The sequence below is a fragment of the Kitasatospora sp. NPDC058032 genome (assembly GCF_042885845.1).
Lineage (GTDB): Bacteria > Actinomycetota > Actinomycetes > Streptomycetales > Streptomycetaceae > Kitasatospora.
This window is the reverse complement of sequence record NZ_JBHVRK010000001.1, coordinates 510,951-601,934: the sequence shown is the minus strand read 5'-3', so window position 1 is coordinate 601,934 and position 90,984 is coordinate 510,951. Positions and strand designations below refer to the sequence as shown.

At 73.1% G+C, this 90,984-nt stretch carries 85 protein-coding genes and 3 pseudogenes (1 of these 88 cut by a window edge); 48 read left to right on the top strand and 40 right to left on the bottom strand.

From position 1 onward, the window contains the following. Nucleotides 1-223: 223 nt before the first annotated feature. On the top strand, nucleotides 224-1,585 hold the full coding sequence (locus ACFVUH_RS02680) for a DUF2252 domain-containing protein (protein ID WP_387910682.1): 1,362 nt from the start codon (nucleotides 224-226) through the stop codon (nucleotides 1,583-1,585). A 116-nt stretch (nucleotides 1,586-1,701) separates the two neighbouring features. On the opposite strand, the gene ACFVUH_RS02675 is transcribed toward ACFVUH_RS02680, so the two are convergent. Then, nucleotides 1,702-2,262: a TetR/AcrR family transcriptional regulator gene (locus tag ACFVUH_RS02675; RefSeq protein WP_355366494.1), complete on the bottom strand. Its 561-nt coding sequence runs from the start codon at nucleotides 2,260-2,262 to the stop codon at nucleotides 1,702-1,704. A gap of 36 nt (nucleotides 2,263-2,298) precedes the next feature. Here ACFVUH_RS02675 and ACFVUH_RS02670 point away from each other — a divergent pair, with 36 nt between their 5' ends. After that, entirely contained in the window at nucleotides 2,299-2,451 is a 153-nt protein-coding gene (locus tag ACFVUH_RS02670; RefSeq protein WP_387910681.1) for a hypothetical protein, read from the top strand. 43 nt (nucleotides 2,452-2,494) lie between these two features. Beyond that, nucleotides 2,495-2,821 (top strand): annotated as a pseudogene (locus tag ACFVUH_RS02665) (hypothetical protein); the annotation flags it as partial. 64 nt (nucleotides 2,822-2,885) lie between these two features. Here the strand turns inward: ACFVUH_RS02665 and ACFVUH_RS02660 are convergent. From ACFVUH_RS02660 to ACFVUH_RS02650, 3 genes are read right to left on the bottom strand one after another with little or no spacing between them, the layout of a single operon-like run. Then, on the bottom strand, nucleotides 2,886-4,202 hold the full coding sequence (locus ACFVUH_RS02660) for a Clp protease N-terminal domain-containing protein (RefSeq protein WP_387910680.1): 1,317 nt from the start codon (nucleotides 4,200-4,202) through the stop codon (nucleotides 2,886-2,888). Continuing rightward, on the bottom strand, nucleotides 4,195-5,478 hold the full coding sequence (locus ACFVUH_RS02655; RefSeq protein WP_387910679.1) for a tetratricopeptide repeat protein: 1,284 nt from the start codon (nucleotides 5,476-5,478) through the stop codon (nucleotides 4,195-4,197). Before ACFVUH_RS02655 ends, ACFVUH_RS02660 begins: the two co-directional genes overlap by 8 nt. Nucleotides 5,479-5,512: 34 nt before the next feature. Beyond that, entirely contained in the window at nucleotides 5,513-5,875 is a 363-nt protein-coding gene (locus tag ACFVUH_RS02650; protein WP_355366506.1) for a hypothetical protein, read from the bottom strand. A gap of 134 nt (nucleotides 5,876-6,009) precedes the next feature. Between ACFVUH_RS02650 and ACFVUH_RS02645 the strand changes: the two genes are divergently transcribed. After that, on the top strand, nucleotides 6,010-6,426 hold the full coding sequence (locus ACFVUH_RS02645; protein ID WP_387910678.1) for a hypothetical protein: 417 nt from the start codon (nucleotides 6,010-6,012) through the stop codon (nucleotides 6,424-6,426). Here the strand turns inward: ACFVUH_RS02645 and ACFVUH_RS02640 are convergent. Both ACFVUH_RS02640 and ACFVUH_RS02635 read right to left on the bottom strand, forming a co-directional pair. Next, the gene (locus ACFVUH_RS02640) at nucleotides 6,380-7,297 is read right to left on the bottom strand and encodes a diacylglycerol kinase (RefSeq protein WP_387910676.1); all 918 of its coding nucleotides are present in this window, start codon (nucleotides 7,295-7,297) and stop codon (nucleotides 6,380-6,382) included. The two genes, ACFVUH_RS02645 and ACFVUH_RS02640, sit on opposite strands and share 47 nt — an antisense overlap. Further along, on the bottom strand, nucleotides 7,294-8,919 hold the full coding sequence (locus ACFVUH_RS02635; protein ID WP_387910674.1) for an FAD-binding oxidoreductase: 1,626 nt from the start codon (nucleotides 8,917-8,919) through the stop codon (nucleotides 7,294-7,296). Before ACFVUH_RS02635 ends, ACFVUH_RS02640 begins: the two co-directional genes overlap by 4 nt. Before the next feature lie 20 nt (nucleotides 8,920-8,939). Between ACFVUH_RS02635 and ACFVUH_RS02630 the strand changes: the two genes are divergently transcribed. Together ACFVUH_RS02630 and ACFVUH_RS02625 are read left to right on the top strand one after the other, a co-directional pair. Further along, nucleotides 8,940-9,527 (top strand): TetR/AcrR family transcriptional regulator, encoded by a 588-nt coding sequence (locus ACFVUH_RS02630; protein WP_387910672.1) that lies wholly within the window; start codon nucleotides 8,940-8,942, stop codon nucleotides 9,525-9,527. 101 nt (nucleotides 9,528-9,628) lie between these two features. Continuing rightward, nucleotides 9,629-11,203: a glycerol-3-phosphate dehydrogenase/oxidase gene (locus ACFVUH_RS02625; protein ID WP_387910670.1), complete on the top strand. Its 1,575-nt coding sequence runs from the start codon at nucleotides 9,629-9,631 to the stop codon at nucleotides 11,201-11,203. Nucleotides 11,204-11,207: 4 nt separating this feature from the next. On the opposite strand, the gene ACFVUH_RS02620 is transcribed toward ACFVUH_RS02625, so the two are convergent. Beyond that, the gene (locus ACFVUH_RS02620; protein WP_387910669.1) at nucleotides 11,208-11,510 is read right to left on the bottom strand and encodes a hypothetical protein; all 303 of its coding nucleotides are present in this window, start codon (nucleotides 11,508-11,510) and stop codon (nucleotides 11,208-11,210) included. A gap of 756 nt (nucleotides 11,511-12,266) precedes the next feature. Here ACFVUH_RS02620 and ACFVUH_RS02615 point away from each other — a divergent pair. From ACFVUH_RS02615 to ACFVUH_RS02600, 4 genes are all read left to right on the top strand, one after another. Beyond that, nucleotides 12,267-12,737, top strand: coding sequence for a hypothetical protein (locus tag ACFVUH_RS02615; RefSeq protein WP_387910668.1), 471 nt, complete (start codon nucleotides 12,267-12,269; stop codon nucleotides 12,735-12,737). A gap of 252 nt (nucleotides 12,738-12,989) precedes the next feature. Further along, nucleotides 12,990-21,344 (top strand): ricin-type beta-trefoil lectin domain protein, encoded by an 8,355-nt coding sequence (locus ACFVUH_RS02610; protein ID WP_387910666.1) that lies wholly within the window; start codon nucleotides 12,990-12,992, stop codon nucleotides 21,342-21,344. A 2-nt stretch (nucleotides 21,345-21,346) separates the two neighbouring features. Then, nucleotides 21,347-21,871, top strand: coding sequence for a hypothetical protein (locus ACFVUH_RS02605; protein ID WP_387910665.1), 525 nt, complete (start codon nucleotides 21,347-21,349; stop codon nucleotides 21,869-21,871). Nucleotides 21,872-22,035: 164 nt separating this feature from the next. Continuing rightward, a complete protein-coding gene (locus tag ACFVUH_RS02600; RefSeq protein WP_355366530.1) occupies nucleotides 22,036-22,611 on the top strand; it encodes a TerD family protein in 576 nt (191 codons plus the stop codon). Between the two features lie 85 nt (nucleotides 22,612-22,696). Here ACFVUH_RS02600 and ACFVUH_RS02595 read toward each other — a convergent pair whose 3' ends face one another. After that, on the bottom strand, nucleotides 22,697-23,935 hold the full coding sequence (locus ACFVUH_RS02595; protein WP_387910663.1) for a monooxygenase: 1,239 nt from the start codon (nucleotides 23,933-23,935) through the stop codon (nucleotides 22,697-22,699). Between the two features lie 218 nt (nucleotides 23,936-24,153). Between ACFVUH_RS02595 and ACFVUH_RS02590 the strand changes: the two genes are divergently transcribed. The 5 genes from ACFVUH_RS02590 (at nucleotide 24,154) to ACFVUH_RS02570 (ending at nucleotide 29,518) form a co-directional block, all read left to right on the top strand. Beyond that, nucleotides 24,154-26,205 carry an FAD-dependent oxidoreductase gene (locus ACFVUH_RS02590; RefSeq protein ID WP_387910662.1) on the top strand — a complete coding sequence of 684 codons (2,052 nt, stop codon included), beginning with the start codon at nucleotides 24,154-24,156 and terminating at the stop codon, nucleotides 26,203-26,205. An 80-nt stretch (nucleotides 26,206-26,285) separates the two neighbouring features. Beyond that, entirely contained in the window at nucleotides 26,286-26,834 is a 549-nt protein-coding gene (locus ACFVUH_RS02585; RefSeq protein ID WP_387910661.1) for a PadR family transcriptional regulator, read from the top strand. A gap of 91 nt (nucleotides 26,835-26,925) precedes the next feature. Continuing rightward, the gene (locus ACFVUH_RS02580; protein WP_387910659.1) at nucleotides 26,926-27,708 is read left to right on the top strand and encodes a hypothetical protein; all 783 of its coding nucleotides are present in this window, start codon (nucleotides 26,926-26,928) and stop codon (nucleotides 27,706-27,708) included. 254 nt (nucleotides 27,709-27,962) lie between these two features. Next, nucleotides 27,963-28,967: an ArsR/SmtB family transcription factor gene (locus ACFVUH_RS02575; protein ID WP_387910657.1), complete on the top strand. Its 1,005-nt coding sequence runs from the start codon at nucleotides 27,963-27,965 to the stop codon at nucleotides 28,965-28,967. Nucleotides 28,968-29,053: 86 nt separating this feature from the next. Continuing rightward, a complete protein-coding gene (locus ACFVUH_RS02570; RefSeq protein WP_387910656.1) occupies nucleotides 29,054-29,518 on the top strand; it encodes a hypothetical protein in 465 nt (154 codons plus the stop codon). 98 nt (nucleotides 29,519-29,616) lie between these two features. Here the strand turns inward: ACFVUH_RS02570 and ACFVUH_RS02565 are convergent, their stop codons facing one another. After that, nucleotides 29,617-30,495, bottom strand: a complete 879-nt coding sequence (locus tag ACFVUH_RS02565) for a LysR family transcriptional regulator (RefSeq protein WP_387910654.1) — start codon at nucleotides 30,493-30,495, stop codon at nucleotides 29,617-29,619. A 188-nt stretch (nucleotides 30,496-30,683) separates the two neighbouring features. On the opposite strand from ACFVUH_RS02565, the gene ACFVUH_RS02560 reads away from it, so the two are divergent. Both ACFVUH_RS02560 and ACFVUH_RS02555 read left to right on the top strand, forming a co-directional pair. After that, nucleotides 30,684-31,586, top strand: coding sequence for an EamA family transporter (locus ACFVUH_RS02560; RefSeq protein ID WP_387910772.1), 903 nt, complete (start codon nucleotides 30,684-30,686; stop codon nucleotides 31,584-31,586). 7 nt (nucleotides 31,587-31,593) lie between these two features. Then, the gene (locus tag ACFVUH_RS02555; protein ID WP_355366562.1) at nucleotides 31,594-32,010 is read left to right on the top strand and encodes a Rid family hydrolase; all 417 of its coding nucleotides are present in this window, start codon (nucleotides 31,594-31,596) and stop codon (nucleotides 32,008-32,010) included. Nucleotides 32,011-32,013: 3 nt separating this feature from the next. On the opposite strand, the gene ACFVUH_RS02550 is transcribed toward ACFVUH_RS02555, so the two are convergent. Then, nucleotides 32,014-32,697: a TetR/AcrR family transcriptional regulator gene (locus tag ACFVUH_RS02550; RefSeq protein ID WP_387910652.1), complete on the bottom strand. Its 684-nt coding sequence runs from the start codon at nucleotides 32,695-32,697 to the stop codon at nucleotides 32,014-32,016. Nucleotides 32,698-32,824: 127 nt separating this feature from the next. Here ACFVUH_RS02550 and ACFVUH_RS02545 point away from each other — a divergent pair, with 127 nt between their 5' ends. The 4 genes from ACFVUH_RS02545 (at nucleotide 32,825) to ACFVUH_RS02530 (ending at nucleotide 37,721) form a co-directional block, all read left to right on the top strand. Beyond that, the gene (locus ACFVUH_RS02545) at nucleotides 32,825-34,114 is read left to right on the top strand and encodes an MFS transporter (RefSeq protein WP_387910651.1); all 1,290 of its coding nucleotides are present in this window, start codon (nucleotides 32,825-32,827) and stop codon (nucleotides 34,112-34,114) included. Nucleotides 34,115-34,161: 47 nt separating this feature from the next. Then, a complete protein-coding gene (locus ACFVUH_RS02540) occupies nucleotides 34,162-35,904 on the top strand; it encodes a glycoside hydrolase family 3 protein (protein WP_387910649.1) in 1,743 nt (580 codons plus the stop codon). Between the two features lie 239 nt (nucleotides 35,905-36,143). Next, nucleotides 36,144-36,605: a hypothetical protein gene (locus ACFVUH_RS02535; protein ID WP_355366574.1), complete on the top strand. Its 462-nt coding sequence runs from the start codon at nucleotides 36,144-36,146 to the stop codon at nucleotides 36,603-36,605. A 162-nt stretch (nucleotides 36,606-36,767) separates the two neighbouring features. Continuing rightward, nucleotides 36,768-37,721: an arsenic resistance protein gene (locus ACFVUH_RS02530; protein ID WP_387910771.1), complete on the top strand. Its 954-nt coding sequence runs from the start codon at nucleotides 36,768-36,770 to the stop codon at nucleotides 37,719-37,721. A gap of 22 nt (nucleotides 37,722-37,743) precedes the next feature. Here ACFVUH_RS02530 and ACFVUH_RS02525 read toward each other — a convergent pair whose 3' ends face one another. Both ACFVUH_RS02525 and ACFVUH_RS02520 read right to left on the bottom strand, forming a co-directional pair. Next, nucleotides 37,744-38,286: a hypothetical protein gene (locus ACFVUH_RS02525; RefSeq protein WP_387910647.1), complete on the bottom strand. Its 543-nt coding sequence runs from the start codon at nucleotides 38,284-38,286 to the stop codon at nucleotides 37,744-37,746. 72 nt (nucleotides 38,287-38,358) lie between these two features. Further along, on the bottom strand, nucleotides 38,359-38,790 hold the full coding sequence (locus tag ACFVUH_RS02520; RefSeq protein WP_355366580.1) for a hypothetical protein: 432 nt from the start codon (nucleotides 38,788-38,790) through the stop codon (nucleotides 38,359-38,361). A 221-nt stretch (nucleotides 38,791-39,011) separates the two neighbouring features. Here ACFVUH_RS02520 and ACFVUH_RS02515 point away from each other — a divergent pair, with 221 nt between their 5' ends. Further along, nucleotides 39,012-39,479, top strand: coding sequence for a hypothetical protein (locus tag ACFVUH_RS02515; RefSeq protein ID WP_355366583.1), 468 nt, complete (start codon nucleotides 39,012-39,014; stop codon nucleotides 39,477-39,479). A gap of 43 nt (nucleotides 39,480-39,522) precedes the next feature. Here the strand turns inward: ACFVUH_RS02515 and ACFVUH_RS02510 are convergent, their stop codons facing one another. Together ACFVUH_RS02510 and ACFVUH_RS02505 are read right to left on the bottom strand one after the other, a co-directional pair. Beyond that, nucleotides 39,523-40,029: a hypothetical protein gene (locus ACFVUH_RS02510; protein ID WP_387910645.1), complete on the bottom strand. Its 507-nt coding sequence runs from the start codon at nucleotides 40,027-40,029 to the stop codon at nucleotides 39,523-39,525. A gap of 145 nt (nucleotides 40,030-40,174) precedes the next feature. Next, nucleotides 40,175-41,128, bottom strand: coding sequence for a LysR family transcriptional regulator (locus ACFVUH_RS02505; RefSeq protein ID WP_387910643.1), 954 nt, complete (start codon nucleotides 41,126-41,128; stop codon nucleotides 40,175-40,177). A 72-nt stretch (nucleotides 41,129-41,200) separates the two neighbouring features. Here ACFVUH_RS02505 and ACFVUH_RS02500 point away from each other — a divergent pair, with 72 nt between their 5' ends. Further along, nucleotides 41,201-41,599 (top strand): RidA family protein, encoded by a 399-nt coding sequence (locus ACFVUH_RS02500; RefSeq protein WP_387910642.1) that lies wholly within the window; start codon nucleotides 41,201-41,203, stop codon nucleotides 41,597-41,599. A 32-nt stretch (nucleotides 41,600-41,631) separates the two neighbouring features. Here ACFVUH_RS02500 and ACFVUH_RS02495 read toward each other — a convergent pair whose 3' ends face one another. Both ACFVUH_RS02495 and ACFVUH_RS02490 read right to left on the bottom strand, forming a co-directional pair. After that, on the bottom strand, nucleotides 41,632-41,844 hold the full coding sequence (locus ACFVUH_RS02495) for a hypothetical protein (protein ID WP_387910641.1): 213 nt from the start codon (nucleotides 41,842-41,844) through the stop codon (nucleotides 41,632-41,634). Then, nucleotides 41,831-42,340: an ATP-binding protein gene (locus ACFVUH_RS02490; RefSeq protein WP_387910640.1), complete on the bottom strand. Its 510-nt coding sequence runs from the start codon at nucleotides 42,338-42,340 to the stop codon at nucleotides 41,831-41,833. Before ACFVUH_RS02490 ends, ACFVUH_RS02495 begins: the two co-directional genes overlap by 14 nt. A 126-nt stretch (nucleotides 42,341-42,466) precedes the next feature. Between ACFVUH_RS02490 and ACFVUH_RS02485 the strand changes: the two genes are divergently transcribed. The 3 genes from ACFVUH_RS02485 (at nucleotide 42,467) to ACFVUH_RS02475 (ending at nucleotide 43,991) form a co-directional block, all read left to right on the top strand. Then, the gene (locus ACFVUH_RS02485) at nucleotides 42,467-43,354 is read left to right on the top strand and encodes a Scr1 family TA system antitoxin-like transcriptional regulator (protein WP_387791393.1); all 888 of its coding nucleotides are present in this window, start codon (nucleotides 42,467-42,469) and stop codon (nucleotides 43,352-43,354) included. Further along, nucleotides 43,351-43,533 carry a DUF397 domain-containing protein gene (locus tag ACFVUH_RS02480; RefSeq protein ID WP_387791395.1) on the top strand — a complete coding sequence of 61 codons (183 nt, stop codon included), beginning with the start codon at nucleotides 43,351-43,353 and terminating at the stop codon, nucleotides 43,531-43,533. The genes ACFVUH_RS02485 and ACFVUH_RS02480 overlap by 4 nt, the downstream gene beginning before the upstream one ends. 164 nt (nucleotides 43,534-43,697) lie before the next feature. Beyond that, complete coding sequence (locus ACFVUH_RS02475) at nucleotides 43,698-43,991, top strand: DUF397 domain-containing protein (RefSeq protein ID WP_387910639.1); 294 nt, start codon at nucleotides 43,698-43,700, stop codon at nucleotides 43,989-43,991. A 36-nt stretch (nucleotides 43,992-44,027) separates the two neighbouring features. On the opposite strand, the gene ACFVUH_RS02470 is transcribed toward ACFVUH_RS02475, so the two are convergent. After that, nucleotides 44,028-44,636, bottom strand: a complete 609-nt coding sequence (locus ACFVUH_RS02470; protein WP_387910638.1) for a hypothetical protein — start codon at nucleotides 44,634-44,636, stop codon at nucleotides 44,028-44,030. 391 nt (nucleotides 44,637-45,027) lie between these two features. Next, nucleotides 45,028-45,534: a hypothetical protein gene (locus ACFVUH_RS02465; protein WP_387910637.1), complete on the bottom strand. Its 507-nt coding sequence runs from the start codon at nucleotides 45,532-45,534 to the stop codon at nucleotides 45,028-45,030. A gap of 275 nt (nucleotides 45,535-45,809) precedes the next feature. On the opposite strand from ACFVUH_RS02465, the gene ACFVUH_RS02460 reads away from it, so the two are divergent. The 10 genes from ACFVUH_RS02460 (at nucleotide 45,810) to ACFVUH_RS02415 (ending at nucleotide 53,131) form a co-directional block, all read left to right on the top strand. After that, nucleotides 45,810-46,031, top strand: coding sequence for a hypothetical protein (locus ACFVUH_RS02460; protein WP_387791400.1), 222 nt, complete (start codon nucleotides 45,810-45,812; stop codon nucleotides 46,029-46,031). Further along, nucleotides 46,015-46,536 (top strand): DUF6879 family protein, encoded by a 522-nt coding sequence (locus ACFVUH_RS02455; protein WP_387791402.1) that lies wholly within the window; start codon nucleotides 46,015-46,017, stop codon nucleotides 46,534-46,536. The genes ACFVUH_RS02460 and ACFVUH_RS02455 overlap by 17 nt, the downstream gene beginning before the upstream one ends. Beyond that, nucleotides 46,526-47,374, top strand: a complete 849-nt coding sequence (locus tag ACFVUH_RS02450; protein ID WP_387910636.1) for a Scr1 family TA system antitoxin-like transcriptional regulator — start codon at nucleotides 46,526-46,528, stop codon at nucleotides 47,372-47,374. The genes ACFVUH_RS02455 and ACFVUH_RS02450 overlap by 11 nt, the downstream gene beginning before the upstream one ends. 99 nt (nucleotides 47,375-47,473) lie before the next feature. Then, nucleotides 47,474-47,926, top strand: a complete 453-nt coding sequence (locus ACFVUH_RS02445; protein WP_387791405.1) for an NUDIX domain-containing protein — start codon at nucleotides 47,474-47,476, stop codon at nucleotides 47,924-47,926. 77 nt (nucleotides 47,927-48,003) lie between these two features. Then, nucleotides 48,004-48,933 carry a hypothetical protein gene (locus ACFVUH_RS02440; RefSeq protein ID WP_387910635.1) on the top strand — a complete coding sequence of 310 codons (930 nt, stop codon included), beginning with the start codon at nucleotides 48,004-48,006 and terminating at the stop codon, nucleotides 48,931-48,933. Nucleotides 48,934-49,146: 213 nt separating this feature from the next. Further along, nucleotides 49,147-50,028, top strand: coding sequence for a phosphotransferase family protein (locus ACFVUH_RS02435; RefSeq protein WP_387910634.1), 882 nt, complete (start codon nucleotides 49,147-49,149; stop codon nucleotides 50,026-50,028). A 314-nt stretch (nucleotides 50,029-50,342) separates the two neighbouring features. Next, nucleotides 50,343-50,879 (top strand): DUF6879 family protein, encoded by a 537-nt coding sequence (locus ACFVUH_RS02430; RefSeq protein WP_387910632.1) that lies wholly within the window; start codon nucleotides 50,343-50,345, stop codon nucleotides 50,877-50,879. Further along, nucleotides 50,876-51,397, top strand: a complete 522-nt coding sequence (locus ACFVUH_RS02425) for a DUF6879 family protein (protein WP_387910631.1) — start codon at nucleotides 50,876-50,878, stop codon at nucleotides 51,395-51,397. Before ACFVUH_RS02430 ends, ACFVUH_RS02425 begins: the two co-directional genes overlap by 4 nt. Continuing rightward, entirely contained in the window at nucleotides 51,394-51,756 is a 363-nt protein-coding gene (locus ACFVUH_RS02420; RefSeq protein ID WP_387910629.1) for a helix-turn-helix domain-containing protein, read from the top strand. The genes ACFVUH_RS02425 and ACFVUH_RS02420 overlap by 4 nt, the downstream gene beginning before the upstream one ends. A 205-nt stretch (nucleotides 51,757-51,961) precedes the next feature. Further along, complete coding sequence (locus ACFVUH_RS02415) at nucleotides 51,962-53,131, top strand: methyltransferase domain-containing protein (RefSeq protein ID WP_387910627.1); 1,170 nt, start codon at nucleotides 51,962-51,964, stop codon at nucleotides 53,129-53,131. Nucleotides 53,132-53,424: 293 nt separating this feature from the next. Here the strand turns inward: ACFVUH_RS02415 and ACFVUH_RS02410 are convergent, their stop codons facing one another. From ACFVUH_RS02410 to ACFVUH_RS02400, 3 genes are all read right to left on the bottom strand, one after another. Next, nucleotides 53,425-54,459, bottom strand: coding sequence for a hypothetical protein (locus tag ACFVUH_RS02410; RefSeq protein ID WP_387910625.1), 1,035 nt, complete (start codon nucleotides 54,457-54,459; stop codon nucleotides 53,425-53,427). A 103-nt stretch (nucleotides 54,460-54,562) separates the two neighbouring features. Further along, on the bottom strand, nucleotides 54,563-55,186 hold the full coding sequence (locus tag ACFVUH_RS02405) for a hypothetical protein (RefSeq protein WP_387910624.1): 624 nt from the start codon (nucleotides 55,184-55,186) through the stop codon (nucleotides 54,563-54,565). Nucleotides 55,187-55,566: 380 nt separating this feature from the next. Next, entirely contained in the window at nucleotides 55,567-56,106 is a 540-nt protein-coding gene (locus ACFVUH_RS02400) for a GNAT family N-acetyltransferase (RefSeq protein WP_387910622.1), read from the bottom strand. Nucleotides 56,107-56,185: 79 nt separating this feature from the next. Between ACFVUH_RS02400 and ACFVUH_RS02395 the strand changes: the two genes are divergently transcribed. Beyond that, nucleotides 56,186-56,644, top strand: a complete 459-nt coding sequence (locus ACFVUH_RS02395; protein ID WP_387910620.1) for a GNAT family N-acetyltransferase — start codon at nucleotides 56,186-56,188, stop codon at nucleotides 56,642-56,644. Nucleotides 56,645-56,690: 46 nt separating this feature from the next. Further along, entirely contained in the window at nucleotides 56,691-57,272 is a 582-nt protein-coding gene (locus ACFVUH_RS02390; protein ID WP_387910619.1) for a GNAT family N-acetyltransferase, read from the top strand. Nucleotides 57,273-57,386: 114 nt separating this feature from the next. Here the strand turns inward: ACFVUH_RS02390 and ACFVUH_RS02385 are convergent, their stop codons facing one another. Beyond that, nucleotides 57,387-58,421 (bottom strand): SGNH/GDSL hydrolase family protein, encoded by a 1,035-nt coding sequence (locus tag ACFVUH_RS02385; RefSeq protein WP_387910618.1) that lies wholly within the window; start codon nucleotides 58,419-58,421, stop codon nucleotides 57,387-57,389. 189 nt (nucleotides 58,422-58,610) lie between these two features. Here ACFVUH_RS02385 and ACFVUH_RS02380 point away from each other — a divergent pair, with 189 nt between their 5' ends. Beyond that, the gene (locus ACFVUH_RS02380) at nucleotides 58,611-59,429 is read left to right on the top strand and encodes a HEAT repeat domain-containing protein (protein WP_387910616.1); all 819 of its coding nucleotides are present in this window, start codon (nucleotides 58,611-58,613) and stop codon (nucleotides 59,427-59,429) included. Between the two features lie 45 nt (nucleotides 59,430-59,474). Here the strand turns inward: ACFVUH_RS02380 and ACFVUH_RS02375 are convergent, their stop codons facing one another. The 3 genes and pseudogenes from ACFVUH_RS02375 to ACFVUH_RS02365 all read right to left on the bottom strand — a co-directional run. Beyond that, a complete protein-coding gene (locus ACFVUH_RS02375; RefSeq protein WP_387910615.1) occupies nucleotides 59,475-60,125 on the bottom strand; it encodes a GNAT family N-acetyltransferase in 651 nt (216 codons plus the stop codon). 92 nt (nucleotides 60,126-60,217) lie between these two features. After that, entirely contained in the window at nucleotides 60,218-62,332 is a 2,115-nt protein-coding gene (locus tag ACFVUH_RS02370; protein WP_387910613.1) for a HEAT repeat domain-containing protein, read from the bottom strand. A 42-nt stretch (nucleotides 62,333-62,374) separates the two neighbouring features. Further along, a pseudogene (locus ACFVUH_RS02365) lies at nucleotides 62,375-62,659 on the bottom strand (ArsI/CadI family heavy metal resistance metalloenzyme); the annotation flags it as partial. Nucleotides 62,660-62,973: 314 nt separating this feature from the next. On the opposite strand from ACFVUH_RS02365, the gene ACFVUH_RS02360 reads away from it, so the two are divergent. Beyond that, entirely contained in the window at nucleotides 62,974-63,147 is a 174-nt protein-coding gene (locus tag ACFVUH_RS02360; RefSeq protein WP_387910612.1) for a hypothetical protein, read from the top strand. On the opposite strand, the gene ACFVUH_RS02355 is transcribed toward ACFVUH_RS02360, so the two are convergent. Next, a complete protein-coding gene (locus ACFVUH_RS02355; RefSeq protein ID WP_387910610.1) occupies nucleotides 63,105-64,097 on the bottom strand; it encodes a winged helix-turn-helix domain-containing protein in 993 nt (330 codons plus the stop codon). The two genes, ACFVUH_RS02360 and ACFVUH_RS02355, sit on opposite strands and share 43 nt — an antisense overlap. A 371-nt stretch (nucleotides 64,098-64,468) precedes the next feature. Between ACFVUH_RS02355 and ACFVUH_RS02350 the strand changes: the two genes are divergently transcribed. Beyond that, entirely contained in the window at nucleotides 64,469-65,461 is a 993-nt protein-coding gene (locus ACFVUH_RS02350; RefSeq protein ID WP_387910609.1) for a DUF4331 family protein, read from the top strand. Nucleotides 65,462-65,582: 121 nt separating this feature from the next. Here ACFVUH_RS02350 and ACFVUH_RS02345 read toward each other — a convergent pair whose 3' ends face one another. From ACFVUH_RS02345 to ACFVUH_RS02335, 3 genes are all read right to left on the bottom strand, one after another. After that, nucleotides 65,583-65,936 carry a hypothetical protein gene (locus ACFVUH_RS02345; protein ID WP_355366694.1) on the bottom strand — a complete coding sequence of 118 codons (354 nt, stop codon included), beginning with the start codon at nucleotides 65,934-65,936 and terminating at the stop codon, nucleotides 65,583-65,585. Nucleotides 65,937-65,995: 59 nt separating this feature from the next. Further along, on the bottom strand, nucleotides 65,996-66,937 hold the full coding sequence (locus ACFVUH_RS02340; RefSeq protein WP_355366697.1) for a metallophosphoesterase: 942 nt from the start codon (nucleotides 66,935-66,937) through the stop codon (nucleotides 65,996-65,998). A gap of 130 nt (nucleotides 66,938-67,067) precedes the next feature. Next, nucleotides 67,068-67,724, bottom strand: coding sequence for a hypothetical protein (locus tag ACFVUH_RS02335; RefSeq protein WP_387910607.1), 657 nt, complete (start codon nucleotides 67,722-67,724; stop codon nucleotides 67,068-67,070). A gap of 215 nt (nucleotides 67,725-67,939) precedes the next feature. Here ACFVUH_RS02335 and ACFVUH_RS02330 point away from each other — a divergent pair, with 215 nt between their 5' ends. Beyond that, nucleotides 67,940-68,164, top strand: coding sequence for a hypothetical protein (locus ACFVUH_RS02330; protein ID WP_387910605.1), 225 nt, complete (start codon nucleotides 67,940-67,942; stop codon nucleotides 68,162-68,164). A gap of 59 nt (nucleotides 68,165-68,223) precedes the next feature. On the opposite strand, the gene ACFVUH_RS02325 is transcribed toward ACFVUH_RS02330, so the two are convergent. Next, a complete protein-coding gene (locus tag ACFVUH_RS02325; protein ID WP_387910604.1) occupies nucleotides 68,224-69,672 on the bottom strand; it encodes an aldehyde dehydrogenase family protein in 1,449 nt (482 codons plus the stop codon). A gap of 58 nt (nucleotides 69,673-69,730) precedes the next feature. Here ACFVUH_RS02325 and ACFVUH_RS02320 point away from each other — a divergent pair, with 58 nt between their 5' ends. After that, nucleotides 69,731-70,342, top strand: coding sequence for a TetR/AcrR family transcriptional regulator (locus tag ACFVUH_RS02320; protein WP_387910603.1), 612 nt, complete (start codon nucleotides 69,731-69,733; stop codon nucleotides 70,340-70,342). Here ACFVUH_RS02320 and ACFVUH_RS02315 read toward each other — a convergent pair whose 3' ends face one another. Next, on the bottom strand, nucleotides 70,343-70,834 hold the full coding sequence (locus ACFVUH_RS02315; RefSeq protein ID WP_387910602.1) for a GNAT family N-acetyltransferase: 492 nt from the start codon (nucleotides 70,832-70,834) through the stop codon (nucleotides 70,343-70,345). Nucleotides 70,835-70,918: 84 nt separating this feature from the next. Beyond that, nucleotides 70,919-71,956: an aldo/keto reductase gene (locus tag ACFVUH_RS02310; RefSeq protein WP_387910600.1), complete on the bottom strand. Its 1,038-nt coding sequence runs from the start codon at nucleotides 71,954-71,956 to the stop codon at nucleotides 70,919-70,921. A gap of 93 nt (nucleotides 71,957-72,049) precedes the next feature. On the opposite strand from ACFVUH_RS02310, the gene ACFVUH_RS02305 reads away from it, so the two are divergent. Then, nucleotides 72,050-72,688 carry a TetR/AcrR family transcriptional regulator gene (locus ACFVUH_RS02305; RefSeq protein WP_387910599.1) on the top strand — a complete coding sequence of 213 codons (639 nt, stop codon included), beginning with the start codon at nucleotides 72,050-72,052 and terminating at the stop codon, nucleotides 72,686-72,688. A 73-nt stretch (nucleotides 72,689-72,761) separates the two neighbouring features. On the opposite strand, the gene ACFVUH_RS02300 is transcribed toward ACFVUH_RS02305, so the two are convergent. Beyond that, a complete protein-coding gene (locus ACFVUH_RS02300; RefSeq protein WP_387910598.1) occupies nucleotides 72,762-75,944 on the bottom strand; it encodes a putative bifunctional diguanylate cyclase/phosphodiesterase in 3,183 nt (1,060 codons plus the stop codon). A gap of 124 nt (nucleotides 75,945-76,068) precedes the next feature. Here ACFVUH_RS02300 and ACFVUH_RS02295 point away from each other — a divergent pair, with 124 nt between their 5' ends. Continuing rightward, on the top strand, nucleotides 76,069-79,626 hold the full coding sequence (locus tag ACFVUH_RS02295; RefSeq protein WP_387910597.1) for an amino acid adenylation domain-containing protein: 3,558 nt from the start codon (nucleotides 76,069-76,071) through the stop codon (nucleotides 79,624-79,626). Next, nucleotides 79,623-80,525: a leucyl/phenylalanyl-tRNA--protein transferase gene (locus tag ACFVUH_RS02290; RefSeq protein WP_387910596.1), complete on the top strand. Its 903-nt coding sequence runs from the start codon at nucleotides 79,623-79,625 to the stop codon at nucleotides 80,523-80,525. The genes ACFVUH_RS02295 and ACFVUH_RS02290 overlap by 4 nt, the downstream gene beginning before the upstream one ends. A gap of 41 nt (nucleotides 80,526-80,566) precedes the next feature. Here ACFVUH_RS02290 and ACFVUH_RS02285 read toward each other — a convergent pair whose 3' ends face one another. Then, entirely contained in the window at nucleotides 80,567-82,069 is a 1,503-nt protein-coding gene (locus ACFVUH_RS02285; protein ID WP_387910595.1) for a right-handed parallel beta-helix repeat-containing protein, read from the bottom strand. Nucleotides 82,070-82,329: 260 nt separating this feature from the next. Here ACFVUH_RS02285 and ACFVUH_RS02280 point away from each other — a divergent pair, with 260 nt between their 5' ends. Next, entirely contained in the window at nucleotides 82,330-83,094 is a 765-nt protein-coding gene (locus ACFVUH_RS02280) for a serine hydrolase (RefSeq protein ID WP_387910594.1), read from the top strand. On the opposite strand, the gene ACFVUH_RS02275 is transcribed toward ACFVUH_RS02280, so the two are convergent. The 6 genes from ACFVUH_RS02275 to ACFVUH_RS02250 form a co-directional block, all read right to left on the bottom strand. Continuing rightward, complete coding sequence (locus ACFVUH_RS02275; protein WP_387910593.1) at nucleotides 83,039-84,124, bottom strand: aminotransferase class I/II-fold pyridoxal phosphate-dependent enzyme; 1,086 nt, start codon at nucleotides 84,122-84,124, stop codon at nucleotides 83,039-83,041. The two genes, ACFVUH_RS02280 and ACFVUH_RS02275, sit on opposite strands and share 56 nt — an antisense overlap. Before the next feature lie 207 nt (nucleotides 84,125-84,331). Then, entirely contained in the window at nucleotides 84,332-85,465 is a 1,134-nt protein-coding gene (locus tag ACFVUH_RS02270; protein WP_387910592.1) for an FAD-dependent monooxygenase, read from the bottom strand. Between the two features lie 78 nt (nucleotides 85,466-85,543). Next, nucleotides 85,544-86,155, bottom strand: a complete 612-nt coding sequence (locus tag ACFVUH_RS02265; RefSeq protein ID WP_355362681.1) for an ATP/GTP-binding protein — start codon at nucleotides 86,153-86,155, stop codon at nucleotides 85,544-85,546. Nucleotides 86,156-86,158: 3 nt separating this feature from the next. After that, nucleotides 86,159-86,590, bottom strand: coding sequence for a DUF742 domain-containing protein (locus ACFVUH_RS02260; protein ID WP_380680410.1), 432 nt, complete (start codon nucleotides 86,588-86,590; stop codon nucleotides 86,159-86,161). Between the two features lie 7 nt (nucleotides 86,591-86,597). Next, entirely contained in the window at nucleotides 86,598-87,029 is a 432-nt protein-coding gene (locus ACFVUH_RS02255; protein WP_355362683.1) for a roadblock/LC7 domain-containing protein, read from the bottom strand. Further along, the gene (locus ACFVUH_RS02250) at nucleotides 87,026-90,118 is read right to left on the bottom strand and encodes a nitrate- and nitrite sensing domain-containing protein (RefSeq protein WP_387910591.1); all 3,093 of its coding nucleotides are present in this window, start codon (nucleotides 90,116-90,118) and stop codon (nucleotides 87,026-87,028) included. The genes ACFVUH_RS02255 and ACFVUH_RS02250 overlap by 4 nt, the downstream gene beginning before the upstream one ends. A 733-nt stretch (nucleotides 90,119-90,851) precedes the next feature. Here ACFVUH_RS02250 and ACFVUH_RS02245 point away from each other — a divergent pair. After that, nucleotides 90,852-90,984, top strand: a pseudogene (locus ACFVUH_RS02245) (2-isopropylmalate synthase); its annotated part runs 1,532 nt beyond the window's last position; the annotation flags it as partial.

Sequence of the window (90,984 nt, the reverse complement as noted above, 5' to 3'; positions counted from 1 at the left end):
GCTTTGTGGGGTCAGGTCGCGGGGGCGGTACCGTCGGCCGCCCGCCCCCCCCCGGCCCCGCGGGCCCCCTTACCCTGGGGGGGGGGCGCGGGGGCGCGCCACCCGCCCGCCCCCCCGCGCTTCGACGTGCCGTCCGGTGGCGGCTGCCCTAGCGTCACGGGAAAGGCGGCCGCCTGCCGGTCCGCCCGCCCGCCCGCCGGACCGTACGTCGAGGAGTCGCGCCATGACCAGTCCGACCGAACGCCGGCGGCGCGGCCGGGCCGCCCGCGAGCTCATCCCGCGTTCCGCCCACGGCCGCTGGATCCCCGCCGCCGACCGCCCCGACCCGCTGGCCGTCCTGGCCCGGCAGGCCGAGGACCGGCTCCCCGACCTCGGTCCGATCCGCTACGGCCGGATGGCCGACTCGCCGTTCGCCTACCTGCGCGGCTCCGCCGCCGTCATGGCCGCCGACCTCGCGGCCGTCCCCGAGACCGGCCTCACCGTCCAACTCTGCGGCGACGCCCACCTGTTGAACTTCGGCGTGTACGCCTCCCCGGAGCGGACGCTGCTCTTCGACGTCAACGACTTCGACGAGACCTACCCCGGCCCCTTCGAGTGGGACGTCAAACGGCTCGCCGCCAGCGTCGCCGTCGCCGCCCGCGACAACGGCCAGGGCGACGACAACGCCCGCCGGGCCGCCCTCACCGCCGTGCGTGGCTACGCCCTCGCCGTGCGCGGCCTCGCCGGGCTGGGCGAACTCGACGTCTGGTACACCCGGATCTCCGCCGCCGAAGTCTTCCCGCTGGTCCGCAAGCCCGGCCGCCGCAAGCGCGTCGAGGCCACCCTCGACAAGGCCCGCCGGCGGACCAGCCTGCAGGCCTTCGGCAAGCTCACCGGGACGGACGAGGAGGGCCGGCGCCGGATCGTCAGCGATCCGCCGCTGCTCGAACCCCTCCCGCGCGACGAACTGCGCCGGGTCGGCAAGATCTTCGGCGACTACCGGGCCACCCTCCCCGAGGACCGCCGCGTGCTGCTCGACCGCTTCCAACTGGTCGACGTCGCCCGCAAGGTGGTCGGCGTCGGCAGCGTCGGCACCCGCTGCTTCATCCTGCTGCTGGAGGGCCGCGATCCGCGCGACCCGCTGTTCCTGCAGATCAAGGAGGCCGGGCGCTCCGTCCTGGAGCAGCACCTGCCGCCCGCCCGCCCGGCCGCCGAGGCCCCGGTGGTGCACGGCGGGCAGCGCGTCGTCACCGGCCAGCGCCTGCTGCAGGCCGCCAGCGACATCTTCCTCGGCTGGACCACCGGCCCGGCCGGCCGGCACTTCTACGGCCGTCAGCTGCGCGACATGAAGGGCTCCGCCGACGTCGCCCGGATGACCCCCGGCGACCTGCGCGTCTACGCCGACCTCTGCGGGCGCGCCCTGGCCCGCGCACACGCCCGCTCCGGCGACCGGATCGCCATCGCCGGCTACCTCGGCGGCTCGGACGCCTTCGCCGAGGCCGTCGCCGACTTCGCCCTCCAGTACGCCGACCGGACCGCCGCCGACCACACCGCGCTCCTCGCGGCGATCGACGCCGGCGACCTGACGGCACGGCGAGGTGTCTGACCGGCCGCAAGGGATCCGGGGACGGACAGGCCCTGCCCGCCACCTGGACGGGCTGTTCCCGACGCCGTGACGGCCCAGCCGCGATGGCCCGGCCGTGACGGACCCAGGGACCGCTGCTACCGCAGCAGCCAGTCCCGGGTGCGCGCCATCACCTCGGCCCGGGTGCGTCCGCCGTGGTCGACGTCGATGAGGTGGTAGCCGATCCGCAGCGTGAACGACACGAAGCTGCGCACCTCCACCTCCTCCGGGTCCGGGCAGAACGCCCCGTAGAGCGACCGCAGGTACGCCATCCGCCGGTCGTCGACCCGCCGCAGCCGCTCGGCCACCGCCTCGTCGCGGCGCGCCCACTCGCGGATCACCAGATCGAGCGCCACCCCGGTGGCGGGCCCGTCCCCGGGCGTCGCGGCGATGACGAACAGGTGGTCCAGCCGCGTCCGCGCGTCCCCGCCCTCGCCCTCGACGCGCTCGATGACGTCGTCGGTGACCGTCCGCTCCCAGGTGTCGAGCATCTCGGCGAGCAGTGCCTCGCGGTTGCGGAAGTGCCCGTAGAAGCCGCCCTTGGTCACCCCGAGCGCCTGTGCCAGCACCTCGACCCGCACCGCCTCGGGACCGCCCCCCGCGAGCGCCCGCAACCCCTCCTCCACCCACCGCCCCCGCGGCGTCCGCGTCACACCCATGCGCCCCACCGTACCGAAGCGGCCGCTCAGGGGCGGATGCGGCCGAGGAGGCGGGTCCGGCTCTGCGCCCTGGCCGCCCTGCTCGGCACGGCCGCCGCCCTGTACCGGCTGCGCGCGCGACCGGTCGACGGCCGGCCGTCCGCGCGGGCGGGCGCACCGGAGAAGGACAAGGTGCCTGCCCGGACGTGAGGGCCCGGCCGGGTGTCAGTGCTCTGTGCCAGGATCTGCGGTCATGCTGGAGATCACGGTGCGGACGGAAGACGACGAGGCCCACCCGCGGGTGAGCGCCGAGGAGCTGGCGGGGCTGGTGCGGCGGATCGGGGGGCGCAAGGACCGCTTCCTGGTGGTCGAGCGGATACCCGACGAGCCGGACGTCTACGTCCAGGTGTGGCACGAGGGCGACGGGGAGTACACCCTGGAGCACCGCGACGGCGGGCCCGACCGGCACTTCCAGGTGCTGCTCGACGCCCCCGAGCCGGTGATCACCGCCATGACCGCCTGGGCCCGCCGCGCGCCCGGGTGGGGCGAGGCGTTCGACTGGGAGGCACTGGAGCTGGGGTAGCACGGCCGCCGAGCCGTCGGCGCCGCACCGGAAGTCGGACCGGCCGACTTCCGGTGCGACGTCAGCTCATCGACCAGACGGACGGGTCGTGCGGGACCGGCGGGGAGACAGCCGACAGGTGCAGCGAGGCGTACGCCCCGGCCGCCGTTTCCTCCACCACGGCCCCGGTGACCGTCGGCGCTGTCCCGGCCGCCATCGATTCGGACCGGACGCGCACGCACGCCTCGTCGAGCAGGTCGACGGCGGCCCCCGGGAGGACCTGGCCGGGCTGATGGCCGCGGGCGAGCCGGACGGCGGCCTCCAGCGCCTCGCCGGTGATCCCCACGCCGTGGTGCTCGGTCAGCCGGCGCCCGGCGTCACGCAGGATCGCCAGCACCTCGGCGGGGAGCGGTTCCGTCACCGGAAGCAGCTGGATCAGCCGGTCGAGCCCGGAGTCGCGTTCCCAGTGCTGGTACTCGGCGGTGGTGGCGGCCGCGACCACGGAGACGCCCGGCCTGCCGAACACCGGTCGGAAGAACGCCAGTGCCGTCGTCCGGCCCTCGCGGGTGTGCACGGTGGCGAGGGCGTTGTCGAGGAACAGGACGAGACCCGTGGTCCGCTGGACCTCGCCGACCAGCTCCGCCATCAGCTCGGTGAACCGCCCGTGGTGCTGCGGGTCGGCGAAGAGCGCGCCGACGTCGAGCAGGCGGACGGTCCGGTCGCGGAACGGCCGGGGGACGTTCCCGGTCACCACGGCCCGGGCGAGCCCGAGGACCGTACTCGTCTTGCCGACCCCCGGTTCCCCGACCAGCAGCGGGACGTTGCGGCTCTGCCGGGCGACGGTCTGCAGGATCCGTTCGATCTCCGGACGCCGTCCGAGGACGGTGGTGGCCGACCGCTCGGCCATCTCGCGAGTGAGGTTGCGGGTGGCCCACTCCAGGGCGGCCGGCGCCGTCGTGGTGACCCGGTCCTCCAGACGGAGCATGACTTCCTGGAACACCCTGGCCCCGTCCAGACCGAGCGCCGCCCGTGTCCGTGCCGCACCCCCTTCCGCTTCGTCGAGGAGGGCGAGGAGGAGGTGCTCGGTCCCGATCTCGTAGTGCCGGCGGCCGGTGGCCACCTCGGCCGAGCGATGGAGGACGGCCGCGGCCCTCCGGGTGTACGGCATGTGCCCGAGCGCGGGAACAAGGGCGGGCTTGGAGACGGTCAGCACCTGTTTCCTGGCGTTCTCCAGCGACACGCCCAGTGCTCTGAGGGCCTGGCCGGCCACACCCTGCTGCTCGTGCAGGAGGCCCAGGAGGAGGTGCTCGGTGCCGACGCGGAGGTAGTTCAGGTGCCTGGCTTCCTGCTGCGCCAGGACGAGGGCCTGGTGCGCACGGTCGGTGAACCGCTCAGACACCTCGCGCACCTCCCTCCAGTGCCGCCAGGTCCTTCCGGGCCCGGACCGTGTGCACGTGGTTCGAGCCCAGGGTGCGGTCCCGCTCCGCGATCAACTGCCGCAGCAGGGCCGCCGCCTCCTCCCGGGCGCCCGACAGCGCCAGATTGCGGGCGAGCATGTGCCGCGTCCGCAGGGTGTCGACGTGCTCGCCGCCCAGGACGCGGCTGCGGTCGGCGAGCAGGATCCGCAGCATGGCGACCGCCTCCATCCGGTGGCCGGACTCGCCGAGGTTGACGGCGAGGAACTGCCGGGTGTGCAGGGTCTGCGGATGGTCCTTGCCGTGCAGATGGGCGTAGACCTCGGGCAGGGGGCGCAGCAGGCGGGCGGCCTCCGCCGGGTCGCCCGCCCCGCCGAGGCAGTGGGCGAGCGCGCGCCGGGAGATCAGGGTGTCCTCGTGCTCGGCGCCGAGGATGCGGGTCTGCTCGTCGACCACGGCGCGCAGGGCCTCGGCCGCGCCGGCCCAGTCGCCCCCCAGGGCCTGCTGGTCGGCTTCCTCCTGCCGCTCGCGCAGGGCCGCGGCGGCGGTGGCGGCGAACGCCCGGTTGAGGCCGAGGGCGGTCTGGTCGGCGTTCTCGGTGCCCCGGTTGCGCGGGACCGGCAGGTTCTCGGCCCGCATGGTGGTGGCGAGCCGCTTGTAGAGCTCCAGAACGGTGAGCTCCTCCGGGCCGCCGACGATGCCTTCGCGCAGCAGCCGCAGGAGCCGCCCGGAGAACGCGGTGTGGTCCTCGCCGGGTGGGGAGAGGGAGACCTGGTCGCGCGGGGAGGAGGCGAGCACGTACGTGCCGGTGACCTCCAGCTGCGCGATGGGGGTGCCGCTGCCGGCCATGGTGCCGGTGACGGCGCGGCCGGAGAAGCAGCAGTCCAGCACGATGATCTTGGTGGCGGCGCGGCTGTTGAGCACGGTGGCGCGCAGCTTGTCGTACTCGAGGGAGTTGAACTCCGGTGACTCGTACTCGCTGTGGGACAGCGCCAGGTAGAGGTCGTGGCGGCCGCCGCCGATCAGCCCGTGTCCGGTGAAGTACACCAGCAGCAGGTCCTCGGCCGCCCTCGCGACGTCCCGCAGCGTCTGGCCGATCCGGGGCAGGCTGCCCTCGTTCAGCAGGACGGTGCAGTGCTTCTCGGGGACGATGCCGTGGTCCGGGTCGGTGAAGTGGGCGGCGAGGTCGGTGACGGTGCGCCGGACCGCCGGGAGGCCCGGCAGGTCCGGGTCCGTGTAGTCGCTCGCGCCGACGAGCACGATCCGGGACCGTTGTGGATCCGGAAGCGGCACGTCAGGCCTGCTCGGCGTCGGTGCCGTCCAGAGCGGTGCGCAGGATCGCCTCCAGTTCCCCGGCGCGCACCCGCTTGGCGTCGATCTCGACGACCGTGCCGTCCTGGCGGCGGATCTTCAGCCGGACGTCGCTGCGCCGCGGCTGCGCGAACCACGCGCGCAGCGAGGAGGCGAGCACCGACAGGCCCCCGCCGGTGCCGAGGGCCACGGAGACGGTGTCCAGCACCGACCCCATCTCCCCGGGCCCGGGCGGACGGCCGGTCAGGGTCACGCCCCGGAGCTCGGGTTCCCCCCGGAGCCAGTCGGTCAGCGACTCGGCCTCCGCGACGGTCTCCCCACCGGTCACGGAAATGTGCACGTCCACGAGCGCCCCCCATAAGGCCTGGTGACGGACGGAGTTGAGGGCGGCCAGTCTACTGATCCCGGCCCCTGCCCGCCCCCACCCCCCGGGGGTACGGTGGACCGGTTCCGTGATCCCATGACGCCCCGGAGGCGGTCGTGCCGTACTACCCCGACGGTTCGCCCTACGTGTACGACGACCTGTGGCCCGAGCTGGTGAACGTCGGCTGGCTGGACGACTCCCACCCGTACCGGCGCGGCGACGTCCCCGTCGAGCTGGTGGACGGTCTGCTGCGGCTGGCGGCCGACCCGGTGAACGTCACGCGCGGCGTGCACACGTGCCCGTTCTGCGGCGGGTCCTACCTGACGGTGGAGAACCCGCACGCCGCCTCCGGTTCGACGCTGCTGGGCAGCGCCGAGATCCACGTCCGAGGGGCCGGCGGCGGCGGTTTCGCGGCGCCGACCCTGATGATCCACTACGTCCTCGACCACGGCTACGCCCCGCCGCCCCCGTTCCAGCGGGCCGTGCTCAGGGGATCGGGCCGAGGAGGTGGAGCGCCGCCGGGACGGCGGTGACCTCGATCGGCAGGTGGGCCATGAACTCGCCGTCGGCGTAGGAGGTGATGCCCGGGGAGCTGAGGCGCAGCGACGGGGTGCGGTAGGTCGTCACCTCCGGGTGGTGGATGTGGGTGCCCTTCAGCAGGGTCGGGAAGAAGCGGGCGATGCGGCGGCGCGGCATGGCGTCGACGAGGGTGACGTCGAGCAGGCCGTCGGCGGGGTCGGCGCCGGGGCAGACGAGCATGCCGCCGCCGTAGCTGCTGGTATTGCCGACGGCGGCGAGGGTCAGGTCGCGGCGGATCTCGGTGCCGTCGGCGAGGGTGATCCGGAACGGCAGGGGGCGCAGGTTGGCGAACTCGACGGCGATGGCGAGGTGGTAGCGCATCCGGTCGCGCGGCCAGCGCAGCCGGTTGGTGCGGTCGCTGACCAGGGAGTCGAAGCCGCTCGCGAGCACGGAGCCGAACCAGCGGGTGGTGCCGTCGGCGGCGGTGATCCGGCCGAGGTCGACGGTGCGGGTGCGGCCGGCGGCGATGACGTCGGCGGCGGCCTCGGGGGCGTTGCGGGGCAGGCCGTGGGCGCGGGCGTGGTCGTTGCCGGTGCCGGCCGGTACGACGCCGAGGGGGGTGGTGGTGCCGGCGACGGCCTGGAGGCCGAGGTTGATCATGCCGTCGCCGCCGACCACGACCAGGGCGTCGCAGTCCTTTGAGGCGGCGGCGGCCCGGGCGAGGGCCAGGGAGTCGGCGGCGGAGGCGCCCGCCCGGGCGTCCACGGTGATGCCGTGGGCGCGCAGGCGGGCGGTGGCGCGGCGGGCCGCCGGTTCGGCGTGGCCGGCGGCCGCTGCGGGGTTGGTGAGGAGAACGACGCGGGCGATGGTTCTCCGGTCGGTCATGGGATCAGCTTGCCCGGGTTGAGGATGCCGGCCGGGTCGAGCTCGGCCTTGACGGCGCGCAGGATGCGCACGCCCAGCTCGCCGACCTCGGCCGCCATCCAGGGGCGGTGGTCGGTGCCGACGGCGTGGTGGTGGGTGATGGTGCCGCCGGAGCGGACGATCGCGTCGCCGGCGGCCTGCTTGGCGGCGGCCCAGCGCTCCAGCGGCTGCTCGCCGAGCGCGGCGACCACGGTGAAGTAGAGGGAGGCGCCGGTCGGGTAGACGTGCGAGATGTGGCACAGCACCAGCGAACCGGGCAGGGCCTCGGTCAGCGCGGCGGTGACGGCGAACCGCAGCGCCGGCAACTGCTGCCAGCTGGTGGCGGTCTCCAGCGTCTCGCACAGCGCGCCCGCGTCGAGCAGCGCGTCGCGCAGGTACGGGGCGTTGAACCGGCCGTGCTCCCAGGCCCGGCCGGGCGCCTCGCCCAGCGAGCTGCCGCCGGCGGCGAGCAGGGCGGCGCGGGTGAGCTGGTGGCGGGCGGCGACCTGCTCGGCGGTGCCCTCGAAGACGGTGACGGCCAGGCAGCCGCTCACCGCGGGCTCGCCGCCGATCTTCTCGGTCATGGCGAGGTTGACCATGGTCTCGGCCTCGTCGGAGAGCCGGATCACGGTCGGTCCGGTGTCCTGCTGCTCGACGGCGCGCAGCGCGGCGGTGCCGGTGGTGAAGTCGGGGAACGACCAGGCCTCGTACGCCTTGACGGCGGGCAGGGCGTGCACCCGCACCCGCACGGCGGTGATCACGCCGAGGGTGCCCTCCGAGCCGAGGAAGAGCTCGCGCAGGTCGGGGCCGGCGGCGGAGGCCGGGGCGCGGCCGAGGTCCAGCACGCCCGCGGGGGTGACGACGCGCAGCCCGCGCACCATCTCGTCGAACCGTCCGTGGCCGGCCGAGTTCTGCCCGGAGGAGCGGGTGGCCGCGAAGCCGCCGATGGTGGCGAAGCGGAAGCTCTGCGGGTAGTGGCCGAGCTCGAAGCCGCGCTCGGCGAGCAGGGCCTCGGCGGCCGGGCCGGTGAGGCCGGCGCCCAGCAGCGCCTCGCCGGAGGTCTCGTCGAGGTCGAGCAGCTGGTCGAGGCGGCGCAGGTCGAGCGAGACGACGGCGGCGAAGGCGCCGCGCTCCGGGGCGAGCCCGCCGACGACGCTCGTCCCGCCGCCGAACGGCACGACGGCGATGCGGCGTTCGGCGCAGACGGCGAGCAGCGCGGCGATCTCGTCCTCGTCGCCGGGCAGCACGACGGCGTCGGGCGCGTCCTGCGGCTCGCGGGAGCGGCGGCGCAGCAGGTCGGGGGTGGACTTGCCGCCGGCCCGGGGGAGGCGGTCGGCGTCGGCGGTGCTGAGGTGGGCCTCGCCGACGGCGGCGGCGAGCGCCGCGAGGTCGTCGGGGGTGAGGGCGGAGGGCCGCAGCACGACCTCCGAGGCGTCGGGCCCGGGGGCGGCGTCGCCGGTCACGCTGAGGGCGGCCGCGAGCAGGCCCTTGACGTCGGCGGACAGCTCCTTGGCGAGGGCAGGGTCGCCCCAGGCGTCCCACTTCATCGGGGGGAGCGGCAGGGCGGCCGCACCGGCCGGCGCCGCTTGCTTCTCGGGGGTCATGCGTTACAGTTTTACACATCATGTCAAGTAGTAACGAGCACTATCGCGAGCGCGGCACCGATGACGCGATCCTCGACGCCGCCGCCGACCTGATCGTCCAATTCGGCGTGGGCCGCACCCAGTTGGCCGAGATCGCGCGCCGCGCCGGGGTGAGCCGGCCGACCGTCTACCGGCGCTGGCCGGACGTACGGGCGGTGATCGGCGCGCTGCTCACCCGCGAGATCGCGGCCACCCGGGACGCCGTCCGGCTCACCGGCACCGACCGGGCCGCGTTTGTCGACGGGGTCGTCGAGGTGGCCGTCCGGCTGCGCGACCACCCGGTGCTCGGCGCGCTGCTGCGCTCCGCCGACTCCGACACGCTCTTCGAGTACGTGGTCGACCGCCTGGGCGCCAGCCAGCGCGGGCTGCTGGAGGCGCTGCGGGCCGGCATCGCCCAGGGCCAGCGGCACGGCTCGATCCGGGCCGGCGAGCCGGTCGAACTCGCCGCGATGGTGCTGCTGATCGCCCAGTCCACCGTCCAGTCGCACCGGATGGTGGCCCCGCTGCTGTCGGAGGCGGCCTGGCGGCGCGAACTCGCCCGCGCCCTCGACGGCTACCTCGCGCCGTAACCTCGCGACCGCCGACGGATTGACCCCCGGCAGACCGACCGTCAGCAGACCGACCATCAGCAGACCGACCGCCAGCAGACCGACCGCCACGGAGGCCGCAGATGACCACCACCGCCGGGCCCTTCGCCGGGACCACCCGACTCACCGCCCGCCGCCGGGAGCTGGACCTCGACGCGCTCGCCGCCGGGCCGGCGATCGACCTGCTGGTGATCGGCGGCGGCGTGACCGGCGCGGGCGTCGCCCTGGACGCGGCCGCGCGCGGGCTCTGCGTGGCCCTGGTCGAGGCGCGCGACCTCGCGTTCGGCACCAGCCGGTGGAGCTCCAAGCTCGTCCACGGCGGTCTGCGCTACCTCGCCTCCGGCCGGATCGGCGTGGCCCGGGAGAGCGCCGTCGAGCGCGGCGTGCTGATGACCCGCACCGCCCCGCACCTGATCCGGCCGCTGCCCCAACTCGTCCCGCTGCTCGACGGGTTGATGAAGCCGGGGCAGGCCGCCCTGGTCCGCGCGGGCTTCCACGCGGGCGACGCGCTGCGGCTGAGCGCCGGCACCCCGGGCCGGTTGCTGCCGCGGGTGCGCAAGGTGGACGCCGGACGGGCCCGCGCCCTGGTGCCGGGCCTGCGCGGTGCCGGGCTGTCCGGCGCGCTGGTCGCGCACGACGGCCAACTCGTCGACGACGCACGGCTGGTGGTGGCGCTGGCCCGAACGGCGGCGCAGTACGGGGTGTCCGTGCTGACCCGGGTGCGCGCCGAGCAGGTGACCGGCACCGGCGCCCGGCTCACCGACACCCTGACCGGCGAATCGTTCCGCCTCGACGCCCACGCCGTCGTCAACGCGACCGGTGTGTGGGCGGGCGAGGTGGACCCGTCCATCCGGCTGCGCCCCAGCCGGGGCACCCACCTGCTGGTCGACGCGGCCGCGCTCGGCCGGCCCACCGCCGCGCTCACCGTGCCCGTCCCCGGCTCCACCAGCCGTTTCGTCTTCGCCCTGCCGCAGCAGCTCGGCCGGGTGGCGATCGGCCTCACCGACGAGGACGCGCCCGGCCCGATCCCCGACGAGCCGCAGCCCACCGCAGCCGAGCTGGACTTCCTGCTCGACACCGTCAACGCCGCCCTGGAGACCGCCCTGACCGGGGACGACGTGCTCGGAGCCTACGCCGGACTGCGGCCGCTGATCGACACCGGCGACGGCGCCACCGCCGACCTCTCCCGCCGGCACGCCGTGCTGGAGTCCCCCGACGGGGTGATCACCGTGGTCGGCGGCAAGCTCACCACCTACCGCCGGATGGCCGAGGACGCCGTGGACACCGCCGTCCGGCTGCGCGGCCTGCCCGCCCGCGCCTGCTGGACGGCCCGCCTGCCGCTGGTCGGCGCGCCGGACCACCGCGACAGCCGCCCGCTGCCGGAGGGGGGCGAGGCCGCGGCCTCGCTGCTCGCCCGGCACGGCGGCGCGGCGCGCGAGGTGCTGGCGGCGGGGGAGGAGTCGCTGGGCGCGGGCCACGGCGCGCCGGTCGCCGAGGGGATCGACGTCAGCCGCGCCGAGATCGCCTACGCGCTCACCCACGAGGGCGCGCTGGACGCCGAGGACGTCCTGCACCGGCGCACCCGGATCGGCCTCGTCCCGGCGGACGCCGAGCGGGCGCGCGCGGCCGTCGAGGAGATCGTGGCGCAGGCGGGCTGAGCCCTCAGCGTTCGGTCCGCTCCGCCATCGGGTGCACGGCCCCGCTCAGCTCCAGCGAACAGCGCAGCGGCCGCTCGGCCACGCCGGTCCGCTCCAGCCGCACGGCCAGCGGCTGCGCCGGCTCCTCGGGCAGCCCGGGCAGCTGGGCGGCGAGCGTGAGCGGATACACCCCGTGACCGTGCACCCGGTGGAAGGCCACTTCCTTGCCGTCCACCAGCACCTCGGTCTCGGTGATCCAGCCGGACCGGACGTTGACCGTGACGGAGTGGCCGCTGCGGTCGAGGTGAAAGCTGTGCCGCTGACGCATGGGGGACCTCCCGGCGGATCCGGCGGAAACGCAACCAGTCTACGGCCAGGCAATCGGTGTATCTGGAAGCACATGAATAGGTAATAGGTTAGTCAAACTCTTCCATTTATGTGCAAAGTAATACAGGGCCGCAAAGCGCATTCAATGTGTTTTCTGATCGTCACCTGAACGGATCCTGAGAGGTTGCTGGTGGTGAGAGGTTGTGGCTCGACTCCGAATAAGCTGCTCAAGCTCTTTGGCGACAGTTCGGGAGGGTCGATGCCACCCACACTCCCGAGCCTCGTCCGCGTCCGCGGGCGCGGCGCATTTTCATCGCGCTGGATGTGCCGGATGCCCGGCGTCCTGACACTCGGTCTGCTGGTGCAGGCCGGCGACGCGAGCGCGTTGGCGACGATTCCGCAGGTTCCTGGTTGTACCGCAGTCGCGTGTATGCGTACGGCGGGAATCGCGAGGACTTGATCGGCTTCTGGCGGGGAGAGCTCTCCGAACTGGGCTGCAGAAACTGACGATCACGTTCAGGCGGGGAGCGGAGGTCGACGGAACCTTCCGGACCTCTGCCGGGGCCGCCGTGGACGGTTCGAAGATCGGATGCCGACCCGCCCCGAACCCGGAGCATTCTGGATCCCGACCGGGAAGGCCGCCCGGGACGCATGAAGACCTCGGCCGCGGAGAGCGCGCTCTCCGCGGCCGAGGTGTGTCCGGGGCAGGGGGGCGGTCGATAGAGTGGCGGGTTTTCTGAGGAATGGGAGAGGGCGGATGTTCCAGTTCAGAGTGGTGAAGTATTCGGCGGAGGAGCGGGAGGGGTCGGCGCCGGCGTGGACGGCGATTTCCGACATCGGGCTGAGCTTCGGCGGGGAGGTGCTCACGGAGGTGGAGTACCTGGCGACGGAGGAGCGGTATCTCGCGGCCGTTCGGCGGTTCGCGGAGGTGCAGGGGGTGGCCGGGCTGCGGGTCGACGGGCTGGAGGTCCATCCCGGGAGTCCATGGTGGCAGCGTGTCGCGGATGGGGAATGGCTGGCGCTCGACGAGGCGATCGAGCTCATCAGGTCGGTGCTCCGGGAGGAGTTCGTCTGGTGCAGATTCCTCGGTGACGGTGATTTCTTCGTGCACATCGGCTACGACTTCTACATGTACATCGGCCTCGCGGCCGAGCCGGAGCAGGCCGTCCGGGATGTCCGGGCGTCCGGCTTGAACGTCGACGAGTTCGAGTCGCCGTACCTGACGTAGTCGGCCGGCCCGTCCGAATCGGGATGATGCGCATGAAGAGCGCAGTCGGCTCAATTGCTGCGAAAGCGGCACGTAATAACGCTGCGTCGACGATCCGTTACTTGATTGTCATCCTGGGAGGTTCCTGGATGTCCGCTGAAGATGAGAGGTTCCTTAAGGTTCTGAACGAACTGAACAGGTGTCACCTATGAGAGAGTCTTGATGAAACGACGGTCCTTGGCCTCGTCCGGTTCCACCGGCGGGGCCTTTTCCATGCGCTGGATACGCCGAATATCAACGGTTCTGACGCTCGGTCTGCTCGTGCAGACCGGTGTCGTCGCCGACGCCCTGGCGTCGACCCGGTCCGGCGGGGTCGCGCCGCAGACGCCGCCGGTCGCGCCGGCGGCCCCCGCCACCGAGGCGCCCGACGAGGCGTCGGCGCTGCTGTCGGCCCGTCTCCAGGGGCGCCGGATCGAGGTCACGAAGGCCCGGACGGAGTTCGTCACCCTGTGGGCGAACCCGGACGGGACGCTGACCTCGGAGCGGGCCACCGGTCCGCTGCGGATGAAGGTCGGCGACGCGTGGGTGCCGGTCGACACGACGCTGGTGCAGACGGCGGACGGCAAGGTGGCGCCGAAGGCGCACCCCGAGGGCCTGGTGTTCGAGGGCGGCGACGCCGGGGTGACGGTGGGCGACAGCCTGCCGGGCGCCACGACGCCCGCCACGACGCCCGCCACGACCCCGGCTCCGGCGCCCACCGAGCACGCCTCGCGCAGCGCCGCCCGCGCCGCCGACCAGCCCGCCGCTCCGGCCGCTCCCGAGACCAAGCCGGCCGAGCGCCCGCTGGTCACGATCGGCTCCGGTGACCAGCAGATCTCCTTCGGCTGGCTGGGCAAGCTGCCCAAGCCCAAGTTGGAGGGCAAGAAGGCGACTTACGTCGACGCCCGCCCCGGCGTCGACCTCGTCCTTCAGGCGACCCGGACCGGCTTCGAGCAGTTCCTGATCGTGAAGAATCGTTCCGCCGTCTCCCAGACCGGCACGATCACGATCCCGCTCGACACCACCGGCCTGACCGTCGCCCCGCAGCCGGACGGTTCGATCCAACTGCTGGACAAGGCCACGGGCCAGCAGACCGTCAGGATCCCCGCCCCCGTGATGTGGGACGCCGCGCTCGACGAGGCCTCGCAGGAGCACCTCAACCGGGCGCCGGTGACCATGGAGGTGCGCGGTCAGGGCGCGGACACCGAACTGGTGTTCACCCCGGACGCGGCCTTCCTGACCGACACGAAGACCCAGTACCCGGTCACCATCGACCCGGTCGTCGACGTCGTCACCACCTTCGACACCTACATCCAGAACAACGAGAACAGCGACAACTCGTCGGCCGATCTCCTCAAGCTGGGCAGCTACGACGGGTCGACCAAGGCCCGTTCGTTCCTGACGATCCCGGGTGCCGACTTCAACGGCAAGCAGATCATCGACGCCAAGCTCAACCTGTACAACTTCCACTCCTCCTCCTGCGTCGCCAAGCAGTGGGAGGTCTGGAACGCGCCGGGCGCGGCCGGGTGGATGCGGTGGAACACCATGCCGCAGGGCGAGACCCTCTGGGCGACGTCCAACGACACCTACGACAACGACGGCGGCGACAGCCACACCTGCACGGCCGGTGACGGCTCGGTGTGGGCGAAGGCCGACGTCACCGGGATGATCCGGCACTTCGCCCAGTTCGGCTACCGCGACTACGGCTTCCTGCTGAAGGCGGCGGACGAGAACAGCAGCCTCTCCTGGAAGAAGTTCGACTCCGCGGAGGGCGACTACCCGCCGTACATCTCGGTCACCTACAACACGGTGCCGACGACCCCGGCCGCCGTTCAGGTGCAGCCCTCGCAGCCGGGCAACCCGGCGTACACCTCGGACGCCAACCCGCGTTTCCAGGTGCAGGCGGCCGATGTCGACGGTGACCAGGTCACGGTCTACTTCGACCTGTGGCGCGGCGGCACCTTCATCGGCAGCATCCCGAAGGTCACCCCGAACGGCGCCATCGCCACCGTCCGCCCGTCCGACTACGGCCTCGCCCGGCTCGACGAGGGCGTGCAGTACTCGATCTGGGCGATGCTCGACGACGGCAAGGCACGCTCCGGCTGGACCGGCACGACGCTGATCGCCGACACCGTCAAGCCGGGCGCACCGTTCGTCACTTCCGCCGACTACCCGTCGGACGCGCTGTGGCACGGCGCGGCGAACCAGGCCGGTTCGTTCACCTTCACCCCGGCCGCCGGCACCGACGACCTGACCGCCTACGTCTACACGCTGGACGGCGGCACCCCGGTCACCGTCAACGCCACGGCGGCGCTGACCACGTCGATCACCCCGACCACCGAGGGCCGGCGCGTGCTCAGCGTGCAGGCCAAGGACCGCGCGGGCAACCTCTCCCCGCCCACGGTCTACACCTTCCAGGTCGGCAAGGCGGGCATCAGCTCGCCGGTGAACGGCACCCAGGCGGCCAAGCGCGTCAAGCTGGCCGTGGACGCCCAGGCGCAGTTCAAGCGGGTCGTCTACGAGTACCGCCGCGGCCCCGGCACCACCGAGTACACGGTGCCCCGGACCAACCTGACCAAGGCCGACAACACGGCCGTGACCGAGGACAAGCCGCGCCTCGCGGACCTCGGCCCGCACGCCAACTGGAACGTCCTGGACACCCTGGGCAACGTCGGCGGCGTCGTCCAGGTCCGCGCCAAGCTGTTCCCCGAGGACGGCTCGGGCGAGGGCTACGCCACCGTCTGGAACACCCTCACGGTGGACCGCAACGCCGACGGCGCGGCCGCCACCTCGGTCGGCCCGGGTTCGGTCAACCTGCTGACCGGTGACCTCTCGACCGATGCCACCGACGCCAATGAGTTCGGCATGTCGGTGAGCCGCACCGCCTCCTCGCGCGACCTCGGGCGGGGCTGGCAGCCGCAGGGCGAGCGCCTGACCGCCAACCAGCGTCAGGTGAGCACCGACACGGCCGGCTTCACGGCCGGTCCGGCGGACATCAGCCGCTCCACCGTGCGCGGTCACGACAGTTCGACCGACTCGCTGCTGGTCAAGCCCAACGGCAATGTGAACTCCTACCTGGAGATCGGCCCGGGGTACAGCCTCGGGCAGAACATGCAGCCGGGGAAGACGTACCGGCTGACCGGCTGGATCTACGTGCCGGGCACCACCGGTCTGAACCCGGACCGCGCCGACATCGGCCTGCGCATCCTCGGCGTCCACCGCACGCCCACCGGCTACACGGACGTGCTGTCGCCGAAGGCGTCGTTCACCGACGGCTGGCAGCAGCTGACCGTCGACATGGTGGTCCCCAAGGACGCCACCGAGGCCTGGTTCCGGCTGATCAACGGCTTCGCCGCACCGGACAAGGAGGTCTTCTTCGACGACCTGTCGCTGAAGGAGATCGTCGCTCCGTTCGGTCCGCAGTGGGCCGGCGGCTCCGACGCGGGCGCGGGTTCCGACTACCGTTCGCTGTCGTTCCCGCAGTCCGACCTGGTCGAGATCAAGAGCAACGACGACACCTCCATCACCTTCGCCAAGGGCAACGACGGCACCTTCTTCCCGGAGCCGGGCGCCGAGTCGCTGACCCTGAAGGCCGTGCCGGCCACCAGCGGTGCGCTCGTGCTGTCCGCGACCGGCCAGTGCCTGGAGGTCCCGGGCGGTGCCGCGGGCAACGGAGCCGTGCTGCAGAGCGCGCCGTGCACCGGTGGCGCCAACCAGCAGTGGACCCGTGACGACCAGCAGCGGTTCCAGATCCTCGGCAAGTGCCTGGACAACCCCTGGGGCGTGACCGCCGACAACAGCCGGGTCGTGCTCTGGGACTGCAACGGCGGGACCAACCAGAAGTGGGAGGTCCTGGCCGACGGCCAGGTCGTCAACCAGCAGTCGTCCAAGTGCCTGGACGCCTACCAGGGCGGCACCATCTGGTCCTGCTGGCGCGGTCCGAACCAGATCTGGGACGTGCAGACCGCCGGCACCACCTACGAGCTGAGCGAGCTCGACGGTTCGAGGACCGTCTTCGCCCGCCAGGCCGGCTCCAGCATCTACCAGGTGATCAGCGACACCGGTCCCGAGGCGTCCTCGACCACCCGGTACCAGTACGACACCGCCGACGGCCGTTCGCTCGTCAAGCGCGTCATCCCGTCGGTCGAGCCGGGCGTGGACGACGCCAACCACTGCTCCGTCGACCCGCTGCCGCGCGGCTGCGAGGTCATGGAGTACGAGTACGCCAAGGTCACCACGGCGACCGCGACGACGCCGGGCGACTACCTGGACCGCGTCAAGGCCGTCAAGGTCTGGTCGTGGAACCCGGTCACGTCCAAGCAGGAGGCCGTCGAGGTCGCGCACTACGCGTACGACGAGCGCGGCCGGCTGGTGCAGGTCTGGGACCCGCGTCTGGCCCAGCCGCTGAAGACCACGTACAGCTACGACGCGGACGGCCGGGTCACCAAGATCGGTGCCGCGGGCGAACTGCCGTGGAACTTCGACTACGGCAAGGCCGCGGCCGACCAGGACCCGGGGCGCCTGCTGAAGGTCCGCCGCGCGGCCCTGGCGCAGGGCAGCAAGGACCAGCTCAACGGCGAGGTCGCGACCAACGTCGTCTACGACGTGCCGCTCACCCGCGGCGCGGGCGGTCCGTACGACCTGTCCGGCGCGGAGGCGCTCACCTGGGCGCAGCTGGACGCTCCCACCGACGCCACCGCCGTCTTCGGGCCGGAGGACGACCCGGGCACCAACACCGCCACGGCGGCGAAGCCCGGCAAGGACGGCTACAAGCAGGCCGCCGTCCACTACCTCAACGCCAACGGCAACGAGGTCAACACGGCGAGCCCGTCCATCACCCCCGGCGGTGACATCGACACCAAGGAGTACGACCGCTACGGCCACGTCGTCCGCTCCCTGGAGGCCACCAACCGCGCGATCGCGCTCGGCACCCACCCGGACGCCGACCGCTTCACCGCCGAACTCGGCCTGCCCCAGATCCCGGCCGACCTGCTCGCCGCGAACCTGACCGACGAGCAGAAGGCGCGCAAGGCCGAGATCACCAAGTCCCGGGCCCGGCTCCTGGACTCGCGCACCACCTACAGCGCGGACGGCATCGACGTCGTCGAGACGCTCGGCCCGGTCTACCGTGCCTCGCTCGCCGAGCAGGTCAACGGCCAGACCGCGCCGGTCGCCGTCACCTCGGAGGCCGAGAAGCTGCCGCAGCTCGGTGCCTCGGTGCCGGTCCAGGTCGACAACAACTGCTGTGGCCTGCTCTGGTCCGGTGGCGCTCAGCTGAGCGTGCGCGGGACCGCCGCGGGCGGCTTCGTCGCGCTGCGCGTCAGCGTGCCGGAGGAGGGCGACTACCTGCTCTCCGGCCAGCAGACCAGGTACAACGACCACGGCATCGTGCAGTTCGCGATCGACGGCCAGAACCTGGGCCAGCCGATCGACCAGTACTCCGCCGACCCTGCGGTGACCCCGTACGCGGTCGGGACGCCGATCCACCTGGCGCGCGGTGACCACGAGCTGAAGCTCACCGTCACCGGCACCAACACGGCCAGCACCGGCGAGCGTTTCCACGCAGGTCTGGACACGGTGACGCTGACCAAGACCACCGTCAACCCGACCCTCCTGGCCGGGACCTCGGTGGTGGCGCGGGACCACAACACCAACACCTACGACGAGAACAAGCCCGACGGCCAGGCGTACCACCTGGTCACCACCGCCACCGACGGTGCCCGGATCGAGGGTTACGCCGACGACGTCGAGCTGCGGGTCACCAGGACCGGCTTCGACGCGCCGATCGGCGGGGCCTCCGGGTGGGCGTTGAAGGTGGCGACCTCGGTCACCACGGACGCCCTCGGCGCCAAGCTGACGGCCACGGTCAAGTACGACGCCCACGCCCGTGCGGTGGAGTCCCGCAAGCCGGGCTCCAACGGCGCGGACGCCGGCACGGTCAAGGCGGTGTTCTACACCGCCGGCGTCAACCCGGACGACGCCCTGTGCGGCAACCGTCCCGAGTGGGCGGGCCTGGCCTGTGTCACGATGCCCGGTGGTGCGATCACCGGTGCGGACGCGACCCGGATGCCGACCACGCTGCCGGTGAAGCGGGTCACCCGCTACTCGCCGTTCAACGAGCCGGAGGAGACGACCGAGACCAACGCGGGCAAGTCCCGCAAGACGGTCACCACCTACGACGGCGCGGACCGCATCACCTCCACCGAGATCACCTCGGACGAGGGCAAGGCGCTGCCGAAGGTCACCACCGAGTACGACCCGGCGACCGGCGACATCGTGAAGACGACCGCCGGCGGCAAGTCGCTGACCCGGGTGCTGGACCAGCTCGGCCGGCTGATCTCCTACACGGACGCCGACGGCGGCACCACCACCAGCGAGTTCGACAAGTTCGGCAAGCCGGTGAAGGTCACCGACCCGACCGGGTTCAGCACCTACACCTACGACCGCGCGAAGGAGCCGCGCGGGCTGGTCACCTCGGTCAACGACAGCGTCGCGGGTGAGTTCACCGCCAAGTACGGTCCGGACGGCCAGCTGGTCGAGCAGACCTACCCCGGTGGCATCGTCCGCAAGGACACCACCAACGCCGTCGGCGAGGCCACCGGCCGCACCTACACCCGCACCTCCGACAACAAGGTCATCTGGGCGCAGAGCGCCGACATCTCCACCCAGGACCAGGTGGCCAAGGACACCAGTTCCACCGCCACCCGTTCCTACCAGTACGACCGGCTCGGCCGGCTGGTGAAGGCCGAGCAGTCCACGGTCGCCACCGGTTGCGTCACCCGGCAGTACGCCTTCGACGCCCACTCCAACCGCTTGTCGAAGTCGACGTCCCCGAAGGGGGCGTCCGGCCAGTGCAGTGCGGACGGTGCCACGGCGGAGAACCACACGTACGACAGTGCCGACCGTCTCACGGACGCGGGTTTCGTCTACGACGCCTTCGGGCGCACGGTGAAGACCGCGACCGGCGCGACCAACACCTACTGGGCCAACGACCGCGTGGCCGCCCAGGAGAAGGGGGACACCAAGCAGGAGTGGGCCGTCGACGCCGCCCACCGCCTGACCGCGTTCACCACCAGCAAGAAGCAGGCCGACGGTACCTGGGCGAACGCCACGTCGAAGCTGAACCACTACGGTGACGACGGCGACGAGGTCCGCTGGACGATCGAGGACACCACCCAGGGCACCCTGACCCGCAACGTCTCGGGCCCGGACGGCGACCTGGTCGCCACGACCGGCAGGACCGGTGACGTCCAGCTCCAGCTGACCAACCTGTTCGGCTCGGTCGTCATCACCACCGACACCGCGCTGACCAAGCCGGTCGTGCTGGACTTCGACGAGTTCGGCATCCCGCAGGACGGCCAGGAAGCGGTTCGCTACGGCTGGCTGGGCGGCAAGCAGCGCTCGGCCGAGGCCCAGGACGGCGACATCCTCATGGGTGCCCGCCTCTACAGCCCGGCCCTGGGCCGCTTCCTGCAGATCGACCCGATGCCCGGCGGCAACGCCAGTGCCTACGACTACTGCACCGGCGACCCGGTCAACTGCACCGACCTCGACGGCAACTGGGGCATGCCCAAGTGGCTGAAGAAGACGGTCGAGGTGGTCGCCAAGGTCGCCGAGGTCGTGGCCACGGTGGTCCCCGGTCCGATCGGCGCGGTCGCAGCCGTGGTCTCCTCGGTGTCCTACGCGGCCACCGGCAACTGGGAGAAGGCCGCCGAGATGGCCGTGACGGCGGTCGCCGCCACGGTCGGCGCCGGCCCCGTGGTCAAGGCCGCGGTCACCGCGGTCAAGACCACACGAGCCGCCACCCGGGTGCAGCGTGCGGCATCGGCGGCGAAGAACGTGTTCCGGCGGCCGGAAGCCACCTCGTGCACCATCGGAAACTCGTTCGCGCCCGGGACACGCGTGGTGCTGGCGGACGGCAGCTCGGTCCCGATCGAGGAGATCGAGCCCGACGACTACGTCCTCGCCACCGACCCGGAGACGGGCGAGACGACGGCTCAACCCGTGCTGGAGACGATGGTCGGTTACGGGACCAGGCACCTGGTGCGGATCGAGACCGACGACAACGCGGTGACGCCGGCGCTGCTGGCCACGGCGAACCACCCGATCCGGGTCGACGGCAAGGGCTGGGTCGACGCCGTGGCCGTCGAGGCCGGCGACGAGCTGGTCTCGCCGGACGGCACGCTGACGGCGGTCGAGTCCGTGACGGACCTGGGCGACGTCGCCGGGCAGCTGGTCTACAACCTCAACGTCGCGAACATCCACACCTTCCTGGTCGAGGCCGACGGCGCGGTCGTGCTGGTCCACAACTGCCCGAGGGCCGTGCCGCGTGCCGCGTACAAGCGGGACAAGGACTTCGACCACCCGAAGAAGTTCAAGAGCAAGGGCGAGGCGGTGAACGCGGCCCTGGCGACCGCCATGCGCGGCGGGCGGTGCAGGTTCCGTGGCCCGTGCAACTCCGATGCGCACGTGCACGTCGACTACTTCAACTCCAACGGGCAGCTGGCGCGGACCGAGCACTTCAGGTGGGAGACTCCGAAGCCCCGCAAGACGCCGAAGCCCACGAAGCGGCACAACAGGAAGAGGTGATCATGTCCGCTGTCCAGCACTCGGTGGGGCTGTTGAGCGAGGCCTTGGAACGCCACGCGTCCGTCATGGCCGGAACCGATCCGGATCCGGTGGACGCGGTGGCCGCCGGGGAGGCGGTGCGCGCGGCCGCCCGGGCCTATGCCATGGCGGTGATGGAGCACAACGGGTGGGGACACCCGTTCAACGACCTCTTCGCCACGGACGAGGACGGCGAACCGGACGAGGACGGCGAACCGGAGGAGGCGGAACCGGTCGACCCCGACACGGTTCGGCTGAGCGTCGAAGGGCGCTGGGACTTCTACGTCGAGGACCCGGCCGCCTGGTCGGCCTTCGTCGAGGCCAGGATGGCAGAACTGGGCCTGGCCGACTGCGCCCCCGACCTCGGGGATCCCGCGTACGCCTTCGGCCAGGTCGTCGCCCACGACGACTTCACCCGACGGTTCACCGCACACGGGCTCCGCGACGCCGGCAGCGACGTCTTCTCCGGAAGGATCGAACGGACCCTCGTGGAGGAGGACCGGGACTAGGAAGGATCCGTAGCAGTACGGAGCAGTGACAGCAGGGCCCGCCGATCCGGCGGGCCCTGCCTGTCTTCCGGCGGCGTGTCCCGGCGGTTGTCGGGTGACGGATGCTCGTGATCTCTACAGTGCTGTAGATTCGTTGGCAGGGAGAGCGACCGAGGAGGGCAATCGTGGGAGTTTCGCTGGCCAAGGGCGGCAACGTCTCGCTGACCAAGGAGGCGCCGGGGCTGACGGCGGTCATCGTCGGGCTCGGATGGGACGTGCGCACCACCACCGGCGCCGACTACGACCTGGACGCCAGCGCGCTGCTCTGCAACGCGCACGGCAAGGTGGTCTCGGACCAGCACTTCGTCTTCTTCAACAACCTGCGCAGCCCCGAGGGTTCGGTCGAGCACAGCGGCGACAACCTGACCGGTGGCGGGGACGGCGACGACGAGCAGATCAAGGTCGACCTGGACGCCGTCCCGGCGCAGGTGGCCAAGGTGGTCTTCCCGGTGTCGATCTACGACGCGGACGCCCGGTTCCAGAACTTCGGCCAGGTGCGCAACGCGTTCATCCGGATCGTCAACCAGGCCAACGGGCAGGAGATCGCCCGCTACGACCTCACCGAGGACGCCTCCACCGAGACCGCGATGGTCTTCGGCGAGCTCTACCGCAACGGCGCCGAGTGGAAGTTCCGCGCGATCGGCCAGGGTTACGCCTCCGGCCTGCGCGGCATCGCCACCGACTACGGCGTGAACGTCTGACCCGACGGGGGAACGACGGGCCACCGGGCGGTCGACCGAGCGGGTCCACGCCCGGTGGCCGACCGGTGGTTCGCGGCGTTGCGGCCTACCGTCCCAGCGCCAGGCCGCCGAACCCGCCCGTGGCGCCCAGCTGTCGGCTCCACCAGGCGACCATGCCCGGCTCGTCGATCGCCGACCAGTCCGGCGCCTCGCTGACCTGCGCCCGCCCGAGCCGGCGGCTGAGGTCCACCAGCGCCCGCCCGGCCGCGCCGCGTTCGCGGTCGTAACCGGGCAGCAGCTCGGCCCAGTCGTCGGCCGCCCGCCAGGCGTCCTCGAAGGCGCAGGCGTCCTGGAGCGCCTTGGCCGCGCCGCTGGTGGTGTGCGGGCGCACGAGCGTCGCGGCGTCGCCGGCGAGCAGCAGCCGGCCGGCGGTGCGCCGCGGGGTCTCCAGGTCGTGGATCGGCTGGAGCAGGATCCGCGCGACCGGGGTCAGGTTGACGACGCCCGCCCAGTACGGCGGAAGGACGCGCTCGGCGAGTTCGGCCAGTTCGTCGTGGCGGGCGGTGTCGAGCGTGCCGACCGGGAAGCCGAGCGGGTCGGAGTCCTCGTCGGCGCGCCGCAGCCAGGCGGGCGCGGGGGCGTAGAAGACCCAGTTCACCAGGGTGGAGCCGGGGTCCAGTCCAGGGATGCGGTAGAGGACGACCTGGCCGCCGGGGTAGCAGGCGGTGATCACCTCCTGCTCCGGCCAGCGGGCCGCGCCGCCCGGGAGGGTGTCGAGCAGCCGGGCGTCGAAGCTGCCCCGCCAGGCGACGTACCCGGCGTACTCCGAACGGGCCTCGGGGCAGACGGCGGTGCGCACCACCGACTGGTGGCCGTCGGCGCCGACCACCAGGTCGTGCTCCTCACGCCCGCCGGCCGCCGTCTCCACCCAGGCGGGCCCGGCGCCGTCGGAGCCGCCGACCGCCGTGACGGCCGTGCCCGGGCGGAACTCGACGCTCTCCGGGGTGCGTTCGCGCAGACCCTGCCAGAGCACGCCCCAGTGGTAGGAGTGCATCGCCATCGGCTGCACCCACAGCGCCCGCCCGCGCGGCGAGCCCTCGCCGTCCCTGGCCACCCAGTGCCGGGCGGTGACGGGGTGGTGGCGGATGCCGTCGTCGATGTGGCCGGCCCGGACGAGTTCCCGGTAGCGGTCCAGCAGGATGCACAGGCCCACCCCGCGGTCCTCCAGGTGGCCCGGGCTGCGCTCCAGGACGGTGACCCGCTCGGCGCCGCCCCGGGCCGCCGCCCGCGCGAGCGCGCACCCCGCGATGCTGCCGCCGACCACCGCCACCGATCCACCCCGCACGGCCGTCCCCCTTCCTCGCCGGAGTCCCGCTGACCCTGTCCGTCGCCCCTCCGACGATACGGCGTGAACTGATGATCCGTCAGTGGAAGTCCCGGGGCGGGGCCCGTCGGTGTTCCCCGGGTCACTTATGCAACTGGTTGCATAGGCGGATCCGCGTCCCCTACCGTGTGGTAACAACCCCGGGGCCGCCGCCCCCGCCCGCCCCAGGAGACGCCCCGATGACGACGACCGCCAGCACCCCGGCGCCCTACCCCCACCTGCTGCGCCCGCTCGACCTCGGGTTCACCACCCTCCCCAACCGGGTGATCATGGGCTCCATGCACGTCGGCCTGGAGGAGGCCCCCGGCGGCTTCCACCGGATGGCCGCCTTCTACGCCGAACGCGCCCGCGGCGGCGTCGGTCTCATCGTCACCGGCGGCATCGCCCCCAACGAGGCCGGCCGCCCCTGGGACGGCGGCGCCAAGCTCACCACCGAGCAGGAGGCCGACGAGCACCGCGTCGTCACCGACGCCGTGCACGCCGCCGGCGGCCGGATCGCCCTGCAGATCCTGCACTTCGGCCGCTACGCCTACCACCCCGGCCTGGTCGCCCCCAGCGCCGTCCAGGCGCCGATCAGCCCGTTCCCGCCGCGCGCCCTCACCGCGGACGAGGTCGAGCGGACCATCGACGACTTCGTCCGCTGCGCCGCGCTCGCCCGGCGCGCCGGCTACGACGGCGTCGAGATCATGGGCTCCGAGGGCTACCTGATCAACGAGTTCACCGCCGCCGCCACCAACCACCGCGAGGACGAGTGGGGCGGCCCGTACGAGAACCGGATGCGCTTCCCGGTCGAGATCGTCCGCCGGGTCCGCGAGCGGGTCGGCCCCGACTTCATCCTGATCTACCGGCTCTCCATGCTCGACCTCGTCCCCGGCGGCTCCACCCTCGACGAGGTGATCCGCCTCGCCCGGGCCGTCGAGCAGGCCGGCGCCACCGTCATCAACACCGGCGTCGGCTGGCACGAGGCCCGCATCCCCACCATCGCCACCTCGGTGCCGCGCGGCGCCTACGCCTGGGTGACCAAGCGGGTGATGGGCTCGGTCTCCGTCCCGCTGGTCACCACCAACCGCATCAACACCCCCGAGCTGGCCGAGCAGCTGCTCGCCGACGGCTACGCCGACCTGGTCTCGCTCGCCCGCCCGCTGCTCGCCGACCCCGACTTCGTCGCCAAGGCCGCCGAGGGCCGCCCGGAGGCCGTCAACACCTGCATCGGCTGCAACCAGGCCTGCCTCGACCACACCTTCAGCGGCCGGATCACCTCCTGCCTGGTCAACCCGCGCGCCTGCCACGAGACCGAACTCGTCCTCGCCCCCACCCGGCGCGCCCGGCGGATCGGCGTCGTCGGCGCCGGGCCGGCCGGACTCGCCTGCGCCGTCACCGCCGCCGAACGCGGCCACCGGGTCACCCTGTTCGACGCGGCCGACACCATCGGCGGCCAGCTCGACATCGCCCGCCGCATCCCCGGCAAGGAGGAGTTCGCCGAGACCCTGCGCTACTACCGCCACCGGCTCGACGCCCTCGGCGTGGAACTGCGGCTCGGCGCACGGGTGGAGGCGGGCCCGCTCGCCGCCGAGGGCTTCGACGAGGTGGTGCTCGCCACCGGCGTCACCCCGCGCACCCCCGACCCCGCCGACCTGCCCGGCGTCGACCACCCCAGCGTGCTCGGCTACCTCGACGTGCTGCGAGACGGCGCCGCCGTCGGCGAGCGGGTGGCGATCCTCGGCGCGGGCGGCATCGGCTTCGACGTCGCCGAGTACCTCACCGACGCGGGCGACGCGCCGAGCCTCGACCCGGCCGTGCACCGCCGCCACTGGGGCGTCGACGCGGACTACCGCGAGCGCGGCGGCCTCGCCCGCCCCGAGCGCCCCGCGTCGCCGCGCCGCGTCCACCTGCTGCAGCGCAGGACCGGCAAGGTCGGCGCCGGGCTCGGCAAGACCACCGGCTGGATCCACCGCACCGAGCTCAAGCACCGCGGCGTCACCATGGTCGCCGGCGCGCACTACCGGCGGATCGACGACGCCGGCCTGCACCTCACCCTGGACGGCGAGCCGCAGCTGCTGCCCGTCGACACCGTCGTGCTCTGCACCGGCCAGGAGCCGCGCCGCGACCTGGACGCCGCACTGCGCGCCCTCGGCGTCACCCCGCACCTGATCGGCGGCGCCGACGAGGCGGCGGAACTCGACGCCAAGCGCGCCATCAAGCAGGGCACCGAACTCGCCGCCGCGCTCTGATCACGAACCCCGCGCCCTGAGCGCCCCCCGCCCCGCGTGCGGCAGCGGCCCCCAAGATCGGCACCCCTAGGATCGGTGCCATGTCGCTGCCGCACGCCATCCTCACCGCCCTGCTGGAGAAGCCGTCCTCCGGTCTGGAGCTGACCCGGCGGTTCGACAAGTCGATCGGCTTCTTCTGGTCCGCCACCCACCAGCAGATCTACCGCGAACTCGGCCGGCTGGAGTCCTCCGGCCTGATCCGGGCGCTCCCGCAGGCCGGGCCGGTGCGCGGGCAGAAGAAGGAGTACGAGGTGCTGTCCGCCGGCCGCGCCGAACTGGAGCGGTGGACGGCCGCCGCCGACGACCCCCGGCCGGTCCGCGACCCGCTGCTGCTGCGGCTGCGCGCCGCCGCGGTGGTCGGCACGGCCGGTCTGGACGTCGAGCTGCGCCGTCATCTCGCCCTGCACCGGGAGCGGTTGGCCCACTACGAGGAGATCGAGCGGCGCGACTTCCCGGCGGGGGAGCGGCGCGACGGCGACCCGCTGCAGCACGCCGTGCTGCGCGCCGGGATCGGCCTGGAGACCTTCTGGGTGCAGTGGCTCGCGGAGACCGTCACCACCCTTCCGCCGACCCCCGAGGACACGGTCTGACCTGCGGCGATGCCGGCCGGACGGGCGGGTCCCGGTGGCCGGTGGGACACTGGACGCCTGTCCCTGTCCGACCTCATCGATCGGGGGCCGCATGTCTCTCCCGAGGCCTCTCCTCGCCCTCACCGCCGCGGCCGTCACCACCGTGCTCACCCTCGGCACCGCCCAGCTCGCCGCCGGATCGGTACCGGCCGCGCCCGTGACCACCGTCCGCGCCGCCACCGGGTCGCCCACCGACGACCAGCTCAGGTCCGCCCTGCTGACCGCCACCGAGCTGGGCCCCGACTTCACCGAGGTCCCCACCGACCCCGGATCCACCCCCGACCCCGGTTCCTCGCCCGAGCCGGAGGCCGAACCCGAACCCGGCGCCGGTGCCTCACCGGTGACCGGCTGCGACGCGCTGCGCGCCCTGCTGAACCGCACCGGCGCCCACAGCCCGTCCCGGACCCCGCACCAGGAAGTCGAGTTCGACGGCCCCGACGGCAACCCGATGGTCACCGAGTCGCTCACCGCCGAGGAACCCGAGCGCCTGACCGCCGACTTCGCCGCCGCGACCGCCGCGTTCGCCGACTGCCGGAGCCTCACCTTCACCGACAGCACCGGCGAGGCCGTGACCTTCACCGTCACCCCGCTCACCCTCGGCGACCGCAAGGAGGCCCCGGCCGTCCGCCTCGACGGCACCTTCGCCGGCGTCCGGCTCAACGGCTTCCTCGGCATCGAACGCCTCGGCGGCGTCGCCCTCGCCTTCGGCTTCTTCCAGCGCGACTCCGGTGACGCCCGACTCGCCTCGCTCTACTACCGCGCCGCCGTCGCCAAGGCCGAACGCACCCTGGGCGTCCAGGCCGGCTCCACCGCCGCCCCGGGCGCGCACGTCTGACGGCGTCCGGGCGTCCCCGGCCGCCGGTCTCACGAACCGCCGCAGTTCGTCCCAAAACCGTTCGAGCTGCATCGAATTCGGACGGGGCAATGTCCGGGCGGCGCCACGAACCGGTCAGAGCCGCGCAACGCGCCCTACGCGTCCGACCGTCGCGGCTACGGTGGGCTCACGGCCGCCCGGGGCCGCAGGGAGCGGTGGGGGACGTGGCCGGGACGTCGCCGAACCCCGCCGGGAGGCCGACGGAAGGGACCGGATTGCTGCGTATCCACTTCACCCACGACGACCTGACCAGGGTCCGGATCGCGCGGGCACCCGACCCGCTCGCCGAGACGGTCCTGAGCCTGTCGCTGGTCCAGACCCGCGACGTGGGAGGAGTGGCGCTGGAGGGGTGGCGCAGCCGGACCCGCGAACGCCTGCGCCCCCACCTGGGGCCGCTGTTCGAGCTGGCGACGCCCGCCGGGGCGGCGGAGGCGCCGGAGGCGTTCCTGCACGCCGCCACCGACAGCCTGCCGGACAGCCTGGACCACACCTGGTCGCTGTCGCGCCGGCGGTGGGCGGCGGACCTGAAGGTCCTGGAGTACCTGCGGCCGAGGACGCCCCGCTGGGTGCGGGAGCTGCACGGCGGCTCCCGGGAGTGGCGCGCCGTGGTGGACCGCAGGCTGCGCGACTACCACGCCTTCGCGGTCGCCCCGTACTGGTCGCAGCTGCTGGCCGCCGCCCACACCGAGCGGACGCTGCGGGCGCTGGCCACGGTGGACGCCGGACTGGACGGCCTGCTCGGCTCGCTGCACCCCGAGATCCGCTGGGCGTCACCGGTGCTGACGGTGCCCTGCCCGCTGGACGCCGATATCCGGCTGCGGGGGAGCGGCATCCTGCTCGTGCCCACCTTTTTCTGGCCGGAGCCGCTGGTCATGACCGACAACCGTGGCCCGGAGCACCCGCTGGTGCTGCACTACCCGCTGGCCCGCGACCTCGCCACCTACCGGACCGTCTGGGCCGCCGCCGCGGAGGAGCCGGCCGGCGCACTGGTCGCCCTGCTCGGCGCGACCCGCGCCCGCACCCTGCGAGCGGCGGCCGACCCGGCCGGCACCGCCGAACTCGCCCGCCGGACCGGCACCTCCGCCGCCACCGCCAGCCACCACGCCGGCGTCCTGCGCGCCGCCGGCCTGCTCACCACCGAACGCTCCGGCCCCGGCGTCCGCCACACCCTCACCCCCCTCGGCCAAGCCCTCCTCGACGACCGCCCACCCCGTCCCTGACCCCCGGCCCCCGATCCGCCCCTCCTCCTTCCCCGCCGCCCGTGTTAGCGTGCGGCGACGGGCGAGGGACGACGGGGGTGGTGGAGGTGAGCGACGAGAGCCTCGGCACCCCTGACCTCGGCAAACCCGTCCACCAGCCGGGCGATCCGACGCCCGTGGCCGACCCCCCGCACGGGCCGGTTCGCGGCTGCCTGTACGCGATCGGCGAGTTCCTGCGGGACGCGGTCATCGAGGTGGTCGGCGGCACGCTGCTCGCGCTGCTGACCACCGGCTCCCTGGCCGCCGCCTTCGTGCTCGCCGAACTCGCCCACCGCCTGAGCCCCGTGCTCGCCGAACTCGCCCACCGCCTGAGCCCCGTGCTCGCCTACGCCCTGGGCGCCCTCGCCGTACTGGTGGCCGTGCTCGGCGTGCGGCAGCTGCGCCGCCCCAAGGAGCGGCGAGGCCGCTTCGGCCGGATCCTCGCCGCCGTGACCGCCGGCCTCGGCGTCTGGCTGCTGCTCTGCGTCTTCTACGCCTCGCTGCGCGAAGCCCTCGGCCTGGCCTCCTTCTGAACCGACCGGGCGCAGCGCGCCCCGTAACGGCCGGCCGGCTCCGGGCGGCGGCCGGGACCTGGCCCGGACGATGCGGGGCTGACCGCGCCGATCACCGGTCACTCCTCACCGAAGCCCAGCAGTTCCAGGAACGCGGCCGCGGCCGGGTGGGGGTTCTCCCGGCCCCAGACCACGTACTCGGCGCGGGCGGGCGCGTTCGTCACCTCGACCGTGACCATGCCGGTCGTCAGGCCCGCGACGTACGAGGGCGGCAGCAGGGCCACGCCCAGGCCCGCGCCGACCAGCCGTGCCAGGTAGTCGGCGTTGGTCACCTCGAAGGCGACCTCGCGGGTGAGGCCGGCGGCGGCGAAGGCCAGATCGGACTGGGCCCGGCCCGCGGTCTTCGCCGGGAGGTCCACGAACACCTCCGGGGCCAGCCGCCGCAGGTCCACCGAGGTCTCCCCGGCGAGCGGGTGGTCCGGGGCGACCACGGCGACCAGCCGCTCCCGCGCCAGCTCCCGCGCCATCACATCCCGGGGGCGGGCGGTGACGGGGATGCCGAGGAAGGCGACCTCGATCGCGCCCTGCCGGACCTGCTCGACGAGGTCGTCGCTCGCGCCCACGCTCAGGCTCACCCGGACCTTCGGGTGGCGCCGGTGGAACTCCCCGAGCACGGCGGGGATGTCCACGGCGGCGACGGAGGGGATCAGCCCCACCGTGAGCCGGCCGCGCACCTCCCCGAGGGACGCGGCGACCTCGGCGGCGGCCCGTTCCGCCGCGTCCAGGCACTGCCGGGCGGCCGGCAGGAAGGCCGCGCCCGCCGGGGTCAGCCGGACCCGGCGGCTGGTGCGCTCGAACAGCCGCGCGCCCAACTCCTTCTCCAGGCGGGCGATCTGGTGGCTGAGCGCGGACTGCACCACCAGGCAGCGCTGGGCGGCCCTGGTGAAGCTGTTCGTCTCGGCCACGGCGACGACGTACCGCATCTGCTGGAGCTCCATCGATCCATCGTGATACGCGATGCGTCGGGTGACAAGCATGTGTTGGACTCATCGATCCGCCCGGCGCGAGACTGGTGCCCTTCCCCTCAACTCCCGTCCCCGGGGCGCGCTTGCGTGCGCCCGTGCAGCCGAGAGGAGCGTCACGTGAACGGCACCGAGCACAACACCCCGAAGGACACCGCGTGGGCCTGACGACCGCGCCCACCGTCGCCCTGACCGCCCTGGCGCCGGCGGTCTGGGGCAGCACCTACCTGGTGACCACCGAACTCCTGCCCCCGGACCGGCCGTTGCTGGCCACCACCGTCCGGGCCCTGCCCGGCGGCCTCTTCCTCCTGGCCCTCGGCGGCCGGTCGCCGTCCGGCCGCCGACTGCCCGCCGGCGTCTGGTGGTGGCGCGCCCTGGTGCTGGGCGTGCTGAACATCGGCGCCTTCAACCTGCTGCTCTTCGTCGCCGCGTACCGACTGCCGGGCGGTGTCGCCGCCGTGATCCTCTCCGCGCAGCCGATGTTCGTCGTGGTCCTCGCCGCCGCCGTCCTCGGCGAGCCGGTCACCGCCCGGCGCGCGCTGGCCTGCGCCCTGGGCGCCGGGGGAGTGGCGCTGCTCGTCCTCAAGGGCGCGGTCCCGCTCGACGGCACCGGCGTGCTCGCCGCCGTCGGCGGGGCGCTGTGCATGGCCGCGGGCCTCACCCTGACCAAACGGTGGGGCCGCCCGGACGGCGTCGGCCTGCTCACCTTCACCGGGTGGCAACTCACCGCGGGCGGCGTGGTCCTGCTGCCGTGCTGGCTGTCGCTGGAGCCCCTTCCCGCGCGACTGACCGGCTCCAACGTCCTCGGTTTTGGGTACCTCGCCGGTCTGGGCGCCGTCCTGAGCTACCTGCTCTGGTTCCGGGGCCTGGCCCGTCTGCCGGTGGTGACGGTCTCCTTCCTGGCGCTCGCCAGCCCGGTGACGGCGGCGCTGCTGGGCTACCTCGTCAAGGACCAGACGCTGTCCGGGCTCCAACTCCTCGGCATCGCCGCCGTCTTCCTGGCGATCGCGATCGTGCTCGGCCGGCCCCACTCGGCCCCGCCGTCCGGTCGTCGGTCCCTGCCATGATGGCGCGATGGCACACGAAGATCGACAGAACGTCAGTTCCGGCTCCCCGCTGGAGCCGGAGATCGGATTCTCCCGCGCGGTGCGCAAGGGCGCGCACGTGGCCGTCGCCGGAACGGCGCCGATCGGGGACGACGGCGGCACGGTCGGGGTGGGCGACGTGTACGCCCAGACCGTCCGCTGCCTGGACATCGCCGAGGCGGCGCTGAAGGCGGCGGGCGCCGGGCCGGCCGACGTCGTCCGGACGCGGATCATGCTCACCGACGTGACCGCCTGGCGCGAGGCCGCCCGCGCCCACGGCGAGCGCTTCGCCGCCGTCCGCCCGGTCACCACGTTCGTGGAGGTGTCCCGCTTCATCGACCCCGAGTGGCTCGTCGAGATCGAGGTCGACGCGATCCTCGACCACGCATGCCCGGAGGCGAACTGACGGTCAGTCGGGCAGGGCGGGCGGGGTGAGCGCCTCGAAGGCGGCGGCGCCCCGCTCGTTCAGCAGCGCGAGCACGGCCTCGCGCACATGGCGGGCCATCTCGACGGACCGGTCGAACAGCCACTGCGTCTGCAGGCCGTCCATCAGCGCGGTGAGCCGGACGGCGGCGTCCCCGGGGTCGGTGCCGGCCCGCAGGTGGCCGGCCTCGCCGGCCTCGCGCAGGGCGTGGGCGGTGCCGCGCCGGATGCGGTCGTAGCGCTCGGCGAAGTAGGCGTGGGCGGGGTGCTCGGGGTCGGACGCCTCGCCGGAGAGCCGGACGAACAGCTCGATGAGCCCGGGGGTGAGTTCGTTGTGCCCGGCGAGGTCGACGATCCCGCGCAGCACGCCGAGGCCGCCGCCGAGCCGGGTGTAGGGCCGGAAGCGCTCCCGGTCGAGCCGGTCGCGGTCCTCCAGGACGGCTTGCAGCAGCGCGTCCTTGTCGGGGAAGTAGCGCAGCAGACCGGCCCGGGAGATGTCGCACGCGGCGGCGAGGTCGAGGATCGTCACGGCCCGGAATCCGCGCTGCGCGAAGTGCTCGGCGGCGCTGTGGATGATCGCGGCGCGCCGGGCGCGGCCCTTGGCGTACCCGCCGGCCGTGGCGGTCCCGGCGCGGGCCCCGGCGCGGGCCCCGGCTCCTGAGGTGGTCATGGGGGAACGGTAGCAGGGTTGCTTGACAGAAAGCTACACGTGTGTAGCAATTGGCCCCACGCCGCGACCCCCGCAATCGCGGCCGGTTCCGCCCCGCCGTCGTGGCCGGCCTCCAAGGAGCTCCCCCATGCTCGAATCCCCGCCCCTGCCCGCGGCGACCCCCGCGCCGCAGGCACCGCACGGCTTCGTCCGAAGACTGGCCCTCGGCCAGTTCGGCATGTACCTGGCCGTGCTCGCCCCCGTCATGGGAGGTCTGTCGGTCAAGATCCAGGACCTCGTGGGCCTGGACGACGCCCCCGCCCAGCTCGGGCTGGTGAGCGGCACCGGCGCCCTGTTCGCGCTGGTCGCCCAGCCTCTCGCCGGCCGCCTCTCCGACCGCTGCGCCTCCCGGTTCGGCATGCGCCGCCCGTTCATCGTCGGCGGCATCTCCGTCATGGCCCTGGCCCTGGTGGCCTGCGCCCTCGCCCCCAACGTCCCGCTGCTGCTGGTCGCCTGGTGCGCCGCCCAGGGCGCTGCCAACGTCGCCTTCGCCGCCGCCGGAGCGACCGTCGCCGACCACGTGCCCGAGGCCAGGCGCGGCAGCGTGTCCGGCATCGTCGGCGCGGTCACCCCGATCGGCATCATGATCGGCTCGGTCCTGCTCTCCGTGCTGCCCGGCGACCTCCTGCGCTTCGCCGTGCCGGCCGCCATCGCCGTCGTCCTCGGCTTCTGGTTCGCCGCCCGGCTGCCCGACCGCGTCCGCACCGCCCCGCCGGACGAGCCGCTCAACCTGCGCAGCCTGCTGCTCTCCTTCGTCTTCGATCCGCGCAAGCACCCGGACTTCGGCTGGGCCTGGCTGAGCAAGTTCCTCATCATGCTCGGCTACGGCGCCCTCGCCGGCTATCTGACGCTCTTCCTGGCGGCCGAGTTCGGCATGGACGACACCGGCGAGCAGCTGCGCTTCAACGCCCTGGCCAACGGCCTGAGCGTGGCCACCCTGGTCGTCGCCAGCGTCGTCGGCGGCACCGTCTCCGACCGCGTCGGCCGCCGCAAGCCCTTCGTGATGGGCGGCGGCCTGGTGATGGCGGCCGTGCTCGCCGTGGTGACCGTCACGCCGTACCTGGGCGACGCCGGCCTCGGCACCCTGCTCGTCCTCGAAGCGGTGCTCGGCATCGGCGCCGGCATGTTCTTCGCCGTCGACAACGCCCTCGCCATCAGCCTGCTGCCCAGTCAGGACGACACGGCCAAGGACCTGGGCGTGCTCAACATCGCCAACACCCTGCCGGCCTCGCTCTCGCCGTTCCTGGCCGGCGTGGTCGTCATCCCGGTCGGCAACGCCCTGCTCGGCGGCGCCGGCTACTCGCTCTGGTTCGGCCTCGCCGCCGTGTTCTGCCTGGCCGGCGCGCTGCTGGTGACCAGGATCAGAAGCGCCGTCTGACCCTCCCGACTCCCCGCCCCCCTGCACCACCGAGAAAGGCCCCCGTCATGAGCACCGAAGCCCGCTTCCCGTACCAGGACCCGACGCTCTCCGTCGACCAGCGCGTCGAGGACCTGCTGAGCCGCCTGCCGCTGGAGGACAAGGTCGGCCTGATGTTCCACCCGCTGGGCCACACCGCCGCCCTCGACGAGCCCGGCCTCTTCGGCATGCCGTCCATGGCGAAGCTCCTGGAGCGGCGCATCAACCACTTCAACATCCTCTGGGCGAGCAGCGCGCGGGACCTGGCGGCCTGGCACAACACCCTCCAGCGCACCGTCCTGGAGCGGCCACTGGGAATCCCGGTCACCATCTCCAGCGACCCGCGCCACTCCTTCACCGACAACCCCGCCACCGCCCTGATGGCCGGCCCGTTCTCGCAGTGGCCCGAGCCGCTGGGCTTCGCCGCCGTCGGCTCGCCCGAACTGGTCGAGCGCTGGGCCGACACGGTGCGCCGCGAGTACCTGGCCGTCGGCATCCGGGTCGCCCTGCACCCGCAGATCGACCTCGCCACCGAGCCCCGCTGGGCCCGCATCAGCACCACCTTCGGCGAGGACGCCGAGCTCACCTCCAAGCTCGCCGTCGCCTACGTGCGCGGACTCCAGGGCGAGGAGGTCGGCACGGAGTCGGTCTCCGCGATGGCCAAGCACTTCCCCGGTGGCGGCCCGCAGCTGAACGGCGAGGACCCGCACTTCGCGTACGGCCGCGAGCAGGTCTACCCGGGCGACCACTTCGACTACCACCTCGCGCCGTTCAAGGCCGTCATCGACGCCGGCGTCGCCCAGATGATGCCCTACTACGGCATGCCGGTGGGCACCGAGTACGAGGAGGTCGGCTTCGGCTTCAACAGGGGGATCATCACCGGCCTGCTGCGCGAGCGGCTCGGCTACGACGGCATCGTCTGCACCGACTGGGCCATCCTCGGCGACAAGTTCTGGGGCGTCGAGGAGCTGACCTACGAGGAGCGCATGCTCAAGTCCCTGGACGCCGGGGTCGACCAGTTCGGCGGCGAGTGCCGTCCGCAGGTGCTGGTCGACCTGGTCACGGCCGGGAAGGTGACCGAGCAGCGTCTCGACGACTCGGCGCGCCGACTGCTGCGCGAGAAGTTCCGGCTCGGCCTGTTCGACCGGCCTTACCTGGACGAGGACGCCGCCGACCTGCTGGTCGGCTCCGCCGGGGCGCGCGCCGAGGGCCTCGCCGCCCAGGCGGCCGCGTTCGTCCTGCTGGCCAACGCGGACGCCGGCCCGGCCCGCCTGCCGCTCGCCCCGGGCGGCGCGCTGAAGGTGTACGCGGAGGGACTGTCCGCCGAGGTCCTGGGTGACCGGGCGGCCCTGGTCGCGACGCCGGAGGAGGCGGACGTGGCCGTGCTGCGGCTGGCGGCGCCGTTCGAGCCGCGCGGGGAGGAGGGAACCGTCGAGTCCTTCTTCCGCGCGGGCTCGCTGGACTTCCCGGCCGAGGAGGTCGAGCGCGTGCGGCGGATCTGCGCCACCGTGCCGACGGTCGTGGACGTGTACCTGGACCGCCCGGCGATCCTGACCGGGATCGCGGGCCACGCCGCCGCGCTGACGGTCAACTTCGGAGCCGAGGAGAAGGCGTTCGCCAAGCTCCTGTTCGGCGAGGAGCGCCCGCAGGGCTCGCTGCCGTTCGACCTGCCGTCCTCGATGGCGGCCGTGGAGGCCAGCCGCCCGGACGTCCCGTTCGACACCGCCGACCCGCTGTTCCGCTTCGGCCACGGCCTGCGCTACGACGGCTGACCCCCTGCCCCACCCCGCCCCACCCCGCGCCCCGCACCGGTCCCCCCGGTGCGGGGCGCGCCCCTTTCCCCTCGGGGCACGGGCCGCTGCCCTCCCGACGGCCCGCCCCGCAACGCCTCCACCGGTCCCTCCTGTGCGGCGGGTGGGGCCCGTGGGGCAGGATCGTCCGGTCGGGTCCGATCGGGTGGGTGCGAAGGAGGTACGGGGTGCGGCGGTGCGGGGTGAGAACGGTGCTGGTGATGGTGACGGCCGCCGTGACGGCGACGGTCGGCTGCGGCGGGCCGAAGCCCAAGCAGGAGCAGCTGATCGGCGTCCGCATGGAGTCCGGCCGGGTGGTCGTCCGCACCGGCCTGTGCCACGACGAGCGCCTGCACGCCGTCCGGGTGAAGGTCTTCCCCGGCACGGACAAGGTGGAGGTCCGCCCGCGCGAGGGCCGTTCCGCCACCGACAAGGTCGACCTCGGCGACCCGCCGCCCGGCTGGACCTCGCACGGCGCGCTCGCCGAGGGCGTCGTCGCCGACAAGCGCTACACCGTGGAGGTCGCCCGCGACCGCACCCTCAGCGTGACCGTCCCCGGCGACGTGCTGCTCGGCCTGCCCGTCGGCACCTGGGCGGCCGGCGGCTGGGACTGGGACTACAAGCTGATGAATACCAAGGAGTTCGAGAAGCGCCGCAAGGCCTCCTGCCCCGACGGCTCCTGACCCGCCCGACCTGGCCCCATCCGGCCCGACCGTCCTGACCTGCGAGGATGAACCCCGGCCCGCCACCGTGGCGGCCCGACGCCGACGCACGAGGGAGCAGTGGGAGTGTCACAGCAGGAACCGGCGAGCGGCAGCGGCGACGGCGGCGGCCCCGTCGAGCGGATGGAACGGCACCAAGTGGCGATCTACCTCGCCGCGATGGCGCTCGGCGGCCTGCTCGGCCGGCTGGCCCCGGGCGCGGCCCCCGGACTGGAGCACGCCATCAACCCCGTGCTCGGCGCCCTGCTGTTCGTCACCTTCCTCCAGGTGCCCGCCGCCGAGCTGCTGCGCTCACTGCGCGACACCCGCTTCCTCGCCGCCGCGCTGACGGTGAACTTCGTCGTCGCCCCGCTGGTGGTGGCCGCGATGTTCACCTTCCTGCCCGACGACCGGGCCGTGCGCATCGGCGCGCTGCTGGTGCTGCTCTGCCCGTGCGTGGACTACGTCATCGTCTTCTCGGGCCTGGCTGGCGGCTCCAGCCGCCGCCTGCTCGCCGCCACCCCGCTGCTGCTGGTGGCGCAGATGCTGCTGCTCCCGGTGTTCCTCTACCTGTTCATGGGCTCGGAGCTGGCCGACACCGTCGAGGCCGCCCCGTTCCTGCGGGCCTTCCTCACCCTGATCGTCGTCCCGCTCGCCCTCGCCTGGCTGCTCCAGGCCTGGGCCGCCCGCCGCCCGGCCGGGCAGCGGGTGTCCGACGCCGCGAGCACCACGATGGTGCCGCTGATGGCCGCGACCCTGCTGACCGTGGTCGCCTCCCAGGTCCCCAGGCTCGGCGACAGCCTGGGCGACGTCGCCGGGATGGTCCCGTTCTACGTGCTGTTCCTGGTGGTGATGGCGTTCGCGGGCAAGGCCGTCGCCCGCCTCTTCGGGCTCGGCACCGGCGCCGGCCGGGCGATCGTCTTCACCGGCGCGACCCGCAACTCCCTGGTCGTCCTCCCGCTCGCCCTCGCCCTGCCGGACACGCTCGCCCTCGCCGCCTCCGTCGTCGTCACGCAGACGCTGGTCGAGGTCCTCGGCATGGTCGCCTACGTCCGTCTCGTCCCCCGTCTCGTCCCCGGCCCGGTCCCGGCGCGCTGAGCGCCGACTCCCGCCGCGGCCGTCAGGACAGCGGTGTCCCCGTGAGCCCGAAGCGTCGGAGGCCGCGCGGTGCGAACGTCATCGGGCCGGTCCAGCCGTGGTGGACGAGGGCGATCTGCGAGGGCAGCGGTGTCACCGGGTCGAACTCCCGGCCCAGCGACCAGTTCTGGAACAACCCCTCGGTCGTCCCGACCGCCGACACCACCATGGTCACCTGGAGCCCGCCCTCGCCCCAGGTGTGCCAGAGCGCCCGGGGCTCCACCCCGAACCGCGCGCACGCCTGCTCGTAGTCCTCCTCCGCCCCCGCCGGCATGGCCCCGGGCTTCAGGACCGCGGCTGCGGCCAGCTTGAGGAGGGGGCGGTCCTCCACACAGCCGTCGCCCTCGAAGTGGTACGAGCGCACCGCCCGGGCGAGCGCGTTGACGCTGCGCTGGAACGGCGTCGCGTCCTGCGGATCCTCCGCGTACGAGAGCCGGTCCTCGGCGGACGCCTCGACGGTCACGTCGTGTGCGAGGCGCGCGATCTCCCGGAGGTAGTCCAGCTCGCTGAGTTCGGGTTCGCTCATGGCCCGCAGTCTCGCACCGGCCGTTCCGTGCGGGCACGCGCTTTTCCGCGGGACCGCCCGGCCCGGCGGGCGTCACCAGGCGGGACGCGGATCCTGGGGCGTGGTGCGGGCCCAGCCGGCGACGGCCGTCGCCGCCGTGTCCGGCCGCCACAGGGAGCCCGGCGAGGGCGGGTCGTCGCCGGTCGGTGCCGGACCGTAGTAGCGCCGGTGACCGGGGACCGGCACCTCGGTCAGGACGCCGTCCCGCATCATCCAGAGCCCGTAGCAGTCGTCCTCCTCGTCGTGGATCAGCACCTGGACGCTCTCCGGGTGCGGCCACGCCAGCGACTCCAGCCGCCGCAGCAGCCCGGTCCGCGGGCGCATCCCGTGGAACTCGATCACCCACCCGCCGGCGAACAGGTCGAGCGGCTTGAAGCGCCAGTCCGGCGAGTCCTCCCGCGTCAGCGGCTCCATGGCCTCGTCCGCGTACGTCGCCAGCACGATGACCTGCGCGATTCTGCTCATGCCGCAGTATCAGCACTGCCCGCGTGCCCCCGGCAAGCGGTTTTCCGCGCGAGCGGGCAGTCGTCGGGAGGTCGGCCGGGCACTCCTGCCCGGCCGCTCGGGCCGTCCTCGTCGGTGACCCCCGAAGGCGGTGAATCCGCAGCCGAGGATGGGCGGCGAGGGCCTTCGTACCGCCTGCCGGACCGGTGGGCGGGCCGGTCCGTCATCGGGAGGTTCTGGTCATGGGGATGAAGAGGTTCGGGAAGGCCGTCGCGTCGTCGGCCGTGGTCGCCGCCACGCTGGCGGGGACCGTCGCCGGTACGGCGGGCACCGCCCAGGCCGCGCAGGTGGACACGTTGGTGAACTACATGTGCACCAAGCCGGCGACCACGGCCGAGAACTGGATCGGCTGGCCCGGCGCGAAGTTCCTCTGCGGCGGCGGGTACGGCTTCAACATCCCCATGTACTACTTCGACGACGGCACCCGCCAGTCGTTCTTCGTCGGCGCGGACCACGCGATCTGGACCACCTGGATGACCCCGAACAACACCGCGAGCCCCGTGGTCTCGCTGGGCGGCGTGCTCACCTCCGACGCCACCATCAGCGCCCACAGCGGCAACTACCTGCAGCTGAAGGCGCGCGGCACGGACGGCAACAGCTGGTACAAGGAGCGCGACACGGGCGGGAACTGGAGCAACTGGCACCGCTAGTCGTCCCAGTTCCCGTCCGGTCACCCGGTCACCCGGGCACCTGTCAGCAGTGGTGCCAGTCGGTCCAGACGCCGCTGCCGTTGACGTCGAGGCTGTTGCACCAGTAGAGGCCGTCGCTGCCGAGTACCGAGACCGCGCGGACTCCGTTGACGTACGCGGTCCCGACGCCGTCAAGGACGTTGCTGGCGGAGCCGAAGACGGTCCAGGGGGACCACGGTCCGTTCGGGCTGGTCTGGAAGGTGTGCCAGACCTGGCGGTCGGAACCGACGGCCGCATGCTCGTGCCGGCCGTCCGGCCACGTCCAACCACGGACGGTGGTGCCGCACAGGGTGATGACGGTGGGCGCGCCCCATTCGAGCGCGACGGGGCAGCCTTCGGCGGAGGTACGGGCCGTCCCGCTGGCGACGGCACTCGTGGTGACATCGGCGGTGATCGACGCACCGGCGCCGGCGGGCCCGTTCTCGGCCGGCGCCGCTTGCGCGCCGGCGACGGGGCCCAGGGTGGCCGCGAGGGCCAGGGCCATCGTGGCGAGGATGCCGGGCTTCTTCATGTTTCCCTCCAAGTACGGTGGGACAGGTGTCCGGCCGGGCTATTGCCGCGGCGGTTGGTCGTAACCATATGGTTCGTATGAGTCCTATTTCTAGAGCGCCAACAGCCTTGGGGGATAGGTGACTTGAAGTCGATCGGCTGGCCGGTTACCCCTTCTTGCGGCGTTGCCGGTCGCCGTCCCCGTCGCCCTTGCCGCCCTTACCGCCCTCGCCGAGGGCCGCGAGGAGGTTGGCCACCAGGGGGCTCCGGTCCTCCCGCCGCCAGGCGGCGGCGACCAGGGTGCGGGCGGTGCGCGGTTCGACCGGGCGGAACGCGACCTCCCGCAGCCGCAGGCGCCGGATGCTCGCCGGGGCGAGCGACACCCCGAGCCCCGCGCCGACGAGCGCGCACACCGTCTGCCACTCCACCGCGTGCTGCACGACCTGCGGTGCGAACCCCGCCGCTTCGCACAGCCCCGTGATCCGGTCGTAGAGCCGCGGCCCGACGGGGCGGGGGAGGAGGACGAACGGCTCGTCCGCCAGCTGGGAGACGTCTATGGCGCGTTGGGCGGCCAGCGGGTGGTCAGCGGGGAGCACGGCGACGAACGGCTCGGTGAGCACGGTCCGGAAGGCGAGCGGCCCCACCCCGGCGTCGTCCGGGGGCTCGCGCAGCAGCCCGACGTCCATCGTCCGCTCCTGGAGGGCGGCGAGCTGCGGGGCGGTGGTCATCTCGCGCAGGTCGAGATCCACGTCCGGGTAGCGCGTGCGGAAGGTGGCGAGCAGTCCCGGCAGGACGGTCAGCGCGAGGGAGGCCGAGAATCCGATCCGCAGCCGCCCGGCCCGCCCGCTGCCCACCGCCCGGGCGGCGGCCAGCCCGTCGGAGAGGTCGGCGAGCGCCCGCCGCGCCGCCGGCAGCAGCTCCCGCCCGGCCGGGGTGAGCGCGACCCGCCCCGACGCGCGGACGAACAGCGGGTGCCCGACCTTCGTCTCCAGCCGGGCTATCTGCTGGCTGAGCGGCGGTTGCGCGATACCGAGGCGGGCGGCGGCGTGGCCGAAGTGCAGTTCCTCGGCGAGCACGGTGAAAGCGTGCAACTGGGGGAGCGGGAGTTCGGGGCGGTCCATATTCCTAGGGATATCAGGCGATGGTTATTCGGGTATTGGACGTATCGCCGCAGCGTGCTTAGCGTTCGCCGCATGACAGAGCGACGCGCCATTCTCAGCGGTTCGACCTTCGAGGAGCAGATCGGTTATGCGAGGGCGGTGGTCGTCGGGGATGCGGTGCACGTCTCCGGGACCACCGGATTCGATTACCGGACGATGACGATCGCCGACGGCGTCGTCGAGCAGGCCGAGCAGTGCCTGCGCAACATCGGCGAGGCCCTGGCCGAGGCCGGCTGCACCTTCGCCGACGTGGTGCGGGTGCGGTATCTGCTGCCGGAGCGTGCGGACTTCGAGCCCTGCTGGCCCGTGCTGCGGCGGTACTTCGGGGAGGTGCGGCCCGCGGCCACGATGATGGTCTGCGGACTCGCCGACCCCCGGATGCGCATCGAGATCGAGGTCGACGCCCGGCGGCCGGCGATGGAGGGGGAGTAGGAAGTCGGCGGGGCCGACTTCCTGTGCGGTGGTCAGGGGTTGGGGGTTGCGGTCGGGGTCGCGGTCGCGGTCGCAGTCGCGGTTGCTGTGGCGGCCGGGGTGGTGGGGTGCAGGTCGTGGTGGTACTTCAGGACCGGGTAGATCCAGGCGATCAGCGCGAGGAGGAGGGCGAAGGGAAGGACGGTGTAGGCCGCGGCGGCGGCCGGGCTGTGCTGGGGGTGCGGGGTCTGGTCAGGCAGCGACATCGTCAGTGGGGGAGGGGTCGGGGGCGGTCTTGAACTCGGCGACGGGCAGATCGAGTTCGGCCCAGACCGTCTTGGAGTTGGGCTCCCGGGGCAGGGTGCCCCAACGGTCGGCGAGCGCGTCGACGAGGGTGAGCCCGCGCCCCGACTGGGAGTCCGGCGGGCAGGCCGCCGACGGGAGGACGGGGCGGCGGTCCCCTCGGCAGTCCGAGACTTCGATCCGGAGCACGGTGGTGCACGCCCGGCGCGCGGTGGTGAGCGAGAGGTGCAGCTCGAACCCGCGCCCCGGAGTGCGCCCGTGGGTGGAGGCGTTGGCGGCCAGCTCCGCGACGATGATCAACGCGTGGTGAAACGCCTCCGGCCAAAGGGAGTTGAGGTCCCAGGCGGTCAGCTGCTGCCGGGCGATCCGGCGGCCGATGGCGGCTCCCTTGGGGGTGGAAGTGAGGAGCGCGGTGTGGGCGCGCGGCTCGGGGTCGTCGAGGGGAATTTCGGACTTCATGGGGAAAAGCCTGCCCCCCCAGGCTTAGGCTGACGACGCATCTGGTGGGCACGGTGAGTGCCTGTGTGTGTGCGGAAAGTGTCGCGTGACGGCGGTCGGCCGTGACCGGAAAATGGGGAGGTCGTAATGACCGAAGTTAAGGGAACCGGCGGAGACAGCGGCGACGTGGCGCGCCCGCAGCTCGACGAGGACCTGTCCGAGGTGTCGGACTTCCTGCGGGCGGTCGGCAAGCAGATCAAGCTGCTGCGCGAGCGGGCCGGCCTGACGCAGAAGGAGTTCGCCAAGCAGGTCGGCTACACCGAGAGCCTGATCGGCGCGGTGGAGCAGGGCAAGCGTACGCCGCAGCGGGAGCTGCTGGAGGCGGCGGAGAGGATCCTGGACGCGGGTGGCCTGCTGCTCATCATCGCGGACGACATCGAGCAGGCGAAGGCGAAGGCCCGTGTGCGGCACCCCGAGTGGTTCCGGGGTTACGCGGGCCTGGAGGCGGTGTGCGAGGACCTGAACAACTGGAGCATGTGGGACTTCCCGGGGCTGCTTCAGACGGAGGCCCACGCGCGAGCTGTCTACGAGATGCGTCAGCCGCTTCTCTCTGAGGAGGTCATCGAGATGCGGGTGGCGGCCCGGATGGCGCGGCAGGAGGTCCTGACGAAGTGGCCTCGCGCGATGTTCAGCTGGGTGATCGACGAGAGCGTGCTCCGTCGGCCGATGGGGGGCTGGGACGTGCACGCGGAGCAGTTGCGGCACCTGCTGGAGGTCGGGCGCACCAGGGGGATGGTGATCCAGGTGATGCCGCTCGACCGCACGGAGCACGCTGGTATGGGCGGCCCGTTCATCCTGCTCACGCCGAGGGGGCGCTCGCAGGTGGGCTACATCGAGGTGCAGACGAGCAGTAGGCTGATTACGGATCAGAGTGAAGTCCGGATCCTGAACGCGCGCTACAGCACGCTCAGGTCGCAGGCGCACACTCCGCAGGAGTCCATGGCGATGATCGAGAAGATTCTGGGAGAGCGATGAGCAGCGAACTGGTGTGGTTCAAGAGCAGCTACAGCGGCAACGAGGGCGGCGAGTGCGTCGAGGTCGCGGACGCGACGTCGACCGTGCTGGTGCGTGACTCCAAGGACAAGTCCGGTCCCCACCTCACCTTCTCGCCGGAGGCCTGGCAGTCCTTCGTCGAGTTCGCGCAGTCGGTCTGACGACCAGTCTCCCCACTCGATGCCCAGCGGCCGTCCACCCACCGGTGGACGGCCGCTCTCTGTGTGGGTGCCGTCCCCGCCGTGTAGGGGTTGTGCCATGGCCACCCTGGGCGACGCTCCGTATCCTGAACGGGCGCTACAGCAACCTCACTTCAGGGAGAGCGATGAGCAGCGATCTGGTGTGGTTCAAGAGCAGCTACAGCAGCAACGAGGGCGGCAACTGCGTCGAGATCGCCTGGTTCAAGAGCAGCCACAGCCTCAACGACAATGCCTGCTGCATCGAGGTCGGCTGGCACAAGAGCAGCCACAGCAGTGGCGAAGGCGGCGAGTGCGTCGAGGTCGCCGAGACGACGTCCGCCGTCCTCGTCCGCGACTCCAAGGACAAGTCCGGCCCCCACCTCACCTTCACCCCGGCGGCCTGGCAGTCCTTCCTCGCCTTCGCCCGATCCGCCGGCTGAACCCGTTCGACCCCGGATCGCTAAGGGAGCGCCGGATCAGATGTCGATCCAGAAGGCCTCCATCCAGCGGTTCTCGCCGATGCTGCCGATCCACTGGTCATAGGCGAACAGGTTCGTGCCCTTCCAGCCGACGTTCTTCACGTGGGCAGCGGCCTTCATGGGCTCGTTGGAGCTCCGCAGGTGGATCGCCTCGACCACGTTGCCGTTGCCGTTGTCGAGTTCGATCGAGCCGCCCGGCGGCACGTGATACTCCCAGCCGCTACCGTCGTTCGCCCAGTGGACCTGCACGTTGAAGTCCATGTCGGCGACCTTGTTGACCCAGAAACGGAGGCCGTCGATCGGGTCGTTGTGGCCCTCCGTCCCGGTGAAGCCGGGCTCGTCACTGCACACCGTGCTGGTCCACCCGGCGGAGCGCGAGTGCGCCTGGAAGCACACCTGCCGCCACTGGGTCGCGTCGGCGATGGACGGGGTCCCTTCCACGCGTGCGGCGTCCATCGCCCGGGCCACGTCCGGGACCGAACTCTCGAACGTGGGCCCCCCGCCCGCCGCAGGAGCGGACGGGCCGGCCGCCTGCGCCACCGGAACCATGCCGATGAGGGTGAGAGCCGTGAGCGCCGAGACGGCGGTCAGTGCACGGAATCGCATGGTGCAGTCCCCCTTCAATGCCTTGATCAACTGCTTTGTGTACGCCATGAAATGGCATGCGCCGCCCCCCTGGCCACGTGTAAATCGGACATATTTTCGGACGCGCGCGAACGGCAACACTTCGCGCAGGTCGTCGAGGCCGGCCTCCACGACCGTCGCGGGCCCCGGCCGCGAAGGAGCAGCGCACCCAGGCTGCCGGCCGTGCTGCTCCAGCAGCCGTCGTTCTCGAAGTGTCGTCGATCCGAACCCGGTCGAGCTTCAGCTCGTATTCCGATACGCCGCCCCGGCCTTCCGGAGGAGGGCGCCCGGCTGTTCGACTCGCGCGTGATCGCCCTGCTGCGGCCTGGATCGAGCGGGCCTGCCGCTGACCCTTCGTCCCGGGGCCGAGGTGCTACTCCGGGCCGTTGGCGATCCAGTCGGCGACGGCCGAAGCCACCTCGGCAGGGCTCCGGCCGGTGGTGGTGAACTGCCGGTCCACCGCGCACCGAAGCTCCTCGGCGTCCTTGATCGCGCCCTCGATCCGATCCGGGCCCCACCCGCGCGCGGCAAGCCGTGCACGCCTGTCGGCGTCGACGCAATCGAGGTGCGCCCAGGAGGTGCACGGCGGGTCCACGACGTCGGCAGCCGCGCTCGCCCATTCGCCCGGCGTCAAGGGGCAGAGGATCAGCACGGGCCCGCCGGCCCGGAGCATCATGTTCGCGATCTTCACCCAGAGCCTGTTGTAGGCGGGCCACACGGGACTCGCCGAGGGCGAGGTGATGCCGATGCCCAGCAGCCTGCCATCCGGCTCCGGCAACTCATCGAAGTCGACACTCCCGAACGGGTACGCCCCCAAGTGCCCCAGCAGCGTCGACTTCCCGGCCCCCGGCGCGCCAGTGATGACGTGAAGCACCGTCAACCCGCCTTCCCTCCCCCCGCCAACAGCTACCCGCCACCCTACCCTCACGCCCCGAACCCACCGGTGCGGGTGGCCGGCTGCACAGGAAGTCGGCCCGTCCGACTTCCTGTGCAGCGCCGGGAGCGAACTCCCCTCGGCCGATGGATCCTTGGGCCCTTCGGCCGTGATCTTTAGTCCAATACGGGAATAGTCCCTTCCCGCCGTGGACACAGGCTGACCGGCTCTCTAGCGTCACTGCGGTCGGGTCTGACGGCTCTGCAACTCAGGGGGTTGAGATGGACAGCAGGTCGAATCTCACGAGGCTGACCAACACGGGCAACGGCAGCGGATCGGGGGAGTGCAACCAGAACGACTGCCCCAACGTGTACCGGACCGACCGCGGGACGATCGTGGTCCAGGGGGACGTGTCCGACGCCTTCACGCCGCCCGGCGGCGAAGGACTGGTGGAGATCCCCGAGAGCGTGCTTCGGGAGGCTTTTCGTGCGCTTGGATGGTGACGCCTGGCAGTCCAGGTTCCGGGACTTCGCCACGGAGGCATGGCGCCTCGAAACCCTCCCGGTCTACAACGTGCCGCAGGAGATCGAGGAGTTGCGGGCCTTCCGGGCGGGCGAGCGGATCGACCCGCACGCACACTCCAACGAGTACACCGACGACCTCAAGCGGGTCCGGCGCGAGGGAAAGGTGAAGGGGCGGGTGCACATCGTCACGCGCCCGCTCTCCGAGTACCTTCGCTACGAGTTCATGTACTATCTGCCGCACGTCTGGGCGGGGGAGGACATCCGCATCATGGATGTCACGGACCGCCCCGATCCACTGGCTGGAGTCACCGACTTCTGGATGTTCGACAAGAGGGAGGTGGTGCTCATGAACTACCTTCCCGACGGGACACAGATCGACCGCACCGTTTTCGAGGGCGACGTCAGTCCGTTCATCGAGTACCAGCGCATTGCCATCGCCGAGTCGGTGCCTTTCGAGGAGTACGTGAAGGGCATTGACGTTTGATCCGCAGGAGCTGGGTCAATCGAGTTCTGACCTGGCGGCAATCCTTCAAGAGCTTCGCAAGCGAGCTGGACTCTCCGGAGTCCAGCTTGCTCGGCGTGTCAGCATGTCGCAGTCCAAGATCTCCAAGATCGAGACCGGCAGGGTCATACCGTCACTTGTCGACGTCGAGCTGATCCTGCGGGCGCTGGACGCGCCGCTGGACCTCGTCGCTCATGTGACGGCGCTTGCCCGCCTCGCCAACACCGAGTGGCAGGATGCGCGAGCGTTGCGGCGGAAGGGCCTCGACAGGAAGCAGATCGAGCTGACGACACTTGAGCGCAGCACGATCCGGTTCCGCTACTTCCTGCCGACGATGATCACCGGACTGCTCGCGACGCCCGAGTACGTTCGGGCCAGCCTCGCCCCGTTTCCCGGGGACCATACGAAGGCGATCGCCAAGAAGCTCGAACGGCAGGACGTCCTCTACGAGTCGTCCAAGCAGTTCAGCTTCATCCTGACCGAGCAGGCCTGCCGGTGGCCCCTCGTCCCGGCGCAGGCCATGGCGATGCAGATCGACAGGTTGGTCTCCGTCTCCCGGCTGCCGAACGTCCGGATCGGGGTGATTCCGATGGCCGGCCACATGCCATGGGCGCCGTTGAACGTCTTCACCGTCTATGACGAATCCCTGGCCATCGTGGAAGTCTCCACGGGAGCGCTCGTGTTCCGCGATCCCCGAGATGTCCAGGACTATCTGGACGAGTTCCTGACCTTCGAGGGATATGCGCTCTGGGGTGAGAATGCCCGGGTAAAGATGGGCGGTTGGGCTGACCATTTTCGAGATATATCGCAAGATTTTTAGTCGATGGCAGGAATATTGTTGAGTCTCTATCCGGAAACCCCCTAGCCTGGCATTCAGCTCCGCGAAGCCGAACGAAGGGGAAAGATGAAGGGGCGACCCATGAAGAAGATCATTGCGAAGCTCTGGCGGCTCATCCGTGGGCCGATGCAGTGGCGCGTTCTGTGGCTGTGGCACTCGAAGTTCATGGTCGGAGTCACGGGCATCGTCCGCGACGACGAGGGGCGGGTGCTGCTGCTCAAACACCGGTTGTGGCCGGAGGGGCGGCAGTGGGGTCTGCCGACTGGCTATGCCAACAAGGGCGAGAGCTTCGAGGACACGATCGTGCGTGAGGTCCGGGAGGAGACCGGACTCACGGTGAAGGTGTGCGAACTGGCGCACCTGAAGAGCGGATACAAGCTGCGCATTGAAGTCGCCTACGAGGCACTGTTCGTCAGCGGCCGTGTCGAGGCGGTCTCATTCGAGATCCTGGAGGCCCGATGGTTCTCGCCGGACGATCTTCCCGAGGGACTGCAGGAGTCGCACCGGCAGCTGATCGGGCGTCGGCCGTTCTGACACTCGGCCGATCGCTCACGCCCTCCTGCCTGGGGCCGAACGAATACCTGGCCGGAGACACGGCCGAACGCGCTGAGTTGGCGCACCTGCTGGCCGCGCACCGGGCGACGGCCGCACTCGATCGGGCACACCCGCACGTCACGTTCTCGTTGCTGCACTGGTTGCTGGACACCTGGGCGGACGAGCCGGCGCGGGAGGTGTTCCGGCAGGGCGCGTCCCTCCTGGCAGGCCGCTACCGGCAGCTGGGATTGAACCAACTGCTGCCGATCGATCGAGTCTGGGTCGGGGTCCGATCGACCCAGGCCGATGCGTTCGGCGGCTTCCACCACCCGAATCAGGGCTACCGGCACGTGCAGTTGGCGTCCGTGATCACCCGGTACGGCCGGTTGAGCGATCCCCGGCTGACCTCACCGGAGCTGGTGGCGCTCGACCTCCTCCGCAGTTACGCGCATGATTGCCTGCACTGGGGATCGTTCCGGGAGTACCGGCTCCAGGAAGGGCGGGTGGTCCGGAGCCGGTACGGGATCAACCGGCGCGACCCGCAGGGGCGCAGCTACTCGGAGAGAGACAAGGACGATGCCGTCTCGACCCGCAATCTGGGGATCGTGATGGAGGGCGCGACCGACCAGGAGGCGCGGACGATCGCCGCCGAGGTGGCCGATCGCCTCGGCCTGGCCGAGCGGATCACAGAGCCCGATCGGCTGGCGTTCAGCGACACCACGGGCCGCCTGGAGCCGTCCGACTTCGACAGCGCCCATCCCGGCGTTGCCGCCCGCTTTCAACTGGCCATGGCCGGGTACGAGCAAGGCGTCGGGATGCGCTACCGGCGCTTCCTGGCGGAGACGGGCGGGACTGAGGAGGCCGCGCTGCACGGCCTCATCGTCTCCGCGATGATCGGGGGAGACGTGTCCGGCCTGACCGGCTGGCTCGACCGGCGCTACGGAGCCCGAGCGTTCCCGCGCATCTTTCGTTCACCGGCCTACACCGGACCGGACCCCGGCGAGTAGCCCTGCTGCACTTCGACCCCGACGACGATCTGACCGACGTGAAGCTGATCACCGACCCGGTTCGCAGGGCGCTCGGGCCTGTCTCAGTGGGAGCGGCAGCGCGGTTGCCATAGCGGCTAGAAGCCGATCAGATCGCCCGTCCCGACCCGCGCCGCCACCTTCCGCCCGGCCCCGCGACCGGGGCCGGGCGGGCCCGACCCCGAGGAACCCCCGATGGCCGACACCTGGAAGCAACTACCGGACGCCTTGCGCGTCAGCATCGAGGCCCGGACCGGTACGGTGACCGCGGTCGTTCCCCCGACGGCGGGAACGGTGTCCGACTTCGCGGCCACGCTGGAGACTCCCGGCGGGCCGGTGTTCTGCAAAGCCGTGCGCGAGGACAACCCGGGGGCGTGGATGCACCGCCTGGAGTCCGTGGTGAACCCCGTGCTCCCGCCGGACCTCGCTCCCAGACTCCTCTGGAAGGCCGAGGCCGGTGGGTGGCTGGCGCTGGGGTTCGAGCACGTTCCCGGCAGGCACGCGGACCTGTCGCCGGGGTCCGCCGATCTGCCGTTGGTCGCGCGGACGCTGGAGGCGCTGGCAGGAACGCTGACCCCCGCGCCGCCCCTGCGCGCCTTCGGCCTGGCCGATCGGTGGTCGGGACAGGACTTCTGGCACACCCTCGGCAGCCGGTACCGGGACCGGCTCGACCCGTGGACCGTGGCACGGCTGGACACGCTGGCCCTGGCCGAACGGGAAGCACCCGATCTGATCGACGGCAAGACCCTGGTCCACACCGACCTGACCGGTCCCAACCTCCTGGTGGACGGTACGGCCGTGCGCGTCGTCGACTGGGCGTTCCCCGCCCCCGGTGCCGCATGGGCCGACACGGCGTACCTGGTCATCCGGCTGATCGAGGCCGGACACACCCCCGAGCACGCGGAGCGCTGGGCCGACAGCGTGCCCTTGTGGCGGGCCGCGCCCGATCGGTCCGTCACGGCCTTCGGCGCGATCCTCACCGGCCTGTGGACCCTCCGCGCCGCCGAGACCCCCGGCCGCCAGTGGGACGCGTTGAGCACCCACGGACTCGCCTGGCTCCGCCACCGGCTCGGCTAGCCCTTTCCTCCGGCAGTCCTTCCCCGCACTCGCCGAGTGACGACGTGCGGGGCGGGCCGGCCCGGCGCTGCGTAGGAAGTCGGCCGGGCCGACTTCCTGCTCCGGTGTTCGAGCTCCGCCCTTTCCTGTACTGGAAAGCCGATGGTCTTGCCTTCCGGCAGGACGAGCCTGAAGTATCGACCTCGATAACAGAACGAGGAGGATCAGTGGCTCTGCGTAAACTGTCCGGTGACTCGAAAAGCTTGCCCAGATCGGCCTGCCCGAAGGTGAGGCCGTCGTCCGTGTGCCTGTGAACATCCTGGAGGACTACTTCCATGATCGACGGAACCGAATTCGGCCGGCTCTTCGAGAACTTCCAGCACACCGCGTTCCGGCTGGAGACGCTGGACCTCTACGACGTCGAGGAGGAGCGGGAGGAGTTCGAGGCCTTCCTCGCCGGCGACCCCATGCCGCCCGAGTGGGCCGACAACCCGTGGGTCCGGTCCATGACGGACCACGGCAAGACGGTGGCCCGTGTCCACGTCCTCACCTCGCCGCTGACCGACTACCTGCGGTACGAACTCGCCGCCTACCCCGGCAACATCACGGCGGGCGAGACCATCGGAATCATCGACCGCGCCGACCAGCAGGTGGCCGGGCTCCCGGACCACGACTTCTGGCTGTTCGACGACACCGACGTCTACCGCATGCACTACACGACGGACGGCAGGTTCATCGGAGCCGAGAAGCTCCCCGCAGAGGCCACCCCCGAATACCTCCACTACCGGCAGATCGCCGAGTCCCGGGCGGTTCCGTTCGCGGAGTACTGGCAACAGCATTCCGATCGACCTGCTGGTGAGGATTGCCCGTGACCATCTCTCCTGACGCCTTCGGCGCCCTGTTCGATACCGTCCAGCGGGAGGCCTTCCGCCTCGAAACGCTGGACGACTACAGCGGCTCCGGCAATTTCGACGCCTACCGTGCCTTTCTCGCAGGCGAACCCCAGCCACAGGACTACAACGCCCCATGGCTGACGCAGGTCCGGCGGAACACGTCCGTCGGACGGCGCATGTACCGCGTACACGTCCTGTCGCGGCCGCTCACCCCGTACCTCCGGTTCGAACTCGGGTGGGGCTACCGGAAGAACGCCACCGCGGGCGAGGAGTTCTACATCCTGGATGTCACCGACAAGCCGAACCCGCTGGCCGGTGCACCGGACTTCTGGATGTTCGACGAATCGACCGTCGTCTCGATGGCGTACACCGACGGCGGGGTGTTCACCGGGGCCGAGAAGGAGCCCGGCCTTGAGAAGTGGATCGCCCTCAGGGATACGGCTCTGAGCCATGCCGAGCCCTTCGAGTCCTGGTGGGAGCGGTACGGCACCGCGTGAGGAACGACATCGGCAGCACGCTGCGGGACCTGCGACAGGCCGCCGGGAAGGAGGCCAAGGCAGTCGCCCGCAGCGCAGCCATGTCTCCTTCCAAACTGAGCAGGATCGAGACGGGCAAGGCCAAGCCGACCACCATCGACGTCGACCGGATCCTCACCGCCCTCGGCGTTCCCGACGCCGTGCGGTCCGACCTGGTCGAGATAGCCCGCCAGGAGGCGACCGAGGTCGTGGCCTGGCGCTTCCTCCGGCGAACGGGACTTCACCACCATCGACCCGGGAAGCAGCAACGACTGAGATGTCCAGTTCCGGCACTGTTCTCGTTGTCACGGGGGCGTTCGATCCGACCGCCGATCTGGTGATCGAGGAGCTCAACCGGCGTGCGGTGCCGGTCTTCCGGGCGGACACGGCGTGGTTCCCGTCGAGGCTCGCCGGGGCGGCGGGCCTCGACGGGGCGCCCTCCGGGGTGGGGTGGGGCGCTCGCCACCGGCCGTCGCTCCCTCGACCTGGCCGCCGTCCGCTCGGTCTACTACCGCCGCCCCACGCCGTGCGAGTTCCCGCCCGAACTTGCCCCGGAGGCCCGGGCGGTGGTGGCCGCAGGGCTTCGGCGGCCTGCTGTCGGCGCTCCCGGCCCGGTGGCTGCCGCCGCCGGGCCGGGCCGAGGAAGCCGAATCCAAGCCGCTCCAGCTCCGGGTGGCGGCGGAGTGCGGGCTGCGCGTCCCACGGACTTTGATCACCAACTGGCCCGTGGTAGCAAGGGAGTTCGCGGTGCGGATCGGCGGGCCCGTCGTCTACGAGCCGTTCACGCCGCTGGTCACCGAGGTGGACGGGGTGCACGCCGAGGACGTGCCGGCCAGTGGGGTGGGCGGGGTGGCGACGTCGTCGTCGACGGCGCCGGGGCTGATGGCGGAGATGCTGGACGCGCTCGATGTCCGGCCCGGCGACCGGGTGTTGGAGGTCGGCACGGGGACCGGGTACAACGCCGCACTGCTCTGCCACCTCGCGGGGGCCGGGAACGTCACCACCGTCGACCGCACCGGGCGCCTCGTTGACACGGCGCGGGAGCGGCTGGCCGGGGCGGGCTTCGCGGCGGCCGTCGTGCGGCGGGCGGACGGCGCGGTCGGCTGCCCGGGCGGCGGGCCGTACGACCGGATCATCGCGACCTGTTCCGTCCGCCGCCTCCCACTGGCCTGGCTGGACCAGTGCGTGACGGGCGGGCTGATCGTCGCGCCGATCGGCAACGCGCTCGGCGGCGGCGCGGTGGCCTGCCTCACCAAGCTGCCCGACGGCGGCGCGGCGGGCCGGTTCCTGCACCGGCCCGCCGCGTTCATGCCCCTGCGGGCGGACGGGAGCCCGGCGCCGGCCCACGACGTCCCCGTCGCGGGTCGGCAACGGACGAGCGTCGTCGGCGCCCGCGTGCTGGACGACCACGGCTTCTCCTTCTGGGCGGGCCTGCGCCTGCCCCCGGCCGTCGTGCGCTCCGGTGGCACGCTCCACGACCCGAACGACGGCTCGACCGCCCACGTCCAGGACCACCCGGACCACCCCGGCCGCCCGTCCACCGTGACCACCGGCGGACCGCGCGACCTCTGGCAGATCATCGAAGCCGCCTACACCACCTGGCGCCGCCACCACCGCCCCCGCCGCGAGTGGTTCACCCTCACCGCCGCCCCGGGCGGTCCCCAACTGGTCACCTACACCACCCCGGACGGCGGGACGACGTCCTGCGCCCTCTGATCGAGCCCGGACCACACTCCCGGGCAGCGGAGCGTCGGGCCGACAGCGTGTCCTCGTGATCGGTCCGCCACGGCCTTCGGCACGATCCGCACCGGCCTGTGGACACCCCGCGCCGCCGAGACACCCGGCCGTCCGTGGCACGTGCTTGAGTTCCCACGGATGCGCCTGGCTCCGCCACCGGCGCGGTAGCCCTCCCCCCGATTGCCCGGCAGGGCTGACGGAGGCCGGCTTCCCGCACCCGGCTGTCCGAGCGGTGAGGCCTCTCCCGTCAGCTGGTTGCCCCCGCTCCGGGCTCAGTAGCTTTCGACGTCCGGGGCGGTGAACCAGCGGGCCTTGTAGGTCTTGTAAGGCAGCTGGAGGTCGGAGCGGACCTGCGTGTCGAGGCGGTACGACACGAGGTGAGTGGAGTAGAAGTCGTCGTCGGCCTGGGCGATGAGGAGGTCCTTGCCGTCCGGCGACAGGCTCATCGCCTTGATGCTGCCGAAGCCGTCCTTCGGCCGGCGGGGGGTGAAGCCCTTGAGGACGCCGTGGCGGGCAGGGGTGAAGTTCTCCTCCGGCGTACGGTTCGGGTCGGCCGCGTGGATGTCGAACTGGAAGACGTCGAGGTCGGTGGAGATCAGGAACGTTCGCGTGTCCGGCAGCAGGAGGAGGTCGTGCGGCCCGTCGCGCCAGTCGTCCTTGTAGCCGGGGACCTTCGGAGAGTCGCGCAGCCGGTAGACGGTCGGCTCCCCCAGCGGCCCGGCCCCGCTGTCCCCGACGGGGTACCGGCGCAGTTCGCCGTGGACGGCCTTGAGCGGGGGGTCGTGGCGGACGCGGGGGAAGACGTTGGTGCCCAGCGCCCACAGGGACCTGGTCGGCTCGTCCCAGTGGAGCGCGTGGGAGGAGGGCAGCCGGAGCTGCTGGACCGGCCGGAGGCCGTCCTTCTTCGAGAGGTCGAAGACGCGCAGCCCGAGGTAGTCGCCTTCGCTGCAGGCCAGGACCAGGTGGGGGCCGCCGTGGCGGCCGGCGCCGCGCGGGATGAATTCGACGGCGTGCTCTCCGCCCGCCTGGTCGAACCGGTGCATGACCTTCTTGGTGGGGTAGGAGACGACACCGGCGAACGAGCCGACCAGCGCGGCGATCTCCGACCGGCTCGGGACGAACTTCCCGTCCGTCAGCGTCGTCGACTCCGAACCGTCGACGAGTCGGTCGCGCCACAGTGTCTCGACCGCTCCGTCGGGGCGGCGGCGGTGCACGAGCAGCTCGCCGTTGGCGGCCGTGAGGAACGGGCGTGCGAACGGGTCGGGAGGGAGTCCTCGGAGTGGGTTCTCCTGCTGGGGCGCCGGCATGGCTGCCTGTCCTTCCTGCCTGTCGCGACCTGCGCTGCGGGCCGCGCGGAATCCGGGAAGCGGTGCGGTGGTCGGGGCGGTGCGGGGGCGGAGCGGCGCGGTGTCACCAGACGAGGGACGGCCAGGAGGAGGCGACGGGGGCGGGGCCGGCGAGGATCGTGTTGCCCTTGTCGGTGTACTTCAGCGCCTGGCCTCCGGAGAAGAGCCAGTAGGCGCCCTCGATGTGGCAGATCGCGTCGATCTTCCCGGAGAACGGCTCGGGAAGGCGGGGCCAGTACGCGGTGATGGGGGCCGGCTCGCGCACCGGCTTGCGGCCCGAGTTGGGGAACTTCACGGCCTGGTCTCCGGAGAAGAACCAGTAGCCGCCCTCGTCGTGCACGCAGGCGTCGATCCCGGCGGCGAACGGCTCGGGCATCTCGGGCCAGTAGGTCGTCAGGGTGGCCATGGGGCGTACGAGGTGGCCGGCGGAGTCCGAGTTCGGGTACTTGAGGGCCCGGTCTCCGGAGAAGAACCAGTAACCGTTCCCGGCGTGCGTGCAGGCGTCGAGCCGGTGACGGAACGGCTCGGGCATCATCGGCCAGCGGACCGCCACGGGAGCCGGCCGGTACACCAGCCTGGTGCCCGAGTTGGGGTACTTGAGGGCCTTGCCGCCGGAGAACATCCAGTAGCCGCCCCCGTCGTGCGCACAGGCCTCGACGAACCCGTGCGTCCGGTCCCGTTGTTGCATCGGGCCATCCTCTCGGCGAACCTCCCCGAACCGCGCCGCCGAACGGGCGCTCCGACGATAGTGGAGGCACGCACGAACGATCTGAAGGGCGCACGAAACGCACGAAGGGGCGCACGGCGGCAGGCCGGGATGCGCCCGTACACCAAGGACCTCTCCGTCGACTGGCCGACGTCCCCCGCGCGAGAACGAGCGGGCCGTCGTCGTGCGTACCCGGCGCGCTGTCGCGACCGTCGCCGGCGAGGGCAACAGGATCACCTTCCACTGGGCGCCTCCCAAGGCGCACTGATCGCACGGCTGGAAGCGGCACGTGCCCGACGCCCTGCGTCCGCGTCCGCGGTTCCGGGGGGGCGAGTCCAGCCCCCCGGCGGCCCGCCGTACGCTCAATCGGACAGCGCGGCCGCCTTTCGCATACCGAGCCACTGCTCGGCGTCCCAGGCCTCGAACCGCTCCACCTCGGTGAACCCCAGCTTCGCCGCCAGTCGCATCGACGCGGCGTTGGCGCTCTGGGTGGTGAGGACGACCGGCTCGCCGGGCAGCACGCCGGCGAGCCAGTCGAGTGCCGCCGCGCACGCCTCGGCCGCGTAGCCGGAGCCCCATGCCTGCGGCAGGAACAGGTAGCCGAGGTCGAGCTTCCCCGCGGCGGCCGGGCGGCGGTGGCCCGTCGCCCTCCGGAGCAGGACCTGTCCGATCATCTCCCCGTCGAGCTCGACGACGAAGCTCCCGGCCCACTGCTCGGGCACCTCGGGCAGTTCGCGTTCGAGCTCCTCGCGCTGCCGGGGCCCACCGAGGTAGGCGTTCACCTCCGGTGAGGCGAGCAGCTCGATGAACGCGGCCCGGTCCCGGGCCTCGGGCTCGCGGAGCACGAGCCTCTCGGTCCTGATCGGTGCGGGCGGCCAGGCTGTCGCTCGGAGATCATCCATTCGCACACGCTAACAGGCCGTCAAACCGCCGAGTGAAATCCCTTCGCCCCGGAAGGGTCGGGCAGGTGATACTCCGCCCATGAATCAGATCCTCTTACGAACTGCCGATCCGGACGAGGCCGAACTGCTCTCGGCGCTGACCCGGCGGTCGAAAGGGCACTGGGGCTATCCGCAGGCGATGCTGGACCGGATGGCGGACGTGCTCTCGATCAGCTCCGCCACCATCCGTGACGGACACGTCGTCGTCGCGGAGCGGGGCGGCACGGTGCTGGGCTACTACCAGCTCGCAGGCGAGCCCCCGCACGGTGAGCTGGCGGACCTGTTCCTCGAGCCCGGGGCGATCGGCACCGGTCTGGGGAGGGCGCTCTGGGAACACGCCCTCACCTCCGCCCGCAGCGCCGGCTTCCACACGCTGACCCTGGAGTCCGACCCCCACGCCGAAGGCTTCTACCTGCGCATGGGCGCCGAGCGCACCGGCGACCGCGAGGTCGCCCCGGGCCGCACCCTCCCGCTCCTGCGGGTCACCCTCGCCCCGTAGTGTCCGCCGGACCATTCATCGAAGAATCGAACTCGGAGTCATACCCGTGGACCCTGTTGTCACCGACCGGCTGGTGCTGCGTTCCTTCACCGAGACGGACCTCGACGACCTGCACGACATCCAGCGCCGCCCGGACGTGACCCGCTACCTGCTGTGGGACACCCGCACCCGGGAGGAGACCCGCACCGCGCTGGCCACCAGGATCACCCAGTCCGAACTCGCCGGGGAGGGCTCCAACCTCGCCGTCGCGGTGGAGCTGCGCGAGTCCGGGCGGCTCATCGGTGAGTTCAACCTCGACTGGCTGAGCGCCGAACTGGGCCGCGCCGAGATCGGTTTCGTGATGAACCCCGACCACGGCGGCCGCGGGTACGCCACCGAAGCCGGCCGCGAGGTGCTGCGGCTGGCGTTCGAACGGCACGGCTTCCACCGGGTGATCGGCCGGTGCAACGGCGACAACGGCGCGTCGATGCGGCTGATGGAGCGCCTCGGCATGCGCCGGGAGGCGTTCTTCGTCCAGGGCGAGCTGCTCAAGGGCGAGCGGGCGGACCTGGCCGTGTACGCGATGCTGGCCACCGAGCGGCCCGGCGCGGACGCCACCGCTCACGCAACTCCCGCCGCCCGGGAGTGACGCCCGGGAGTGACGCCAGGGAGTGACGCCAGGGAGTGAAGTGCGTACGCCGACTTCCGGCTCTGGCAGCGGCCTTGGGGCACCCGCGTGCGGCAGGTCGGAGGCGGCGGGCGGTCAGTGCTCGAGGAGGGCGGCGCGGACGGCCCGTTCGACGTGGGCGGCGGTGTCGGCGTATCCGGCGGCGTTGGGGTGGGCCAGGGTGGTGCGCTTGTCGATCGCCGCGCAGTTCAGGAATGAACCCGGCCAGTGGGCCTCGGCGTTGCCGCAGAGCCCTTCGACCCACCTGGTCCCCTCCGGCCGGCAGGCGTCGTGGCCCACGCTGGGGGCGTAGACGTCGACGTAGCGGTCGCCGAAGGCGTCCGAGACCCGCTGGATCGTGCGGTTCAGCTGCTTGAGGACGTCGTCGCGGAGCCAGTCGATGTCGTCGGCGGTGATCGAGCCCAGCTGGGTGAGGTCGCCGCCGGTGCAGGCGCGGCCCTTCTCCGGCAGGACGGCCGGGTAGCCGACCGTGATCACCTTGGCGTTGGGCGCGGCCCGGTGCACCTTGGCCAGCATGCCGATGAACTGGTCCTGGAGCCGGGCGAGCCTGTCCTGAATGCTCGCCTCGCCCTCGGGCGGATCGGTGTAGTGGCCGCGGCACGACCGGCCGGCCTGGCCCAGTTCGAGGCACTTGATGAGCATGACGCCGAACGGCAGGTCGTTGGCGCCGATCCCGATGGTGACGACGTCGGTGCCGTCGTCCAGTTCGGCTCGCGTGGTCTGCGGATCCACCGCGCTCCAGCCGCCGGCCGGGGGCTGGACCGGGCTGATCGGCGTCTGCCGGGCGGCGGCGATGTCGGCGACGGTGGCGCCGCTGCAGCTGGCGTCGGTCAGCCGGACGGGCCTGCCGCCCGGCGGGGACTCGGCGAGCGCCCGGTCGACGAACTCGGGGTAGGCGTTGGCGGTGCGGTCGCAGCCGTCCCGTGACGCGTCGCCCAGCGCGGGCCGCGGCTCCCCGACGAACACACCGGTGGTGAACGAGTCGCCCAACGCGGCCCACTGGTACTTGTCGGACGCGCCGGCGAGGCCCGAGGGCAGGACCGCCGCGGCCGTCAGCGCCAGCCCGACGGCCATGGCGCGTGCTCGCGGGCGGGGGTCGGCGTGTCGCATGGATCCTCCGTGAGCTGGGAAGCCGGCCGGGCGGAAAGCGGCCCCGGGCGGAACGGACTTGGGCCGAGATCATCCATGCCGACGGCGCGCTCCTCCGGGAGACACGGGCCGACCACCCCTGTTCGGCCGCAATGCTCAGATCATCCGGGTGGTCGCCGCTGTCATTGCGGGCGCATAACATGCCAACTCATGGCGATGTTTGTGCATTTGACGGCAACGGCGAACGCGCCGCGCATCCGGCGGTCCGGGATCCGGGCGGTGAGCCACGGCCAGGACGGCACGCGCGGGGTGTACTGCTTCCCGGTGCTGCCGTCGTACACCCTCACCCACCAGTGGATGCGCGAGCTGGGGCGGTTCGACAGCAGGGGCGGGCGGGTTGCCGTCCACGTCCGGCTGGACGACGCCCAGCCGGTGGAGGTCGGTCCCTACGGCGACCGGTGGCTGCAGCGCCAGCGGACCGTCCCGGCGGCGGAGGCGGTGCGGCGGATCGCGGCGCTGGACGACCCGCGCGGGTGGGAGGTGTTCGTGCCCCGGGCGATCAGGGCGGGGGAGGTGCACCGGATCCGCTCCGCGCCGCAGGTGGTCGGCTGGCGGTACCAGCCGGACGCCCACGGCACCCGCCCCTGCACCTGCTTCGGGTGCCAGGGGCGCGGCGGCTACGGGGCGCGGCGGCTGCGCGAGCGGCTGCCGCACCCGCTGGACGGTCCGCCGCCGCCGACCCGGGTGCTGCTCGCCAGGATCGCGGCGGCGGGCGAGCCGGGCGACCCGGCCCAACTGCGGGAGGCCCTCAAATGGTTCTGGATGCCCGGGCGCACGCGGGGCCCGGTCGACGAACTCGCCCGCCTCGCCGCGCACCCCGACCCCGGCGTGCGGGCGGTCCTGGTGCGGGCGGTCACCGCCTGGTCCACCCCCGGGGTCGGCGAGCTGCTGGACCGGCTCGCCGACGACCCGGACCCGGACGTCCGGGAGGCGGTGGCGGAGGCGAAGGAGGAACGCGCGGCGCGGTGACCGCCCGGGCCTCGGCGGCCGAGGTGGCCGAGGTGGCCGAGGTGCTCAGTCCACGCCGAACCAGGGCAGGCACTCCCGCAGCCCCTCGATCTCCACCGGGACCGACCGGTGCTCCCGCCACTGCTCGGGGCCGAGGCGCAGCCGGCGGAGCACGGCGACCCGCTCGCGCACCACATGGTGCTCGATGCCGTCGTCGCGGTAGCCCAGCTTGCCCGACACCCCCAGCGACGCCGTGTTGTCGGCGTAGGCGCCGGAGACGGCGTGCCGCGCGGCGAGTCCGGCGAAGGCCAGCTGGAGAACGGCAGCGCGCATCTCGGTGCCCAGGCCCTGGCCGTGATGCCTTCTGCCGAGCCACGAGCCGGTGCGGACCTCGCGACGGATCGCGAAGTCCCGGGCGCCGATGCCCTGGGTGCCCACCACGACGCCGTCGTGCAGCGCCACGAGGTTCAACTCCCAGTTCTCCGGCCGCCACTCGCCCCAGCAGCGCCAGTGGTACTGCAGGACGCCCCGGGCCCGCTGCTCCGGCGCGGCGTCCGTCCAGGCGACCGTGAACGGCTGCACGTCCGGGTCGTGCACACCCTCGGCGGCCAGCGACGCCAACGCGGCGAGCTCGTCGGGGCCGGGCAGCCGCAACTCCAACCGGGGGGTGGTCAGCCGCAGTCCGGCAAGCGGCCAGTGTGACGACATCAGGCTCATGGCCGGGAATTCTCCCCGTCTCCCGGCGCTGTGACCAGCGATTTTGTCCGGGTCGAAGGGTGGCTCGGCCTGGTGGCTCGGCCCGACGCGGCTCAGCCGAGCCGGGCGAGGGCGGCGCGGCAGGCGGCGAGCAGCTTCTCATCCTCCTCGATGCTGCCGGACCCGTCGACCCGCTCGGCCAGTTCCAGGTGCGCGCGCAGCAGCGGGGCGGCCGGGGCGGCGGCGGGGCCCATCCGTTCGAGGCAGGGCACCACGCGCCTGGCGGTGTACGGATTCCGCTCCCAGGCCGGAAGCAGGGCGCCGAGCACGGCCGGTGCCTCCGGCGCGCCGCCGATCTCCCAGAGCGCGGCGGCGCCTTGCACGCGGACCCACTCGTACGTGTGGTCCAGCAGCTCCCGCAGGCGCGGCAGCGCGGCGGCCGCCGCCGGGCCGATCGCGCCGAGCACGTCGGTGGCCCCGTCGACCCGGAACGAGATCCCGTCGTCCAGCAGGGCGAGGGCCGGCGGCAGCACCTCGTCCAGGTCCGCCCCGACCGCCCACAGCGCGGCGATCGCGGCGGGCGCCACGTTCGGGTCCGCCGCCGCGTCCAGCGCCGCCAGCTCCCGGATCACCGGCAGGGCGGGCGCCGCCGCCGGGCCGAAGCGCCGCAGCGCGCCCAGTGCCGCGCAGACGACCGTCCACCGCTTCCCCCGCACGGCCCGGTCGAGCACCTCCTCGACCGCGCTCAGCGCGGGCGCGCCCCCGAGGGGCCCCAGGGCGGCGAGTGTCCCGGCCACCTCCGGCACCGTGTGCGGCTGCTCCGGATCGAGGACCCGCAGCCGCTCGACCAGCCCCGGAACCAACGGCTCCGCCGCCGCGTCCGGCAGGCACGTCACCACCTGCACCGCCTGCCAGGCGTCGGCCCCGCCGTCCAGGGCCGCCAGCAGCCCGGGCAGGGCCCGCTCGTCCCCGAGCCGCGCCAGCGCGAGGACGGCCTTCTGGTGGGCCCGGCGCAGCACGGGCGACTCGGCGGCCCAGACCTGCGGGCCGTGCCGCGCGCGCTGGGCGGCGACGAGGGCGGCCAGCGCCGGGCGGGCCGGTCCGGCGACCGGGTGGCAGTCGGCGAGGACGGCGGCGGCCTCGGCGACGACCTCGGGGTGCGGGTCGGCGAGCCGGTCGGCGATCAGGGTGACCAGCGGGCCGTGGTCGCCGCGCCGGGAGCGGATGACCTCCCCGCCCATCCGCAGGGCGTCCAGCCGGGCACCCGGGTCGCCGCTGCTCAGCTGCTCCGCGAGCAGCGCGGTGCGCGCGGAGAGGCGTGCGCCCAGGACCTCGTGGAAGGTGCGCAGCAGGTCGGTGACCGGCGAGTGGACCACCGACTGCCGGGCGAGGTCCTCGAACGCGGCGATGAGGTGGGCCGGCGCACTGCCCGCCCGGGTCGGGAACGCGGGTGCGGGGGCGGGTGCGGGTACGGGCGTGGTGGCGTCGGCCGGGGCCGTCTCCTCGCGCAGCAGGGCGACGGCGCTTCGGACCGTCGCCTCGGCGTCGAACTCCGCTGCGCAGCGGGCCCGGTGGACCACGGCGGCCAGTCGGGTGGCGGGGTCGAGCGCGCGGTCGTCGGCGAGCGCGCCGAGCCAGGCACGCGCGGGCGCCGTCGCCTCGGGCCTGCGCAATGCCAGGCCGGCCGTCGCCTCGACCAGCCGCAGCCGTTCGACCACCCCCGGCTCGGCGGGCAGCTGTTCCCGCAGCACCGCGACGGCGCGCTCCGCGTCGTCGACGAACAGCCCGAGCGCGGGTATCGCGGCCCGCCGTACCAGCGGGTCGCCGTCCGCGGCGAACCCGATGAACGCCTCGGCTCGCTCCCGCATCATCCCCAGGGCCTCGAAGTGCCCCGAGAGGTCGGACGCGTCCTCTGCCGTCCCGCCGACCGCGTCCGCCGAACTGCCGATGCTGACCAGCAGTTCGACCACCGCCGCCCGCCCGGCCACAGCCCCGTCGCCCGCCAACGCGAACAGGAACGGCACGCTCGCGGCCGTGCACCGGTACACGTCGCCCTGGTGGTGCACGGCGCTGTAGAACCTGCTGAGCGCGCCGCTCCACTCCTCCTCCTCGGGAGAGCCGAGCGCCCGCAGCAGGCCCGGCACCTCCTCGGCGGTGCCGTAGGCGTGCTGCATCCGCGCCCAGTCGAGCGCGTCGAGTCCATCGAGCCCATCGAGTCCATCCACCATGCCCGCCACTCTGCCCGCCCCCACTGACACCCGGGGCGTTCGTCAGCCGCAGGCCGTCGCCGCCCCCTCGGCCTTGGCCTCGGCCTTGACGACGTAGACCTCCCAGGGCTCCTTGCCGGGGCCGTGCACCCAGACCTTGTCCTGGACGGCGTAGCAGCAGGAGGTGTTGCTCTCCTCGGAGGTCGCCAGCCCGGCCTCCCGGAGACGGGCGGTCGTGGCGGTGACCTGCTCGGTGCTCCCGACCTCGACGCCGAGGTGGTCCAGCCGGGTGTCCTCGACGGCCCCGCCCTCGATGAGGACGAGCTTGAGCGGGGGCTCGGCGATGGAGCCACGGCGTCCCGGCCGTCCGCCCCATCCGCACCCTCCTCACCGACCTCGCCCTCACCCCCACCACCTGACCACCCACCACTGCCCCGCACGGGAAGTCGGCCCGCCCGACTTCCCGTGCGGGCGTTCGAGTTCCACCCTCGGCCCCGGGAAGTGGATCGCCCTCAGGGACGCGGCTCTTGGCCACGCCGAGCCGTTCGGGTCCTGGTGGGAGCGGTTCGGCACCGCGTGAGGAACGACATCGGCAGCACGCTGCGGGACCTGCGACCGTCCACGTCCAGGACCACCCGGACCACCCCGGCCGCCCGTCCGCCGTGACCGCGAGCGGGCCGCGCGACCTCTGGCGGCTGGTCGAGACCGCCCACACCACCTGGCGTCGCGACCACCGGCCGCGCCGCGAGTGGTTCACCCTCACCGCGACCCCCGGCGGCGCGCAGCTGGTCGGCTACACGGCCCCGGACGGGGAGGCGGCGTCCTGGGTGCTCTGATCGGCGGCCGTGCCGTGGGCGAGTTCGAGGCCGAGGCGGGTGGGGTGGTGGTGGACGCTCTGGCCGTTGCGGATGGTGGCGATGAGGCCGGCGTCGCGCAGGACGGAGGCGTGTCGTGAGGCGGCGGCGGGGGAGACGCCGAGGGTGGCGGCGAGCCGTCCGGTGGTGAGGGCGGGGGTCCGGGCCACGGCGACCAGGGCCGCCGCCCTGGTCGTGCCCAGCAGGGACTGCAAGGCCCGGGGCGGCGTGTGGAGTTCGGGGTCCCGGGTGAGGGGGGTGGCGGCGGTGGGGTAGCTGACGATCACCGCGTCGGCGAGCGGGTTGAAGGTGATGCCGGTGGCGAGCGCGGAGGGCTGGAAGATCAAGGGCCGTCCTTCGAGGGAGTCCACGGAGTCGACCCGGGTGTTCAGCCGCAGGTGGCGCCCGTCCCAGTCGACGGACGGGTGGATCGAGCGCAGCAGGCCGTCCGGGCCGCCGACGGCGGCGTGGGCCCGGGTGGTCGCGGAGGCGGTGGCGACGAGGGAGGAGATGCGCCGGCGGTAGGGGTCCAGCGCGGTGGCCCGCAGGCCGGCGAGGATCCGGTCCAGCGCGGTGGCCGCCCGGGGGTTGCCCTCGGCGAGTGCGCGGGTGAACGGCGTCAGCGCGGAGGACCGGGCCAGGTCCCGCAGATGGGCGACGGCGGGCGGGGAGGCGGGATCGACCGGGGCCGGCGCGGGCTGCACGGCCTCGTCGAAGAAGGCCGGCAGGTAGAGGTCGGTATAGAGGTCGAACAGCCGGTTGTGCCGCGGGTTCCAGGCGCGGGCGACGTCCAGGCGCCACGCCGAGAGGTGGCGGCCGGGCGGCCTGACGATCAAGTGCCGCCCGCTCAGCGCGAGTTCGTACCCGAAGTCGGGCGATTCGGCGACCCGCATCCGGTCGAGGTCGTCGGTCGTCAGACGGATCTGTATCAACGGGGCATCCCTGGCGCGCTCCCTGGCGGTGCTGGCGTGGATCGCTCGATACGCTCGACGACGCTCGAAGCCTTTGCGTCCTCGCGCAAGAGCGTAGCCACCGCGCCGTCGGCAGGGGAGTGTTGGTCGCGACGAAGACATCCTGGACTCCACCCAGGAGCGCAGTACGGCCGCGGGACCGATCGATTTCCCCGGCCCCCTGCCACGGTCGCGGCCGGTGCGCTTCGAGCCGCCGCGACACGGGGGTTGGCAGTGGGTCGCCGCTTCGGCTTCCGGCCGTCCCGTGCTCCTGTCCGCCGATCGGCGGACAGGAGCCGGGTTCGCGGGTGTCCTCCCCGGTCCGCGCGGGGCACCCTGGTAGCTCTACCGCCATGTCCCACCACCTCAGCGGACCGAACCTCCGCTCACCGCGCGGCGATGCCCGGCTGGACCTCACCGACCTGTTCGCCTTCCCGGCCGCCGACGCCCCGGGCCGCACCGTCCTCATCATGAACGTGAACCCCTACGCCCCCACCGGCGGCACGGAGTTCCACCCGGACGCGGTCTACCGCATCAACATCGACAACGACGGTGACAATCGCGCCGACGTCGCGTACTCGTTCACCTTCTCCGCGCCGGGCGGCGGGGGCGCCGGGTCCGCCCAGAGCGTCACCGTCCGCCGCGCGACCGGCGAGGCGGCGCGCAAGCACGAGGACTCGGGCGACGTCGTGTTCGCCGACGCCCCGGTGGCCTTCGGTGGCGCGCCGCACATCATCCCCTCGCCCTACGGCGGGTACCGGCTCTCGGTCGGGCTGCGCAGCGACCCCTTCTTCGCGGACCTCGAAGGGATCGTCAACAACTTCAGCTGGACCGGCAAGGACGCGATGAAGGACGCCAACGTCTTCGGCATCGCCCTCGAAGTGCCGGACGCCGACCTCGGCCCGGAGCCGACGATCGGCGTGTGGGCGCGGGTCAGCCTCCACCAGGACGGGCGGCTCGTCTCGGTCGATCGCGGCGCCCACCCCTCGCTCACCGCCTACTTCAACGCGGAGGAGATCAAGGACGTGTACAACACGGGGGAGCCGGCCGACGACTGGGACACCTACCGTCGGCCGTGGACGGCCGTCCTCCAGCACACCGGCGACTACACCACCGACGCCGCCACCGAGACGCTGAAGCTCGTCCTCCCCGACATCCTGCGCTACGACCGCTCCCGCCCCGCCGCCTATCCCAACGGCCGGACCCTCACCGACGACGTGACCTCGGCCCGCCTCGCCATGATCTCCGGCGGCAAGATCACCAGCGATCACATCCCCCCGCACACCGACCTCCTCCCCGTCTTCCCCCACCTCGGCCACCCCCACCCGTACCCGCCGGCCGGCTAGCCGCCCGCACCGGGGGAGTGGAGAGCCGGCCGCTCCGACTTCCCACTCCCGACCACCCGAGGACGGGGCCGAGGACGGGGCCGAGGGTGCGCCGGGGGCGGGAACCCGGAAATCCTCGCGGTCACCCCGGCAGGAGGCACTGGGACTGCGGGTCGAAGCAGTTGAGGCCCATCGAGGCGGCCAGCTGCGAGGCGTGGACGGCGGCCTCCTCGACCATGCTCCAGCGGATCGGGAAGTAGATCAGCGGGCCGCTCGCCTCCCCGATCAGGGGGCCCGTCGACCAGGGCGAGATGTCGTGCTCGTCCTCGGTCAGGTCGGGCCACCGTTGCAGGAGGGCGGCGACGTAGGCGGCGATGCGGTCGGTCGGGGGGATGTCGGTGCCGACGTACCTCTCGTAGAGGTCGTCGAAGCACTGGCTCGCGGCGGCGTCGTCGGCGGGCCGCTCGCCCTCCCATACAGCAAGGTCGTAACTCATGGGCGCAGCCTGTCATCCGGCACCGACAATCGGGCGCGGCGGTCGGCCGGGCCGCGTGGCTACCGGTGGGCGAGCGGGCGGCGCTCGCCGTAGCGGGCCTCGAACTCGTCGTCGCTGAGGGCGTTGAGCTCCCGGCCGGTGATCCGGCCGGCCATCATGTCGGCGAGGAAGGCCGGCATGGGGGTGGCGCGCATGGCCTCGGTCATCGGGCCGGGGACGATGCGGACCTCGGTGTCGACGCGGCCGTCGGGGTGCAGCCGGTAGGTGCGGTAGCCGGGGCCCTCCAGGATGCGGTTGGGCGCGTCGATGCTCATGAAGCTGGACGGGCAGACGTGGACCGGGCGGCCCTCGAACTCGCCGGAGAGGTCGCCGTGCAGGTGGCCGGCGCCGATCGCCCGGATCGTGGGGAAGTCGCGGACCAGCCGGGTGAGTTCGCGGTAGGTCTCGGTGTCCGGGGCGGTCTGCGGCAGCGGCGGCTGGTGGAGCCAGAGGAAGACGTGCTCCGCCCCCGTGGCGGTCAGGATCGCGCGGGCGCGCTGCTCCTCGACCGGGGTGAGGCCGGGCTGGGCGGCCCGGTGGACCCGGTCGTCGAGGTCGCGGTAGCCGCCGTCGTCGGTGGCCTCGCGCCCGTGGGCGTTGGTGTCGAGCAGCAGCATCAGCCAGTTGCCGACCTGGACGGCGGGCTCGACGTGCACGTTGGGGCGGGGCAGCCGGGCCTGCATCGGGTCGTGCCGGTCGTGGTTGCCGCCGAGGCAGTAGACGGGGGTGGGCAGCGTGTCCAGCATCCCGCCCAGCCGGTCGTAGGCACCGGGCTCGCCGAGGTCCGCCAGGTCGCCGGTGGCGACCACCAGGGCGGCGTCCGCGATCGCGTCCGCCGCGTCGGCGAACACCGCCGCGAGGCCGTCCTCGGGCTCGTGGGCGACGAAGGACCGGGTGCCGGGGGCGGCGCGGAAGTGGGTGTCGGAGATCTGGACGATGCCGATGGTGCCGTCGTGCGTCATGTGCGGCCTCACTCTGGTGGGGCCCGGCCGCGGGTCCGTGGCCGGGCCCCACCCAAGTTAGGGAAGTGGCAGAACTGTCAGATGGCAGTTGTGTAAATTTCTGGCGATCACTTCCTTGCGGTCGATCGAATCAGGCCGCCCTCTCCCACGGCACCTCGGCGGCGAAGCTCGTGCCGAGCAGTCGCACGAGGTTCCAGTAGTCGTCGTCACCGGCCTCCAGCCCGTCGACGATCAGCCGGGCGGAGGGGAACGGGCGGCCGGGCCGCAGTCGCGACAGCTCGATCAGCCGCGCGCGGTCGGCGGCGGTCCGCGCGCTGCCGTCGAGGCCGCCGTCGAGGCCGGCCAGTGCGGCGCGCAGGGTGGGCTGGAAGGTGCCCTCCTCCTCCCAGATCCCTTCGATCTCGTCGAGCTCGATCGTCACGAACGCGCCCGGCGCCTGCTCGACCGCCTGCCGCAGCAGCGCGGCATGGGTGTCGAGCGGACCCTCGGCGGCGAACAGCGCGTTCAGCACCGGCAGCGCCGCGTCGAGCTGCGCGAGTGCCCGCTCCTTCGCCACCAGCGGCGCGGTGGCCTCCACCTCCGCCTCCTCGTCGTCGTCCAGGTCGTCCTCGTCGATCGTGAACACCCCGGTCACGAGGTCCGCCGGCCGGAACATGGCCAGCCAGAGCAGCGGCACGCCGGAGACGTCGTGCGCGATGACCCCGCCTTGCGGATCGAAGCCCTTCAGCTGGCTGGAGGGGTAGAGGGAGGCCACCTCGGTGGTGCAGAGATACGCGTAGTTCGCCATGTCCGGAGGCTAGCGGGCCGCCCTGACCGCGCCGCTGATGAACCGCGGCAGGTGGTCGTCGACGATGGCGGGGCGTTCCCCCGGGCGTCCTGCACCACCACCTCGGCCGGCTCTTCCCCGGAGGCGTCAAGTCCGCATCCCGTACGGTCCGTTGATCGGGTGAACGGCAGGGGAATGTCCGGGAGTCGGGTGAGCGGGGCCGAGAGGCTGGCGGCATGAGCGAGACGACGCAGTCCCTCCGGCCGTTGCGTGGCGCCGCGATGACGAGGATGGCCCTGTCCGTCCTCACCGCGACGGCCGACGCGCCGGAGCCCGAGCCGGCGCCCGAGCGTGGGTGCGAGCGCGAACTCGGGTGCGGGCGCCGGGTGTTCACCGAGCGACGGTCGTGGGACCTCGGGGACGAGGCCACGTCGTTCAGCGTCTACCTGTGGAGTGCCTGAACCGGGAGGAACCGGAAGGAACCGGGAGGAGCCGGGAGGAGTCGGGAGGTGGCCTCGCCTTACAGGAACCGCCGCAGCAGCCCCGACTTGCGCGCGGTGAACGGCGGGTAGGCCAGCCGCAGGGTGTCCGCGCGCAGCGGCTTGTCGAGGACGGCCTTGGTGTGGCTGAAGGTGTCCAGCGAGTGCCGGCCGTGGTAGCCGCCCATGCCGCTCTCGCCGACGCCGCCGAACGGCAGTCCGGGCACGGCCAGATGGGCGTTGGGGACGCCGAAGCTCAGGGCGCCGGAGGAGGTTTGTGCGGTCAGCCGGGCCTTGGAACGGGCCGAGGCGGTGAACGCGTAGAGGGCGAGCGGCTTGTCGCGGGCGGTGATGAAGGCGATCGCCGCGTCCAGGTCGGGGACGCGGACGATCGGCAGGACCGGACCGAAGATCTCCTCGCGCATCACCGGCGCGTCCGGCTCGACGTCGGCCAGGACGGTCGGGGCGAGGTAGCGGGTGGCGCGGTCCCGGTCGCCGCCGGTGACCAGGCGGCCGTCCCCGAGGAGGGCGGACAGCCGGTCGAAGTGCCGCTCGTTGACGATGCGCCCGTAGTCGGGGCTGGTGGCGGGGTCGGCGCCGTACATCGCCCGGATCGCCGCGGTGAGGTGCCGCTCCAGCGCCGGCGCGGTGTCCCCGACGGCGAGCACGTAGTCGGGGGCGACGCAGGTCTGCCCGGCGTTCATGAACTTGCCCCAGACGATCCGGCGGGCCGCCGCCGCGAGGTCGGTGCCCGGCTCCACGACGGCGGGGCTCTTGCCGCCCAACTCCAGGGTGACCGGGGTGAGATGGCGGGCGGCGGCGGCCATCACGATCCGGCCGACGGTGCCGTTGCCGGTGTAGAAGACGTGGTCGAAGCGCTGCTCCAGCAGCGCCGTGGTCTCCGGCACCCCGCCCTCGACGACGGCCACCGCCCGCGGGTCCAGGGCGCGCGGCAGCCACTCGGCGAGGGCGGCCGAGGTCGCCGGGGCCAGCTCGCTGGGCTTGACGACCGCGGTGTTGCCGGCGGCCAGGGCGCCGACCAGCGGGGAGAGGGCCAGCTGCAGCGGGTAGTTCCACGGGCTGATGATCAGCACGGTGCCCAGCGGCTCGCGCACCGTGCGGGCCCGGGCCGGCTGGAGCGACAGCGGCACCGGGACGCGGCGCGGGCGCAGCCAGCGGTCCAGGTGGCGCAGGGTGTGGTCGATCTCGTTGAGGGTGAAGCCGATCTCGGTGGTGTGGGCCTCGGTGGCGTTCTTGCCGAGGTCGGCCCAGAGGGCGGCGGCGAAGACGGCCTCCTGCTCGACGAGCAGGCGCCGCAGGGCGCGCAGCTGCGCCTTGCGCCAGGCGACCGGCCTGGTGCGGCCGGCGGCGAAGGCGGCGTTCAGACGGGCGACGGTCGAGGCGGCGTCGGTGGCGTCGGTGGCGGTGCCGGTGATGTCGGCGGCAGCGTCGGCGGCGTCCAGGGCGAGGGGTTCGGTGGAGGCGCTCATGCCGCCGAGCCTATACGAAACGAAACGTTTTCGTTTCTTGTGCCGATATGCTGGTGGAATGACTGAGACCGCGGCACGCCGGGGCCGCCCCCGTGACGCGAGCCGGGACCGGGCACTGCTGGACGCGACCCTGGCCGTACTGGCCGAGAGCGGCTACGGCGGGCTGACCACCGCCGCGGTGGCCGCCCGGGCGGGCGTCTCCACCGCCACCCTCTACCGCCGCTGGTCCTCCAAGGAGGACCTGGTCATCGCCGCGGCAGCGCTCTGCACCGAGGACCTCACCGTCCAGCCCGACACCGGCAGCCTCGAAGGCGATCTGCGCGCCCTGCTCCGGGACAAGGCCGCCGCGATGACCGGCGAGGGCGGCCGGCTGATGCGGGCCCTGATCGGCGAGGCCACCCGGAGCACCGCCCTGGCCGAGGCGCTCGCGGCGGCCTTCCTGGCGCCGGTGCACGAGCGGGTGGGCACGATCGTGCGGCGCGCCGTCGAGCGCGGGGAGATCCCGCCGCCCGAGGACGCCGGCCTGCTCGGTGACGTGGTCGTCGGCCCGGTCATGAGCCGGTTCTTCCTCACCCCGGAGGCGCCCGACCAGGTGGACGCGCGGGCGGCGGAGGAGACGGCCGACCGCCTCCTCCCGTTCGTCCTGCGGGCGCTGGGCAGCCGCGCCTGATCAGGCGGCCGGCAGCGGCTTGGCCATCACGATCTCGCGGCTCACGCCGTCGGGGAGGAGGTCACCCGGCTCGCCGGTGTCGGTGAAGCCGGTGCGCTCGTAGAGGGCGATGGCGTGGGTGTTGCCCGGCATCACGGCGAGGCGCAGGGCGGGCAGGCCCTGCCGGGCGGCCCACCGCTCGATCCCGGTGATCAGCAGGGCGCCGACGCCCCGGCCGCGCGCCTTCGGGCCGACCCACATCGAGATCAGCTCGGCGTGACCGTCCTGCGGCACGCCGGTCGCCATCGCGGCGGGCTCGCCGTCCACGAGGGCGACCAGGTCGAGGGCGCCCGGGATCTCCAGCCGGGACCGCCAGCGCTCCTCGCGGTCGCCCTCGCCCTGCCAGTCGGCGAGCGCGGAGCCGAAGGCGTACGGCGCCTCGGCCAGGGCGGCCAGGCGCAGCTCGCGCCAGAGCGGCCAGTCGTCGGAGGTCAGTTCACTCAGTTCGATCATGGTCTTGACGATGCCCTGCCGTGAGCTGCGATGACAAGCGGTTATTGCCCGCCCGCGCCCCCGCCCGCACGCCCCCGCCCGTGCTCAGCCCGCGAGCGGCGGGTTGCGGCGGGCGAAGGCCTCCTGACGGCGGTACGGGAAGTAGGGGTACGGCGCGGTGCGCAGGCTGGCCGCGTCCAGCCGGGCGACCTGCTCGGGCGCCAGCTCCCAGCCCACCGCGCCGAGGTTCTGGCGCAGCTGCTCCTCGTTGCGGGCGCCGATGATCACCGAGGAGACGGTGGGCCGGCGCAGCAGCCAGTTGATCGCCACCTGGGGGACGGTCCGGCCGGTCTCCTCGGCGATCGCGTCCAGCGCGTCCACCACGTCGTACAGCAGCTCGTCGTCGACCGGCGGGCCGTAGTCCGCGGTGTCGTGCAGGCGGCTGCCGGCCGGGACCGGGGCGCCGCGGCGGATCCGCCCGGTGAGGCGCCCCCAGCCGAGGGGGCTCCAGACCAGCGCGCCGACGCCCTGGTCCTGGGCGAGCGGCATCAGCTCCCACTCGTAGTCGCGGCCGACGAGGGAGTAGTAGACCTGGTGGGCGGCGTAGCGGGGGCGGGCGTCGCGGTCGGCGGCGGCGAGGGACTTCATCAGCTGCCAGCCGGAGAAGTTGGAGACGCCGGTGTAGCGGACCTTCCCGGCGCGGACCAGGTCGTCCAGGGTGGCGAGCACCTCCTCGACGGGGGTGGCGGCGTCGAAGGCGTGCAGCTGGAAGAGGTCGATGTGGTCGGTGTCGAGGCGGCGCAGCGCGGCGTCGACGGCGGTGACCAGGCGGGCGCGGGAGGTGCCGGCGTCGTTGGGGCCGTCGCCGACGGGCAGGCCGGCCTTGGTGGAGATCAGCACCTGGTCGCGGCGGCCCTTGAGGGCCTGGCCGAGGACCTCCTCGGAAGCGCCGTCGGAGTAGACGTCGGCGGTGTCGAAGAGGGTGACGCCGGCGTCGATGGCGATGTCGAGCAGACGGCGGGCGTCGTCGGCGTCGGAGTTGCCCCAGGCGCCGAAGAGCGGGCCGCGGCCACCGAAGGTGCCGGTGCCGAGGGAGAGGGCGGGGACGGTGAGGCCGGATGCGCCGAGGCGGCGGTGCTCCATGGGGGGTTCCCTTCGCTAACGGGACTGTGGTGCCGTTAAGATGCCACCGACCCTAGCACTGTCGGCGACGCTAATGGAACAGGAATCCCGTTAATGACTTCATCGAGCCCGCAGGGCCCGCAGGGAACCCAGGGAGCCCAGGGCATGCAGCGGCCGGGCGGCCGGACGGCGCGCGTGCGGACCGCCGTGCTGAAGGCGGCCGAGGACGCCCTCGTCGAGGTCGGCTTCGCCGGGCTCGACCTCGGCGACATCGCCCGGCGGGCGGAGGTCGGCCGCACCACCGTCTACCGGCGCTGGGGCTCGGTCGGCGCGCTGCTCGCCGACGTCCTCGCCGACATGGCCGAGCAGTCCCTCCCGCGCAGCCGCACCGGCTCCCTCCACGAGGACCTGCGGGCCAACGCCCGCCTCGTCCGGCGCACCCTGGCCGACCCCCGCCAGGGCGCCCTGTTCCGCGCCGTGCTGGTCGCCGCCACCTGTGACCCGGCCGCCGCCGAGGCCCTCCACCGCTTCTACCGCGCCCGCGTCGAGGAGTGGGCCCCCTGCGTCACGGAGGCCGTCGACCGCGGCGACCTCCCGCCCGGCACCGACCCCGCCGAAGTCATCCGCGCCGTCTCCGCCCCCCTCTACTACCGCATGCTCACCACCCCCGACCCCCTCGACCAGGCCGCCGCCGATCGCGCCGCCGCCGCCGCCGAGCATGCCGCCCGCGCGGGCGCCTTCCGGGTGCCGTAGGCGGCGGCCCGGATGATCCTCGGAGATGGCAACTCCGTGTGGCGTTCATGTTCCGGGTGGTGTTCTCCTGGGCTCACGGGCCGGTGCGGGAGGGGTGGCTCAGGGTGGTGGTGTGGCGGGTGATGAAGTCCTGGGCCTGGTCCGCGGTGAGGGGGTGGGCGAAGAGGTAGCCCTGGCCGAGGGGGCAGCCCATGGCGGCGAGGAGGTCGCGCTGTTCGGGGTGCTCGATGCCCTCGGCGATGACCTGGACGTCGAGGGTGTCGGCGATCCGGGTGATGCCCTCGACGAGGGCGTACTGCTGCTGGGAGAGGCCGAGGCCGTCGATGAAGGACTTGTCGATCTTCAGCACGGAGATCGGGAACTCGCGCAGGTAGGACAGCGAGGAGTAGCCGGTGCCGAAGTCGTCGATGGCGATGCCGACGCCGAGTTCGCCGAGGGTGTGCATGTCGGTGTGGACGCGGTCGTCGCGGCGCATCAGGACGGACTCGGTCAGCTCCAGGACCAGGGACCCGGGCGGGATGCCGGAGGAGCGCAGGGCGCCGCGGACCACGTCGACGAAGCCGGCGTCGCGGAACTGGCGGGCGGAGACGTTGACGTTGACCCGCAGCGGGGGCAGGCCGGCGGTGGCGCGGGCGGGGGTGCTGAGGTCGTGCCAGGCGGCCGCCTCCTGGGCGGCGCGCTCCAGGACCCAGGCGCCGAGCGGCACGATCTGGCCGCTCTCCTCGGCGAGGGCGATGAACTCGTCGGGCAGCACCATGCCGCGCCGGTCGTGCGGCCACCGGACCAGGGCCTCGAAGGCGACCAGGTCACCCGTCCGCAGATCGACGATCGGCTGGTAGTACAGCCGGAAGGCGGACTCGGCGAGCGCGGCGTCCAGGTTCTCGTTCAGCTCGTGCCGCGCCATCAGCCCGGCCTGCAGCGCCGGCTGGTAGAGGCACCACTGCCGCTTGCCCGCCGCCTTCGCCGAGTACAGCGCGAGGTCCGCGTGGCTCAGCAGCTCGGTGCCGTCCACGCTGTCCTCCGTCGTCGCCACCCCGATCGACGCCGACACCCGCACCGCGCCCGCGCTCAGCTTGAACGGCTCGGTGAACGCCGCCAGCACGGCCTGGGCGATCGTCCCGACGTCGGCCGGCTCCAGCGCGTCCTCCACCAGCACCGCGAACTCGTCGCCGCCGAGCCGGGCGGCCGTGTCGGAGGAGCGCAGCGCGGTGGAGATCCGCAGCGAGACGGCGACCAGCAGCTCGTCGCCGACCGCGTGGCCCTGGGTGTCGTTGACCACCTTGAAGTCGTCCAGGTCGAGGAAGAGCACCCCGGTGACGGCGCCGCTGCGCTCGCCGCGGGAGAGCGCGTGGCCGACCCGGTCGCGGAACAGCACCCGGTTGGCGAGGCCGGTGAGCGAGTCGTGGAAGGCCCGGTGGGTGAGTTCGCGCTCCATCTGCCGCTGCTCGGTGACGTCGCGCAGGGTGAGCACCAGACCGCCGACCGTCGGATCGTCGCGCAGGTCGTTGCAGCGCACCTCGGCCTCGATCGGGGAGCCGTCGGACCGCAGTAACCGCCAGTGCTCACGCTGGGTGTCCAGGCCGGAGCGGGCGCCGCCGGTGACGGCGGGGCCGCGCATCCGGGCCAGCGCCTTGCCGACCGCCCGGCTGTCCTCGGGCGGCACCAGGTCGGTGAGCAGCGTGCCCTCCAGGTCGGAGCGGCCGAGGACGCGCCCGGCGGAGGAGGCCGAGGCGTAGCGCACCGAGTCGTCGTCGTCGAGGATCAGGATGACGTCGCCGGCGCTCTGCACCAGGGTGCGGAAGTAGGCCTCGCTGTCGCGCCGGGTGATCTCCTGGCTGAGCATGACCCGCTCGACGGCGAGCGCGGCCTGCGCGGCGAGGATCTCCAGCGAGCCCCAGAGGCTGGTCAGCTCCTGCTCGGTGCCGGTGACGATGAGCGCGCCGATCAGCGGGTCGCCGGAGGGGCGCTCGGCGAGGGTGAGCGGGCAGAGCAGGGCGTTCGGCATGCCGTCGATCCGGGCGGCGAGGCCGCTGCCGATGTCCTCGACGGGTAGCAGCCGGGTCTCCCGGTAGGCGGCCAGGGCGAGCACCTCGCCCGAGTCGCGTCCGGCGCCGAGGTGGTGGCGGCCCGCCCCGCGCTCGGCGTGCCGGACGTGCAGCACGCCGCCGTCGGTGACGGCGAGCAGCGCGACGTGGCCCGGCTCGGTGGGCATCAGGGTGGAGGCGGCGGCCTGGACGGCGTCGGCGACCTCCTCGACGGTGACGGCCGCGGTGAGCGAGGAGCCGGCCTCGCGCAGCGCCCGCTCGCGGGCGACGGCCTGCCGGCGGGCGCGCACCACGACCGCCAGCCGGGCGAGCACCAGCAGGTAGAGGATCGCCGAGAAGGCGCCGATGACCCCGGCGTTGCTGGTGTTCCCGTTGGCCGCCTCCACCATCAGGATGGTCGGCGCGATCAGCGAGGCCGCGGTGAGCAGGGCGAGCCGGCCGGGGCCGATGTCCGGCTGCTGGCTGGGGATGGGTCTGGTCAGCTCGACCATCGAGGGGTGCAGCGCGGCGGCGCCCCAGGCGGTGTAGAAGGCGGCCCAGCCGAGGTCCACGGGGGTGCCGATGTGCCAGTCGCCGTGCAGCAGGATCAGCCCGTACAGGATGTCGGAGACCAGCAGGCCGACCGTTCCGGCGGCGAGCAGCTGCAGGGAGCGGCTGACCCCGCCGCGCGGCACGATCAGCCGCAGCAGCAGGGCGAGCACGACGACGTCGCCGAGCGGGTAGGCGATCGAGACGGCCTTCTGGAACCAGTCCAGGTCCGGGTTCCGTGCGTAGGGCAGGATCAGGTAGATCCAGGCGAGCAGCGCCAGGCCCATGGTGAGGATGAGCGCGTCCAGCAGGCTGGCCCGGTCCTGATGCGCCGTCCGCCAGCGGATGAAGCCCAGCACGCCGGCCGCGTAGAGCAGGTACTCGGCGAGGTAGAAGCCGTCGGCGACGGACGGGAACGGGCTGCCCAGGTGCAGGAACTGCATCTGGACGACCTGCACCACCTCGCCCGCGGTGAAGCTGAGGTTGGCGAGCGCCAGCAGGTACCAGTAGACGGCGTGGGAGGGGCGGTTGAGGCGGACGCCGACCACGATGGCGGCGACGCCGCCCAGGCCGATGCCCGTCCACCAGATGATCCGCTGGGAGGGGTTGGTGTAGTAGATGCCGGTGAACAGCACCATCCACGCCAGGTAACAGACCATCAGGCGTTGGCGCCGACGTGTCAACGAGCTACCTCCTCCTCGGCATCACCACGCCCGCCCCGAGCGGGACGGTGGGGTCCGGGCAGGGGCTCGCGAGCGTCCGTCCCGGGCCGGGGAGGTCCGGTCGGACGTTCGAAATGGGCCTTGAGTGCGTATAGTCGGAAATGTCGCACCTCCCAGCATTCTGCCGCCACAGCACGAGGTCAAGCCGGTGGACGATGCAGCAGAGAGCGCACGGGGAGCACAGCCCGGAGCGCGTTCCGGACGTCACGCCGTGCTGGTCAGCCAGGACGGTCAGTACGCGATCTGGCCGGGGGACCTCACGGTGCCGGGCGGCTGGCGCCCGGTGTTCGGGCCCGCCCCGTCCGAGGAGTGCCGCGGGTACGTGGAGCGCGAGTGGGCTCCCGCCGGACTCGGCTGCGGACCCCCCGGACACGAACCCGGAATCGGTGCCCGACCCCGCTCCGGGTCCGCCGGCACCGTGCACGGGCTGGTCCGGGCACGCGCCGCGCACGACCCGCGTGCCGCCGCCGTCGTCGCGGACGACCGCACGCTCGACTACGGAGAGCTGGACGCCCGCAGCGAACGGCTCGCCGCGGTGCTGCGCGCCCTGGGCACCGGGCCGGAACGGATCGTCCCCGTGTGCCTGGAACGCGGAGCGGACCTGGTGACCGCCTGGCTCGCCGTGCTCAAGGCGGGCGGCGCCTTCCTGCCGCTGGACCCGGCGCACCCGCACCGGCGGCTCGCCCGGCTGGTCGCGGACTGCGGCGCGCACCTGGTCGTGGCGGGGGAGGGGACGCGCTTCCCGCAGGTGCGGACGGTGACCCCGGACGAGGGCGCCACGGCGCCGGCCGAGGTGCCCGACATCGGCGTGCCGGACGACCTGGCCTACCTGATCTACACCTCGGGGACCACCGGCACCCCCAAGGGCGTGCCGGTCACCCACCGCGCCCTGGCCTTCACCCTGGACCGGGTGATCGACGCCTACGGGCTCACCCCGGCCGACCGGGTGCTCCAGCTCGCCGCGCTCGGCTTCGACACCGCGCTGGAACAGGTCTTCGCCACCCTCGCCGCCGGAGCCACCCTCGTCCTCGGCGGCGCCCGCACCTGGGCGCCCACCGAGCTCGCCCACCGGATGCCCGCGCTGCGGCTCACCGTCGCCGACCTCACGCCCGCCTACTGGCACCACCTGCTCGGCCTCTTCCCGCCCGGCGGGCCCGCGCCCGAAGGACTGCGGCTGATCGTGGTCGGCGGCGACACCGTGCACGAGGACGACTGCCGGGCCTGCCTGGAACGGCTGCCGGGCGTCCGGCTGGTCAACGCCTACGGGGTCAGCGAGGCGGCCGTCACCTCCACGCTCGGAGCCGTCACGCGGCGCACGCTCGCCGCGCCCGGTCCGCACGGACCCGGCGCCCCGGTACCGATCGGACGGCCGCTGCCCGGGGTGCGGGTGCACGTGCTGGACGCCCGGCTCGGCCCCGTACGCCCCGGCGAGAAGGGCGAGATCCACCTCGGCGGGCCGGGCCTGGCCCGCGGCTACTGGAAGGCGCCCGGCCCGACCGCCGAAGCGTTCCTGCCCGACCCCTACGCCCCCGGCCCCGGCGAGCGGATGTACCGCACCGGCGACGCCGGGCGCTGGCGGGCGGACGGCACCCTGGAGGTCCTCGGCCGCTACGACGACCAGCTGAAGATCCGCGGCCACCGCGTCGACCCCGCCGAGGTCGAGTCCGTGCTCGCCGGCCACCCCGACGTCCGGCAGGCGCGGGTCGCCGCCGGCGAGGGCGGCGACGGCAGCCGCGTGCTCACCGCGTACTACACGCTCACCGACCGGGCCGTCTCCGGCCCCCGCGCCCGGCGCGGCCGGATCCGCGCCTACCTCGCCGAACGGCTGCCGGACTTCATGGTCCCGGACCGCTTCGTTCCGCTCGCCGGCATGCCGCTCACCCCGGCCGGGAAGATCGACCGCCGCCGGCTGCCGGACGCCCCGCCCCGGGTGCGGCCGCGCGACGGCGAACGGGCGGACCGGAGCCCGGCGGACGGGGGCCGTTATGAGGGGCATCGGGAGGCCGGGGACCGGCCGGACGGGGCGGCGGCGCGGGCCCGGGCGGACGCGCCCCCCGACCGCCGCGAGCAGGCACCCGCCGCAGGAGGCACCGGCACCGCCGTCGAGACCGGCGTCGCCCGGCTCTGGTCCGAACTGCTCGGCATCGAGGAGATCGGCCCCGACGACGACTTCTTCGAACTCGGCGGCAACTCCCTGCTCGCCATGGAGATGCTCGCCCGCGCCCGCATCGTGTTCGGCATCGACGTCACCCGGATCCGCTTCCTCACCCGCGCGTTACTGCGCGACGCCACCCTGCGCGCCTTCGCCGCCGCCACCCTCGCCGCCGGCGGGCCCCCCGCCGGCGAGGCCGCCGTCGACTGGGCCGCCGAGGCCCGCCTCGACACCCCCCTGCGGCAGTCCTGGAGCCCCGCCCCCTCCCGCGCCGAACCCACCGAGATCCTGCTCACCGGCGCCACCGGCTTCTGCGGCGCCCACCTGCTGGACGCCCTGCTGCACACCACCGACGCCCGCATCCACTGCCTGGTCCGCGCCCCCGACGAGGAACACGCCCTCGAACGCCTGCGCGCCGCCCAGCAGCGCTACCTGCGCCACGACCTCGCCGACCGCCGCGTCGTCCCGCTCGTCGGCGACCTCGCGGAACCCCGGCTCGGTTTGAGCCGGCAGCACTTCGAGCGGCTGGCCGCCGGCCTCGACGCCGTCCACCACCTCGGCGGCCAGGTCAACTTCCTCTACCCCTACCACCAGCTGCGCGCCGCCAACGTCGCCGGAACCCGCGAGGTGATCCGCCTCGCCGGACACTCCCGCGGCATCCCCGTCCACTACCTCTCCACCCTCGCCGTGCTGGCCGGCTTCGGCCCGGCGGGCGTGCGCGAGGTCGCCGAACGGACCCCGCTCGCCCACCCCGACAAGCTCGCCGTCGGCTACGTCGAGAGCAAGTGGGTCGCCGAACAGCTGCTCCACCACGCCGCCGCGGGCGGGCTGCCGGTCACCGTGCTGCGCACCAACGACGTCACCGGGGACCTGCGCACCGGCGTGATGAACACCGGCACCGAGATCTGCGCCCTGATCAAGTACATCGCGCAGAGCGGCAGTTGCCCCGACGTCCGGCTGCCGCTGGACTTCGTGCCGGCCGACCGGTTCAGCCGGGCGGTCTGCCACGTGGTCGCCCACGCCCCCGCCATCGGCGAGGTCTACCACCTGACCTCACCGCACCCGGCCGACCTCGCCGACCTCGCCGCCCGGCTGCGCGCCCGCGGCCACCGCGTCCGCCTCGTCCCCTACCCGCGGTGGGTGCGCGACCTCGTCCGGTTCGCCGCCCGGCACCCCACCCACCCGATGACGCCGTTCGTGCCGCTCTTCGTCGACCGCGTGCCCGGCACCGAACTGTCCATCAGCGAGCTGTACTTCCGCCCCATGTTCCCGCGCTTCGACCGGGCCGACACCGAACGGGCGCTGGCCGGCAGCGGGGTGGAACTGCCCGCCGTCGACGACGCCCTGCTCGACTTCTACCTCGACCGGCTCACCGCGGACGGCTTCCTCGACGCACCGCGCGAGCCCCGGCCGCAGGGCGCCTCGGCGTTGGAGGCACCGTCACCGGAGGCGCCGTCGCCGGAGGATCCGCCGCTGGAGGCGCCGCGATGACGGCCACCGCCCCCGAGGAGCTCTTCGCGGCGCTCGACGTCGCCCGGGCACCCGCCGACGGCCCGGCCGCGTTCGGCGCCGACCTCGCGCCCCGCACCCTGCTCGCCGCCTACCGGCGCGGACTGTTCCCGCTGCCCGCCGCCGACCCCTACGCGAGCGCCTTCAACGAGGCCCGCTGCGAACGGGCGGTGGCGGCCGGCGAGATCGCCCTGCTGCCGGTCCCCGACGCCGGCCCCGACGCCGGCCTCGATGCCGACCCGTACGCGCTCGCCTGGTGGTCGCCCGACCCGCGGCCGCTGCTCGCCGTCGACGGCGTCCGGATCGGCCGCAAGCTCTCCCGGCTGCTGCGCAACCGCCTGGACTGGTGGACCACCGCCGACCTGGCCTTCGGGGAGGTGCTCGCCGCCTGCGCCGAGGGGCGCGAACCTCCCTGGCTCACCGAGGAGTTGCAGCAGGCGCTGACCGGACTGCACCGGATCGGCGCGGCCCACAGCGCGGAGGTGTGGGAGGAGGGCGAGCTGGTCGGCGGGGTGTTCGGGATCGCCGCCGGGCCGGTGCTCAGCCTGGACTCGATGTTCCACCGCCGCCCGGACGCCGCGCGGGTCGCCGTCGCCGACCTCGCCGCCCGCTTCGCCGCCGCCGGGGGCACGCTGCTGGACGCCCAGTGGGACTCCCCGCACGTGCGCTCGCTCGGCGCCGTCCCGCAGCCCCGGGCCCGCTACCTCGCGGCGCTGGCCGGGGGCGCCCAGGACGCCGAGGAGGCCGGACGGGCCGTCGGGCCGCTGGACACCGCCCGCCTCCCGGCCGCCCGGCTCGCCCCCGAGCGCCCCCGCGAGCCGCGCCCGCACGGGCACCCGCGCGCGCACCGGCACCCGTACCGCAACGCCCGGCGTGCCTGAGGGGCCGTCCGCCGAACAGCGGCCCGCGCGGCCGTCCGCGGTCAGGAGCCGCCGGTGCGGCCGGGGCCGGGCAGGGCGACCTCGGAGGTGGACGTGCGGACCGGACCGGCCGGTCCGGTCGCGGTGAGCGTCACGGTGTAGGTGCCGGGGGCGGGGTAGTCGTGGTCGAGGAACCCGTAGCCGAGCTCGACCGCACGGGGCACGCTGCCGTCCCCGAAGTCCAGGCTCGCGGTGCCCGGTGTCCAGCCGGCGGAGTACCCGACCGCCAACCGCACGTTGAGCGGGTGGCCCGGCCAGGGGCGGTGGCGGGCGCTCACGCGGACGCGCAGCGGGTCCTGGAGCTCGATGGCACCGCGGTCCCGGTAGCCCCACGCGGTGGGGTTGGGGAAGCCGGGGTGATCGGCCGGCTCGGCGCCGTGGAGGTCGGTGGCCGGCGTGCCGAGGGCGGTCGGGTCGGCCGCGTCGGTCAGACCCGCCACGGCGGACGGGGTGTAGTCCTCGCCGTCGGCGGCGAATCCCGGGTCGACGGCGTTGTCGCTCGCGCCCTGTCCGACCGCCCGGAAGGCCTCGGGGGTGGCGAACGGGGTGCCGCCCCAGGAATAGGCGTACGGGCCCGACGGGACGACGGTGTTGTAGTCGACCTTGGTGCTCCGGACGGATCCGGCCGACACCACCAGGGGTATCGCGGTGGGCGGTGCGCCGCCGCAGCGCGGGGCGGGACGCTTGGCCAGGATGTTGTTCTCGGCCACCGACCCGGTGGAGTTCCCGGCGAACTCCAGGTCGGTCCCGCAGTTGCGTCCGAAGGTGTTGCCCACCACGATCGTGCGGGGCGCGTCGGTGGCCACCACGCCGCGGCCGGCGCCCCCGGTGATCAGGTTGGTGGTGACGACGACGCCGGAGGTCCCGCTGTCGACCGCGACGCCGGTGACGGGCGCGGCGGAGATCCGGTTGCGGCTCACCGTGACGTTGGCGCCCGTACCGGTGATCCGGACGCTCGGGGTCGCCGCCGGGAAGGCCTGGACGCCGCCGCGGGCCGGATCGCCCGCCTCCACGTCGTTGTGGTCGACGAGGATCCGGGTGGAGTCCTTGACGAGCACGCCCTCCTGCGGGGCGTCGAGGCGCAGGCCGGACACGGTGATGTCGTGCACGCCCTCGAACACGAAGGCGTGCGGAGCGGGGGGCGCCCCCGGGGCCCAGCGGCGGGTGCCCACGGACGCGTTCGGCACGCGGTCGGCCTGCTCGGCGCCCTGGAAGACGATCGGACGACCGGGCTCGCCGGAGCGCCTGACGGTGACCTGGCCGGTGAACCGCCGGTCGGGTGCGAGCTGGACGGTCTGCCCGGGTCCGGCCACGTCGGCGGCGGCCTGGACCGTGCAGAAAGGCCGCTCCCGGGTGCCGGTCCCGGCGTCCGAGCAGTTCGAGCGGGGGCCGTTGTCGACGTGGAGCACGGTGGTCTCGGCGTGCGCGGTGAACGGGAGCACGGTCCCGGCGATCGCGGAGCCGGCGGCCGCGAGCGCGAGGCCGACCTGACGGGATGCTGGCACGGGCGGGATCCTCCTGGGGCAGCAGGCGCGGAATCGGCGTCACGGGGCTGACGTACCGACAGAAAGCGTGTGCGGGCGGATGGATGCGGGATCCGCCAAGAGTATCCATGACCCGCGCGTGCGGTCTCAACCGGACGTGTGGTGCGGCCGGCGGCCGTCCGGCGGCATCGTCGAGGCGCGCGTCGGTTTGGGGCGGGCTCCGGGCGGGGACGGTGGCCGACATGCTTTCCGTAGTGGTCGCCCCATGGGGCGCAGAGCCGGTGTTCGAGCGGAACGGGGACGAGCCGCACGACGCCGCCAGCACGATGAAGGTCGCCGTCCTGACCGCACTGCACCGGGCCGGGGCCGACCCCCGCGAACCGGTGCCCGTGGTCAACGGCTTCGTGTCGCGGGCGGGAGGTGCGTTCGCCAACGACCCGGACCGGGACAGTGATCCGGTGCCGTGGACGCTGCTCGGCGCCACCGTGCCGCTGGGGCTGCTCACCGAGCGGATGATCACCCACTCGTCCAACCTCGCCACCAACCTCTGCCTGGCCCGGGCCGGCCACGAGGCCGTCGACGAGGTGTGGCGGCGCGCCGGGGCCACCCGCAGCGCCAGCCCGCGCGGCATCGAGGACCACCCGGCCCGCGCGGCGGGCCTGCACAACCTGGTCACCGCGCGCGACCTCGTCCGGTTGCTGCAGTCCCTGGACGGCGAACCGGAGGTGCTCGCGCTGCTGGAGCGCAACGCCTTCCGGGTCGACCTCGCGGCCGGGCTGCCGCCGGGGACCAGGGTCGCGTTCAAGAACGGCTGGTTCCCCGGCGTGCGGCACTGCGTCGGCCTGGTCAGTCCGCAGGACTGTCCGCCGTACCTGCTGGCCGTCTGCTACTCCGGCCCGCTGGCCTCGGGCGCCGACGGGGCCGAGGCCGATCCGGCGGCCCGCCTGGTGGCCCGGGTCTCGGCGGCGGTCTGGGCCCGGCGGCACGCGATCACCCGGGCCGCTGGTCGCACAGCTCCACCAGTCCCGCCAGAGCCGGTTCGTTGAGCAGGTTGATCCGCACATAGCCGGGGTGGCCGGGGAGTTCGAAGTAGCGGCCGTCCAGGGCGAGCAGGCGCTCGGGCGGGGCGGCGGGACGGGCGAACAGGAAGTAGCCGGTGTCGATCGGCGCCTGGGCGGCCAGCGCTCCGGAGGCGGTGAGGCGCTGGTGGCCGGCGCGGACGTGGTCGAGCAGGCGGTGGTTGCCCTCGAGCAGCATCAGGTCGGCGGCCCGGTGGGCGAACAGCCGGTCGGCGAGGGTGACATCGCCGTGCAGGTTGAGGTGCAGCTCGGCGAGTGGTTCTCGCAGCGGCTCGGGCACCAGCAGGTGGGCGCAGCGGTAGCCGTGGATGGACAGGAACTTGGTGGGGCAGACCATCCGCAGCGTGAGGTCGGCGGGCAGCGCGGCGGAGTCCTCGCGGCGCCCGCCGTCCCAGCGCATGTACTGGAAGGTGCCGTCGACGAACACCAGGGATCCGGTGGCGAGTTGCCACTCGGCGAGCTGCTTCAGCACCAGCTTGGGAACCCGCCGGCCGGTGTACCAGACCGGGTCGGTGAGCAGCAGGACGGTCCGCTCGTCCGGCAGCCGCAGGTCGAATCCGGGCTGGTGGGCGTGCGTCTCGGCGACCGGGACCGGCTCGATGCCGAACCGCCGGAAGAAGTAGGCGAACTTGTAGTACACCGGCGGCAGGTAGTGGATCCGGGTGCGGCCGGTGGTGCGCAGCCAGGTGCAGAAGGTGCCGAGCAGCGCGCTGGCGCCGCCGGCCGGGACGACCTGGTCCGGCGAGCACGGCTCGGCGTCGTAACTCTCGTGCAGGCGGGCGATCTTGGCGCGCAGTGCGAGGTCCTCGTCGAGCGCCGCGTAGCGGCCGACGTCGCCGAGCCGGTACGGCGGGGTGTGGGCGAGGTCGCCGAGGTAGTCGGCCACGAAGGGGTGGCCGCCGTTGTAGTCGGAGACGAACAGCCGTCCGTCCGGTCGCTGCCGGGCCCTCTCCACGGCTTCGTGCAGGTCGAGCATGCGGAACAACGACGGCGTCATCCGTCCCCCTCGGGCGCTGGCCACTTTGTCGGACGGGCGTCAAGTCTGTCCGGGGCCCGGCGCGGACACAAGTCCGCGCCGGGCCCGGGTGGTTCGCGTGCGGGCTACCGGGCCGTAACGGCCGGATCGGCGGGCCGTGGCGGCTGGATTTCGCTGCGGCCGGATCCGGTGCGGCCGGATCGGTACCGCCGGATCGCCGTGGCGGGATCAGTACGGCTGGACGAGTACGTGCGCCGCGCCCGGGACGCCGACCTTGAGCAGCTCGTCCTCCTCCGGGGTGGTCGGCGTGCCGGTCTCCTGCTTGAGGACCGCCCGGGACAGCGCCTGCACCCACATGGCGCGCGGCCGGCGGCGCTCCTCCCAGGCGGCCAGCGCCGCGGGCACCGTCTCGGCGGCGTCCAGGCTCTGCGCCAGTACCAGGGCGTCCTCGACGGCCATCGCGGCGCCCTGCGCCAGGTGCGGGGTGGAGGCGTGCGCGGCGTCGCCGGCCAGCACCACCCGGCCGACGTGCCACGGCTCCTCGACGGTGACCTGCGAGATCCGCGAGTACACCACCGCCGCCGGGTCGGTGACCCGGGCCAGCGCCTCGGCGATCGGCCCGCCGAAGCCGGCCAGGCGCTCGCGCAGCTGCTCGTGGGCGCGCTCCGGGTCCGGGCGGAAGTCCGCGGCCTCGGCGAACACCGAGCCCAGGTACATGAGTTCGTCGCTGATCGGGGTCAGCAGCGCCTTCGCCGCGAGGTTGCCGGTGGACATCAGCACGCCCTGCAGCTCGGGCGAACGCGGCAGGGTGACCCGCCAGTTGGCGAATCCGGTGTACTCGGGCGTGTACTTCTCGCCGTACAGCCGCTTGCGCAGCGGCGAGCCGATGCCGTCGAAGCCGACCACCAGGTCGTAGCGGGCGCTGCTGCCGTCCGACAGGGTGACCGCCACCTCCTCGCCCTCGTCGGCGAGTTCGGTGACGGTGGTGCCGAAGCGCAGGGTCGCCCCGGCGGCGGTGGCGGACGCGGCGAGCACCTCGGCCAGCGCCGGGCGGGGGATGCCGTTGTTGGAGGGCGCGCCGTCCATCCGGGGCTGCGGGATCTTCGCGAGGACGCCGCCGGCCGGGTCGCAGATGGTCAGTACCTCCCACTCGAAGCCGACCGCCAGGCACTGCTCCAGCACGCCGATCTCGCGCATCACGTGCAGCGCGTTGGAGGGCTGGATGATGCCGACGCCGAGCGCCTCCAGGGCGTCGCGCAGCTCGACGACGTCGACCCGGTGGCCGCGGCCGGCGAGGGCGGTGGCGGCGGTCAGGCCGCCGATGCCGGCGCCGTGGACGAGGACGCGCAGGGGTGGGGTCATGGTGGTGGTACTCCAAGCGGGAGGAAGCGGGGAAGGGGGAGGCGGGGAAGGGGAAGCGGGGAGAAGAAGGGAAACGTTTCAGCGGGCCTGGGCGTCGGCCGACAGCTCCATCAGGTGGTCGACCAGCGCGAGCAGCAGGTCCCGCCCGAACATCCGCACCCGCACGTCGCCGACCAGCATCGGCACCTGCGGGTCGAGGTCCAGCGCGGCCCGGACCTCCGCGACGGTGCGGGTGTTCTCCCCGTGGAAGCAGTTGATCGCCACCACGAACGGGATGCCCCGGCTCTCGAAGAAGTCGATCGAGGCGAAGCTGGTCTCCAGCCGGCGGGTGTCCGCGATCACGATGCCGCCGAGCGCGCCGTTCACCAGGTCGTTCCACATGAACCAGAAGCGCTCCTGGCCGGGCGTGCCGAACAGGTAGATCACCAGCTCCGGGCTGACCGTGATCCGCCCGAAGTCCAGCGCGACCGTGGTGGTCTCCTTGTTGTCCACCCCGGACAGGTCGTCCACGCCCTCGCTGGCACGGGTCAGGTACTCCTCGGTGCGCAGCGGGGCGACCTCGCTGACCGTGCCGACCAGGGTGGTCTTGCCCACCCCGAAGCCGCCGGCGATGAGGATCTTCAGCGCGGAGGGGGCGGCGGATGTGAGGGGGGACGAGTGGGAGGAAGGGAGAGGTGCGGATGGTGCCATGGTTCAGAGCCTCCGGAGTCCTTCGCGTACGGCCGTGAGCAGCCCGAGGTCCAGGCCGCCGTCCCCCGAGGCCCGGGCCACCGAGATCGGCGCCCGGGCCCGCAGCAACCCCTGGGCGATGAGGTCGCCCAGGAGGATCTTGGTCACCGAGACCGGCAGGTCGAGCCCGGCCGCCACCTCGGCGACGGCGGCCGGCCGGCGGCACCGCTCGAGGATCCGGCGGTGCTCCGGCTGCAGCCCGCGGGCGCCGGACGACCGGGCGGCCAGCACCGGGTCCGCGAGCTCCTCCACCGTGGTCAGCAGCGTGATCAGGGTGAGGTGGTCGTGCTCCGGCGCCGTCCGGCCGCGGGTGATGGTGTACGGGCGCACCATCGTGCCCGCGCCGTAGTCGTCGTCCTCGTCCTCGTCGGGCAGCTCGCTCCAGTGCGGCCTCACCGGGGCGTCACCCCCGGTTCCTGGCGGCGAAGGCGTCGAACTCGCTGCGGACCGGGGTGCTGAGCTTCTGGCCGACCTGCTGGACCAGCTGGTGCATGGCCACCGACATCACCTCGGCGTCCACCTCCTGGTCGGCGACCACCGCCAGGTGGGTGCCCTGGGCGGCGGCGATGACGAACAGCCAGACCTCGGCCAGCTCGATGATCACCTGGTGCACCGGGCCGCCGTCGAAGAGCTGGCCGATGCCCCGGGCCAGGCTCTGCTGGCCGGTGGCGACGGCCGCCAGGCGATCGGCGTCGGCGCGGTCGATGGAGCGCGAGTGGCTGACCACGAGGCCGTCGTCGGAGAGCAGAACGGCGCTTCTCGTGCCGGGCACCGCGTCGACGAGTCCGTCCAGCAGCCAGTCGAGGTCCTGGTGGGTGGCGATGGTGCGGTTCATGACTGCTCTTCCGTCCTCGTGGTTCGGGGGTCCGCGGCCGGGAGGGCCCAGGGGGAGGAACCCGGCGCGGGAGTCGGGGGGCCGGTGACGGCCGTGGGGGCGGCCGGGCCGGGCGGCAGGCCGAGGTGCGCCGCGGCGTGGTCCGCGACGTGGTCCGCGGTGGTGCGGTCGGGGCCGGCGGGGTCGGGGTGCCCGGGGGCGGCGCCGGGTGCGGGGTCGGCGAGGCCGCGGGCGGCCCGGGACTGGCGCTGGAAGGCGCCGACCGTGGCGCCGGAGCGGCGGGCCGGCCGCTGGAACGAGCCCGCGGCGGCCGGGGCGGTGCCCGCGGCGCTGCCGACGCTCCCGGCGGCGCCCGCGGTGCCTGCGGCGCCGAGGTTGCCCGGGTCGCCGGTGCCTCCGGCGCCGGGGTGGCCGGCGTAGGGGGCCAGGGGCGGCGGGGGCACGCGCAGCTCGGCGGCCAGGCTGGCCTGCCGGACCCGCTGCGGCAGCGGGGGCTGGGAGCCCGCCGGCCGGGCCGCCGGGGCCGGGTCGGGGGCGGTGGCGGGCTGCTCCGCCGGGCCCGGGCCGTCCTCGCGGCGCCGCTCGGCCAGCCGGTAGTGGTCGGCGGGCCGGTACTGCTCGTCGGCGTACGGGGCCTCGGCAGGCGTCACCGTCGCGTAGGCGATGTCCGGGTAGGCGGGGTCGTCGTACGGCGCCCCGGTGCCGGCCCCGATGGCTCCGCGTCCGGCTCCGGCGACGTAGCCGTACGGGTCGTCGGGCGAGCCGTGCTCGACCGGCCGGCCCGGCTCGGTGAGCGGGTACAGGTAGCCGTCCGCGTCGCCGTGCGCGAAGCCGTCGCCGAGCCCGTCACCGAGCCCGTCAGCGGGCCCGTCGTCGTACCGGGTGTCGACGTGGCCGCCGAAGCCGTCGCCGAAACCGTCGTCGAAGCCGGTGCGGGCCGGGGCCCCGAGCACCTCGTCGTCGGACGGCGGCACGTACTCGACGTGGGCGAAGGCCTGGGCCGGTGCCGGGTGGGTGCCCGGGGTGAACCAGTCGGCGCCCGCCGGGTCCGGGTCCGCCCCGGGCCCTTCGAGGGCCGCCCGCTCCTCGGCCTCGTCCACCGCGACGACCGGCGAGGACGCCGGGGCGGTCGCGGCCGAGGGCATCTCGGTCACCGAGGCGAGCGGCGCCCGCTCCTCGCGCTGCTCGGGCCGCTGGCGCCGGGCGAGCGGGATCGGGGTGACCGCCGCGCCGTCCGGCAGCCCGGCGTCCCCGTCCAGCACGTACTCGCCGGGGACCAGCACGACGACCCTGGTCCCGCCGAAGGCCGACGGGCGGAACTCGATCTGCAGGCCGATCGCGGCCGCCAGCCGGCCCACCACGTGGAAGCCGAGGCGGATGTCGTCGCCGCGCGCCAGCATGTCGGTGCGCGGCGGGTCGTCGGCGAGCGCGGCCGCCATCAGCGCGTTGGCCGCGTCGTACTGCTCCAGGTCCATGCCGAGGCCGCGGTCCTCGATCTCGATGGCGAGCCCGCGCCCGACGACGGCTGCCCGCACGTCGACCGGCGTGGGCGGCTTCGAGAAGCTGGCCGCGTTCTCCATCAGTTCGGCGACCACGTGGGCGACCGGTCCGACCGCCCGCTCGGACAGCCACGGGTGGCCCTCGACGTCCAGGACGATCCGGCGGTACTCCTGCACCTCGCCCTGCGCCGAACGCAGCACGTCCAGCAGCGGCACCGGCTTGCGCCACTTCCGCTGCGGCTGGCCGCCGGCCATGATGACCAGGTTCTCCTCGTAGCGGCGCAGCCGGGCGGTCAGGTGGTCGAGGTCGAACAGACCTTCCAGCACCTCCGGGTCCTCGTGCCGCCGCTCCAGGGCGTCCAGCTTGCGCAGCTGCTGGCCGATCAGCAGCTGGGTGCGGCGCGCGATCCGCTGGAGCAGCCGCTCGAAGCCGCGGTGCTGCTCGGCCTGCCGGACGGCGGTCTCCAGCGCGGAGGTGCGGGCGAGGTTCATCGCCTTGCCCAGCTCGGCCAGCTCGTCGCCGCGGGCCCGTGCCCCGGCGGTGATCGCCCGGCTCTCCGCCTCGACGTCGACCTGCTCGCCGCGGGCGAGGCGCTCGACGACCTCGGGCAGGGTGCGCTCGAGGTCCTGCGCCTGGTGGTGCAGGTCCTTGATCCGCAGGCGCAGCGAGCGGGTCAGCCGCCAGCTGACGACGACCACCACGATCAGCGCGAGCAGGCCGATCACCGCGGTCAGCACGACCCGGGTGAGCAGCGAGAGGAACGAGTCCTTGCCGACCTGGACCACACCTTCGGTGCGGGTTTCGAGGGCCTTCACCAGCTGCGGGTTGACCTGGTCGACCGCCTGGCGCCACTGGTCCTGCAGCTGCGGGAGCCGGACGGTGCCGGTGGCGTCGGCGACGGCCGGGCGGGTGAGCGCCTGCTCCACGGAGGCCTTGGCCTGCCACGCGGTGCCGCTCAGCACGTCCGACCAGGCGCCCCGCTCGTCCTGCGGGAGGTAGGGGACGACCTGGACGGTGAAGAGGTGCTCCTGGGCGCCGATCGACTGCTGGACGAGCTGGTAGTCGGAGGCGCTGAGCTTGCCGGACGGCCAGCCGCGGGCCAGGATCGCGTCCTCGCGGGCCAGCATCTCCTTCGCCCAGAAGGCGTTGACCAGGGTCTTGGAGATCCAGGTGACCTCGCCGACGTCGACGTGGCTGAGCGCGGTGAACAGCCTCAGGTCCACCGCGATCAGGTCGGTGTAGTACGTGTAGACGCCCTGCTGGTCGGCGGTGCCCTTGTCGACGGCGGCCCGCTGGTCGGCCAGCTTCTCCATGGCGCGCCGGGCCTCGTCGACGGCCGTGAGCACCTCGGCGGGCGCGTTGCCGCCGGTCTCCCGGGAGAGGGCCTGGAACTTCTGCACGGCCTCGTCGGTGAGCCGCCGCTGGTTCTTCAGCTGCTCGACGACGGCGGCGGTGCCGGGCCGGGCGAGCACCTCGGCGCTGAGCCGGCGCTCCTCCTGGAGGTTGTAGTAGACGATGTTGGACGGCTGTCCCGCCTTCTGCGCCAGCAGGCCCTGGTCCGCCAGGCGCCGGAAGTCGAGGAAGGTCACACCGCTGGTGACCGCCCACAGGACGGCCAGCGCGATGCTGGGGACGAGGGCGAGGACGAGCAGAGCCGTCCGCAGTGACAGGCGCGGCCGACGCCTGCGGGGGGCCTTCGGCGTCGGGGGCCGCCGATTCGCACGCGCGCGCAGAGCTGACTCCTTGGGGCTGGCGGCCGGCCCGGGAGGGCCGCACCGACCGGGGGCACGGGCTTTATGACGAGGCGATACTAGTCATACGGTGTGTTAGGAGTGAAAGCCCGTTCGATCTTCGGCGGGCGCGCACACAAGTCCTTAACGTCGCCGAAGTGCGGGGTTCACGGCTCCGCCGAGCCCGCGCCGAGTCCGCGCCGAGCCCCCGGCGGGGCCCTCCGCGGCCCCGTCCCGGCTCCTCCGCGACCCCGTCCCCGCCCCTCCTCGCCACCCCTCCTCGCCGCCCCGCAAGTCCCGGTGGGTGGAACGGGGTTGTTCCGGCGGGCGGTTCACGGCTACGGTACCCGGCATCATGCAGACGTGGAGCCTTCTTCTCGGTGGCCGCAGCGGGGTCTGACAGACCGGCACCCCGCTGCGGGTCGCCGTGCTGCCGGTCGTCGTCCCCCCGACACCGAACCAGGGAAGGACCCGCACTCCCGTGCGCTCCACCGAATCCGCACCGAACGCCAAGCCTTTCCCCACCCTGCGCACACCGGCCGGACCGGTCCCGGCCGACGCCCCCGCCTGGAACCGCCAGCGCGCCGGCGCCATGCCGTTCCACCGCTACCGCCCCGCCCACGCCCGCGTCCCGCTGCCGCCCGTCGACGCCCTGCCCGGCGGGCGCAGCTGGCCCGCCCGGCGGATCGAACGGGCCCCGCTGTGGGTCCCGGTCGACCTGCGGG

Bases quoted from the DNA above. Each gene is read 5' to 3' on its own strand.
- ACFVUH_RS02550 (WP_387910652.1), bottom strand. From the start codon at position 32,697: ATGACCACCTCAGGAGCCGGGGCCCGCGCCGGGGCCCGCGCCGGGACC.
- ACFVUH_RS02255 (WP_355362683.1), bottom strand. From the start codon at position 87,029: ATGAACCGCACCATCGCCACCCACCAGGACCTCGACTGGCTGCTGGAC.
- ACFVUH_RS02335 (WP_387910607.1), bottom strand. From the start codon at position 67,724: ATGGCGAACTACGCGTATCTCTGCACCACCGAGGTGGCCTCCCTCTAC.
- ACFVUH_RS02615 (WP_387910668.1), top strand. From the start codon at position 12,267: ATGTTCCAGTTCAGAGTGGTGAAGTATTCGGCGGAGGAGCGGGAGGGG.
- ACFVUH_RS02670 (WP_387910681.1), top strand. From the start codon at position 2,299: ATGCGGCCGAGGAGGCGGGTCCGGCTCTGCGCCCTGGCCGCCCTGCTC.
- ACFVUH_RS02485 (WP_387791393.1), top strand. From the start codon at position 42,467: ATGACCGAAGTTAAGGGAACCGGCGGAGACAGCGGCGACGTGGCGCGC.
- ACFVUH_RS02325 (WP_387910604.1), bottom strand. From the start codon at position 69,672: ATGAGCGCCTCCACCGAACCCCTCGCCCTGGACGCCGCCGACGCTGCC.
- ACFVUH_RS02320 (WP_387910603.1), top strand. From the start codon at position 69,731: ATGACTGAGACCGCGGCACGCCGGGGCCGCCCCCGTGACGCGAGCCGG.
- ACFVUH_RS02410 (WP_387910625.1), bottom strand. From the start codon at position 54,459: ATGCCGGCGCCCCAGCAGGAGAACCCACTCCGAGGACTCCCTCCCGAC.
- ACFVUH_RS02540 (WP_387910649.1), top strand. From the start codon at position 34,162: ATGAGCACCGAAGCCCGCTTCCCGTACCAGGACCCGACGCTCTCCGTC.
- ACFVUH_RS02505 (WP_387910643.1), bottom strand. From the start codon at position 41,128: ATGGACCGCCCCGAACTCCCGCTCCCCCAGTTGCACGCTTTCACCGTG.
- ACFVUH_RS02545 (WP_387910651.1), top strand. From the start codon at position 32,825: ATGCTCGAATCCCCGCCCCTGCCCGCGGCGACCCCCGCGCCGCAGGCA.
- ACFVUH_RS02630 (WP_387910672.1), top strand. From the start codon at position 8,940: ATGTCAAGTAGTAACGAGCACTATCGCGAGCGCGGCACCGATGACGCG.
- ACFVUH_RS02445 (WP_387791405.1), top strand. From the start codon at position 47,474: ATGAAGAAGATCATTGCGAAGCTCTGGCGGCTCATCCGTGGGCCGATG.
- ACFVUH_RS02330 (WP_387910605.1), top strand. From the start codon at position 67,940: ATGAGCGAGACGACGCAGTCCCTCCGGCCGTTGCGTGGCGCCGCGATG.
- ACFVUH_RS02385 (WP_387910618.1), bottom strand. From the start codon at position 58,421: ATGCGACACGCCGACCCCCGCCCGCGAGCACGCGCCATGGCCGTCGGG.
- ACFVUH_RS02675 (WP_355366494.1), bottom strand. From the start codon at position 2,262: ATGGGTGTGACGCGGACGCCGCGGGGGCGGTGGGTGGAGGAGGGGTTG.
- ACFVUH_RS02520 (WP_355366580.1), bottom strand. From the start codon at position 38,790: ATGAGCAGAATCGCGCAGGTCATCGTGCTGGCGACGTACGCGGACGAG.
- ACFVUH_RS02400 (WP_387910622.1), bottom strand. From the start codon at position 56,106: ATGGATGATCTCCGAGCGACAGCCTGGCCGCCCGCACCGATCAGGACC.
- ACFVUH_RS02310 (WP_387910600.1), bottom strand. From the start codon at position 71,956: ATGGAGCACCGCCGCCTCGGCGCATCCGGCCTCACCGTCCCCGCCCTC.
- ACFVUH_RS02380 (WP_387910616.1), top strand. From the start codon at position 58,611: ATGGCGATGTTTGTGCATTTGACGGCAACGGCGAACGCGCCGCGCATC.
- ACFVUH_RS02530 (WP_387910771.1), top strand. From the start codon at position 36,768: ATGGAACGGCACCAAGTGGCGATCTACCTCGCCGCGATGGCGCTCGGC.
- ACFVUH_RS02270 (WP_387910592.1), bottom strand. From the start codon at position 85,465: ATGACCCCACCCCTGCGCGTCCTCGTCCACGGCGCCGGCATCGGCGGC.
- ACFVUH_RS02340 (WP_355366697.1), bottom strand. From the start codon at position 66,937: ATGACGCACGACGGCACCATCGGCATCGTCCAGATCTCCGACACCCAC.
- ACFVUH_RS02435 (WP_387910634.1), top strand. From the start codon at position 49,147: ATGGCCGACACCTGGAAGCAACTACCGGACGCCTTGCGCGTCAGCATC.
- ACFVUH_RS02375 (WP_387910615.1), bottom strand. From the start codon at position 60,125: ATGAGCCTGATGTCGTCACACTGGCCGCTTGCCGGACTGCGGCTGACC.
- ACFVUH_RS02680 (WP_387910682.1), top strand. From the start codon at position 224: ATGACCAGTCCGACCGAACGCCGGCGGCGCGGCCGGGCCGCCCGCGAG.
- ACFVUH_RS02590 (WP_387910662.1), top strand. From the start codon at position 24,154: ATGACGACGACCGCCAGCACCCCGGCGCCCTACCCCCACCTGCTGCGC.
- ACFVUH_RS02460 (WP_387791400.1), top strand. From the start codon at position 45,810: ATGGACAGCAGGTCGAATCTCACGAGGCTGACCAACACGGGCAACGGC.
- ACFVUH_RS02305 (WP_387910599.1), top strand. From the start codon at position 72,050: ATGACTTCATCGAGCCCGCAGGGCCCGCAGGGAACCCAGGGAGCCCAG.
- ACFVUH_RS02580 (WP_387910659.1), top strand. From the start codon at position 26,926: ATGTCTCTCCCGAGGCCTCTCCTCGCCCTCACCGCCGCGGCCGTCACC.
- ACFVUH_RS02470 (WP_387910638.1), bottom strand. From the start codon at position 44,636: ATGCGATTCCGTGCACTGACCGCCGTCTCGGCGCTCACGGCTCTCACC.
- ACFVUH_RS02480 (WP_387791395.1), top strand. From the start codon at position 43,351: ATGAGCAGCGAACTGGTGTGGTTCAAGAGCAGCTACAGCGGCAACGAG.
- ACFVUH_RS02635 (WP_387910674.1), bottom strand. From the start codon at position 8,919: ATGACCCCCGAGAAGCAAGCGGCGCCGGCCGGTGCGGCCGCCCTGCCG.
- ACFVUH_RS02555 (WP_355366562.1), top strand. From the start codon at position 31,594: ATGGCACACGAAGATCGACAGAACGTCAGTTCCGGCTCCCCGCTGGAG.
- ACFVUH_RS02495 (WP_387910641.1), bottom strand. From the start codon at position 41,844: ATGTCGCTGCCTGACCAGACCCCGCACCCCCAGCACAGCCCGGCCGCC.
- ACFVUH_RS02265 (WP_355362681.1), bottom strand. From the start codon at position 86,155: ATGGCACCATCCGCACCTCTCCCTTCCTCCCACTCGTCCCCCCTCACA.
- ACFVUH_RS02475 (WP_387910639.1), top strand. From the start codon at position 43,698: ATGAGCAGCGATCTGGTGTGGTTCAAGAGCAGCTACAGCAGCAACGAG.
- ACFVUH_RS02510 (WP_387910645.1), bottom strand. From the start codon at position 40,029: ATGAAGAAGCCCGGCATCCTCGCCACGATGGCCCTGGCCCTCGCGGCC.
- ACFVUH_RS02585 (WP_387910661.1), top strand. From the start codon at position 26,286: ATGTCGCTGCCGCACGCCATCCTCACCGCCCTGCTGGAGAAGCCGTCC.
- ACFVUH_RS02610 (WP_387910666.1), top strand. From the start codon at position 12,990: ATGCGCTGGATACGCCGAATATCAACGGTTCTGACGCTCGGTCTGCTC.
- ACFVUH_RS02275 (WP_387910593.1), bottom strand. From the start codon at position 84,124: ATGACGCCGTCGTTGTTCCGCATGCTCGACCTGCACGAAGCCGTGGAG.
- ACFVUH_RS02315 (WP_387910602.1), bottom strand. From the start codon at position 70,834: ATGATCGAACTGAGTGAACTGACCTCCGACGACTGGCCGCTCTGGCGC.
- ACFVUH_RS02525 (WP_387910647.1), bottom strand. From the start codon at position 38,286: ATGAGCGAACCCGAACTCAGCGAGCTGGACTACCTCCGGGAGATCGCG.
- ACFVUH_RS02290 (WP_387910596.1), top strand. From the start codon at position 79,623: ATGACGGCCACCGCCCCCGAGGAGCTCTTCGCGGCGCTCGACGTCGCC.
- ACFVUH_RS02535 (WP_355366574.1), top strand. From the start codon at position 36,144: ATGGTGACGGCCGCCGTGACGGCGACGGTCGGCTGCGGCGGGCCGAAG.
- ACFVUH_RS02605 (WP_387910665.1), top strand. From the start codon at position 21,347: ATGTCCGCTGTCCAGCACTCGGTGGGGCTGTTGAGCGAGGCCTTGGAA.
- ACFVUH_RS02405 (WP_387910624.1), bottom strand. From the start codon at position 55,186: ATGCAACAACGGGACCGGACGCACGGGTTCGTCGAGGCCTGTGCGCAC.
- ACFVUH_RS02500 (WP_387910642.1), top strand. From the start codon at position 41,201: ATGACAGAGCGACGCGCCATTCTCAGCGGTTCGACCTTCGAGGAGCAG.
- ACFVUH_RS02350 (WP_387910609.1), top strand. From the start codon at position 64,469: ATGTCCCACCACCTCAGCGGACCGAACCTCCGCTCACCGCGCGGCGAT.
- ACFVUH_RS02370 (WP_387910613.1), bottom strand. From the start codon at position 62,332: ATGGTGGATGGACTCGATGGGCTCGATGGACTCGACGCGCTCGACTGG.
- ACFVUH_RS02395 (WP_387910620.1), top strand. From the start codon at position 56,186: ATGAATCAGATCCTCTTACGAACTGCCGATCCGGACGAGGCCGAACTG.
- ACFVUH_RS02625 (WP_387910670.1), top strand. From the start codon at position 9,629: ATGACCACCACCGCCGGGCCCTTCGCCGGGACCACCCGACTCACCGCC.
- ACFVUH_RS02430 (WP_387910632.1), top strand. From the start codon at position 50,343: ATGATCGACGGAACCGAATTCGGCCGGCTCTTCGAGAACTTCCAGCAC.
- ACFVUH_RS02640 (WP_387910676.1), bottom strand. From the start codon at position 7,297: ATGACCGACCGGAGAACCATCGCCCGCGTCGTTCTCCTCACCAACCCC.
- ACFVUH_RS02345 (WP_355366694.1), bottom strand. From the start codon at position 65,936: ATGAGTTACGACCTTGCTGTATGGGAGGGCGAGCGGCCCGCCGACGAC.
- ACFVUH_RS02565 (WP_387910654.1), bottom strand. From the start codon at position 30,495: ATGGAGCTCCAGCAGATGCGGTACGTCGTCGCCGTGGCCGAGACGAAC.
- ACFVUH_RS02620 (WP_387910669.1), bottom strand. From the start codon at position 11,510: ATGCGTCAGCGGCACAGCTTTCACCTCGACCGCAGCGGCCACTCCGTC.
- ACFVUH_RS02490 (WP_387910640.1), bottom strand. From the start codon at position 42,340: ATGAAGTCCGAAATTCCCCTCGACGACCCCGAGCCGCGCGCCCACACC.
- ACFVUH_RS02515 (WP_355366583.1), top strand. From the start codon at position 39,012: ATGGGGATGAAGAGGTTCGGGAAGGCCGTCGCGTCGTCGGCCGTGGTC.